Annotated in this window: 108 protein-coding genes and 1 pseudogene (2 of these 109 running past the window's edge); 37 read left to right on the top strand and 72 right to left on the bottom strand. The window is 60.0% G+C overall.

Annotation, left to right across the window (positions count from 1 at the left end):
* The 11 genes from gspD to gspN form a co-directional block, all read left to right on the top strand.
* A protein-coding gene (gene gspD, locus BQ4888_RS12055) for a type II secretion system secretin GspD (RefSeq protein ID WP_092057505.1) crosses the window boundary here: on the top strand, positions 1-525 show its 3' portion. It extends 1,482 nt beyond the left edge of the window; only the last 525 of its 2,007 coding nucleotides appear in the window; its start codon lies off the left edge, out of view; the stop codon is at positions 523-525.
* Entirely contained in the window at positions 522-2,213 is a 1,692-nt protein-coding gene (gene gspE / locus BQ4888_RS12050; RefSeq protein ID WP_092057504.1) for a type II secretion system ATPase GspE, read from the top strand. Before gspD ends, gspE begins: the two co-directional genes overlap by 4 nt.
* A 3-nt stretch (positions 2,214-2,216) precedes the next feature.
* Positions 2,217-3,443, top strand: a complete 1,227-nt coding sequence (gspF, locus tag BQ4888_RS12045; RefSeq protein ID WP_092057503.1) for a type II secretion system inner membrane protein GspF — start codon at positions 2,217-2,219, stop codon at positions 3,441-3,443.
* A 103-nt stretch (positions 3,444-3,546) separates the two neighbouring features.
* A complete protein-coding gene (gspG, locus tag BQ4888_RS12040) occupies positions 3,547-3,987 on the top strand; it encodes a type II secretion system major pseudopilin GspG (RefSeq protein ID WP_092057502.1) in 441 nt (146 codons plus the stop codon).
* Positions 3,962-4,477, top strand: coding sequence for a pilus assembly FimT family protein (locus BQ4888_RS12035; RefSeq protein ID WP_092057501.1), 516 nt, complete (start codon positions 3,962-3,964; stop codon positions 4,475-4,477). The genes gspG and BQ4888_RS12035 overlap by 26 nt, the downstream gene beginning before the upstream one ends.
* Positions 4,467-4,847, top strand: coding sequence for a type II secretion system minor pseudopilin GspI (gspI, locus tag BQ4888_RS12030; RefSeq protein ID WP_170232847.1), 381 nt, complete (start codon positions 4,467-4,469; stop codon positions 4,845-4,847). The genes BQ4888_RS12035 and gspI overlap by 11 nt, the downstream gene beginning before the upstream one ends.
* Entirely contained in the window at positions 4,828-5,475 is a 648-nt protein-coding gene (locus BQ4888_RS12025) for a type II secretion system protein GspJ (protein WP_092057499.1), read from the top strand. Before gspI ends, BQ4888_RS12025 begins: the two co-directional genes overlap by 20 nt.
* Positions 5,472-6,419, top strand: coding sequence for a type II secretion system minor pseudopilin GspK (gene gspK, locus BQ4888_RS12020; RefSeq protein WP_092057498.1), 948 nt, complete (start codon positions 5,472-5,474; stop codon positions 6,417-6,419). Before BQ4888_RS12025 ends, gspK begins: the two co-directional genes overlap by 4 nt.
* A 7-nt stretch (positions 6,420-6,426) precedes the next feature.
* Positions 6,427-7,815 carry a type II secretion system protein GspL gene (gspL, locus tag BQ4888_RS12015; RefSeq protein WP_092057497.1) on the top strand — a complete coding sequence of 463 codons (1,389 nt, stop codon included), beginning with the start codon at positions 6,427-6,429 and terminating at the stop codon, positions 7,813-7,815.
* Positions 7,816-7,818: 3 nt separating this feature from the next.
* On the top strand, positions 7,819-8,346 hold the full coding sequence (locus BQ4888_RS12010; protein WP_092057496.1) for a type II secretion system protein M: 528 nt from the start codon (positions 7,819-7,821) through the stop codon (positions 8,344-8,346).
* The gene (gene gspN, locus BQ4888_RS12005; RefSeq protein WP_092057495.1) at positions 8,343-9,242 is read left to right on the top strand and encodes a type II secretion system protein GspN; all 900 of its coding nucleotides are present in this window, start codon (positions 8,343-8,345) and stop codon (positions 9,240-9,242) included. Before BQ4888_RS12010 ends, gspN begins: the two co-directional genes overlap by 4 nt.
* Before the next feature lie 131 nt (positions 9,243-9,373).
* On the opposite strand, the gene proC is transcribed toward gspN, so the two are convergent.
* Positions 9,374-10,183 carry a pyrroline-5-carboxylate reductase gene (gene proC, locus BQ4888_RS12000; RefSeq protein WP_092057494.1) on the bottom strand — a complete coding sequence of 270 codons (810 nt, stop codon included), beginning with the start codon at positions 10,181-10,183 and terminating at the stop codon, positions 9,374-9,376.
* 250 nt (positions 10,184-10,433) lie between these two features.
* Here proC and speE point away from each other — a divergent pair, with 250 nt between their 5' ends.
* The 3 genes from speE (at position 10,434) to BQ4888_RS11985 (ending at position 13,994) form a co-directional block, all read left to right on the top strand.
* On the top strand, positions 10,434-11,282 hold the full coding sequence (speE, locus tag BQ4888_RS11995) for a polyamine aminopropyltransferase (RefSeq protein ID WP_092057493.1): 849 nt from the start codon (positions 10,434-10,436) through the stop codon (positions 11,280-11,282).
* 67 nt (positions 11,283-11,349) lie between these two features.
* A complete protein-coding gene (gene speA, locus BQ4888_RS11990; protein ID WP_092057492.1) occupies positions 11,350-13,263 on the top strand; it encodes a biosynthetic arginine decarboxylase in 1,914 nt (637 codons plus the stop codon).
* A 155-nt stretch (positions 13,264-13,418) separates the two neighbouring features.
* The gene (locus BQ4888_RS11985; protein ID WP_092057491.1) at positions 13,419-13,994 is read left to right on the top strand and encodes a flavodoxin family protein; all 576 of its coding nucleotides are present in this window, start codon (positions 13,419-13,421) and stop codon (positions 13,992-13,994) included.
* A 53-nt stretch (positions 13,995-14,047) separates the two neighbouring features.
* On the opposite strand, the gene BQ4888_RS11980 is transcribed toward BQ4888_RS11985, so the two are convergent.
* Together BQ4888_RS11980 and BQ4888_RS11975 are read right to left on the bottom strand one after the other, a co-directional pair.
* Positions 14,048-14,560: a ferritin-like domain-containing protein gene (locus BQ4888_RS11980; protein ID WP_092057490.1), complete on the bottom strand. Its 513-nt coding sequence runs from the start codon at positions 14,558-14,560 to the stop codon at positions 14,048-14,050.
* A gap of 149 nt (positions 14,561-14,709) precedes the next feature.
* Positions 14,710-14,925 carry a hypothetical protein gene (locus BQ4888_RS11975; RefSeq protein WP_092057489.1) on the bottom strand — a complete coding sequence of 72 codons (216 nt, stop codon included), beginning with the start codon at positions 14,923-14,925 and terminating at the stop codon, positions 14,710-14,712.
* A gap of 186 nt (positions 14,926-15,111) precedes the next feature.
* Here BQ4888_RS11975 and BQ4888_RS11970 point away from each other — a divergent pair, with 186 nt between their 5' ends.
* Both BQ4888_RS11970 and BQ4888_RS11965 read left to right on the top strand, forming a co-directional pair.
* Positions 15,112-16,821 (top strand): 2-oxoacid:acceptor oxidoreductase subunit alpha, encoded by a 1,710-nt coding sequence (locus BQ4888_RS11970; protein ID WP_092057488.1) that lies wholly within the window; start codon positions 15,112-15,114, stop codon positions 16,819-16,821.
* A complete protein-coding gene (locus BQ4888_RS11965) occupies positions 16,818-17,675 on the top strand; it encodes a thiamine pyrophosphate-dependent enzyme (protein WP_092057487.1) in 858 nt (285 codons plus the stop codon). The genes BQ4888_RS11970 and BQ4888_RS11965 overlap by 4 nt, the downstream gene beginning before the upstream one ends.
* A gap of 37 nt (positions 17,676-17,712) precedes the next feature.
* On the opposite strand, the gene BQ4888_RS11960 is transcribed toward BQ4888_RS11965, so the two are convergent.
* Positions 17,713-19,029, bottom strand: a complete 1,317-nt coding sequence (locus BQ4888_RS11960; RefSeq protein ID WP_092057486.1) for an NAD(P)/FAD-dependent oxidoreductase — start codon at positions 19,027-19,029, stop codon at positions 17,713-17,715.
* 139 nt (positions 19,030-19,168) lie between these two features.
* Between BQ4888_RS11960 and BQ4888_RS11955 the strand changes: the two genes are divergently transcribed.
* On the top strand, positions 19,169-19,828 hold the full coding sequence (locus BQ4888_RS11955; protein ID WP_092057485.1) for a hypothetical protein: 660 nt from the start codon (positions 19,169-19,171) through the stop codon (positions 19,826-19,828).
* Here BQ4888_RS11955 and BQ4888_RS11950 read toward each other — a convergent pair.
* The 12 genes from BQ4888_RS11950 to murI all read right to left on the bottom strand — a co-directional run bounded on the left by BQ4888_RS11950 (position 19,825) and on the right by murI (position 37,631).
* Positions 19,825-20,082: a type II toxin-antitoxin system RelE family toxin gene (locus BQ4888_RS11950; RefSeq protein WP_092057484.1), complete on the bottom strand. Its 258-nt coding sequence runs from the start codon at positions 20,080-20,082 to the stop codon at positions 19,825-19,827. The two genes, BQ4888_RS11955 and BQ4888_RS11950, sit on opposite strands and share 4 nt — an antisense overlap.
* Complete coding sequence (locus BQ4888_RS11945) at positions 20,069-20,302, bottom strand: ribbon-helix-helix domain-containing protein (protein ID WP_092057483.1); 234 nt, start codon at positions 20,300-20,302, stop codon at positions 20,069-20,071. Before BQ4888_RS11945 ends, BQ4888_RS11950 begins: the two co-directional genes overlap by 14 nt.
* A 275-nt stretch (positions 20,303-20,577) precedes the next feature.
* Entirely contained in the window at positions 20,578-25,047 is a 4,470-nt protein-coding gene (locus tag BQ4888_RS11940) for a CxxxxCH/CxxCH domain c-type cytochrome (protein WP_170232846.1), read from the bottom strand.
* Between the two features lie 485 nt (positions 25,048-25,532).
* The gene (locus BQ4888_RS17385; RefSeq protein ID WP_140396653.1) at positions 25,533-26,357 is read right to left on the bottom strand and encodes a cytochrome c3 family protein; all 825 of its coding nucleotides are present in this window, start codon (positions 26,355-26,357) and stop codon (positions 25,533-25,535) included.
* 27 nt (positions 26,358-26,384) lie between these two features.
* The gene (locus tag BQ4888_RS11935) at positions 26,385-29,315 is read right to left on the bottom strand and encodes an FG-GAP-like repeat-containing protein (protein ID WP_092057481.1); all 2,931 of its coding nucleotides are present in this window, start codon (positions 29,313-29,315) and stop codon (positions 26,385-26,387) included.
* A 393-nt stretch (positions 29,316-29,708) separates the two neighbouring features.
* On the bottom strand, positions 29,709-31,079 hold the full coding sequence (locus BQ4888_RS11930; protein ID WP_092057480.1) for a sigma-54-dependent transcriptional regulator: 1,371 nt from the start codon (positions 31,077-31,079) through the stop codon (positions 29,709-29,711).
* 2 nt (positions 31,080-31,081) lie between these two features.
* Positions 31,082-32,569 (bottom strand): sensor histidine kinase, encoded by a 1,488-nt coding sequence (locus BQ4888_RS11925; protein ID WP_092057479.1) that lies wholly within the window; start codon positions 32,567-32,569, stop codon positions 31,082-31,084.
* A gap of 19 nt (positions 32,570-32,588) precedes the next feature.
* Positions 32,589-33,137, bottom strand: a complete 549-nt coding sequence (locus tag BQ4888_RS11920) for a hypothetical protein (RefSeq protein WP_092057478.1) — start codon at positions 33,135-33,137, stop codon at positions 32,589-32,591.
* Between the two features lie 3 nt (positions 33,138-33,140).
* Positions 33,141-33,692 (bottom strand): RomY N-terminal domain-containing regulatory protein, encoded by a 552-nt coding sequence (locus BQ4888_RS11915; RefSeq protein WP_092057477.1) that lies wholly within the window; start codon positions 33,690-33,692, stop codon positions 33,141-33,143.
* A gap of 88 nt (positions 33,693-33,780) precedes the next feature.
* The gene (locus BQ4888_RS11910; protein WP_092057476.1) at positions 33,781-36,180 is read right to left on the bottom strand and encodes a homocysteine S-methyltransferase family protein; all 2,400 of its coding nucleotides are present in this window, start codon (positions 36,178-36,180) and stop codon (positions 33,781-33,783) included.
* A gap of 1 nt (position 36,181) precedes the next feature.
* Positions 36,182-36,781 (bottom strand): GerMN domain-containing protein, encoded by a 600-nt coding sequence (locus BQ4888_RS11905; RefSeq protein ID WP_092057475.1) that lies wholly within the window; start codon positions 36,779-36,781, stop codon positions 36,182-36,184.
* 52 nt (positions 36,782-36,833) lie between these two features.
* On the bottom strand, positions 36,834-37,631 hold the full coding sequence (gene murI, locus BQ4888_RS11900) for a glutamate racemase (RefSeq protein WP_092057474.1): 798 nt from the start codon (positions 37,629-37,631) through the stop codon (positions 36,834-36,836).
* 242 nt (positions 37,632-37,873) lie between these two features.
* Here murI and BQ4888_RS11895 point away from each other — a divergent pair, with 242 nt between their 5' ends.
* The 3 genes from BQ4888_RS11895 (at position 37,874) to BQ4888_RS11885 (ending at position 39,182) form a co-directional block, all read left to right on the top strand.
* Positions 37,874-38,206 carry a hypothetical protein gene (locus BQ4888_RS11895; RefSeq protein ID WP_092057473.1) on the top strand — a complete coding sequence of 111 codons (333 nt, stop codon included), beginning with the start codon at positions 37,874-37,876 and terminating at the stop codon, positions 38,204-38,206.
* 113 nt (positions 38,207-38,319) lie between these two features.
* Entirely contained in the window at positions 38,320-38,595 is a 276-nt protein-coding gene (locus tag BQ4888_RS11890) for a hypothetical protein (RefSeq protein ID WP_092057472.1), read from the top strand.
* Complete coding sequence (locus BQ4888_RS11885; RefSeq protein ID WP_092057471.1) at positions 38,580-39,182, top strand: putative metallopeptidase; 603 nt, start codon at positions 38,580-38,582, stop codon at positions 39,180-39,182. Before BQ4888_RS11890 ends, BQ4888_RS11885 begins: the two co-directional genes overlap by 16 nt.
* A gap of 118 nt (positions 39,183-39,300) precedes the next feature.
* Here BQ4888_RS11885 and BQ4888_RS11880 read toward each other — a convergent pair whose 3' ends face one another.
* From BQ4888_RS11880 to BQ4888_RS11870, 3 genes and pseudogenes are all read right to left on the bottom strand, one after another.
* Positions 39,301-40,320: an energy-coupling factor ABC transporter permease gene (locus tag BQ4888_RS11880; RefSeq protein WP_092057470.1), complete on the bottom strand. Its 1,020-nt coding sequence runs from the start codon at positions 40,318-40,320 to the stop codon at positions 39,301-39,303.
* A 218-nt stretch (positions 40,321-40,538) separates the two neighbouring features.
* Complete coding sequence (locus BQ4888_RS11875; protein WP_092057469.1) at positions 40,539-41,234, bottom strand: anaerobic ribonucleoside-triphosphate reductase activating protein; 696 nt, start codon at positions 41,232-41,234, stop codon at positions 40,539-40,541.
* 80 nt (positions 41,235-41,314) lie between these two features.
* Positions 41,315-43,477: pseudogene (locus BQ4888_RS11870) on the bottom strand (ribonucleoside triphosphate reductase).
* A gap of 248 nt (positions 43,478-43,725) precedes the next feature.
* Between BQ4888_RS11870 and BQ4888_RS11865 the strand changes: the two are divergent.
* Positions 43,726-44,427, top strand: a complete 702-nt coding sequence (locus BQ4888_RS11865) for an MgtC/SapB family protein (RefSeq protein WP_205748006.1) — start codon at positions 43,726-43,728, stop codon at positions 44,425-44,427.
* 119 nt (positions 44,428-44,546) lie between these two features.
* Here BQ4888_RS11865 and BQ4888_RS11860 read toward each other — a convergent pair whose 3' ends face one another.
* From BQ4888_RS11860 to BQ4888_RS11845, 4 genes are all read right to left on the bottom strand, one after another.
* The gene (locus BQ4888_RS11860) at positions 44,547-45,221 is read right to left on the bottom strand and encodes a 4Fe-4S binding protein (protein WP_092057466.1); all 675 of its coding nucleotides are present in this window, start codon (positions 45,219-45,221) and stop codon (positions 44,547-44,549) included.
* Positions 45,222-45,350: 129 nt separating this feature from the next.
* Entirely contained in the window at positions 45,351-46,010 is a 660-nt protein-coding gene (locus tag BQ4888_RS11855) for a YceH family protein (RefSeq protein WP_092057465.1), read from the bottom strand.
* Between the two features lie 160 nt (positions 46,011-46,170).
* On the bottom strand, positions 46,171-46,740 hold the full coding sequence (locus BQ4888_RS11850; protein ID WP_092057464.1) for a hypothetical protein: 570 nt from the start codon (positions 46,738-46,740) through the stop codon (positions 46,171-46,173).
* Positions 46,741-46,846: 106 nt separating this feature from the next.
* Entirely contained in the window at positions 46,847-48,037 is a 1,191-nt protein-coding gene (locus tag BQ4888_RS11845; RefSeq protein ID WP_092057463.1) for a phospholipase D-like domain-containing protein, read from the bottom strand.
* A gap of 134 nt (positions 48,038-48,171) precedes the next feature.
* Here BQ4888_RS11845 and BQ4888_RS11840 point away from each other — a divergent pair, with 134 nt between their 5' ends.
* From BQ4888_RS11840 to BQ4888_RS11825, 4 genes are all read left to right on the top strand, one after another.
* The gene (locus BQ4888_RS11840) at positions 48,172-48,618 is read left to right on the top strand and encodes a pyridoxamine 5'-phosphate oxidase family protein (protein WP_092057462.1); all 447 of its coding nucleotides are present in this window, start codon (positions 48,172-48,174) and stop codon (positions 48,616-48,618) included.
* Between the two features lie 247 nt (positions 48,619-48,865).
* Complete coding sequence (locus BQ4888_RS11835; protein WP_170232845.1) at positions 48,866-49,621, top strand: LamG-like jellyroll fold domain-containing protein; 756 nt, start codon at positions 48,866-48,868, stop codon at positions 49,619-49,621.
* A 271-nt stretch (positions 49,622-49,892) separates the two neighbouring features.
* The gene (locus BQ4888_RS11830; protein WP_092057461.1) at positions 49,893-50,726 is read left to right on the top strand and encodes a PhnD/SsuA/transferrin family substrate-binding protein; all 834 of its coding nucleotides are present in this window, start codon (positions 49,893-49,895) and stop codon (positions 50,724-50,726) included.
* Positions 50,726-53,479 carry a bifunctional diguanylate cyclase/phosphodiesterase gene (locus tag BQ4888_RS11825; protein WP_092057460.1) on the top strand — a complete coding sequence of 918 codons (2,754 nt, stop codon included), beginning with the start codon at positions 50,726-50,728 and terminating at the stop codon, positions 53,477-53,479. The genes BQ4888_RS11830 and BQ4888_RS11825 overlap by 1 nt, the downstream gene beginning before the upstream one ends.
* A gap of 72 nt (positions 53,480-53,551) precedes the next feature.
* Here the strand turns inward: BQ4888_RS11825 and BQ4888_RS11820 are convergent, their stop codons facing one another.
* The 11 genes from BQ4888_RS11820 to BQ4888_RS11770 form a co-directional block, all read right to left on the bottom strand.
* A complete protein-coding gene (locus tag BQ4888_RS11820) occupies positions 53,552-55,363 on the bottom strand; it encodes a methyl-accepting chemotaxis protein (protein ID WP_170232844.1) in 1,812 nt (603 codons plus the stop codon).
* Positions 55,364-55,577: 214 nt separating this feature from the next.
* Positions 55,578-56,030, bottom strand: coding sequence for a hydrogenase maturation protease (locus BQ4888_RS11815; protein ID WP_092057458.1), 453 nt, complete (start codon positions 56,028-56,030; stop codon positions 55,578-55,580).
* The gene (locus BQ4888_RS11810; RefSeq protein ID WP_092057457.1) at positions 56,023-57,300 is read right to left on the bottom strand and encodes a Ni/Fe hydrogenase subunit alpha; all 1,278 of its coding nucleotides are present in this window, start codon (positions 57,298-57,300) and stop codon (positions 56,023-56,025) included. The genes BQ4888_RS11815 and BQ4888_RS11810 overlap by 8 nt, the downstream gene beginning before the upstream one ends.
* A complete protein-coding gene (locus BQ4888_RS11805) occupies positions 57,297-58,040 on the bottom strand; it encodes an NADH-quinone oxidoreductase subunit B family protein (protein WP_092057545.1) in 744 nt (247 codons plus the stop codon). Before BQ4888_RS11805 ends, BQ4888_RS11810 begins: the two co-directional genes overlap by 4 nt.
* 11 nt (positions 58,041-58,051) lie before the next feature.
* Positions 58,052-59,935, bottom strand: coding sequence for a 4Fe-4S dicluster domain-containing protein (locus BQ4888_RS11800; RefSeq protein ID WP_170232843.1), 1,884 nt, complete (start codon positions 59,933-59,935; stop codon positions 58,052-58,054).
* A gap of 170 nt (positions 59,936-60,105) precedes the next feature.
* On the bottom strand, positions 60,106-61,296 hold the full coding sequence (gene nrfD, locus BQ4888_RS11795; RefSeq protein WP_092057455.1) for an NrfD/PsrC family molybdoenzyme membrane anchor subunit: 1,191 nt from the start codon (positions 61,294-61,296) through the stop codon (positions 60,106-60,108).
* Positions 61,286-62,215: a hydrogenase 2 operon protein HybA gene (hybA, locus tag BQ4888_RS11790; protein WP_092057454.1), complete on the bottom strand. Its 930-nt coding sequence runs from the start codon at positions 62,213-62,215 to the stop codon at positions 61,286-61,288. Before hybA ends, nrfD begins: the two co-directional genes overlap by 11 nt.
* A 3-nt stretch (positions 62,216-62,218) precedes the next feature.
* Complete coding sequence (locus BQ4888_RS11785) at positions 62,219-63,319, bottom strand: hydrogenase small subunit (RefSeq protein WP_092057453.1); 1,101 nt, start codon at positions 63,317-63,319, stop codon at positions 62,219-62,221.
* Positions 63,320-63,337: 18 nt separating this feature from the next.
* On the bottom strand, positions 63,338-63,856 hold the full coding sequence (locus BQ4888_RS11780) for a HyaD/HybD family hydrogenase maturation endopeptidase (protein WP_092057452.1): 519 nt from the start codon (positions 63,854-63,856) through the stop codon (positions 63,338-63,340).
* Entirely contained in the window at positions 63,853-65,421 is a 1,569-nt protein-coding gene (locus BQ4888_RS11775) for a nickel-dependent hydrogenase large subunit (RefSeq protein WP_092057451.1), read from the bottom strand. Before BQ4888_RS11775 ends, BQ4888_RS11780 begins: the two co-directional genes overlap by 4 nt.
* A 344-nt stretch (positions 65,422-65,765) precedes the next feature.
* Complete coding sequence (locus BQ4888_RS11770; protein WP_092057450.1) at positions 65,766-67,139, bottom strand: sigma-54-dependent transcriptional regulator; 1,374 nt, start codon at positions 67,137-67,139, stop codon at positions 65,766-65,768.
* A 165-nt stretch (positions 67,140-67,304) separates the two neighbouring features.
* On the opposite strand from BQ4888_RS11770, the gene hypA reads away from it, so the two are divergent.
* From hypA to hypE, 5 genes are all read left to right on the top strand, one after another.
* Complete coding sequence (gene hypA / locus BQ4888_RS11765; RefSeq protein WP_092057449.1) at positions 67,305-67,646, top strand: hydrogenase maturation nickel metallochaperone HypA; 342 nt, start codon at positions 67,305-67,307, stop codon at positions 67,644-67,646.
* Between the two features lie 2 nt (positions 67,647-67,648).
* The gene (gene hypB / locus BQ4888_RS11760) at positions 67,649-68,395 is read left to right on the top strand and encodes a hydrogenase nickel incorporation protein HypB (protein ID WP_092057448.1); all 747 of its coding nucleotides are present in this window, start codon (positions 67,649-67,651) and stop codon (positions 68,393-68,395) included.
* 58 nt (positions 68,396-68,453) lie between these two features.
* A complete protein-coding gene (locus tag BQ4888_RS11755) occupies positions 68,454-68,684 on the top strand; it encodes a HypC/HybG/HupF family hydrogenase formation chaperone (RefSeq protein WP_092057447.1) in 231 nt (76 codons plus the stop codon).
* Positions 68,681-69,772 carry a hydrogenase formation protein HypD gene (hypD, locus tag BQ4888_RS11750; protein WP_092057446.1) on the top strand — a complete coding sequence of 364 codons (1,092 nt, stop codon included), beginning with the start codon at positions 68,681-68,683 and terminating at the stop codon, positions 69,770-69,772. Before BQ4888_RS11755 ends, hypD begins: the two co-directional genes overlap by 4 nt.
* Before the next feature lie 61 nt (positions 69,773-69,833).
* A complete protein-coding gene (gene hypE, locus BQ4888_RS11745; protein ID WP_092057445.1) occupies positions 69,834-70,847 on the top strand; it encodes a hydrogenase expression/formation protein HypE in 1,014 nt (337 codons plus the stop codon).
* 107 nt (positions 70,848-70,954) lie between these two features.
* On the opposite strand, the gene BQ4888_RS11740 is transcribed toward hypE, so the two are convergent.
* Entirely contained in the window at positions 70,955-71,611 is a 657-nt protein-coding gene (locus BQ4888_RS11740) for a DUF4126 domain-containing protein (protein WP_092057444.1), read from the bottom strand.
* Between the two features lie 263 nt (positions 71,612-71,874).
* Here BQ4888_RS11740 and BQ4888_RS11735 point away from each other — a divergent pair, with 263 nt between their 5' ends.
* Genes BQ4888_RS11735 through cydB form a run of 4 tightly spaced genes read left to right on the top strand, consistent with a single transcriptional unit; the run spans position 71,875 to position 75,207 of the window.
* Positions 71,875-72,276: an RrF2 family transcriptional regulator gene (locus tag BQ4888_RS11735; RefSeq protein ID WP_092057443.1), complete on the top strand. Its 402-nt coding sequence runs from the start codon at positions 71,875-71,877 to the stop codon at positions 72,274-72,276.
* Between the two features lie 18 nt (positions 72,277-72,294).
* Positions 72,295-72,513 (top strand): DUF4492 domain-containing protein, encoded by a 219-nt coding sequence (locus BQ4888_RS11730; RefSeq protein WP_092057442.1) that lies wholly within the window; start codon positions 72,295-72,297, stop codon positions 72,511-72,513.
* Between the two features lie 20 nt (positions 72,514-72,533).
* Positions 72,534-74,069, top strand: a complete 1,536-nt coding sequence (locus BQ4888_RS11725; RefSeq protein ID WP_205748005.1) for a cytochrome ubiquinol oxidase subunit I — start codon at positions 72,534-72,536, stop codon at positions 74,067-74,069.
* 1 nt (position 74,070) lies between these two features.
* Positions 74,071-75,207, top strand: coding sequence for a cytochrome d ubiquinol oxidase subunit II (gene cydB / locus BQ4888_RS11720; protein ID WP_170232842.1), 1,137 nt, complete (start codon positions 74,071-74,073; stop codon positions 75,205-75,207).
* Between the two features lie 221 nt (positions 75,208-75,428).
* On the opposite strand, the gene BQ4888_RS11715 is transcribed toward cydB, so the two are convergent.
* From BQ4888_RS11715 to BQ4888_RS11705, 3 genes are all read right to left on the bottom strand, one after another.
* Positions 75,429-75,629 carry a cold-shock protein gene (locus tag BQ4888_RS11715; protein WP_092057441.1) on the bottom strand — a complete coding sequence of 67 codons (201 nt, stop codon included), beginning with the start codon at positions 75,627-75,629 and terminating at the stop codon, positions 75,429-75,431.
* A gap of 235 nt (positions 75,630-75,864) precedes the next feature.
* Positions 75,865-78,090 carry a Cache 3/Cache 2 fusion domain-containing protein gene (locus BQ4888_RS11710; protein WP_140396650.1) on the bottom strand — a complete coding sequence of 742 codons (2,226 nt, stop codon included), beginning with the start codon at positions 78,088-78,090 and terminating at the stop codon, positions 75,865-75,867.
* 104 nt (positions 78,091-78,194) lie between these two features.
* On the bottom strand, positions 78,195-78,485 hold the full coding sequence (locus BQ4888_RS11705) for an EscU/YscU/HrcU family type III secretion system export apparatus switch protein (protein ID WP_092057439.1): 291 nt from the start codon (positions 78,483-78,485) through the stop codon (positions 78,195-78,197).
* Between the two features lie 152 nt (positions 78,486-78,637).
* Here BQ4888_RS11705 and BQ4888_RS11700 point away from each other — a divergent pair, with 152 nt between their 5' ends.
* Positions 78,638-79,633: a GGDEF domain-containing protein gene (locus BQ4888_RS11700; protein WP_092057438.1), complete on the top strand. Its 996-nt coding sequence runs from the start codon at positions 78,638-78,640 to the stop codon at positions 79,631-79,633.
* 231 nt (positions 79,634-79,864) lie between these two features.
* On the opposite strand, the gene BQ4888_RS11695 is transcribed toward BQ4888_RS11700, so the two are convergent.
* The 9 genes from BQ4888_RS11695 to BQ4888_RS11655 all read right to left on the bottom strand — a co-directional run bounded on the left by BQ4888_RS11695 (position 79,865) and on the right by BQ4888_RS11655 (position 86,542).
* Positions 79,865-80,554, bottom strand: coding sequence for a PilZ domain-containing protein (locus tag BQ4888_RS11695; protein WP_092057437.1), 690 nt, complete (start codon positions 80,552-80,554; stop codon positions 79,865-79,867).
* Positions 80,555-80,584: 30 nt separating this feature from the next.
* Positions 80,585-81,241 (bottom strand): PilZ domain-containing protein, encoded by a 657-nt coding sequence (locus BQ4888_RS11690; protein WP_170232841.1) that lies wholly within the window; start codon positions 81,239-81,241, stop codon positions 80,585-80,587.
* 162 nt (positions 81,242-81,403) lie between these two features.
* A complete protein-coding gene (locus tag BQ4888_RS11685; protein ID WP_092057435.1) occupies positions 81,404-81,871 on the bottom strand; it encodes a flagellar brake protein in 468 nt (155 codons plus the stop codon).
* Positions 81,872-81,986: 115 nt separating this feature from the next.
* Complete coding sequence (locus BQ4888_RS11680) at positions 81,987-82,394, bottom strand: hypothetical protein (protein WP_092057434.1); 408 nt, start codon at positions 82,392-82,394, stop codon at positions 81,987-81,989.
* A gap of 15 nt (positions 82,395-82,409) precedes the next feature.
* The gene (fliS, locus tag BQ4888_RS11675; protein WP_092057433.1) at positions 82,410-82,871 is read right to left on the bottom strand and encodes a flagellar export chaperone FliS; all 462 of its coding nucleotides are present in this window, start codon (positions 82,869-82,871) and stop codon (positions 82,410-82,412) included.
* Between the two features lie 20 nt (positions 82,872-82,891).
* Entirely contained in the window at positions 82,892-84,268 is a 1,377-nt protein-coding gene (gene fliD, locus BQ4888_RS11670; RefSeq protein ID WP_092057432.1) for a flagellar filament capping protein FliD, read from the bottom strand.
* Between the two features lie 29 nt (positions 84,269-84,297).
* Entirely contained in the window at positions 84,298-84,639 is a 342-nt protein-coding gene (locus BQ4888_RS11665) for a flagellar protein FlaG (RefSeq protein ID WP_092057431.1), read from the bottom strand.
* Positions 84,640-84,739: 100 nt separating this feature from the next.
* Complete coding sequence (locus BQ4888_RS11660; RefSeq protein ID WP_092057430.1) at positions 84,740-85,504, bottom strand: flagellin N-terminal helical domain-containing protein; 765 nt, start codon at positions 85,502-85,504, stop codon at positions 84,740-84,742.
* 270 nt (positions 85,505-85,774) lie between these two features.
* The gene (locus tag BQ4888_RS11655; protein WP_092057429.1) at positions 85,775-86,542 is read right to left on the bottom strand and encodes a flagellin N-terminal helical domain-containing protein; all 768 of its coding nucleotides are present in this window, start codon (positions 86,540-86,542) and stop codon (positions 85,775-85,777) included.
* A gap of 314 nt (positions 86,543-86,856) precedes the next feature.
* Here BQ4888_RS11655 and BQ4888_RS11650 point away from each other — a divergent pair, with 314 nt between their 5' ends.
* Entirely contained in the window at positions 86,857-87,174 is a 318-nt protein-coding gene (locus BQ4888_RS11650; RefSeq protein WP_092057428.1) for a nucleotidyltransferase domain-containing protein, read from the top strand.
* The gene (locus tag BQ4888_RS11645; RefSeq protein WP_092057427.1) at positions 87,161-87,595 is read left to right on the top strand and encodes a HEPN domain-containing protein; all 435 of its coding nucleotides are present in this window, start codon (positions 87,161-87,163) and stop codon (positions 87,593-87,595) included. The genes BQ4888_RS11650 and BQ4888_RS11645 overlap by 14 nt, the downstream gene beginning before the upstream one ends.
* Positions 87,596-87,607: 12 nt before the next feature.
* Here BQ4888_RS11645 and BQ4888_RS11640 read toward each other — a convergent pair whose 3' ends face one another.
* From BQ4888_RS11640 to BQ4888_RS11515, 25 genes are all read right to left on the bottom strand, one after another.
* On the bottom strand, positions 87,608-89,644 hold the full coding sequence (locus BQ4888_RS11640; RefSeq protein ID WP_240746338.1) for a glycoside hydrolase family 57: 2,037 nt from the start codon (positions 89,642-89,644) through the stop codon (positions 87,608-87,610).
* On the bottom strand, positions 89,565-90,521 hold the full coding sequence (locus BQ4888_RS11635; RefSeq protein ID WP_092057426.1) for a methionyl-tRNA formyltransferase: 957 nt from the start codon (positions 90,519-90,521) through the stop codon (positions 89,565-89,567). The genes BQ4888_RS11640 and BQ4888_RS11635 overlap by 80 nt, the downstream gene beginning before the upstream one ends.
* The gene (locus tag BQ4888_RS11630) at positions 90,518-91,192 is read right to left on the bottom strand and encodes a PIG-L deacetylase family protein (RefSeq protein WP_092057425.1); all 675 of its coding nucleotides are present in this window, start codon (positions 91,190-91,192) and stop codon (positions 90,518-90,520) included. The genes BQ4888_RS11635 and BQ4888_RS11630 overlap by 4 nt, the downstream gene beginning before the upstream one ends.
* Positions 91,189-92,424, bottom strand: a complete 1,236-nt coding sequence (locus BQ4888_RS11625; protein ID WP_092057424.1) for an ATP-grasp domain-containing protein — start codon at positions 92,422-92,424, stop codon at positions 91,189-91,191. The genes BQ4888_RS11630 and BQ4888_RS11625 overlap by 4 nt, the downstream gene beginning before the upstream one ends.
* A 177-nt stretch (positions 92,425-92,601) precedes the next feature.
* Positions 92,602-93,672, bottom strand: a complete 1,071-nt coding sequence (locus tag BQ4888_RS11615) for an N-acetylneuraminate synthase family protein (RefSeq protein WP_092057422.1) — start codon at positions 93,670-93,672, stop codon at positions 92,602-92,604.
* Positions 93,669-94,148 (bottom strand): thiamine pyrophosphate-dependent enzyme, encoded by a 480-nt coding sequence (locus tag BQ4888_RS11610; protein WP_092057421.1) that lies wholly within the window; start codon positions 94,146-94,148, stop codon positions 93,669-93,671. Before BQ4888_RS11610 ends, BQ4888_RS11615 begins: the two co-directional genes overlap by 4 nt.
* Positions 94,141-94,653: a hypothetical protein gene (locus tag BQ4888_RS11605; RefSeq protein ID WP_092057420.1), complete on the bottom strand. Its 513-nt coding sequence runs from the start codon at positions 94,651-94,653 to the stop codon at positions 94,141-94,143. The genes BQ4888_RS11610 and BQ4888_RS11605 overlap by 8 nt, the downstream gene beginning before the upstream one ends.
* Positions 94,640-95,767, bottom strand: coding sequence for an iron-containing alcohol dehydrogenase family protein (locus tag BQ4888_RS11600; protein ID WP_092057419.1), 1,128 nt, complete (start codon positions 95,765-95,767; stop codon positions 94,640-94,642). The genes BQ4888_RS11605 and BQ4888_RS11600 overlap by 14 nt, the downstream gene beginning before the upstream one ends.
* A gap of 43 nt (positions 95,768-95,810) precedes the next feature.
* On the bottom strand, positions 95,811-96,536 hold the full coding sequence (locus BQ4888_RS17375; RefSeq protein ID WP_140396649.1) for a hypothetical protein: 726 nt from the start codon (positions 96,534-96,536) through the stop codon (positions 95,811-95,813).
* Positions 96,537-96,574: 38 nt separating this feature from the next.
* Positions 96,575-97,708 carry an FkbM family methyltransferase gene (locus BQ4888_RS11590; RefSeq protein ID WP_092057417.1) on the bottom strand — a complete coding sequence of 378 codons (1,134 nt, stop codon included), beginning with the start codon at positions 97,706-97,708 and terminating at the stop codon, positions 96,575-96,577.
* Positions 97,709-97,729: 21 nt separating this feature from the next.
* The gene (locus BQ4888_RS17370; RefSeq protein ID WP_140396648.1) at positions 97,730-99,073 is read right to left on the bottom strand and encodes a radical SAM protein; all 1,344 of its coding nucleotides are present in this window, start codon (positions 99,071-99,073) and stop codon (positions 97,730-97,732) included.
* 25 nt (positions 99,074-99,098) lie between these two features.
* Positions 99,099-100,253 (bottom strand): glycosyltransferase, encoded by a 1,155-nt coding sequence (locus BQ4888_RS11580; protein WP_092057415.1) that lies wholly within the window; start codon positions 100,251-100,253, stop codon positions 99,099-99,101.
* Positions 100,254-102,038 (bottom strand): cytidylyltransferase domain-containing protein, encoded by a 1,785-nt coding sequence (locus BQ4888_RS11575; RefSeq protein WP_170232840.1) that lies wholly within the window; start codon positions 102,036-102,038, stop codon positions 100,254-100,256.
* On the bottom strand, positions 102,031-102,945 hold the full coding sequence (locus tag BQ4888_RS11570; protein ID WP_092057413.1) for an N-acetylneuraminate synthase family protein: 915 nt from the start codon (positions 102,943-102,945) through the stop codon (positions 102,031-102,033). The genes BQ4888_RS11575 and BQ4888_RS11570 overlap by 8 nt, the downstream gene beginning before the upstream one ends.
* A gap of 10 nt (positions 102,946-102,955) precedes the next feature.
* On the bottom strand, positions 102,956-103,867 hold the full coding sequence (locus tag BQ4888_RS11565; protein WP_092057412.1) for a methyltransferase domain-containing protein: 912 nt from the start codon (positions 103,865-103,867) through the stop codon (positions 102,956-102,958).
* Positions 103,868-103,906: 39 nt separating this feature from the next.
* A complete protein-coding gene (gene pseC, locus BQ4888_RS11560; RefSeq protein WP_092057411.1) occupies positions 103,907-105,079 on the bottom strand; it encodes a UDP-4-amino-4,6-dideoxy-N-acetyl-beta-L-altrosamine transaminase in 1,173 nt (390 codons plus the stop codon).
* Positions 105,076-106,104 (bottom strand): UDP-N-acetylglucosamine 4,6-dehydratase (inverting), encoded by a 1,029-nt coding sequence (pseB, locus tag BQ4888_RS11555; protein WP_092057410.1) that lies wholly within the window; start codon positions 106,102-106,104, stop codon positions 105,076-105,078. The genes pseC and pseB overlap by 4 nt, the downstream gene beginning before the upstream one ends.
* Before the next feature lie 54 nt (positions 106,105-106,158).
* Positions 106,159-108,645, bottom strand: a complete 2,487-nt coding sequence (locus BQ4888_RS11550) for a 6-hydroxymethylpterin diphosphokinase MptE-like protein (RefSeq protein ID WP_092057409.1) — start codon at positions 108,643-108,645, stop codon at positions 106,159-106,161.
* Positions 108,646-108,863: 218 nt separating this feature from the next.
* A complete protein-coding gene (locus BQ4888_RS11545) occupies positions 108,864-109,286 on the bottom strand; it encodes a flagellar assembly protein FliW (RefSeq protein ID WP_092057408.1) in 423 nt (140 codons plus the stop codon).
* Positions 109,283-109,525: a carbon storage regulator CsrA gene (gene csrA, locus BQ4888_RS17875; protein ID WP_092057407.1), complete on the bottom strand. Its 243-nt coding sequence runs from the start codon at positions 109,523-109,525 to the stop codon at positions 109,283-109,285. Before csrA ends, BQ4888_RS11545 begins: the two co-directional genes overlap by 4 nt.
* A 28-nt stretch (positions 109,526-109,553) precedes the next feature.
* Positions 109,554-110,495, bottom strand: coding sequence for a flagellar hook-associated protein FlgL (flgL, locus tag BQ4888_RS11535; protein ID WP_092057406.1), 942 nt, complete (start codon positions 110,493-110,495; stop codon positions 109,554-109,556).
* 3 nt (positions 110,496-110,498) lie between these two features.
* The gene (flgK, locus tag BQ4888_RS11530) at positions 110,499-111,878 is read right to left on the bottom strand and encodes a flagellar hook-associated protein FlgK (protein WP_092057405.1); all 1,380 of its coding nucleotides are present in this window, start codon (positions 111,876-111,878) and stop codon (positions 110,499-110,501) included.
* A gap of 1 nt (position 111,879) precedes the next feature.
* A complete protein-coding gene (locus BQ4888_RS11525) occupies positions 111,880-112,236 on the bottom strand; it encodes a hypothetical protein (RefSeq protein ID WP_092057404.1) in 357 nt (118 codons plus the stop codon).
* Positions 112,237-112,238: 2 nt separating this feature from the next.
* A complete protein-coding gene (gene flgM / locus BQ4888_RS11520; RefSeq protein ID WP_092057403.1) occupies positions 112,239-112,529 on the bottom strand; it encodes a flagellar biosynthesis anti-sigma factor FlgM in 291 nt (96 codons plus the stop codon).
* A gap of 191 nt (positions 112,530-112,720) precedes the next feature.
* Positions 112,721-112,976, bottom strand: the 3' portion of a protein-coding gene (locus BQ4888_RS11515) for a thermonuclease family protein (protein WP_092057402.1). The gene runs 260 nt beyond the window's last position; 256 of the gene's 516 nt are visible here — the last part of the coding sequence; the start codon falls outside the window, past its right edge; its stop codon occupies positions 112,721-112,723.

The raw sequence follows: 112,976 nt of genomic DNA, 5'->3' as shown, positions 1-112,976 counted from the left end.
ACCGGCGGCACCGGCCTCGCCCAGAGCGTTTCGGTGGAACGTAAGGACGTCGCCCTGACCCTGCGCTTTACCCCCCAGATCACCGAAGGGGAACAGGTGCGCCTGCAGGTCAACCAGGAGATCACCGACCTCGCCGCGAGCAACGTCGGCAATGTCGACCAGGTCGGACCGACGTTGACCAAGCGTTCGGTGCGCAACACCGTCCTGGCGCAAAACGGCCGTACCGTCGTCCTCGGCGGCCTCATTGGCACCAACCTGCAGAAAACCATCGCCAAGACCCCCTTCCTCGGCGACATCCCCGGGCTCGGCTGGCTCTTCAAGCGGGAGCGGATCGAAGAGAAGAAAACCAACCTGCTGGTCTTCATCACCCCACGGATCATCCGCAGCGCCGACGATCTGCAGAAGGCGACCGAAACCGCCGCCAAGGCCATGGATCTCTCCCGCATCAATGAGGTCTCGTCGCCGGAGGTCATCGAAAACCTGCAACCCGCCGGCGTCGTGGCACCGGAGAGCGCGCCGCAATGATGACCTGGAAACGCCTGGGCGAGATTTTCGTCGCCGGTCACGGCATCGCCCCGCAAATCATCGAGGAAGCCCTTTCCGCCGCCGCCAAAAGCGGCAAACGACTGGGGGAAACGTTGCTCGCAGCCAAGGCGATCACCGAGACGCAGCTGGCCGAGGCCCTCGCCGCCCAGCAGGGACTGCCCTGCCTGACCGGCATCCCGAGCGACACCCCGGCCGAGCTGCTGGCCCTGATCCCCATCGGCTACGCCAAGGAATACCGCATTTATCCCCTGGGGCGGGATGAGAAGGGGCTGCGCCTGGCCATGGCCGACCCCCTCGACAGTCGTCCCCTCAACGATCTGGCGGTCCTGACCGGCGAACGCATCCGCGTGACCGTCGCCCCGGCCGCGGAAATCGTCGCTGCCATCAATCGCGGCTACGAAGGGCGCGCCGAACAGGCCCGGGAAGTGGTAGAGGAGATCGGCGGCGACACCCAGCTCGTCCGCGGCCTGGAACCGGCCGACCTGCTCGACACCTCGGACGAAGCGCCGATCATCCGCTTCGTCAACAGCCTGATCACCCAGGGGTACAAGGAGCGGGCCAGCGACATCCACATCGAACCCTTCGAGACGGAAGTGGTGGTGCGCTACCGCATCGACGGCATCCTCTACGAAGTCCTGCGCCCGCCGCGCCAGGCCCAGGCGAGCATCGTCTCGCGCATCAAGATCATGTCGGGGCTGAATATCGCCGAGAAACGCCTCCCTCAGGACGGCCGTTTCCGGGTGCGCATCGCCGGCAAGGATCTCGACGTGCGCGTCTCGACCCTGCCCACGGCCTTCGGCGAACGGGTGGTCATGCGTCTGCTCGAACAGAGCTCCAGCGTGCCGAGCCTGGAAGATATCGGCATGGACGCGGGGATTCTGGAACAGACGATGCGCATGATCGGCAAGAGCCACGGCATCTTCCTCGTTACCGGCCCCACCGGCAGCGGCAAGACCACCACCCTCTACGCCGCCCTGAGCCGGCTGAACAATCAGGAAAAGAACATCATCACCGTCGAGGACCCGATCGAATACCAGCTCACCGGCGTCGGCCAGATTCAGGTCAATCCCAAGATCAACCTGACCTTTGCCGCCGGGCTGCGCTCCATCCTGCGCCAAGACCCGGATGTCATCATGGTCGGCGAGATCCGCGACGGGGAGACGGCGGAGATCGCCGTGCAGTCGGCCCTCACCGGACACATGGTCTTCTCGACCCTGCACACCAACGACGCCGCCGGCGCCCTGACCCGGCTGGTGGAAATGGGCATCGAACCCTTCCTCGCCGCCTCCTCCATCGTCGGCATTCTCGCCCAGCGCCTGGTGCGTCGCATCTGTCCCGACTGCCGGGAAAGCTACAAGCCGAGCCCCGAGATGCTGCGGGAGATGGGGCTGACCCAGGCGGTGCCGGCTGACGCCCTCTTCTACCGGGGCAAGGGCTGCCCGCGCTGCATGGACATCGGCTACCGGGGGCGCACCGGCATCTACGAACTGCTGACCATGGATGAGGAAATCCGCGATCTGCTCCTGCGCAACAAGGACGCCGCCGGGATCAAGGCTGCCGCCGTCGCCCGGGGCATGCTGACCCTGCGGGATGCGGGATTGGCCAAAGCGCTGCGCGGCGAAACAACGATCGAAGAGGTCCTGCGCGTCACTCAGGAGGAGGTGTAGAGCGTGCCTCTTTTCGAGTATGCCGGGTTCGACGCCCAGGGCAAAAAAGTGGCGGGAACCATCGAGGCACCGGGGAAAAAGGCGGCCACCCAGCAGTTGCGCACCCAGGGGATCTTTCCCACCCGGCTGGCCGAAGGGTCGGCGGCAACATCCGGCTTTTCCCTCTTCACCAACCGCTTCCGCCCCTTCGCCCGCAAGGTTTCGCCCCAGGACCTGGCCGCCACGACCCGACAACTCGCCACCCTGCTCGGCGCCGGGCTCCCCCTCGACGAAGCCCTCGGCACCCTGGCCGACCAACTCGCCGGCGCGCCCCTGGGCCGCGCCCTTGGTACGGTGCGCGGCGAGGTTCTGCAGGGGAGCGAGCTGAACCGGGCGCTGGCCCAGCATCCCGGTATTTTTTCGCCCCTTTTCATCAATATGACCGAGGTCGGGGAACACAGCGGCACCCTCGATCAGGTCCTGGGGCAGCTCGCCGATTTTCTCGAGGATCAGGCCCGGCTCCGTTCCCGTATGCAGTCGGCCCTGGCCTATCCCATTCTGATGGGGGTCATCGGCAGCGCGGTGCTGGTCTTTCTCATCACCTTCGTCGTCCCCAAAGTCACCCGCATGCTGGAGGATCTCGGGCAAACCCTGCCCGTGCCGACGCGTCTGCTCATCGCCGGCAGTGATTTTCTCGCCGGCTGGTGGTGGCTCCTCCTGCTCCTGGCCGGTGTCGCCATAACCGCGGCGCGACGGTATGCGCAAAGCGAGGCGGGACGGCTGAAGCTCGACCGGCTGAGCCTGCGTCTGCCCCTTTTCGGTTCCCTCAACCTGCTCCTCGCCACCGCCCGCCTGAGCCGCACCCTCGGCACCCTGCTCCATGCCGGGGTACCGCTGCTCAAGGCCCTGGCCATCGCCGTCAATCTTCTCTCCAACCGGGTGCTACGCCAGGCGGTCAACGACGCCATCGACGCCGTGCGCGAGGGGGAGAGCCTGGCGGAACCGCTCAAACACTCGGGGGTCTTCCCCCCCATGCTGGCACAGATGGCGGCGGTCGGCGAACGCAGCGGCGAGCTGGAAAAAATGTTGTTGCGGGTGGCGGAAACCTACGAGCACCAGGTGGAGCTGCGTATCGCCGGACTCCTCTCCCTGCTTGAACCGGTGATGATCCTGGTCATGGGTACCGCCGTTGGCTTCATCGTCCTCGCCATCCTCCTCCCCATCTTCCAGGCCAGCCAGGGGATGGGATAAAGGCAGGTAAAAGGAAAAGGGAACGAGGAAAAAGGAAAAGGCATTAAATCCTTTATCCTTTTTCCTTTAGCCTCGGTCCTGAAAAAACAAAGGAGTTATGCACATGGAAAAATCGCTTTTACGCGGCAATCGCGGCTTCACCCTCATCGAAATCATGGTGGTCGTCGTCATTCTCGGCATTCTCGCCGCCATCGTCGTTCCGCGTCTGCTGGAGCGGCCCGAGGAGGCGCGCCGGACCAAGGCGGCGGTGGACATCAAGGGGCTGGAGGAAGCGATCGGCCTGTTCAAGCTCGACAACGGTTTCTATCCCAGCACCGAACAGGGGTTGCAGGCGCTGGTCACGAAGCCGGAGACCGGCCGCATCCCGCCCCGTTACCACGAAGGGGGCTATCTGAAAAAAGTTCCCACCGATCCCTGGGGGAGTCCTTATATCTACCTGTCGCCGGGCATTCACGGCGACTTCGACATCATCTCCTATGGCGGCGACGGCGAAGCGGGGGGGGAAGGCAACAACGCGGATGTCAACAGCTGGGAACTGGAATAACGCGCGGGGCTTCACCCTGGTCGAAACGGCGCTGGCGGTGCTGCTCATCGCCCTCTTCAGCGCCCTGAGCATCCCCCTGATGGGACGATTGGGCGACGGCGCCCTCGACGGCGCAGCACGGCGCCTGGCCGGCACGGTGAAATATCTCTACAACGAGTCCGCCCTCTCCGGCCGCCCCTACCGGCTGACCTTCGATCTGGAGGAAGACGTCTATCGGGCGGCGCGCCTGGAAGTCGACGGCACGCTGACCGACGAAGGGACGGGGCCGGCCCGGCAACAACGCCTCAAGAGCGGGGTGAGCTTCAGAAACCTGAGCATCGCCGGGCGCGGCACCTTCAACAGCGGCGAAATCACCGTCGACATTCTGCCGGTGGGCTATATGGAGGAGACGACCATCCGCCTCGGCGACGACCGGAACCGCATCCTGACCCTGCGCATCAACCCCTTTACCGGCACCACGGAAATCCATGAGGGGGACCGTGAGTTCTGAGCGACACCCCCGCGCGGCAGGCTTCACCCTGCTCGAAGTCATGATCGCCCTGGCCATCGCCGGCATCGCCCTGATCGCCCTGTTGTCCCTGAGCAACCGCGCCATCGCGGTCAACGAGCGCTTGCAGAAGATCACCCAGGCGACGTTGCTCGCCCAGGACAAGATGGGAGAGACGGAAGCGGCCTTCGAGTCCGGCACTCTGAGCGAGGATGAGGTCGAAGGGGTGTTTGATCCCCCCTTCGAGGCTTTCCGCTGGCGCATTGCCTATGAGCCGACCCCGATCCCCACGATCCGCATGGTGACGGTGCGAGTTTTGTGGGGGGATGAAAAAAAGAACGAAGAGGTGACGATTGATTCCTTCCTCTTCTGAGCAATGCCGAGCCGGACGGAACCGTTCCTCGGGCTTCACTCTGATCGAGGTACTGATCGCGGTGACCATCACCAGTCTGGTGCTGATGGCGATCTACGGCGTCTTCACCTCAGTCGACGGCGCCCGGCGGCGGCTGGCCAACGACAGCGAAGCCTACCATCGGGCGCGGGTCATTTTCGACCGCATCGGCCGGGAGGTGCGCGGCGCCTACCTCCGACCGGACACCCTCGAAACCTACCTCGAAGGGCGCGGCGGTGACCGGCGGGAACCCTATCTGACCCTGACGACGACGGCGACGACACCGCAGGGGGATGGCGGCGGACTCTCCCAGGTTCGCTACGAATGGCTGGAAGATGCCGAAAACGCCAAAGAAACCCTGGTCCTGACGCGCCATGAAAGCGGCACGCGACAACCGGAGGAGAGCGGGCGGGAGGGTTATCGACTGGCCACCGGCATCGAAGAAGTCTGGCTGCGCTTCCATGACGGCACGGACTGGAAAGACGACTGGGACTCCCGCAGCCAGGGCCCGCCAAAACGGGTGGAAATCGCCATGCGCATCCGCTCCGGCGACCTCGAAGTCCCCTTCCGTTCGAGCTTCGAACTTCCCGTCATTCAGGGGCGCCGATGAAAGTGTTGCGTCAGGAATCGGGGATGGTCCTGCTGCTGGTGCTGGTGGTGGTGACCCTGCTCACCGCGCTGGTGGTCGAGCTGGCCTTTTCAACCCTGGTCGATCTGCGCCTGACCGAAACCTTCCGCGACTCGACCCGCGCCTATTACCTGGCCAAGGGCGGGGTACGGGCCGGGCGGGGGATCCTGCGCATGGACATGAACAGCTATGACGCCCCCGACGATCCTTCGGAACTCTGGAGTCTGGGGGTCGCCCAGTATCCGGTGGCCGAAGGCTACCTCTCGGTCACCATCGAGGATCTGGGCGGGCGGATCAACCTCAATGCCCTGGTCGGCGCCGGCAACGTCAATCCCGTGGTCAAAAGCCAGCTCCGGCGGCTTTTCGAGGAACTCGCCATCCAGCAAGGGGAAGAACTGATCGCTGCCCTCGTCGACTGGCTCGACCCGGACGACCGGGTCTACGTCGACCCCGACGGGCGCCGGGCCGTGGGTGCCGAAGCCGGTCATTACCTGAGCGAAGAACGTCCCGTCCGCTGCAAGAACGGTCCTCTCGACAATCTCGAGGAACTGCTGCTGGTGCGCGGCTTCACGCCGGAAATTTTCCAAGAGATCGCCCCCTTCGTGCGACTCCACGGCGATACCAAGATCAACATCAACAGCGCCGCTGTCGAGGTGCTCATGGCCCTGTCGGAAGACCCGGAAATCAGCCACGACGCGGCCGAGGCGATCCTCGAACGGCGCGCGAGCACGCCCTTCAAAAGTCCGGCGGAGCTGACCTGGCTCAACGAACTCTCGGGCCTCGCCAACCTGCTGCGCGAGCCCTTTACCGTGACCAGCGACATCTACCGCATCGAAACCACGGCCTCGGTCAACGACGGCGTTCGCCGGGCCGAGGCCATCGTCACCAAAACCGGCGATCAACTGCTTTATCTGAAAGTGGATTAGGAGAACCATGGCCAGACGACTGATCGGCATCGATATCGACGCCCGGCATATCCGCGCGGTCCTGATCGAGGAAAACCAGGGCAAGACGAACCTGATCGACGCCCGTCGCGAACCCCGTAGCGAGGGGGAAGACCTGGCGGAGAGCCTGCGTCGCATGCTCGGGGAGACCCGACTCGGCGACCGGCTGGCCGCAGCCCTCCCGGCGGGCTGCGCCTATTTCCGGCGGCTGCATTTTCCCTTTGCCGACGAAAAGAAGATCGCCGCCGCGCTCCCCATGGAATTTTCCCTGCAACTCCCCGCCGCCGGCGAAGGCCTCGCTTTTGCCATGGAGAAACCGATCGCCGAAGAGCTCGGCTTCACCCTGACGACGGCGGCCGTCGCTCGTTCGACGGTCGCGGCGATGCTGGAACCCTTCGACCGCCGGGAGATCCCTCTCAACATTCTCGCCCTGACTCCCCATAGCCACGCCCGGGGCTTGAGCGAGCTCATCCCCAACGGCCTGCTGGCGATTCTCGGGGAGGCGGAGACCGTCCTCGCCCTGGTCGACGGCGGCGAGGTCGTCGACCATCGGCTGCTGCCGCAATCCGCCCCGATCGACCACGCCCGTCTGGCCGAGGAACTCGGGCACGCCGGGAACGCCCTGCGCGCCGCCCACGGCCTGGAACATCCCGCCTGGCTGCTGATCGGCGACGGTGCCGTGGCGGAACTCGCCCAGGCCCTGCGTGAGCTGGGCGAGGCTGCGGAAGTCCCCCGGATCGAACTGGGTGGCCAACCCCTGGCGGTCGAATTTTTGCCGGCCCTGGCCCTGGCCTGGCGCGCCGGCCTCAACGACCGGGAGCGGGCCTTCAATCTACGCACCGGTGAGTTCGCCTTAAAGAGTGAATGGGGACGGTTGAAAAAACGCCTGACGGCCATGGCCGCCCTCCTCGGCTGCTCCCTGCTGCTGCTCGGCGCCTCGGCCTATCTCAATTACGCGCAAAAAGCCCGCGTAGCCGAAAACCTGCGCCAGGAGATGCAGCAGCTCTACCGTGCTACCTTCCCCGGCACCCAGGCGATTGTCGACGCCCCGTTGCAGATGCGCGCGCAACTGGAGGAGCTGCGCAAGATCGCCCGACTGCTCGGCACCGGCGAGGGCGCTTCGGCGCTGACGGCTCTCGATGAAGTCTCGCGCCGCACCCCCGCCGACATCACCGTCGACATCCGCGACTTCAACTACACGGCGGAAGCGGTCCGCCTCGAAGGAGTAACCGGCTCCTTCGACGCCATCAACCGCCTGAGCGCAACCCTGGGCGAATCGCCCCTCTTCGCCGAAGTCCGGATCGACGACGCGCGCATGAGCCTGGATGGTAAACAGGTCGATTTCCGACTCACCCTTCCCCTGCGCAAGGAGCCTTAAGCCATGTTCCATCAACTGAGCCAACGGGAACGTCTGATCCTGCTCGCCGGCGGACTCTTTCTGCTGGTGGTGCTTGGCTGGTTCGCCGTCATCTCCCCCTACCGCCAGGCAATGGCCGCGCTGGACGGGAAAATCGCCGCCCGCCAAAACCAGCTGGAGGATCTGCGTGGCCTGCAACAGCAATACCTGCAACTGAAGCAGAGCCTCGAACAGGCCGAGCGGCGCATGGATCAGGCGACGACCTTTTCCATCTTCGCCTTCATGGAAAATCTGGCGGGGCGCCACGTCGACCGCGCCAACCTCGTCTCCATGCGCCCGCAACCGGCGGCGGAAAGGGAGGGATTCCGTGAGGAATCGGTGGAGATCAAGCTCGACCGGGTCGGCCTGGGGCAATTGGTCGGCCTGCTGCAAGACATGGAAACCGCCGAATCCCCTTTGCAGGTCAAGAGCCTGCGCATCAAAACCCGCTTTGACGATAAGCGCCGTCTCGATTCGGTGCTGACCGTCGCCGCTTACGGAAGAAGTCGATGAAATCGTTGATCCCTTTTTGGCGCCCCCCCGCCGGTGGACAGCCCGGCGCCAGCGGCCGCGACCTCTGGCCCCTGCTCCTTTGGGCCTTGCCGGTGCTGCTTGGCGGCTGGCTCGTGGGCCTGCTTATCTGGTTCCCCGCCGCCGCCCTGGAAACGCGCCTGGAACAGGAGGCGAACCGCCAGCTGCACGGCCAGGGGCGACTGGAGCTCGAAGGACTGACCCCGCGCCTCCCCTTCGCCGTTGGCGTCCGCGCAGGCACCTTGAACCTGGTTCAACCGGCCATGGCGATCGCCGCCGAAGATATCGCCGCCGCTCCCCTCTGGCGCTCCCTCTTTGGCGGCAATCCCGGCCTGAGTTTTTCTGCTCGCCTGCTGGGGGGGGAGGCCCAGGGGTTCGCCCGTCGCGACGGTGAGCTCGACCTGAAGCTGCGCGACCTGCGCCTGGCCTTGCCGCTGCTGGAGAATTCGCAACTGGCGGTCGCAGGAACCCTGACCCAAGGCGCCTTCACCGGCCTCTGGCCCCCTCAAGACGGAAGCGAGAGCCGGTTGCTCCTGACCCTGACCGGGGTCCACCTCACCGGCCTGAGCACATTCGGCGCCAAGGAGGACGTTTTGGAACTGGGCACGCTGGAACTGGTCGGCACCGGTCAGGGCAAAGCCTTCAAGATCGAACGCCTGGAAGCCCTCGACGGCCACCTGATCGGCACCGGCAGCGGCTCGTTGCTCCTCGCCGACAATCTCCCCGCCAGTCGGATGAATCTGACCCTGAACCTGAAAACCACGGCGGAGATGGACGGACAGTTGCGGGAACTCCTCAGCATCCTCGTCCCCCCCGCCCCCGACGGCAGCCTCACCTTGCGCCTCTCCGGCACCCTCGCTCGCCCCCGCCTGAATTAAAAAGGGCCGGTCACCGACCGGCCCTTTTTATTGATTTTCAGCACGAATGGAGCGAGCCACCCCACTCCCGATTCATCATTCATCATTCATCATTCATCATTCATCATTCATCATTCATCATTCCTTCCCCCCTACCCGCCCAACTCCCGCGACCGCTCCGTGGCGCGGGCCACGGCCTCCATCAGGGTCGCCCGCAGGCCGCCTTCTTCGAGGGCCTGGACAGCGGCGATGGTGGTGCCGCCGGGGGAACAGACCTTGTCGCGCAGCACCGCCGGATGTTCGCCACTCTCCTTGACCATGCGCGCAGCGCCGAGCAAAGTCTGGGTCGCCAGCATCAGCGCCGTGTGGCGGGGCAGGCCCTGTAGCACGCCGCCGTCGGCCAAGGCCTCGATGATAGTGAAGACATAGGCCGGACCCGACCCGGAAAGGCCGGTGACGGCGTCCATCTGCCCTTCCTCGACGAGTTGAACGATGCCGGTCGTCTCGAAGAGGTGCTGGGCGGTGCGCAGATCGGCCGGGCGGGCATGGCGGCCGGGGCAGAGAGCGGTGGCGCCGGCCCCGACCAGGGCCGGGGTGTTGGGCATGGCGCGGATGATGCGACGCGGTCCGCTGAGCAGCCGCTCCAGCTCAGAAGTGCCAACCCCGGCAAGAATGGAAATCAGCAGCTTGTCGTCGGTGAAGAGCTCGGCCAGCCCGGCCAGCGCCGCCTCTCGCACCTGGGGTTTGACCGCGAGCACCAGCAGGTCGCAATCCCTGACCAGCTCCCGGTTGTCGCTGATCACGTGGACGCCGTAGCGGTCTTCCAACAAGCGCCGGCGTTCGTCGCTCGGTTCGGCGACCAGCAGTCGGGCCACGGGAAAGGCGCCGCCGATCAAACCTTTGATGATGGCCTCGGCCATATTGCCGCCGCCGATGAATCCGATTTTGTCGATTTTCTCCATGATTTACGCCTTCCTTTCGTCGTCAACGAGGCTTCACCAGTAAAGCGAAAAGCCCCGATCCTGTCAAGGTTTGCGCCACATTCGTCCAAGGATGAAAAAACCATTGACCCATCGGATGTTGGCGTTATAATCCCCCGTCCGAGACGCGAAAAACCGCCCTGCCACCGTTGGGATTGATGTCACGGCCGGTTCTTGTTACTCTATGGAAGTTTTATACGCCCTTGTCGATTTCATCAGGCTAAGGATGCCCATGGATCTCTGGTTGACTGAAAAACACTCGGAACATGCCGGCCTGTCGCTGAAAGTGACGAAAACCCTCTTTGCCGGTGAGAGTGAATACCAGCGTCTGGATATCGTCGAAACCCCCGAATACGGGCGGGTTCTGCTCCTCGACGGGCTGGTCATGATCACCGAACGGGACGGCTTCATCTATCATGAGATGCTCGTCCATCCCGCCCTTTTCACCCATCCGCGCCCCCGCCAGGTGCTGATCATCGGCGGCGGCGACGGCGGCGCCATCCGCGAGATCCTCAAGCATGAATCAGTGGAACGGGCGGTGCTCTGCGAAATCGACGAACTGCTCATCGCCAAAGCCGTCGAGTTTCTGCCCGGCATGGCGAGCGAAATCGACGGCCGCAACCCCCGAGTCGAGATAAAACCGCTCGACGGCGTCGCCTACCTGCGCGAGCAGCAAGACGCCTTCGACGTGATTCTGGTCGATTCCACCGATCCGGCAGGCCCGGCCGCAGCCCTCTTCGAGGAAGATTTCTACCGCCTGGCCCAGGATGCGCTCAAAGAGGACGGCATTCTCGTCGCCCAGAGCGAATCCCCTTTTTACCAGGGGGAGTTGCAAAGGACGCTGTACGCCAACCTGCGGGCGGTCTTTCCCATCGTGGAAATGTATCAGGCCTTCATCCCCACCTACCCGAGCGGGATGTGGAGTTTCGCTTTCGCCGGCAAAACCCGCCACCCGCTGCGCGATATCGACCGGATGCGGATCAAGAACCGGTCGTTCGCCACCCGTTATTACAATGAAGATCTGCATGTCGGCGCCTTCATGCTGCCGACCTTCGCCCGGGAAAACATCGCCGCACGCTGAAGGCGACCTCTCCCCACCCTTGCCGCCCGTTTCTTTTTACCCCCTTGACCCAAGAAAGTTCATCGCCATGAATCCTCGCACAACCTCCCGCTGGACGGTAGAAAAGTCCGCGGAACTTTATGGCATCCGACGCTGGGGCGCCGGTTTTTTCGACATGGACGCCAACGGCGACGTCACGGTCAAGGTGAAATTCCCCAGTGGCGAAGTCGCGGTCTCCCTTATGGAAATCGCCCAGGGCATCGCCCAGCGCGATCACGCTATGCCGGTCTTGCTGCGTATCGAGAACCTGCTCGACGCCCGCATCATCTTCCTCAACGAAACATTCCGCGAGGCGATCGCCGAAAAGGGCTATGAGGGGGAATACCGGGGGGTCTTTCCGGTCAAGGTCAATCAGCAGAGCCACGTCATCGAAGAGATCACCCGTTTCGGCGCCCGCTACGGCCACGGCCTCGAAGCCGGAAGCAAGGCCGAACTGGTGCTGGCCATGGCCTCCCTGCAACCGGGCGCCCTGCTCATCTGCAACGGCTACAAAGATGAGGAGTTCATCGACCTCGGTCTGCGCGCCACCCGCCTCGGCTATCGCTGCTTCTTCGTCATCGAATCGCCGGCGGAACTGGACATCGTCATCGCCCGCAGCCGTGCCCTCGGCGTGCGCCCGCTGATCGGTGCGCGGGCCAAGGTCTACGCCAAGGTCGGCGGCCAGTGGACGGAATCGAGCGGCGACCGCAGCAGCTTCGGCCTCAGCTCCACCCAGCTCATCGAAGTTTTTGAAAAACTCAACGACCTGGGGATGATCGACTGCCTGCAACTGCTCCACTGCCATCTCGGTTCGCAGATCCCCAACCTCGCCGACATTCGCGCCGGGGTGCTGGAGGCCTGCCGCTATTACGCGGCGTTGGTCAAGGAAGGCGCGCCCATGGGCTACCTCGATTTCGGCGGCGGCCTGGCCGTCGACTATCTTGGCAGCCAGAGTATTCATCCCCACTCGCGCAACTACGACCTGGCCGACTACTGCCGCGCCATTATCGACGTCATTCGCGCCACCCTCGACGTCCAGGGGATCAAACATCCGCACATCGTCACCGAATCGGGGCGGGCGACCGTCGCCTTCTCCTCGGTGCTGATGTTCAACATCCTCGACGTCATGCACTTCGAGGCCGTCTCCCTCCCCGAAACCCTGCCCGAAGGGAGCCACAAACGCCTGCGCCATCTGTTCGATCTGTGCGAGGACATCGAAGACCACAACCTCGCCGACCGCTACACCGAGGCCCAGGCCATCCGCGGGCAGATCCGCGATCTCTTCCGCCAGGGGCACATCAGCCTGCGCGAGCGCTCGCTGTCGGAGAATATTTTTTTGGCCCTGGCCCAGGCCATCGCCGGACGTATCGACGGCCTCGACGAAATCCCCGCCGGTCTCGAAGGATTGCGCCAGAGCCTGTCGGACATCTACTACGGCAATTTCAGCGTCTTCCAGTCGCTGCCGGACACCTGGGCGATCAACCAGATCTTCCCCATCGTTCCGTTGCATCGCAATGGCGAGGCGCCGACCCGCGAGGCGATCATCGCCGATCTCACCTGCGACAGCGACGGCAAGGTCGACACCTTCATCACCGGGCGCGGGGTACGGCCGACCCTGCCGCTGCATGCCGTCAACCCGGACGAAGAGTATCTGCTCGGCGTCTTTCTCGTCGGCGCCTACCAGGAAACCCTTGGCGACCTGCACAATCTGCTCGGCGACACCAACATCGTCAGCGTGCGCATCAACGAGGACGGCAGCTACGACGTCATGAAAGAGATCGAAGGGGACAGCATCGCCGACGTCCTCAGCTACGTCGAATACAACCCCCAGGCCCTCTTCGAGAACTTTCGCGCCATCGCCGAGGTGGCGGTGCGCGAGAAGCGCATCCGGGTCGAAGAGCGGAAGCAGATCCTCAACGAGTTTTCCGCCAGCCTGCAAGGCTACACCTATTTCGAAAAATAAAGACCGCCCTCTGTGGCTGTCCGGCATGTGCGAAAGGCGCTTTTTCCCCAGGGAGAAAGCGCCTTTTTCGTAGGATTAAAAAATTTGGGATGAAGGGCGCGGCAGGGTGTATACTTGGCGCGAAGACTCACCTTATGCCGAAGGGAGGAACACCCATGAAAGTTGTGGCATTCAACGGCAGCGCCCGCCGCGACGGCAACAGCGCCATTTTAGTGCGGCAGGTTTTCGAGGAACTGGGAAAAGCGGGGATCGAGACGGAACTGGTGCAACTGGCCGGAGAACATCCGCGCGGCTGCATCGCCTGCTATCAGTGCTTCAAGACCAAGGACGGCAGCTGCGCGGTGAAGGATGACTGCATCAACGACTGCATCGCCAAGATGCGCGCCGCCGACGGCATCCTGCTCGCTTCCCCCACCTACTTTGCCGACGTCACCAGCGAGATCAAGGCGCTGATCGACCGCGCCGGCATGACCGCCCGCGCCAACGGCGACATGCTGCGGCGCAAGGTCGGCGCGGGCGTGGTCGCCGTGCGGCGCGGCGGTGCGATCCACGCCTTCGACTCCCTCAACCACTTCTTTCTCATCAGCCAGATGATCGTCCCCGGCTCCAGCTACTGGAACATCGCCATCGGCCGGGAAGTCGGCGACGTCAAACAGGACGCCGAGGGCCTGCAGACGATGAAAACCCTCGGCGAGAACATGGCCTGGCTGCTCGAAAAGATCAAGGAGTGAACTGATGAGCCACTCATCCGCCCCGTGACACAAAGGACGCCGCGCCGGTCGGATTACATATCGACATCCCGCCCGAAATTTCTGAATTCATCCAGATTGCTGAACTCGGCCCAGGCCAGGAACTGGTTCGGCGCGTTGACGAAATCAAAGACATTTTGCAGGATGTTGAAGTGCTTCCGCTCCTCTCCGGCAATCCGCGACAGCAGCTGCTTAATCCCGGGGACCGGGGTGTGGATGGCGATCTCTTCATAGAACCGGAAACTTTCCGCTTCGAGCTTCATCGCGTGCTGATAACCTTCGAGATCGTCCCGCACCGAACCGCTCACTGCTTTTTCGGCGATCAGCCGTTCAAAGACGTTCCGGGCATTTTCCAGCGCCGTCGACTCGCCCATGGCTGGGTTCTGCTGATTTTTCAGCGCCTGAAAAATTTCGTAATGTTTTTGTTCATCCTCGGCGAGACCCAGGAAAATATTACGAAGCCCGGTGACCTTGGTCGCCGCCGCCAGCTTTTCGTAATAGGCCTTGCCGTCCTGTTCCATCTTCATAGCGAAATCGTAGACATTCATGAGATCCTCCCGCGTTGTTCATTTCGGTGACGTTACCAAGATTAAACCTTAGCGTCTCCCCCCGCGCTGTCAAACCGCAACGGACCTTAAAACGGCAAAAGGCGCATCGCGCGCCTTTTGCCTCCGTTCTGTTCATCGAGTCGTGGTCTTTAGACCATCGGCCCGGATTTGGGATGATTCAAGTCCTCGCACTCGCGATAATCCCAGCAACGTTTGTTGTTGTCCGGGGTTTTGATCAGCATATGACCGCTCGTCAGACTGCAACTGATAACCATCCCTTCTTCACGGCTGAAGGGATGCGCGACAAAGGCATCTCGTCCGGCTTCGGCTTCGAGACAGTGATGTTCGAATCGATTTTTTTTCATCTTCAGCTCCTTTCTTCCCCCTCACATCTCCTGCCACAATTTCATTTTAGCACATTCGAATAATCGCATACCACCCCCTAAATCATCATGAAATTCCCGAAAACACCCCCTAAGAGCGGGCGGGCCGGAAGACACTGGTTATAATGGGTATCAGCCACCCGCAAAGCCACAAAGAGGAGAATCGTCATGACCTACTGCCACGAAAACGAAGTCGTCATCGTCCTCGGCGGCGAAGCCGGACAGGGGATTCAAACCCTGGAGACGATTATCACCAGGATGCTGAAAACCGCCGGGCTGCATGTCTTCGCCACCAAGGAGTATATGTCCCGCGTTCGCGGCGGCAGCAATTCGGCAACCATCCGGGCGGCGTCCGGCCCGGTGCGGGCCGCTGTCGACCGCGTGGATATTTGCGTCCTGCTCGATCGCGACGCCCACCCCTGGCTGGCCAAGCGGATAACGCCAACAACCCTGTTGATCGGCGATCCCGCGACCCTGGGAGAGATCGAGGGTTTGCTGGCCTTGCCCTTGGCGGAACTGGCCCTTCAGGCGGGGGACAAAATCCTCGCCAATGGCATCGCCGGCGGCTTTGTCAGTGGCTTGCTCAGCCTGCCGCCGGCGCCGTTGGAAACGACCCTGCGCGAACTCTTCGCCGACAAAGGACAGGAGGTGCTGGATCAGAATCTCCACGCCGCCCGTCTCGGCTGGGAACGGGGCCGAACCGCCGCCAAAGACCGCGAACCGGTCTGGCACGGTGCAACGAACCCGGATCTTTCCAGACGCCTCTTCCTGACCGGAACCCAGGCTATCGGGCTGGGCGCCATCGCCGGCGGCTGCAACTTCATCGCCTCCTATCCCATGTCGCCGGGCACCGGGGTGCTCCAGTTCCTGGCCCAACACGCCGAACGCTTCGGCATCGTCGTGGAACAGGCCGAGGACGAAATCGCCGCCATCAACATGGGCCTCGGCAGTTGGTACGCCGGCGGCCGGGCCATGGTCAGCACCTCGGGCGGCGGCTTCGCTTTGATGGAGGAAGGCTTGAGTCTGGCCGGGGTCATCGAGTCGCCGATGGTCATCCATCTGGCCCAGCGCCCCGGCCCGGGCACAGGCTTGCCGACCCGTACCGAGCAGGGCGATCTCGACCTGGCCCTATACGCCGGCCACGGTGAGTTTCCCCGGGCCATTCTCGCCCCCGGCACCATGGAGGAGGCCTTCCGCTGCGCCGAACAGGCCTTTATCCTGGCCGACGCGAGCCAATGCCCGGTCTTCATCCTCACCGACCAACACCTGCTCGACAGCGGCCACGATCTCGCCGCCCTACCCCTGCCGGCCACACCGCCCGAACCGCACATCGTCGCCACCGAGGCCGATTACCAGCGCTACGCCGCCGCCGAGAACGGCCTCTCGCCACGGGGCATTCCCGGCCACGGGCACGGCCTGGTCCGGGTCGACAGCGACGAACACGACGAATCCGGGTTCATCACCGAACGGGCGGAGGTGCGCATCGCCATGATGAATAAACGGCTGAAAAAGCTCGCCCTGCTGCGGGATCTCCCGGAGTTTACGCCCTGCTGGTCCGGCCCGAAGCAGCCCCGGCGGCTGATTGTCGGCTGGGGATCAACCCGCGCCACCGTCGAGGAGGCGCTGGCCCGCGTCGCCGATCCGGCCACGGCCTGCCTGTACTGCGCCCAGGTCTATCCCTTGCCAGAAGCATTCAAACGCCACCTGCTTGAGGCGCCACGCCTGATCGTCATTGAAAACAACGCCACCGGCCAGTTCGCCCGCCTGATCCAGCGAGAAACCGGACGGCGGGCGGACGTCAGCTGGCTGCGCTACGACGGCCGGCCCTTCAGCGTCGAGGATGTGGCAAACCGCTTGCGCCAGGAGGTGAAACCATGAACGGCAATCCCTTTGTCCGCGAAGGCTGCGACATCGCCTGGTGTCCCGGTTGCGGCAATTACGCCATTCTCAAGTTGATGAGCACGGCAATGGCCGAACTGAAACTGGATCGCCAACAGACCGTGCTGGTTTCGGGGATTGGCCAGGCGGCGAAAATCCCGCAATACCTGGAGGTCCATTTTTTCAACGGCCTGCACGGCCGCGCCCTGCCGGCAGCGACCGCCATCAAGGCCAGCAACCCGAAACTGACGGTGATCGCTGAAAGCGGCGACGGTGATATGTACGGCGAGGGAGGCAACCATTTTCTCCACTGCATCCGGCGCAACCCCGATCTGACCAACATCGTCCACAACAATATGGTCTACGGCCTGACCAAAGGTCAGGCCTCGCCCACCAGTCAACGGGGGTTCGAAACGCCGCTGCAACCGGCGGGGGTCAACCTCGAACCCTTCAACCCCCTGGCCGTCGCCATCGCCCTCGACGCCTCCTTCGTCGCCCGCGCCTATGTCGGGCACCTGGAACAGACCCTCGCCATCCTGCGAGAAGCCATCCGTCATCGCGGCTACGCCCTGGTCGATCTGCTGCAACCCTGCGTGACCTTCAACAAACTCAATACCTACCAGTGGTTCGAAGAACACACCGCCGAACTCGGCGCAGACCACGACCCGCACGACCGGGTCCAGGCATTCGCCCGCGCCATCGAAACGGAGCCGTTGCAGCTGGGGATTTTTTATCGACGAGAGAAGCCGGTCTTCGAGGAACAACTGGCGGCGTACCACGAGAAGGGGGAACCGCTTTGCCGCCGGCGGGTGGATCTAGCGGATTTGGGCAGGCTGATCGGGGAATTCGCCTGACGCCGGCGGTGACGAACCGCCGGCGCATCCAGAAGAATTATTCCTCAGAATTTCTGGGACTCTTGATCTTCATCCGCGGCTCTCCGGTGATTAGGCGCGCCCCCTTGTGGAAAGAGGCGTAATGCCAGATCCAGGAGAACATGACGAAGACCCGGCGACGGAAACCGACGAGAAAGAAGATGTGGATCAGCGACCAGAGGAGCCAGGCGAAGGTTCCGGTGAACTTGCGCTTGCCGACGGCGGCCACTGCCTTGAAACGGCCAATGGTCGCCATTGTCCCCTTGTCGTGATAGGCGAAAGCCGGGCGGGTCGGCGGGGTGATTTCGCCGACGATCTCCCGACGGATCACGTCGGCGACAAATTCCCCCATCTGCTTGGCCGCCGGCGCCACCCCCGGCACCGGCGCACCGGTGACCGAATCGACGGCATGGGCGAGGTCGCCGACGACGAAGATTTCCGGGTGCCCCGAGACGGAGAGATCGGGACGAACCATGACCCGCCCGGCCCGGTCGAGATCGCTCTTCAACAGACGCGCCGCCGGCGACCCCTGCACCCCGGCCGCCCAGATGACATTGGCGGTAGCCAAACGTTCTTCGCCGATGTAGACCGCACCGTCCTCCATCCCCGTCACCAGGCTGTTCAGCCGCACCTCCACCCCCATTTCCGTCAATTCCTGCTCGGCGCGGCGGCTCATCTCCTCGGGCATGGCCTGCAGCAGGCGATCCGCCGCCTCGACCAGAATCACCCGGGCGGTGGTGGTGTCGATGTAGCGAAAGTCATGGGGGATGGTGCGGGCGGCAATCTCCATCAGCGCCCCCGCCAACTCAACCCCCGTCGGCCCGCCGCCGACGACCACGAAGGTCAGATCGCCGCGCCGCGTCTCCTCGTCCGCCTCGAACTCCGCCTCCTCGAAGGCAAGGAGAATCCGCCGCCGAATCTCCAGGGCGTCGTCAATGGTTTTCAGGCCCGGCGCGATACTTTCCCAATCGTCCTTGCCGAAGTAGGAATGGGTGGCGCCGGTAGCGAGAATCAGGTAATCATAGTGAGCCGAACCGTTGTTGAACCGCACCTCATGCCGCGCCAGGTCGATATCGGTCAACTCGGCCAGGCGCACCTCGGCGTTGGCCTGATCCTTGAGGATGCTGCGGATCGGCGAGGCGATGTCGGCCGGCGACAGCACCGCCGTCGCCACCTGGTAAAGCAGGGGCTGAAAGAGATGATAGTTGCGCCGGTCGGCGACCAGCACCGACACCGGCACGTCGCGCAGAGCCTTGGCCGCGTTGATGCCGGCGAAACCGCCGCCGATGATGACCACCCGGGGCCGGTGAGGATGAACGATATCCGCCTTATCCATAGAAAATCCTCCGCGAAAAGTAAGGATTAAAGAATAGCACAACCGCCGCTTTTTTCCGTTCCCCAACTACCAACTACCAACTACCAACTACCAACTACCAACTACCAACTACCAACTACCAACCATCCCGGGAGTCTTCATGCGCATCCTCCGTCTCGTCCTGATGATTCTGTTGCTGTGTGCCTGCCGCGCCGAAGAAAATACAGGCACGGCCGAGACGACTCGGCAGGAGGTTCGGCAACCGCCGGCGCCGCCGATTGTCGAGAATTTCGAGGGGGAACCGCGACTCTCCCTCTTCCCCCGGGTCGGCGCCTATCGTCCGGAAGAGGACGACGCCACCGCCCTCGCCTACTGGCGCACCTACCTGGAACATCTGGAGCATACCGCCGGCGTCGTCACCTTGGCCGAAGGCGGCCGCGCCTTCGGTCTGCGCGGCGTCGCCAAGCTCGACGCCTTCGGCTTCTTCTCCCCCCTCGCCGTCGAACCGGCCACCCGCTACCGCCTCCGAGCCCGGGGCAAACACACCCTCGGCGAAGGGGCACGGGCCGGCATCGGCATCCTCGAATTCGACCAATTCCTGTGGATCGCCGAACAGTATCCCCAATCCCTTGCGGAAAAACACCAGAAAGGGCTGCAACCGGGGATCGAAGTGACCGGTGAAGGAGACTGGCAGGAACATGAAGCCGTCTTCGTCACCGGCCCGCAAACCCGCATGATCCACCTGGTTTTCTACCTGGAAGGGGCGGGAAACCGGGCGCCGGCGTTGTGGGACGACATCGCCGTGGAGCAGGCTCCCTAGCGATAGACCTCCCTCCGGTGGCCGACCTTGACCACGACAACGATCAGTTCGCCATCACGGATTTCGTAAAGGATTCGGTAATTTCCCTGACGAACGCGGTACCGTTCCTGGCCGGAGAGCTTCTCGCTGCCGACCGGATGGGGATTTTCCGCGAGAGCCTCCACACACTGGAGGATGCGGGCGACATCGGCGGCGGGGATCGCCCGCAGATCCTTGGCGACGGACTTTTTGAAGACCAGCCTATAGCTTGCCATGGGCCTTGAGATCGTCGAGAAGTTCTTCGTAACTGATTGTTTCCTCGGCGACCCGCGCCTCGAAGGCGGCCAGATCCTCCTGATCCTCGCGCAAGGCCCGACGCACCGCTTCGTTGACGATTTCCGAGATGGAGCGGCCGCCCGTCGCGGATTTCATGCGTAGGGCACGATGCAAATCCGCGTCGAAATAGATCGTTGAGCGTTTGGCGTGATTTTCCATGACAGCCTCCTTTGCCTTCTATTTTAGCACCGGGACGTCATGGCGTCAAAACGTCTTTTCGCCTTGAGTCGCTGTAATAAATCCCTCCATCACGTCAAAGGGCCGGGGAAAATCCCGGCCCTTTGGCTTTTTGCGCTCAGCAGGGATGGACGCTGCCGCTCCCCACCACTTTCGGTTTGCTGTACCTCTTCATCTTCACCTCCATTATCCGTTGTTAGCTGCTTTCCCCCACCCACCCCTCCCCCGCTGGGGGAGGGCAAGGAGTTCCTCCCTCCTTAGGGCAACTGGGTATGACAGCCGTCGCAGCTCAGGTTGTCGCTCCACTTCACCTGGTTGCCGTTGTGGCAGGAGATATTCGTACAGGTCTTGGTCGTGCCGTCGTACATGGTCGCGGTATTGAAGATGGTCCGCGCCTGGTCGTGGTTGTCCGCCCCCTTGTAGAAAAGACCGAGGATGCCGCCGGGGGCATCAAAGCGCTGCCAGGTCACATCGAGTTCGGGCACAGTTTTAATGTCGTTGCGGATCTGCGCCCGGGTCTTCATTTTGATGGGCAGCAGCTTGACATCGGCGACACCGTTGACGTGCTTGCTCTTGTCCTTGATCACCGCATTGCCGTCCTCTGGGGTATCGGTACTGTGGCAGCCGACGCAGGCGGTGTTTTGGCGGTTGCGCCAGCGGGTCACGGTGTCGTTGTGACAGACGTTGCAGTTGATGGTGGTGGATGTATCGACCTTGCCGTGGGCGCTGGCATCACTGTTGGCCGCCCCCTGCAGGCCGGTGGTACCGGTGTAGACACCGCTGCGGTTCTTGGAAACATCCGAATCCCAGTGAATGGCCACGACATGGGCGGCATGGGCATTGGTATTCGGCGAGTTGCCGTGACAGCCGGCGCAGGGGTCCTCATCAGGCGCGAAGCTGGTGCCCCAGGCCGGGCTGGCCTTGTAGTCCGGCGGCGCCGCGCCGTTGCTGTGGCAGTAACTGGTGTCGCAGGTCTTGCCTGCGCTCTGCCAACCGACGGCGCCGAAGCTGGCCGAACCGTCGATGTGGTTGGCCAGGGTGTTGCCGTGACATTCGCCACACTTGAAGTCGTAGGTCGTCGTGGTGGAGGTGTTACCGGTCGCGCCGTAGGCAGTCGCGCCGGTAACGACATGCTGGTTATGGGAACCGGTTGTCGGCTTGGCGGCATGACAGAGAGTGCAGTCGTCGGCCGACGACGGTGTGCGGTTCCACATCGGGGTTTCCACCGCCACCCCTTTGCCGTCCTGATGACAGGTGGTGGTCGTGCAGGTGCCGAAGCCGGCATCGCCGACGACGACTTCGCCGTTGTAGTTCATGGTAGACAAGAAATTTACAGAACCATTGAAATGCTGATTGCTGCTTACATGGTTCGTGTGGCATTTGGTGCAAACCACACTCCACTCAACAAATGTTCCTGTTGAATTAAAATGAGCCATATGTCCTTCGGCGGAATTGGTATGGCAGGATTCACATCCTCGCCCAATTGAAGTCCCCCATACATAATTGACGTTGGGAGTTTGATTCTTACCATTGTTGTGGCAGGAGTTGGTACCACAGCTTCCCTTGGTAGTCGGATAGCTCCCTGTATAAATCAACCCGCGACTTCCGTCGACATTGACACTCCCGTTTATATGATTGGTGGAAGGTGGTGTCTGATCAATCCAACTGTTGGCCTCCGTGTCACTGTGACAATCTGCACATGTGATATAGCCGCTGGCAAATGTGACCATATTCTGCAAATGCGGAACATGTGAACCGGAAGTCGGTACCGTCTCGCCATTGTGGCACATTGTACAAGCCGTCGAGCCCCCTGCGTACCACTTATACGCTACATCTGTTGTCTTACCGTTGTGGCAGGCCACGGCGCTGCACGACCCGTCGCTGTAAGTGGCGCCGGAATCGGCTAAACCGTACCAGATTTTCTTTGCGAAACGAGTCTCCACCGCCGGATCCCCGATCTGGGCGACGAAGACTTCCGCAGTACTTACGCTCGCGTGATCGTTATCGTTATTGACCGCCGCGTGGCAGTATTCGCAAATCTGCTTCTGCTGGGCATTAGTGGCGCCATTGAGCAGGGTTTGAACACTGGTCCAGCTGGGGTTGATGCGCTCGGCGATCTTGAGGACGTGCACCTCATGCTCGCCTGCCTGGTTGGCGGTATGCTCTCTCACGCCGTCGGGCCAGAAGTTCTTGTTGCCGCTGGTCGAACCGATGTTGGCACCACCATGACAGCTGTAACAGGTCACTTCGAAGGCGGCCTCGGCCGAGTGGCTGTGGCAATCGAGACAGGGGCGAGTTCCGCCATGGCCGGAGTTATAGGCGGTCAGGCTGAAATGGTTGACTGCACCACCGGCATGACAAACCTGGCAGACGCCGTTGAAAGAAGCATTAGCATAGGCGGCACGACTGGTCCGATCGGCAAAGGTCGCCACGGCACGTCCGTCGATGCTGTCTTTGATCATAGCGTCGTAACCGGCGTAGCCATGAGGATCGTGACAGGCGTTGCAACGGGTGCCGTCGGTGCTGGTGTGCCCTGCGCCCGTAGCATAGTGGCCCTTTTCGTTGCCGCTGCCGCCGTCATGGCAGGCGCCGCAGAAGGCGTTGGGTGCTTCGGCGGTGTAGGTCTTGCCGTTGACCATCGCCAATCGGCTGGTGTCACCCACGATCCCGTTCATGTGGGCAGTGTCGGTGTCGGTGCTGTGACAGCCGGTGCAGAGTTGAACGACCCCGGTCTTGCCGTGGCCGGCGCTGACGTAGGCGGGCCAGGTCGGCGCCTCGCGCGGGCTGTTGGAGGCATCGGTGTAACTGGTGGCTTTGACGCCGCCATGGCAGGCATCACAGGTCGCGGTCGCCTGATTTCCCCAGACCAGGGCGACGTCGCCGTCCTCGATGGTATGACAGGCTTTACAGGAAGCGGCGAAATCCAGATAGTCGATGGCGCCGTTGACGTGCCCGGCATGGGCGCCGGTGTTGGCCCCGACGCCGTGGCAGTCGGCGCAGCCGATATTGGCTCCCGTGGTGCTGATATGGGCGGTGTGCGAGCCGCTGGTCGGGGTGGCGCTGTGGCATTTACTACAGTTATCGGAAGCGGCTCCCCCCCAGGGGTCATCCCAGTCGGGAATGGTGTATTTGTCGTATCCGTGGCAGTAGACGTTACAGGTATTGTCGGCGGCGCTGAACTCGCCGACGGAGAGGGCATTGTAAAGGACGCCGCCACTGCTGACGAAATCGACATCCCCCTGGCCGTTGACATGGGCCCCGCCGACCGCCCTGGAAGCGGCCACCAGAGTGGTGGCGCTTTCGGCGGTGGCGACGTGACAGACGTTACAAGCGTAACTCTTGCCCATCCCGCCCCCGGCGCCGAGGTGTTTCTGGTGGCTGGCGGTGTTACCCGTGGTAACCATAGTCGCCGCGTCGTTGCCGTGACAGGCCGTGCAACCGGTGATCGTTCCGGCGGTTTCCTGCCAGGTCACGGAAGCATAGGCCAGCGAAGCGGCATTACCGTTGCTGTGGCAATAGACCGTGGCACAGGCTCCGCCACCGGCGGTATCGTAGGTACCTGCGGAAGCCAGGGCGCCGAAATTGACATCCTGGAAATAGCCGTTGAGGTGGGTGGGGGTTGCCCCGCTGAAGGCCTGGGCGTGGCAGTTGTCGCAACCGAAACCGTAGTCGCTGCCGCCTGCGGCGTGGCGCTTGTGCGGAGTTTGCGACTCTAGCTTATAGATGTCGCGTAGGATGTTTTGATCTCTAGTGTCGAGGAATTTGTAACTACGATAATTGTCCTCATCAATAGCATACCCCCCCAAGGTAATGTTACCCGGCTCATCATAGATGGGCGGAAAGCCGTGACAGGCGCTGCAGTCGGCGACGAAGGAGCCGGTTTCGTTGTTGTGGAAATGGCAGTTGACGCAGGAGGCCTTGCCGTGGGTTCCCGAGGCAACGCCGTTGTGGGGGAAATTCAGGGTGTGACAGCCCTGGCAGTAGCCGGTATTGGTCCCATTGGCCCAGGCCGCTTCGAGGGTTGTGAACTCCAGCCCGCTCGCGCTGCCCACCGCCCCCTGTTTGGGGATGAAAACGTCCTCGACGCTTTTGCGCAGCACGAAGTAGTTGGGGCTGGTGGCATGGTAGACGTGGCCGCTGTGACAGTCGAGACACCCGGCGAACATGCCGTTGTCGTTGCCGTTGACGTCACCGTGCTTCTTGTAGACATGGCAGGCCTGGCAAAGGTTGGAACGCAACTTTCCCTGTTCTATCGGATCGCCGTGGGTACGCCGGGGTCCATCGCTCAACAACAGTTTGCCGTCGCCGGAGTTGAGAGCTTTCCCCTTGCCGTCGACGGTACTTGAGTCCGAATCGGTGAAGTGTACGCCATGACAGGAAGTACAGGAGACATTCATCGGCCCGGAACCGGTCCCGGTAGCATCAACGCTGTTGTAGACCATACGTACCTGGCCGGAGCCTTCGTTGGACGGCAGGACCAGAGTAGCACTGTTGTACCCATCAACCGATTTGTATTTGAACTTATTAGCCTCGGCCGCGACAAACGCCGGGTAATCCTTGACCAGGGGATGGGTAAGTAAACCACGATTTCCCGCCATATTCCAATCACGATGGCAATCAAGACACATGGCGTCAGGGCTGTTCATGCGCAAAAGCTTATTGGTCGAGGCCTCGAGATTGAAACCATCTTTCAGCTTGTGCGGATCATGGCAGCGAGTGCAAGTCACTCTTCCGGTGGAGGTACCATACCGGGAACGATAAAGAGCTACTGAAGGTGCACGTGCTCCGGCAGCGGGGACCACGTCTTTGGGCGAAGCCCAGTAATGTGAGGTCTGTTGGGAAGGGCTAATAGGGTTTTCAGAATCTTCTGGAGTTAGCGCTTTTGTTGCCTCCCCCATAGCATCGCTGGCATCTTCAACAGAAAACTCCCCTTTGGGAGGATAACTATTACCGTCCATAAAAGGGATGTCTTCATGTTCGTCTTGATGACACTGAAGACAAACATTTTTCCCCCAAATAGTGGCTGTAGACATGCCTGCTTTATGGCAAGCATTACAGTCGAAAGCGTGAATAGGGCGGGATGCTTCTGCCCACCCCGCTGTTCCCAGAAGAAACAGAGAAACCAGCAGAATCAATGTTGTATTCAGCCTCATAATATCTCCTGCTGACTATATGGCGAATGGCATCGTCAAACAGTAAAATTGAGTAACACTTATTTATCGTGGCATGCAAGACACAAGGCACTGCCTTCATTCGGAGTAATCAAAAAAGGTGTGTAATCAGGATCAGCACCTACAACAAGATCGCCATTTGACAAAGTATAATTTTGGTCATACATCACATGTGGGTCATGACAAGAGGAGCATTCCACACGATTTTCAGTACCGAAAAACCGAACACCATTTATTTCTGCGGCAGAAACTGTTTTAAATTCTTCAGCTTTTGCACTATAAACTGAGCTATAAGAAAAAGAAATAGGATGGTCATCCGAAAGATCCCCGTGTGCATCAGGGTTTTCACGGGAGGCCCCTATTTGTGGCCCTGGATTTGGAGGCAAATCTGGATCAGTGGTAAACATGATCGGTATTTCTACAGATCGTCCTCCATTATGAGTCGGCAGAACCGGTTCATTATTTTCATTAACCAATGAGTTACTATAATTAACTAATGAGTTAATGGCTATACTTCCATCATGACAACTTAAGCAAAGAAGTGACTCTTTTGATACAGAGCGATTGATGGAAAGTGCTCTCAAATATGACGACAAACTCGCACTATTATAATGTGTGTAAATAGTACCTGGACTCTCACGGTTCCAAAGCGGACCATCCAAAGTACCCCCATGCGGAGTGTGGCAAAAAACACAAACTTGCGTCTCGTTATCAGATACATATGTAGGCCAATCAGGGTCTGCGCTCATAGAAAGGTTATGGGCTGAGTAGGTAACCCCCTGAGGCCCACGCGTCGCCTCGGCTGCTCCGCCTGCCACAAGCATCAGAGCCAGAACGCCAATCAATCCACTCGTTATTTTCTTCATTTCTCCGTCTCCGTTACCTTGAAACCGTTATTCCCCGGCGGCTTCGGCCTGTAGCAGCAGGTCGCGAGCTTCCGCGACCTGGGCGGCTATGTCCCGGTTGCTTTCGATGTTTCTGTACAAGGCTTCCATCTTTTCACTGGCGGCGCGAATGTTGTTCTTCGCCAGTTGAGCTTTGATCCCGTCCACATCCGCCCGATTTCTTCGATCCTCAGCCAGCTCTTCGGCTAAATCGTCCAGTTTCTTCAGCATGAACTGCATGAAGGCGGGGGCCAATAGTTTGGCGTTGCCTTGCAGCAGCCGCACCTCGCCGTCTTCGCCGCCGACAAAAATATCCTTGCCTTTTTTCCCGTCGGTATCGGCGACAAAGATCCGCTGCGGCGTACCGCCGGCGAGTCTACCGGCAACCTCAACATCTTCGGCGGGGGCAAAGCTGCCATTTTCCAGCCAGGAGAAAACGAGGAAGCGGCCGTCCTGGGCCAGCAGCAGATCGCGCCGGCCGTCAGCGTTCCAGTCGACCATGAAGGGAGCAACCGGGGTCTCTCCCACGCCTTCGAGCGCGAACTCGACGCGCGCCAGGCGCGGGCCGGCATCGGGGCCCTCGTTGTGATAACGCACGAGTCGGCCGTCGGCGCTGCCGACGAGCAGATCTTTCTTGCCGTCGCCATCGAAATCGACGACCACCGGCGCGGCGCTGTCCCCCACATCGATGACGCCGTTCCCGTCGGTCAGCAACATCCCCTCGGCGAAGACCGGGGCGCTTTCGCTCCCCTGGTTGAGAAAGAGCGTCAGGGTGCCGTCGGCGGCGCCGACGAGGAGATCCTTGCGCAGATCGTTGTCCCAATCGACCAGCACCGGCATTGCACCGGGCACGGTCATCCCCAGAGGCAGAACTTCCCCTTCGCCGTAGCGGGACCCGTCCTCGGACTGGCCGCGATAGAGAAGCAGTTGCCCGGAGGCGGTGCCGACCAGCAAGTCGCTGATGCCGTCATGATCGAAATCGGCCCAATAGGGAGCGGCTTCGCCTTCCGTGCGCAGTCGCCCGGTCCCGGCGCGCAGCGGCTCCCGTTCGGTGAACTTGTCCGGCACCAGGGCGGGGAGAAGTTGCACCTCCACCTCGGCACCAATCCGCTCCTCGACCGTAATCGCGGCGACGGCCGGTTCGAAGCCGGGATGTTCCACCACTAGGGCACAGGGTCCGACGGGAAAGTCGCGCAGTTCGAGGGGCGTCTCGCCCAGAAATTGACCGGGATACCCGAGATTGCCGCCGAGATGGACGTGGGCGCCTTCGACGTTGGCGCTCACCGCGAGAATGGTGGAATCGTAGGTGAAAGGCCGGGCTTCGCCGGGAGCGGATTCGAGGTCGGTGGAATCGACGGCAGTGACCCGCCAGAAATAGGCTTGACCGTCCTCCAACTCGAAATAGTCGGCGCAATCCCCCAGGGCCAGGCTGGTGGCGTCGAGACGTTCTTCCAGCACCGGCACGGCAAAACTCTCGTCGGCCGCCACCTGCAGGACGTAGGTCAACGTCTCGAAGGGATCGGGGTCGGTGGCCGCTTGCCAGGAAAAGACCGTCAGGCCGTCGGCCGTGTTGCCCGAATCCGGCGCCGTCAACTCCGGCGCCGTGGGCGCTTCTTCTTCGGCGTTGACAAAAAAGGCTTGAGTATCGGACCAGGCGGAGGCGGCTTCACCGTCAAAAGCCTGAACGGACCAGACATAGGCCGCGTTTTCGCGGAGTTCCCGGGGAAGGACGAAGCTCGTCCCGGCGATCTCTTCGAAGGTTTCCGCCGCAGCTCCCTCTTCGCCGATTTTGACTCGATAGGTCAGCTCGTCGCCGTCGGCATCGATCGCCTCTTGCCAGCTCAGAGTCGGCGTCAACGAGGGGACTTCCCCCCGGCCGACAGGGCTGACCGCCACCGGGGCTTCCGGGGCCTCGTTGGCGTTCACCGGGTTGACGGCGCCGTCGATGCCGAAAATTTCCACCCGGCCGTCGCCGCAAAGGACGAAGAGGCGGCCGGTCAGGGGATCGAAAACCTGATCCCGGGGATCGCTGAGTTGCCCCATCCTGAAGCCCGCCACGGCATAGCTCGAAAGATACATGCGCAGCGGATCGGTGCCCGTCACGTTCAAGACATTGACGCGGCCGTTATAGCTGTCGGAGAAATAGCCCCGCCCCTGACCGTCGAAGGTCATGCCGCCGAAGTAGATCATCTCCTTGCTGCCGAAGGACTTGCTCCCGAGCAGGATGAAATTGGTTATGCCGTTGATTTTTTTCAGGTTTCCCGCGAGATCGAAGACCTGCACCTTGGGGTAGGAGAGGATGGTTCTCGCCCCCGTGGGCTTGTGAAAATTGGGGTCGGCAACGTAGACTTCCCCCGCCGCGCGGTTGATTTCCATGGCGGCGATGCCCATGAACTGACCGGGAGCGGTCCCCTTGGCGCCGAACTGATAGTCGAACACGTAGGGGACGAGGGGGTCCTGGCCACCGGGACGGTAGGCCTCGATGGTGAGGCGCTCGGCGTCAGCGACGAAGATGTGGCCGTCGGCGTCGAGCGCGATGTCGTAGACGTGGGCGAAGCGGTTCTGACCGCCGAGGTAGCCGAGGCGCGCGCCGGTGGTGCCGTCGAGAACCGCCACCGATTGGCGTTCGGCGACAAAGAGGCGCTTGCCGTCGCCGCTCACGGCGAGGCCGCCGCCGGACGCTTCCGCTTCGGTGAAGGCCTGAATCCCTTTGCTCTTGGCGCCGAACTTGTCGAATTTGAAAACCGTTTTTTTGCGGGCATCGACGACGTAGAGATTGCCTTGATCGTCCACATCGAGGCGGGTCGGGGCGATAAAGGCATCGCGAATCTGGCCGAGGGACTGGAAACGCGGAGCCGTTACCGCCCAGGCCGGGGCGCTCCCCGCGAAAAACCAGGCTGCCAGCAGAATCAGTCCAATCCCTTTTGAAAATCCGGTCATAGCTGTGCCTCCCCAAATCCCTGGACGTTTATTCACGTCGCAGGCGGCGGTGACAGGTCCGCTAACATCATTCATGCAACGGTGATACCAAGTAGATTGCTCGGAAACGGACGGGGGCTGGGAGCCGAGGAGGGAAAAGGACGACGATGAGAGAAAAGAGAGAGCGATACCCGAGAAAATGCGGGATACGCTAGGGGGAAAAGCTCAGATTTTCATTGAAGAAATCAAATAAATCAATGGGTGGGATAGGCGAAAAGTGTCCGGAGAGAAAAAATTTCGGGCGCGCTGGCGATTTACCGCGCACCGCGCCCTGTCAAAAAAACGGGAAAAGACCATGCTGCCGTCAAATGGCCGACAGACCCGAAAGATGGATGGTTTTCTCGCTTTTCCCGATCAGAGGAAACCAAACTTTTTCATCCGGTAACGGAAGGCGTCGATACCGAGATTGAGCTTCTTGGCCGCCTTCGACTGGTTGCCTTCGGAGGTTTCCAAGGCCTGGCGAATCAGCTCCCGCTCGACATCCTCAATATCGATCCCTTCCTCGGGCAGATGAACGCTGAAAGGCCCGACGGAGGAACCGCCGGTCTTGGCGACCAGTTCCTGAGGCAGGTGTTCGAGCAGCAGGGTTTCTTCGTTTTCGAGGATGATCGCCCGTTCGATGATATTGCGCAGCTCGCGGATGTTGCCGGGCCAGGCGTACTCGGTGAGGAACTTTTCCGCCATTTTCGAAACGCCCTTGACCGATTTGCCGAACTCCCGGTTGAAGTGGGCGATGAAATGCTCGACCAGGGGCATGATGTCGTCCCGCCGTTCACGCAGAGCCGGCAGGTGGATGGGAATGACCTGGATGCGGTAGTAGAGATCGGCGCGAAAGACTTTTTCTTCGATCGCCTGGAGCAGATCCTTGTTGGTCGCCGAGATAATGCGCACGTCGACCTGAATATCCTTGGTGCCGCCGACCCGGCGGAAGGAACGATCCTCCAGCACCCGTAGCAGCTTGGCCTGCATGCCGGGGGCCATGTCGCCGATCTCGTCGAGAAAGAGGGTGCCGCCGTCGGCCATCTCCAACAGGCCTTTCTTCTGCACCTTGGCGTCGGTGAAGGCGCCCCGCTCATGGCCCATCAGCTCGCTTTCGAGCAGGGTTTCCGGCACCGCCGCGCAGTTGATGGCCATAAAGGGGCGCTCAGCGCGGCCACTCTGGTAATGGATGGCCTTGGCGATCAGTTCCTTGCCGGTGCCGCTCTCCCCCTGGATGAGAATGGTGCCGGCGTCGCTCTTGGCGACCTTATCGACCATGGTGAGGACATTCTGCATGTGCCGGCTGCGACCGATGATGCTGCCGGAGCCGTACTTGCGGGACTGCTCGGAGCGCAGATGCGCCACCTCACGTCTGAGCTCGCCCGTTTCGAGCGCCTTTTTGATGACGATCGCCAGCTCGTCGAGATTGAAGGGCTTGTTGATGTAATCGTAGGCGCCCATGCGCATGGCCTTGACCGCGGTTTCGAGTACGCCCAGAGCGGTGACCATGATGACGATGATCTCCTCCTCCATCTCCTTGACCCGCTCCAGCACGGCCAGGCCGTCGATGCCGGGGAGTTGGATATCGAGAAGCATCAGGTCGGGAACATCGTCCTTGAGCAGTTTGAGGGCGTCCTCGCCAGTGGCGGCGGTAACGACTTCGTACCCTTGCTTCTTGAGATTCTGTTCCAAAGACCAGCGAATCAGATGTTCATCGTCGACGACCAGTATCTTCTGTTGGCGCACGGTTATCCTCTTTGGCAGTTGGCGGTTTCCCCGCTGGGGATGGGGATTTCAATGGTAAAGACGGAACCTTCGCCGAGACGGCTTTCAACCCGAATGCCTCCCCCTTGCTGCTCCATCAGGCGGCGGCAGATGGCCAGGCCCAACCCGGTCCCCTGGGTCTTGGTGGTATAGAAGGGGGAGAAAATCTTCTCCAGTTCCTTTTCGGCGATACCCGGACCGGTGTCGCTAACGATGATTCGGGCCATTATCTGGCCGTCGTGGTCGACGCGGGCGGTCTCCACGGTCAGGGAGCCCCCCGCCGTCATGGCTTGCAGGGCATTGATCATCACATTGAAGAGCACTTGCTGCAACTGCTTTTCGTCGGCCCAGACGGGCGTCAGCTCACGATCGAGAATCTTGATGCGATGAACGTTGCGCGATTCCGGATGCTGGGCGATAAAAAAGAGGGTCTTGTTGACCAGTTCGTTGAGATCGACAAAGGCGGGATCAGGGTCGCCGGGCTTGCCGAAGTAGAGGAGATCGCTGGCGGTCTTGTTGAGACGGTTGAGCTGTTCGAGCACCTCGGCGACAATCCGCCGCCGGGGGTCGTCCTCGGGAAAATCATCGGCGAGCACGGCGATGGCGCTGCCGATCCCGGCCAGGGGGTTCTTGATTTCATGCGCCACGCCGGAGGCCATTTCACCCACGGAAGCCAGACGATCGGCTCGTACCATTTGCTGATAGTGGTACTGCTCCAGGGTTTTGCGCGCCTTCTCGAGGTTGTCGACCATCGAGTTGAAACTGCCGGCCAAGCTGCCCATTTCGTCGGAAGCGAGAGGGGTGACCCGGCCGCTCAGATCCCCCTGTTCGACCTTGGCCATCTGTTCGGCCAGGGAATGAATCGGCCGGCGCACGAAACGCAGCAGCAGAAAAGCGGCCCCGGCCGAGAGCACGGCCAGGATGACGAGGGTGGAAACGAGGAAAAACTGGGTCGACTCCCGCAACTTCTGGCGGGTGTCGGCGAGGGAGTAGTTCAGGTTGAGTAGCCCGAGCACCTGGTGCCCGCTGCCGTGGCAGCTGTAGCAGCGGCGATCGGCCATGATCGGCCTGAGTACCCCGAGCAGCTCTTTGTCGCCGTAGCGAAAAATCGCGTGGTCGCGACGGTTCTGAAAGAGCGCCAGTTCGTTGAAACCGACCTGCCGACCGATCTCCTCGGGGTGCGCCGACTTGAGAATGGTGCCGTCGGGCGAGAAGATGCGCAGGGCGGCAAGCTGGGGGTTTTCACCGATGGACTGGAGAATGACCTGCACCTCGTCGTTCTGCCCGGTGCACATGGCGTTGAAGATCGCCTTTTCGATGGTGGCCAAAAGCAGAGTGGCATTCTGCCGGGTCGAGCCGACCAGGTGCCCCTGCTCCCGCCGCAGATGGAACAGGGTCAGGACACTGATGCCGATGACCAGCAGCAGGATATGCAGAATGATGACGCGCGTGACGAGGCTCTTGAAAAACAATGCGCACCCAGGCTTTCAATCAGTTGGCCGGGAGATTCCCGGCGGCGGTCGGAACACCCGCGCCCGCGGTGCTTCCGGCGCGAGTTTTTTCGGGCGTGTAGGAAAACTCCCATTCGCTGTATTTGCCCCGATCGACGAAGGTATCGTATTCCTCGGGGAAATTATCCTTTTTGAAGGGCTCGTCGTTGCTCGAACTGCGCACCCCCTTGACTCCCCCGGCGGGATCCTTCACCAGCACCCAGTCGCCACCGGTCATGGGGTCGGAATAGAGCCGCCGCAGATGGCGTTTGACCTGCAGGGAACGCGGGTCGCGCAGCAGGTCTTCGAGACGCTCGGGGTAGCGTTGCAGGCCGCCGTGATTGACCTGCTGATAGCTTTCAATGGCGCGCCGGTACTGATCGCCGCGCCAGAAGAGTTCTTCCTCCCGTTCCCGCTGCATGAGCGCACGCCAATTCGTTCCGGCCATGCCGAGGGTGAGGCCGATGACCACCACCATGACCAGCACCGTCAGCAGGGTGACCCCCCGCTGGTTTCCGATGAAACCCCATCGCGGAGCGAACCTGATCATCCTTCAAGAATCCTCGCCCATGAGATAGGAGAGAATGATGTCGTCGAGGCTGGGTTCGGCGACCGGTTTCGGCGCCGGCGGCTTGACCGCCGGGGATGCGGTCACAACCGGGGCGGTTGCCGGAACCGGTACGGGCTGGGCAGGCGCCGGTGGTGAAACGGCCGGCGACGGGGGGGAGGAAGCGGCCGGCGGAACGGAAACCGGAGCGGCCGGGGAAGGCGCGGCAGGAGACGGATCGGCGGCAACACCGGAGACGGGAGCGACGGGGAGTTCAGTGGCGGCAGCGAACTTGAGGTTCTCGATGCGGCCGTCGAATTCCCCCTCCTTGAGCCGCCGCAGCATATCCCGGTGCTGCTGCTTCATCAGCTCTTCGACCTGTTTTTCCAACTGATCGACACCGAGCTGATCGGCGTAAGAGGTCTTGGTCGACGCGAGAATGGTGCCGCCGTGGTAAAGGAGAGTGACGACCTGGGGATTTTTCTCCCCGCTGTCCTCGGTCTGGACGTGGTAAACGCCCCCCTTGTAACGAAAATTATGATTGAAACCGAAAACCATGCGCGCCTCGCGACCCAGTGAAATAACGGTTCATTGTTAACACATTACGCGAAATGGCGCAAGGCCCGCCCGGCCCGGCCTCCGGGCATCAACGGGCGAGCAACGCCTTGACTTTGGCCACCGCTTCGAGGGCGTCGGCAGCATAGAGATCGGCGCCGATAGCGTCGGCGTAATCCTGGGTGACGACGGCGCCGCCGACCATGGTGAAGACCTTGATTCCGGCCGCGCGCAGCTGCCCCAGAACGACCTCCATCTGTTGCAAGGTCGTGGTCATCAGCGCCGAAAGGCCGACGGCATCGACCTGATGCTTTTGCGCGGCGTCGAGAATGCGCGCGGCGGGAACGTTCTTGCCCAGGTCGATGACCTCGAAGCCGTGATTTTCAAGCAGGGTGCAGACGATATTCTTGCCGATGTCGTGGATATCCCCCTCGACCGTCGCCATCAGAATCTTACCGAGGCTTTGCGCGGCGTCCCCACGCAGCTCCTGCTTGAGGCGGGCGAAGGCGGCCTGCATGGTCTCGGCGGAGAGCATCACCTGGGGGAGGAAGATCTGGTTGCGGCCGAAGCGCCGCCCGACCTCCTCCAACCCCGACAAGAGTCCTTCGTTGCTGATCTGCAGAGGAGAAAGCCCCTCGCCCAGAGCCCGTTCCACCAGCGCGACGATGCCGTCCTTGTCCCCTTCAATGACAGCGAAACCGAGCAGCTCGCGGATCGCCGGTTCCGGCCCTTCCCCCTTGGGCACCGTCGGCACCGCCTGGGCGCCGCCGTAGACGGCGATAAACTCCTCGGCCCGCTCATCCTTGCCGAGCAGGACCATGGCCGCGCGGAAGGCGTCCATCATCCGTTCTTCTTTGGGATTGACGATGGCGGCGGCGAGCCCGGCCTCCAGCGCCATGGCGAAGAAGGTTGCCGAGAGGACCGGCCGGTTGGGCAGACCGAAGGAGATGTTGCTCACGCCGAGGACCGTGGCCAGCCCCAGTTCGTCGCGCACGGCGCGCAGGGCGCGGATCGTCTCCATCGCCCGCTTCTGCTCGGCGGAGACGGTCAGGGTCAGGCAGTCGATGACCACATCCTCCTTCGGCAGTCCCGCCGCCAGCGCCGCTTCCAGGATCTTGCCGGCGACGCGCGTCCGCCCTTCGGCGGTTTCCGGGATGCCGGACTCGTCCAGCGCCAGACCGATTACCGCCGCGCCGTACTTGCGGGCCAGGGGCAAAATGACGCGCCGGCTCTTTTCTTCGCCGGAAACGGAGTTGATCAGCACTTTGCCGTCCACCGCCTTGAGCGCCCGCTCCAAGGCCGCCGGATCGGAGGAATCGAGGACCAGCGGTGCGCTGCTGACGCCGCTGACAGCGTAGACCGCCCGTTCCAGGGCGGCCGGTTCGTCGACCCCGGGGGTGCCGCAGTTGACATCGAGCAATGCTGCCCCAACCCGCGTCTGTTCCTGGGCCTCGCGACGGATGTAGGCGGTCTTCCCTTCCCGCAACTCGGCGCTGTAGGCCTTCTTGCCGGTGGGATTGATGCGTTCGCCAATGATGGCGCAGGGGGCGGCGCCACCGATCTCCACCACCGCCGAGCGGCTGGAGAGGAAGCCGCGGCGCTTGGGCGGCGTCCAGCGCTGGTTCCGCCCGTCGAGGGCGTCGCGGATGGCGCGGATATGGGCCGGGGTGGTGCCGCAGCAGCCGCCAATGACGCGGGCACCGAGGGCGATCAGGCGGTCGTGATAGGCGGTCATCTCCTCGGGGGTGCCGGGGAAGACGGTCTGGCCGTCGACCAGTTGCGGCAGCCCGGCGTTGGCCTGGGCGATGAGCGGGCGACTGGTCACGGTGCGCATCTTTTCGAGAATGGCGTAGATACCGTCGATGCCGAGGCCGCAGTTGGAACCGATGACGTCGGCGCCGAGGGCGTCGAGGGTGACGGCGGCAGCTTCCGGCGGGGTGCCGAGGACGGTGCGCCCAGCATCGTCGAAAGTCATCTGGGCGATGATGGGCAGTTTCGAGAATTCGCGGCAGGCGATCACCGCCGCCCGCAGTTCGCGGACATCAAGAAAGGTTTCCATGGAGATGAGATCGGCGCCGCCCGCGACGAAGGCCTGTACCTGCTCGCCGAAGATCTCGACCATCTCGTCGAAACCGGCATCCCCCACCGGCTGCAGAAAACGTCCGGTCGGGCCGATGGAGGCGGCCACAAACTGCCCGGAACCGGCGGCCCGGCGAACGATCTCGACCCCGGCCCGGTTGATCTCGGCGACCCGCCCTTCCAGCCCGTAATGGGCCAGCTTGCTGCGGCTGCCGCCAAAGGTGTTGCTCACCAGGATGTCCGCCCCGGCCTCGGCATAGGCGCGATGCACCCCCTCAACGACCGCGGGCGCCTCCAGATTCATCGCTTCGGGGGAGGCTCCGGCCTGAAGGCCGCGCTCTTGCAGCATGGTGCCCATGGCGCCGTCGAGCACCAGCACCTGTTCCTTGATGGCTTGAAGAAAATCGGCCATGTCATTCCTCGTTGGGTTGAGCGGCGCCGGCATCAAGCCGGGGCCGGGCCGGAGAAAAGTCGGCGGTGATCGGGCCGCGCAGATCGACGTGCCCTTTGAGGGTCTGCACCGGCTCCCCTTCGATGAGGATCCGGATCTGGCGGATGTGGGAAAAGTTGGCAGCCAAGGTATTGGCCAGGGCCTGCACGGTGAGCAGTTCGCTCATGCTCCCCCCGGGATGGCCGGAGACCAGCTCGCGGCTGAAGCTGACCCAGGCCGTCGCGCCGTCGATGGTCACCGTCTGCACCCGCGTGCCCGGCGGCAACACCGGCACCAGCGGCCCTGCAGGTCCCGCGACCAAGGCTTCCAGCGTGCGCCGCAGACAATCCTCGAGCACCTGGCAATCCTCGATCCGGCCTGTTTCTACCACCAGGCCATCACCGGCGACGGTGGCGAAATAGAGCTGCACCTCGCGCATCACGGGCGGCGGCGGGGGCGGCGGGACGGGTGGCTTCGACGGCGCGAAAAGAAAACGCCCGAGCAGCACCCCGGCCACGCCGAGCAAGACGATCACCAGCGCCGGCAGCAGCTTGTTCAGCGGTTTTTTTTGTGGTGTGACCATGGAAACCTCCTCAGGCGGCGCAAGCGAATGATCCCAAAAAAACCGGCCGCGTTCAATCGAGGCTGACCTGGGTAACCCCGTTCAGATCGCGGCCGAGAAAGGCGCCGCCCACCCGAACGAAGCGGGTCGGAATATCCGTGACGAAAAAGCGCGGCCCCCCCGGATCGCTCTGGCGGGGAAGTCGATGGCCGTTGAGCATGGCCTCGACCGTGCGGGAGGTCTCCTCGGCCGAATCGACTAGGGCGACCTCATCGCCCAGCACCTGCCGCAAAGTGCTTTTGAGCAGGGGGTAGTGGGTGCAGCCGAGAACCAGGGTATCGATCCCCTTGGCCATCAGCGGCGCCAGGTATTCCCGGGCGGTGAGCAGCGCCACCGAATGCTCGGCCCAGCCTTCCTCGGCCAGGGGGACGAAGAGGGGGCAGGGGGCGGAAAAGACCGCGATGGTCGGATCGAGGGCATGGATGGCGCGGGTATAGGCGCCGCTGGCGATCGTTCCCTCGGTGCCGATGACCCCGACTCGGCGGCTGCGAGTCACCGCCACAGCCTTGCGCGCGCCGGGCTCGATCACCCCGACCACCGGCAGGCGGAAACGTTCCTCCAGTTCGTCGAGGGCCACCGAGGAGGCCGTATTACAGGCGACCACCAGCATCTTCACCCGCTGTTCGACGAGAAAGGCCGCCGCCTCCAGGGCGTAGCGCAGAACCGTCGCCGGGCTCTTGCTGCCGTAGGGAACGCGAGCGGTATCCCCAAGATAGACCAGTTCCTCACCAGGGAGCAGGCGCAGCATCTCCTTGAGGACGGTCAGGCCGCCCACCCCGGAATCGAATACCCCGATAGCACGTTCGGACAAAGCGCGAATCTTCTTTCCTGAAAAAATCGACGAGCCGCTGAAAATCCCGCTCAAAAGGCCGAGGGAAAATGCGGAGGAGCGCTTTTCGTCAGCCGATTAAAACAGGGGTCGATAGTAGTGAAGAGCCCCGGGAAAGTCAAGGATGCGGGGGGTTTTTGGACTTTACCTTTGCACATGAAACCTGTTATCGTGCAGCAAATATATAGGAGAAGTCGGATTTCTTCCGAATCGGCGGAGTTGTTATGGATTTTTCCAATGTTATCGAATTTCTGCAGCGTTTTGAAACCGGCCGGGTGATTGCCGCCCTGCGCGAAATCGACCTGAACAACCTCCTGCACAATCCCTGGCTGCTCGGCAGTATCGCCCTGCTCACCATCACCGCCCTGATCATGCGCTGGCGGGTGTTGCTCGTCACCCTCTTTACCGTCGCCGGCATGGCCGGACTGGTCGTCTACACCCTCGGCAAGGGGACGGCGGCCGGCGAGGTGGGGACCGAACCGCTGGTGGTTTTCATCCTGGTTGGCGCCGTGATCGTCTTCGCCGCCATCTACTTTCTTTTCATCAAGGGGGAATAGGCGCGCCACGGCGACGCCGTCCCGGTTCCCTACCTTCCTCATCATTCTGACCGCCCGCGTCGCTGAACATCCACCGGCCGCTGTGCGGCCGCCCTGCCCCAAACGAGGTACGCATGTCCCTGAAAAAACGCGATCTGCTCTTTGTTGCTATCGTCGCCGCGGTCTTCGCCGTCTTTTACGCCATCTCCGGCGACATCAAGACGGCCCGTGTCCCCTACGACGACAACCACAAGCAATACCTGGCCGTGGTCCAGAGCGACGGCAAGATGGCCGCCGAAAAATTCTGCGGCGAATGCCACTACACCGGCGGCCTCGCCCCGCTGCCCGACAACCAGAATCACAAAACGCCTTCCCGCTGCCTGATCTGTCACAAATGGGAAGAACGCTGACCCTCGACCTCTCGGTGCAACTGGCGGCCCTCTGCCGACACCTGACGGAGTCGCTGCCGGAACTGTCCCACATCGATCCGAAACAGGTGCTCTTCGCCATCGCCCGCTCCCGCGCCGAGGGGCGGCACGGCCTGCTCGCCCGCATCGCCCCCTTGCGCTTTGCCGGCGGCGCCCGGGAACTGACCCGGCGCCGGGGCCCCTGGCGGGAAACCTACCGCATGCCGACCCTCAGCCACGACGGCCGGGAGATCCGCTATCTTGTCACCGTCTTCGTCCCCCGCTTTCTGCGCCTCCCCTTCGCCGAAAAGCTGGCCACCGTCATCCACGAGCTCTACCATATCTCCGCCACCTGCGACGGCGACATCCGCCGTTTTCCCGGCCGCAACTTCGCCCACGGCTCTTCGCGGGCCGGTTTCGACCGGATCGTCGCCCGCCTCGCCGACACCTACCTGCAAAGTTCGCCGCCACCGGACCTCCTGGCCTTTCTCCACCTGGCGGAAAACGTCTGGCAAGAGGGCGCGCTGCGCCTCACTGGTCTGCGGGTGCCGATTCCCCGCGCCAAACTTATCGCCCGCACACGGGCTTGAAATCGGCAGATGGGCGTTTTTGATCTGCCTTTAGCGGTGACAACTTTTCAGCAAACGCAACAGGGCCACCGGATCGCGGTGGCCCTGTTGCCTTTTATGCTTCGGGAGATGCGGCGTTTCAGACGCGGGAGCGGCCTCGCAGCAGCCAGGCGGCCAGTCCCGCCACCAGCAAGGTGAGCAAGCCGCCGACCAGACCGGAAAGACTGGTGCCAACATCGACAACGGGCCAGTCCTCATCCGCCTCGACGTCGACCTCTGAACCTGCCTTGAAGCCGTAATCGGGGAGAAGCGCGGTTGTTTCCTGCAAGGCGGCCAGGGATCGATGCACCCCCGCTTCCGGCGCCGCCAGTTCCTCCCGGCCGGAGGTGTGAAACATCGCCCATTCCAGCCCGTCGGGATGACTGGAGGCGAACCAGGAGAGGATGCCGCCGACCAGCAAGGTGGCGGCAGCCAGGGAGATCAGTACCGGCTTCCAACCCGGAGCCGAGACCTTCCCGCCCGGCATCGTGAGCATATCGGGGCGGGCCTTCCAGACGTAGCCGACCACCGCCGCCGTCACCAGACCCTCGACCACGCCGATGGCCAGATGAATCGGCTGCATGAGCATGAGAAAGGGACCGAAGGGCAATTCGGAAATCCCCGACAACAGGGTTTGCAGGACGACGAAAAAGGCTCCCAGCTGCAAGGCCGCCACCGCCGCGACCAGACTGGCGGCGAGCAACCGCCCTCGGGTCGGCGCCCTGCCCAGCAATGGGCGGAAGATCAGGGGATAGGCGACGAAACAGGGGAAAAAGCCGAGGTTGAAGATGTTGCAGCCGAGGGCCAGCAGACCGCCGTCGGCGAAAAAGAGGGCCTGCACCGTCAGGACCGAAGCCATGGCGAGAAAGCCGGCGCAGGGGCCGAGGAGGATGGCGAGGATCATGCCACCACCGAGATGGCCGCTGGAACCGGTGCCGGGGATGGTGAAGTTGATCATCTGCGCGGCGAAAATGAAGGCCGCCAGCACCCCCATCAGCGGAATCTTGCCGTCATCGAATTCATTACGCAGCTTACGCGAACAACCGGCCAGGAGCGCAGCGCCGGCCGCCAAGAAGGCGCCACCGACGGCGGGAGAGAGCAGGGCATCGGCCATGTGCATAAAGAGACCTCCGGAAAAAATCTTGTTCGTTTGCGGGTTCGGGAAAACCTTAGCCGTCCGCTATCCCGACGTCAACGGCAAACTTGTCACGGCTTTCAGATTCGTAACACCGAACATTAAGCAAAAATCCCGCCAGGATGCCTTCTTTCAACAAAAAAACCACGACCGAAGCGGGCGTGGTTTTTTGGCGTTTGCCTTTTCCGTTTCGTTCTGCCGGATCAGAGGCCGCGCAGGGAAACCCGTTCCGCGTAGCCCTCGGCGATGCGGGCGAATTCCGCGAGACGTTCCGGCGGGTGCGGCAGCAGGGCGCGCCAGCTTTCCGCCAGGGCGTAACGGGGAATGTACTGCTGCAAAACCCAGTGGCGGGCACCGGCACAGGCCTCCCCCATGGCTGCAAAATCGGGGGCTTCCACCAGCCCCGGCACACAGGTGGTGCGAATTTCGTAGGAGACGGCGGAATCGAGCACGACGCGAATGCCGCGCCGGAGCAGATCGGGGTCGACCGGCACGCGGTGGAGTTCGCCGTATCGCTCGGGGGCGGTCTTCAGGTCGAAAGCGAGGTAATCAACCAGCTCGTCGGCGAAGAGCTTTTCCAGTACGGCGGGAGCGAGGCCATTGGTGTCGAGTTTGACCGCCAGCCCCAGTTCCTTGATCTCGCGCAGCAACAGCGGCAGATCCCGGTCGAGGGTCGGTTCGCCGCCGGAAACGACGACACCGTCGATGAAGGTCCGTCGCTCTGCCAACTCGGCAAGAAGATCTTCCAGGGGGAAATCGGGGTACTGCTCGGGATCGAGCACCAGGGTCGGATTATGACAGAAGGGACAACAGAGGTTGCAGCCGCCGAAAAAAATCAACGAGGCGATCCGTCCGGGGAAATCGAGCAGGCTGGTGCCCTGGAAACCTTTAATTCTCATGAAAAATCCGGCAGAAACAGAGCGGGGACGATCCCTTTGCGGCGACCGCCCCCGTCTTTGAAAAAGAGGGAATAAACGCTCTAGCCTTCGACCCGCGCCGAGGTCGGAGCCATGACGAACTCAGTGCGATCCTTGAATTCCTCCTTCTTCCCCCGGTTCCATTGCTGCACCGGCCGGAAGAAACCACAAACGCGGGAATAAACTTCGGTCTTTTCAGCACATTTGCTGTTCATTCGCTGCCTCCTGGATGATAGGGCGGACGGTCAGGCCGCCTGATGATGCGGACATTCGAAATGTTCGCCGGCGATGTAGCCATGCACCGGACAGATGGTGAAGGTTGGGCTGACGGTGAAATAGGGCAAATGGAAGTTTTCGGCGATGCGTTTCACCAGCAATCGCGCGCTGCGCCAGTCGTCGATGCGCTCGCCGAGGAAGCCGTGAAAGACCGTGCCGCCCGTATAGAGGGTCTGCAGGCCATCCTGATGGGAGAGAGCCTGAAAGATGTCGTCGGTACAGCCGACCGGCAGCTGGGTCGAGTTGGTGTAGTAGGGCTCGTCCTCACCGGCGGTGATGATCTCCGGATACATGGCCCGATCCCGCTGGGCGAGACGGAAACTCGTCCCCTCGGCGGGAGTCGCCTCCAGGTTGTAGAGATGCCCGGTCTCTTCCTGGTAGATTTCCAGCTGGCTGCGCATGAAGCGTAGGGTGCGAATCGCCAGATGCTTCCCTTCGGCGGTATCGATGCCGCTGCCGACGAGATTGAGACAAGCCTCGTTCATGCCGATCAGGCCGATGGTGGAGAAGTGGTTGTCCCAGAAGTTGCCGCTGCGCTCGCGGATCCCCTCGAGATAAAAACGGCTGTAGGGATAGAGCCCGTCCGCGGTGAAGCGCTCCAGCTGCTTGCGCTTGATCTCCAGGGACTCCTGGGCCAGACGCATAAACTCGGCGATGCGGTCGAAAAAGGCCTGCTCGCTCTCAGCCAGGTAGGCGGCGCGGGGCAAATTGAGGGTGACGACGCCGATGGAGCCGGTCAGCGGGTTCGAGCCGAAGAGCCCGCCCCCACGTCGACGCAGCTCGCGGTTGTCGAGGCGCAGGCGGCAGCACATGGAACGGGCGTCTTCCGGGTCCATATCCGAATTGATGAAGTTGCTGAAGTAGGGGATGCCGTATTTGGCGGTCATCTCCCAGATCGGCCGGAAACGGGGGCTCTCCCAGTCGAAACCAGCGGTGATGTTGTAGGTGGGGATGGGAAAGGAGAAGATCCGCCCCGAGCTGTCCCCGGCCATCATCACTTCGCAGAAGGCGCGGTTGAAAAGATCCATCTCCTCCTGGAACTCACCGTAGGTGGCATCCATCAGCTTGCCGCCGATGATCACCGCTTCTCTGGCCATATTCTTCGGCGGGGTCATGTCCAACGTGATGTTGGTGAAGGGGGTCTGGAAGCCGACTCGGGTCGGCACGTTCATGTTGAAGATGAACTCCTGCATCGCCTGTTTGACTTCGGCGTAGCCGAGCTTGTCGTAGCGGATAAAGGGGGCGAGCAGGGTATCGAAGCTGGCGAAGGCCTGGGCGCCGGCAGCCTCCCCTTGCAGGGTGTAGAAGAAGTTCACGGCCTGGCCGAGAGCGGTGCGGAAGTGGGCGGCCGGGGCGCTCTGCACCTTGCCGTAGGCACCGGTAAAGCCCTTCAGCAGCAGATCCTTGAGATCCCAGCCGCAGCAGTAGACCGAGAGCATCCCCAGATCGTGCAGATGGAAATCCCCCTGGCGATGGGCGTCGGCGATGGGCGCGGGATAGATTTTATTGAGCCAGTAGTTGCTGGTGATGTTGGCGGCGATGTGGTTGTTGAGCCCTTGCAGCGAATAACCCATATTGGCGTTTTCGTTGACCCGCCAGTCTTCCTGGGTGAGGTAGGAATCGATCGAGGCGATCGACTCGCGCATGAACTCCCTGGTTTTGCGCAGGGCCTCGCGCTGCTTGCGGTAAAGAATGTAGTTCTTGGCCACCTTGGCGTGACCGTTTTCGATGAGGATCTTTTCTACCAGATCCTGAACATTCTCCACCGTCGGCACCTGGGCGTCCTTGTAGAGCACCTCGAGAATGCCGACGACCTGACGGGCGATACGCCCGGCCTTGTCCATGTCGCTACCGCCGACAGCGCGTACCGCTTTCTGAATCGCGCCGGCGATCTTCTCTTCCTCGAAAGGAACGAGGCGACCGTCCCGCTTGCGAATGAATTCCAGCATTTTTCCACCCTCCCGACAGTATTCAAACAACGGGAGAACCTTAGCACAGGCCGTGATCCAGTCAAGGACAAAACCCCATATATTGGCAAAATTTTTCTTTCCAGCCACAACATCTTGTGAATATCCCGTGGACAAAGCTGTGGATGAAAATGCCGACGGCGAGCGCCGCCCGGCGTCGGACCGGGCTTCTCTTTTTCCGGCGAATCAGCCATAATGAAAGAAATTTTCATCCTCTTAAAGGAGATTTCATGTTTTTTGCCACCACCCTCGCCGGCAGCACCGAGCTGGCGATCCTGGTCAAACTGCTTCTCGCCGCCCTGGCCGGGGCCATTCTCGGCATCGAGCGGGAAAAGCACGGACGCCCCGCCGGTCTGCGTACCCATCTGCTGGTGGCCCTCGGTTCCTGCCTGATGATGGTCGTCTCCGAAGCCTTTTTTCTCAAGTACGGCGACCTCCCCGGCACCGGCGTAGTGCGCCTCGACCCGGGGCGGGCGGCGGCGCAGATCATCACCGGCATCGGCTTTCTCGGCGCCGGGGTCATTATCAAGGAAGGCTTCACGGTGCGCGGCCTGACCACCGCCGCCTGCCTGTGGGTGGCAGCCGGTGTCGGCATGGCTTTCGGCATGGGGCTCTTCATCGCCGGCACCATCGCCACCATTCTTTCGCTCTTGGCCCTGATCTTTCTGAAACAGCTCGAACCCCTCATCCAGAAGGACCGCTATCTGCACCTGAGCATCACCGCAAATTCCGAGCCGGATATCTACCCGACCCTGGAAAGGCTCTTCGCCGAGCGCAAGCTGCGCATTTCCGACATCGAAGCGGATCTTGATCTCACTACGCAGTGCATCCGCTACCGCTTCATCATCACCCAGCACAAGGAACGCATCGGCCGCGAACTGAGCCAGATCATCGCTGAAATCGACGGGGTAAAGAAGATCCATTACCAGTAAATCCGCCCTCACCCGCCCTGCGGGCACCCTCTCCCCAAAGAAAAGGGAATGAAAAACGAACGCCCCGCCGGGAGATTCCGGGCGGGGCGTTCGCTTTTTTGCGGGTGGTTCTTTCTATTTCAAGCCGCCTCGGGCCATTTGAGGGCGGCGGCGGGGCAGGCGGCGACGCATTCGGAGCAGCGCAGACAGTCGCGCTCGGCGACCACGCCGGTCGGCTTGTGCCGCACGATTTCCAGGTTCATGGCGCAGACCTTCTCGCACTTGCCGCACTCACGGCAGCTCGAGGCAATCTCCAGGGGCTGCTTGTGTCCGCCCAGGGCGTTGGCCGAAGTTCCCACCGGGCAGAAGGCGCACCAGCTGCGGGGATGGTAGAGAAGGCCGAGGATCACGGCGATGCCGGTGGTCAGGGCGCACATGGACCAGAAGACTGTCCCCCAGTGCTGCCAGGAGGTCGGGTCGAGGCTGAGGCGCCAGGCCATGAAGCCCATCAGCAGGGCGAAGACCCCCCAGCGGAAACGCAGGTTGCGAAAGAGCGCGGGAATCGGCCGCTCGCCGCCGACGCGGGCGAGAATACGGTCGATGAAGCTGCCGCGCGGGCAGAGATTGCCGCAGACATAGCGCCCGCGAAAAAAGCCGCCGATCATCCCCACGGCCATGGCCACCGGAACGATAAAGCCGAGCAGGGGATATTTCCAGCCGAGGGCGACGGTCAGGATCATGACCGGGGCCAGCAGCCATTGCAGGCGCCGGCGGCTGTTGATGTCGGGGAGGGCGTGACGGATCGCGTCTTCCATGAAAATCCTCTCTTTGTCATTGGGTTGTCATATATTTAAATATCTATATATATGACAACCCAACTTCGGGTCAAGGAAATTCGTCCCGTCGTCCTTCGCCCTCACCCCTGTTTAACTTCGTCTTTCGGGTCACTCGAACTGAGCCCTGAATTCCTCGATTTGCCCCTTGATGCTTTCCAGTTCGGCCCGCAACGCCGCGACTTCCGCTTCCAGCGCAGCCAGCCGCTCGTTTTCCGCCCGCACCCGCAAAGTCGCCGTTTCCGGCGCGGGCGCCGCCGGCTCGTCGCTGATCTCCGGCACCCCGGAAAACAGCTGGGCATAACGGCACTCCTTGCGCCCCGGCTGGCGGGGCATCTGCATGACCAGCGGCTCCTTGCGTTCGGCGAGGTGCTTGAGGATGATCTCCACCTCTTCCAGGCTCTTGAGCGAATGCATGCGGTCGGCGCGAGCACGCAGTTCGCCGAGGGTCTGGGGACCGCGCAGCATCAGCTCGGCGAGCACCGCCAGTTCTTCCGGTTCGAGATAGAGCTTGACGCTGAGGGCGTGCTTGTAGCGGGGCACCCGGCCGCCATCGCCGGCTTGCATCGCCAGCCCCAGGTGACGCAGCCGGTCGAGGGCGCGGACCACGGTCGTTTCGTCGAAAGCGACCACCGGATCGCGGTTCGACTTCTGGTTGCAGGCGGTGGTCAGGGCATTGAGGGTCAGGGGATAATACTCGGGGGTGGTCATCTCTTTTTCGATGAAACAGCCGAGTACCCGCACTTCGTCTTGGTTGAGCTGGTTGGTCATCGCTGGGCCTCCCTGGGCTGGTCGAGAATGGAGGCGCACCATAGCATGAGAGGGGATTAAGACGAAAGATTTTTGTGGCGGGAGTTGTCAGGGGGGAAATTCAGGGCGTAAACGTCACGGGCCGGAATGGCTTCCGGCCCGGGCGCTTCATAACCGTTCTTTAGCCCGCTTCGGAAAAACTCGCCAGCCAGTTGTCGAGCTTTTCCGTCAAGGCATCCTTGGTCTTATAAGAGATCTCCGGCAGCTCCCCGCCCCAAGCCTCCTCGGCCTGGCGATAGCCATCCTCGATCCCTTTACGGATGGCGTCGATGCGGTTCGGGTCGTTGCCGGCGATGCCGATGGCGAACTGGAAGATCCGCTCCGAGGTCTGCTCGACGCCGAAATAGCCGTCCTCGCCGATGAGCGACTGGGCCTCTTCCGGGCTGAGGCTTTCCAGATCGAGGTCCCCCTCCCCCGTCGCCACCCGGGTTGCCACCCCCTGTTCTTGAAGATTGCGGGCAACGAGATCGCGCAGCAACCGGAAGGCCGCGCCGATGTCCGCCTCCTTCACGGCGGGTTCATAACCGACCCCTTCAGCCGCTTTGTTCCCCAGGGAAACCCGATCCCCACCCCGCGCAGGTTTCGCCTCGCCGCTTTCGGGCGCCGCTTTTTCCCTGCGGGATTCTTCCAGCAACTTTTGCGCTTCAGCCTGGAAACGCTCCAGGGCTCCGCTGCCGACACTCTTAAGCATGTTCCGCCTCCTTTCTTGCGTTCCGGCAACGGGAAAGTTCCCCCTCCGCCGCCTTTTCTTTCACCATAGCAGAAGTCGCGAAAAAATGATGCTTGCGCAAAAAGCATCAGGGGCGGTCCCGAGGTCCGCGCCGTCCCCGGGATCGGTCGCCGAGCCAAAGGAAGAAACGGGCCAACTCCCCCCAGAACCATTCCCGAAGCCGCCGCCCCCAGGAACGGCGGCGCCAATCGGCGGCACGAATCTCGACACTCTCGCTGAAATTCTCCTGAAAGAGGGCCGCGACGGTTTCGCCCAAGGCCGGGGAACGAATTTCCTGGTTGGCTTCCAGGTTCCAGCGGTAATTCCAGCGATCGGCGTTGCTCGAACCGATGCTCAGCCAGTTGTCGCAGAGCATCGCCTTGGCATGGATGAAACGGGGCTGGTATTCGAAGATGCGCACCCCGTCCCGCAACAGGCGCTCATAGTAGCGGCTTCCGATATGCCGAACCTCGGGGTGGTCCGAATGGGGCCCGGGCAAAAGCAGGCGCACGTCGATGCCGCGCAAGGCGGCGCGACGCAGGGCGCGGCGCAGCTTCCAGGGGGGGATGAAATAGGCGGTGGCCAGCCACACCCGGCGCCGGGACTTGGCGATGTGGCGCAGATAGGAGCGCATGATCTCCGACGAGGCGAGATTGTGGCCGTGCACCGCCACCCGCCCCGGGAACCCTTCGGCAAGGGGAACCGTCGCCGGGGGGGAGATTTCCGCCATGGGGATTTTCGCCCAGCGCCGCCAGGTTTCGACGAACAGGGCATGCCAGTCGGCGACGCAGGGGCCGTGGATGGCGAGCATCCCTTCGTGCCAGTAGCGGTCCGGGTCGAGTTCCGAGTCGAAGGCATCGGTGATGCCGGTGCCGCCGGTGTAGGCAATCTCGCCGTCAACCAGCAGCAGCTTGCGATGGTTACGAAAAAGGTTGCGCCGCCCTCCGGTCAGGCGCAGGGCGTTATAAAGAGCCAGATGCACCCCCGCCGCCGTAAGCCTTGCGCGGTCCCGGCGATGGAGATAGTACGAGCCGAAGGCATCGAGCAGCAGATAGACCTCCACCCCGCGCCCGCGAGCCATGATCAGGGCTGTGATGAAACGGTCGGCGACCTGCCCTGATTCGACCAGGTACATCTCCAAAAAAATGTAGCGGCGGGCGGTATCGATACTCTCCAGCATGGCGCCGAAGAAGGCCTGACCGTCGACCAGCATCGCACAGCGATTCCCCGAGCGCAGGGGGAAACGATATTTGCGAGATTTGGAAAGGGGAGCTTGCATGCCTTTTCATCCTGGGAATTTTAGGGTTCAAATAGCCATAAACCCGGAGAAAAGGCAACCTTCATGCGGATGAGGCTTTATGCGAAGCGGGAAATCCTGCTATAAAACCAGCTCAAATCACCCAAGGAGGCGCCATGAACGCGGCACAAGCGATGGAATTTATCAACCGGCCGGGGTCTTACGGAATCCTGGCCACCGTCGGCCCCGGCGGCGAAAGCAACGCCGCCCTCTTCGCCTCGGCGCGCATGCCCGATGAACAAACGTTGGTTCTCGGTCTCAGTGAAAATCGCAGTCTGAACTATTTGCGCGACAATCCCCACGCCTGTTTCCTGGCCTTCGAGCCGGGAGACAATCCCCTGCTCTGGCGGGGCGTGCGCCTTTATCTGCGCCTGGAGGAAATCAGCGATTCCGGCCCTCTCTTCGAAACCCTTGGCGCCGGGGTCAAAGAGCAGGCCGGCGAAACAGCCGCCGGCGCCATCCGCGCCGCCGTCCGCTTCGCGGTCACCACCGTTCGCCCCCTCATCGACCTTCCCCAACGCCGCCGGCGGCGCGGGGTGAAAGAGACTTCGACAGAACCGTAAGGCCGGTCGACACTCCCGCCAACCCTTGAAATCGTCGACAACCCTTCAAAAAAACAGGAAAAAATTCTCCGGAATAGATACATCCCACAAAAAAATCCAAATCAACCGTCGGATTATTTTACAATTCCCCGTTGAGCCAAGAAAAAACATCAATCATTTCAATATTTTACATATGGTTTATTTTTTGCATATCCAATTCAATCGTTCGTATGCCGAAACCATCAGCGTCTTTTTATCCGGAGGGACCATGAAAAATTCATTTGCCGCAGCATTGGGCCTGATCCTGTTTCTGACGTGCTTTATCACGTCGGGACACGCCACCCTCATTGCCCATTACTCTTTTGACGATCAGACCCTGGCGGACAGCAGTGCATCGGCCGAGACCTTCAATCTGAACGCCGTCGGATCGTCGCCGGAGCTATCCAGCGGAGCCTACTTTTCCGACGGACTGGCCGCCAACTACCTGCAGCAGATAAATGGCCCCGGCGGCATGGACGACTGGACCCTTTCCCTGTGGGTGAATACCTCGGTAACCGACCAGGGTCAGTTTAAAGGATTATTCAGCAACAACACCAGCTCGACTGCGGACTACTCCTTCCAAATCGACAGCTACGACGGTCAGTATCGACTAGTTTCGATTAATTTGCCGACAGCCAAGATCATCGGAACACCAACCCTTGATCTTTGGGAGAACATCGTCGTTCAGAAATTTGACGGCAACGACGCCCGGCTGTACTTTAACGGCAAGTTTATCGGCACGGCCGGTGTCAACCCCGGTGGCTTGCAGATGCTCCGCCTCGGGATCAACCGCAATACCAACAATTCCTTCTTGGGCTATCTCGATACCATCCAGATCTGGGACGACAGCCTTCAGGATGCCGCCGAGATCTATGCCGCCGGCGTGGGCAACAATGCCTTTACCGCCGTACCCGAACCGTCGACCTGGATTCTTCTCGGCGGCGGGCTGATCGGCCTCGCAGCGGTTCGCCGCCGCATGCGCTGACCTCAGCGCAAAGACACACATCAGTAACTTATTGACAGCGCCCGGTTTTCCGGGCGCTTTTTTTTGCCAACGCCGATAACGGGCTGCCCGCACGGAGATCAATTTGTCTGCTCCGGGGCATCTGAGGCAAATCCCGCCTGCCTGTTGCGACCCCTCCCTTGACATTGCAGAGTGAATCGATAAGAATTCAAAGGGCATATGGTTATCACACGGCGTGATAACTCTCCCTTCGTCCATCCGCCACGTCGATTCGAAACGCACAGGAGGCGTCATGCCAAAGATCATCCCCCTCTTTGCCGCCCTCCTGCTGACCCTTGCTTCCATCGCCTCCGCCGAAACGTTGAAATTCGCCCCCCTGCCCATGGAAAAACCGGAAACCGTGGCCGGCCAGTGGAAACCATTGCTGGAATATCTGCAAACGGCCCTCGGCATCGAGTTGGACATCGACTATTCGGACAGCAACGAGCAGGTTCTGGACAAATTCGAAGCAGGCAAGCTCGACCTCGCCTATCTTGGCCCCCTTCCCTACCTGCGCCTCAAGGATCGTTTTCCTGCGGCGCGACCCCTGGTCATTTTTCATGAATCTGACGGCCAACCCAGCTATACCTGCGCCCTGGTCGTCGCCGCCGAGAGCGACCTGCGTCTCGAGCAGCTGACGGGCCGCAAGATCGCCTTGACCCAGCCCCTTTCCACCTGCGGCTTCTTTTCCATCTCCGGCCTGCTGCAGCAGGCCGGAATCCGTCTCGAAGAAACCCGTTACCGCTATCTTGGCCCCCACGATGCCGTCGCCCTGGCGGTGGCGGCGGGGGAGTTCGACGCCGGCGGGCTGAAGTCGGCCATCGCCCGCAAATACGCTTCGTTGGGCCTGCGCATCATCGCCGAAACCGCCCCCATGCCTGGCCTGGCTCTGGTCGCCAACGGCACCCGGGTTTCGCCGGAGCGGATCGAGGCGATTCGCCGGGCGCTGCTGGCCGCCGATGAACCCACCCGAAAAACCTGGGGCGACAACATCCGTCACGGCCTCAGCGCCGCCACCGATGAGGACTACGCCGAGGCGCGCAAGCTCCCCTACCGCGCTCCCATTCCCGACCAGGGCAATTTCTGATGCGCCTCTTTGTCGGAGCCCTCCTCTTCCTCCTCGCCTGGGGACTGTCCGCCCTCTTCCTCCACGACAACCGGCAGGACAAGGAGCGGCAGCATCTGGCCGAGAACAACGTGGTCGCGGCCACCACCTACCAGGCGAGCGTGGCGACCTATCAGCTGGCCACGGATCTGCTCTTCGCCGAAATTATGGAGCACGACAATGTCCTTGACACCTTCGCCGCCGGGGTGAAGGCGGTCGGCCCCGAACGCGACCGCCAGCGCGGCAAACTCTACCGGCTGCTCGCCCCAACCTACGCCCAACTCAGGCAGCGGGGGATTCGTCAGCTGCATTTTCACACCGCCGACGGCCACAGTTTTTTGCGCTTTCACGCCCCCCATCTCTGCGACGACCCTCTATTCGACGCACGCCCCACCATCCGCCTGGCCAACACCGAACTCCGCCCGGTGACCGGCTTTGAGGCGGGCAAAAATGTTTCCGGCTTCCGCTACGTCCATCCGGTCTTTCGTGGCGAAGAGCATCTGGGGACCGTGGAAACCAGCGTCACCTTCCGTTCGATCCGCGCAGCCATGACCGGCATCGACCCAACCCGGGAATATACCCTGGTGCTGCGCCGGGAACAGGTCGAAGCGGTTCTTTTCGACGAACAACGACCGCTCTACGAAACGGCCCCCCTGAATGACGATTTTCTGATTGAAGACCCCCATCTGCGACTCCCCGACTCGGCGCCGCCGCCCAGCGACAGTGTGCGCCGCCTCGACCGCCTGCTCCGCGAACAACCCCGGGTTCAGGCCGGCATGAAAAAAGGAGAGGCATTCACCGTCCCTCTCTTCACCGAAGCCGAGGACTGGGCGGTCAGCTTCGTTCCGGTTCAGGACATCCTCGGGCGACAGGCCGCCTATATCGTCGCCTACGCCAGAAATCCCTTTTCCGCCACCCTGCGTCGTGACTTTTATCTCAGCCTCGGGCTTACGACCCTCTTTCTCGGCGCTTTCGCCTGGTTCACCTGGGGCCTGCTCCGCTCCCGCGGCCGACTCCGCCGGGAAAAGCGGCAATTGCAGACTATCACCGACACCATCGGCGACGGCCTCTACGTCATGAACGGCCAAGGGGTGATCGAGCGGGTCAATCCTACCTTCGGCAAACTGCTGGGCTATCGTCCCGATGAGGTCGTCGGGCGCATCGGTCACGGACTCTTCCATGTGCGAGAAGACGGCGCGCCCTTTGCAAACCCGGCGGAATGTCCGATCTGCTCCGCCATGGGTCGTGGGGAAGGCTATGTCGGCGAAGAACTCTTTCGCCGCAAGGACGGCACCCTGATGAACGTGGAGGTCTCCTGCCAACCGATCCGCTCCGGCGACGAGGGGACCGGGGTGGTGGCGGCCTTCCGCGACATCAGCAAACGCAAGGAGAGCGACGAACGCATCCGCTACCTGGCCGAATACGACACCCTGACCAACCTGCCGAACCGGACCCTCTTCCTCGACCGCCTACGGCAGGCGATCGTCGCCGCCCAGCGCGAGGGGGAAATTTTCGCCGTCCTCTTTCTCGATATCGATCTCTTCAAATCGATCAACGATTCTCTCGGCCATCCCGTCGGCGACCGGCTGTTGCAGGAGATGGCGCGCCGCCTGGTCGAGTGCATGCGCGCCAGCGACACCGTCAGCCGCCAGGGCGGGGACGAATTCATCATCATTCTGCGGCAGATCCGCGAAGCCGCCGACCCGGCCCAGATCGCCCGAAAAATTCTCGCGGCCATCAGCGAGTCCTTTTTCATCGACAACCAGGAACTGCGCGTTTCCGGCAGCATCGGCATCGCCCTCTATCCCGCCGACGGCGAGGACGAGGCCGCCCTCATCAAAAATGCCGACGCGGCCATGTATCATGCGAAAAAACTCGGACGCAACAACTACCAGTTCTTCACCGCCGATCTCAATGTCCGCGCCCGGCAGCGACTGGAGATGGAAAACAGCCTGCGGCTCGCCCTCGACCACCGGGAGTTCCTGCTTCACTATCAACCCCTGGTCGAACTCGAAAGCGGCCGCATTGTCGGCGCCGAGGCCCTGCTGCGCTGGCAGCACCCCGAACAGGGGCTGGTTCCGCCGGGGGAATTCATCCCCCTGGCCGAGGAATGCGGACTGATCGTCCCCATCGGCGAATGGGTGCTGGGCGAGGTCTGCCGCCAGAACAAGGCCTGGCAGGATGAGGGTCTGACGAAATTGCCGGTGGCGGTGAATCTTTCCCCCCTCCAGTTCCGTCAGCGCAATCTCGAAGAGGTCATCCGCCGGGCGCTGTCGGAAAGCGGTCTGGCCCCCGAATATCTCGAAATCGAAATCACCGAAAGCCTGCTGATGAGTGCCGAAGAGCAGACCATCGCCCTGCTTTATCAGCTCAAGAACCTGGGGCTGAACATCGCCATCGACGATTTCGGCACCGGCTACTCCTCCCTCAGCTACCTCAAGCTCTTTCCCATCGACAAGCTGAAAATCGACCGCTCCTTCGTGCGCGACGTTTCCAGTGACCCGGACGACGCGGCGATTATCAGCGCCATTATCGCCATGGCCCACCGCCTGCGCCTGCGGGTGCTTGCCGAAGGGGTGGAGACCATCGACCAGCGCAATTTCCTCATGCTTGAAGGCTGCAATGACGCCCAGGGCTACCACTACAGCCGTCCCCTACCCGCCGAGGGGATGAAGACCCTGCTGCGCAAAGGGCAGCCCCTGCCACCCCTGCCGGAAAATCTCGACCCCGTCTAGCCGCCCGCTTCGCTGGGCAAACAAAAAACGGGAGTCCCACCTGGGGACTCCCGAAAAAAATGACGGCGACGACTAGTATTTGCCGAACTCGCCATCGTCGAGGGCAATGCGGGGAACCGCCGACTCCCCGGCCGCTCCCCAGACCCCCGTCGGCGATGCGGCGGCAACCGCGGAACGGGGATTACGGGCCGGTGGTTCTTGGGCCTTGCAGCGACGCTGATCGACCCGGAAACGTTGCAGCAGAGCTTGCAGCTGCCGGGCGTGATCCGCCAGCACCGAGGCGGACGCGGCACTCTCCTCGGTGTTGGCCGTCGCCTGCTGGTTGACCTGATCGATCTGGGCGAGCCCTTGGTTGATCTGCTGGATGGCCTGGGCCTGTTCGTTGGAGGCCGCGGCGATTTCCTGGATCAGGTCGCTGACCTTGGCCGATACCGTCACGATTTCCTTGAGGGAGGCGGCGGTGCGGTCGGCGATCACCAGCCCGCGTTCGGTCTTGGCCACCGAGCTGGCGATCAGCTCCTCCGTCTCCTTCGCCGCCTTGGCGCTGCGCCCCGCCAGATTCCGCACTTCTTCGGCGACCACGGCGAAGCCCTTGCCGTGCTGCCCGGCGCGGGCCGCTTCCACCGCCGCGTTGAGGGCCAAGAGGTTGGTCTGGAAAGCGATTTCGTCGATGACCTTGATGATGCGGGAAATGTTCTCGGCGGCGGAGCTGATTTCCCCCATGGCCGCCATCATCCCCTCCATTTCCTCGTTACCCTTGCCCGCAAAATCCAGACCCTGTGCGGCCAGGGCATTGGCCTGCTTGGCATTTTCGGCGTTCTGCCCGGTCTGGGAGGCGACATCCTGCATCGAACTGGAAATCTCCTCCAGCGCCGCCGCCTGACGAGTCGCGCCGTCGGCCAGGGCCGAGCTGCCGGCGGAAATCTGGCCGGCGTCGGCGGCGATCTGCATGGATGTCGCCTGCACCTGACAGAGGATGTCGCTGAGATTGCCGTGCATCCGCGCCATGGATTGGCCAAGCAGATCCCGTTCGGAGAGGAGTTCCACCCGATGGGTGAGATCGCCGTCGGCGATGCCGAGTGCGACTTCAGAGCGGGCATTCATGATTTCGGCGAGGCGTTTCATCGCCAGCCCAAGACTGTCGATCTCCCGGCAGACGCTCCCGTGCACGGCAATCTGGGTATCTCCCTGGGCCAGTTTGCCTAAGGCCGTCATGAAGGAATGCAGGGCACCGGTGAGACTGCGCGACATGCCGATGACCAGTAATGCCGTCACCAACACCACCGCTCCGAGGAGGCCAAGCGTCGTTTTCAGCACATGGGCGAGACTCGCCTCGACATCGTCGATGTACAGACCGTTGCCGATGATCCAGTTCCACTGGGGAAAGAGCTTGACGTAGCTGATCTTCGCCACCGGCTCGTCGAATCCGGGCTTGGGCCAGAAATAGTCGACAAAACCGCCCTCCTCTTTCCGGCAGACCTCGACGAATTCCACAAACAGCTTTTTACCGTTGGGATCGGCGGACTGGGAAAGATCCTTGCCGTCGAGTTCCGGCTTGAAGGGGTGCATGATCATCGCCGGCTGGGTGTCGTTGATCCAGAAGTAATCCTCGGAACCATAGCGCAACCCCTTGATCGCCACCTTGGCCCGCTCCTGAGCTTCGGCCTGGGTCAATTCGCCGCGACCGGCGGCAGCGGCGAAATACTCCAGCACCCCGTAGGCGGTCTCTACCTGGTTCTGCACCTTGAGGCGCCGATCCCCGTACTGGCGCTTGCTGCTCTGGGCATAGAGCCAGGCAAAAGCGAGACAAAAGGTCAGAATGATGGCCAGACACATGCCGGCGATCTGAACGGACAATTTCAACTTGGAATGGGCGAAGAGCATGAGCCAAAGTCCTTTCTGCTGGAGGAAAACGAAATCACACCCTGTAGGGGGAAAATCAGGAATCGAGACAAAGCGATGACACTCGTCAAAAACTTGACCGGAGGATTCGACACTTTTCTGAAAAAGCGACATGAAACGGGCAGCATTGCCCGAAGAAAAGAAACGTCGTTTTCTTTTCGCAAATATCGGTCCCAAGAAATGGGATAACAAGATTCTATTGGGCGGACTTCGAAAAGGCGAGAAGGGTGGCGAGCAGTTCGGGAAGGGCGGCGGCGACGGCCGGGGAGAGCCCGATGCCGGGTGCGATCCGGGAGGGCTGCATACCGAACAACCACAGGGGCGGCAGCAGGCTGAGTTCGTGACCAAGCCGCAGCGCGGGGAGGACGCCGGCAGCGTGCCAGGACAGGGGCAATGCCGGATCGACGGAAAGAAGGTCGGGAAGAGCGAGGCGCACAACGGTACCGGGCGCTTTGCCCATGTCGACGGCGTCGACGAGGATGACCCGTTGCGCCCCTTCGAACAGTTCCAGCAGGGTCAGGCCACCGGTACCACCATCAATCGCCTCGACTCCGGGGGGCGGCTCCATCTGCCGCAAGCACTCGACGGCGACGATGCCGAGGCCGTCATCCCCCATCAGCGGGTTGCCGATGCCAATGACCCTAAACAATGTCCACCCGCAGCAGATGGGTCGAGCAACTGATGCAGGGATCGTAGGCCCGCACCAGCATTTCCAGGCGACGAGTCAGCTCCTCGCGGGAAAGATCGAGCAGGGTCGGCACCAGCGCCCGCAGGTCGGCTTCGATGTTGGCCAGGTTCTGGGCGGTGGGAATGACGCAATCGGCGCTTTCGATGCAGCCGCCGGCATCGTAACGGTAGGCATGGAACAGGGTACCTCGGGGGGCTTCGATCGCCGCCACCCCCTGCCCTCCTCCGTCGGGAACGGCGATTGCCGGCTGTTTCAGACCGGCGACGAGGACATCGTCGATGCGATGAATGGCCTCCTCGAAGCAGTGCACCACCTCGACCAGCCGGGCCAGCAGGTTGAGATAGGAATTGACCGTATCAGCAGCGAGGCCGAGCGCCGCGGCCACCTTGCGAGCCATGGGCGAAAGCTTGTCGAAGCCGGTTTTCAGCCGCGCCAGCGGTCCGACGGCATAGGTCTCCCGGGTCATCCGGGCGAACTTGGCACTGGAGTGGGGAACCAGGTATTCCTCGATCACGCCCTTATAGTCGGCCGCCATCGCCCGGACCCCGTCGCTGGAGACCAGAGTCTGAGAAAGCAGCGGGTAGCCGTCATCGGCACCGAGGCTGACGTACTCGGTTTCCCGCTCGAAAACGGGGAACTCGAAGGTCGCGAACAAGGCCACCGTCGCCTCCAGGTCAGGAACGGCCGTGACCAGCCGACGACGCAGTTCAAGCAGATCCTGGGCGGCCGGCAGGGCCGAGAAGCCCCCCACGCAGGTGGTGACCGGGTGTACCGGCCGGCCGCCGACCAGGTGGCAGATGTCGTTGGCCAGCTTCTTCAGCCGCAACGCCCGCAGCACCAGCTCGCGACGGGACTTGGCCAGCGGGAAGATGCTGTTGACCCCGAGGAAATCGGGAACCGCCATGAAATAGAGCTGCAGCAGGTGGCTTTGCAGGATCTCGCCGTAGGCCAGCAGCCGGCGCAGGTTGCGGGTCTGCTCGCTAATCTCGACACCGAGCGCTCGCTCGGTGGCCGCCAGCGACACCAGGGTGTGGGAATTGGAACAGACCCCGCAGATACGAGCGATGATCGGTGCCACGTCCCGGTAGTGCCGCCCCTTGAGCAGCCCCTCGAAAAAGCGCGGCGACTCGAAGACCTCGAGCCGACACTCCTTGAGCTCGCCATTGCTGGCATCGACCACCAGCCGGGCATGCCCCTCGATGCGGGCCAGTGAGGGGATCTCGATCTTCATCGGCGGCCTCCCCGTCCCGGGACGTTAAAGGTACGAAACTCTTCCAGAATATCTTCCTCGGTCAGACCATGCTCCGCAAGAATACGGTAGTAGGGACCACTGCGTGGATTGTCGATCAACCCCCGGCAACCTCGGCAACGGTCGCCGGCCGCCAGGCACAGGGCATCGCAGCCGGCGCGGGTCACCGGCCCGAGGCAGACCTGATCGCGCTCGAAGGCGCAGGGCAGCTCGGCCAGCTTGCACTCGACGCAGACCGAAAAAGTTGGCAACTGCGGCGGCTGGCCGAGCAAAAGCGCCTGCAAGACGGCCAGAAACTCCCGGCCATCAATGGGACAGCCGGGCAGCCGATGATCGACCGGGACGATGGCGTTGAGCGGACGGGGGATGTCGGTCAGCGCCGGCGGATGCTCGCCGCCATAGATCTCCCGGCGCAGCTCCCGCAAATCGCGGAAATGACCGAGGGCGTTGACTCCGGCGGTGTCGGCGCAGGCCCCGAGGGCGACCAGGGTGGTCGCCTTGGCCCGAATCGCCCGTAGCCGCTCCGCTTCCCCCGGCGTGCAGATGCTCCCCTCGACGAAAGCGATGTCCAGCCGTTCGCACGCGCCGCTCATCACCTCGCGGAATTCGACAATCTTCACCAGTTCGAGCAGTTCCAGGAACTCGTCCTCAAGGTTGAGGACCGTCAGCTGGCAGCCTTCGCAGCCGGTGAAGTCGAAAAAACCGATCCGGAGCTTATTCATGACGGGCGCCATCACCGTTCAATCGCCTCCCGCAGATGCCGCACCCGGCTGTAGGGAAAGATCGGCCCGCACTCGCAGACACAGACATCGTTGATCCGGCACTTGCCGCACTTGCCCAGGCCGCACTTCATATGCCGCTCCAGGTTGAGAAACAGGCGTTCCTCGTCAAGCCCCAGGCGCAGCAGCAGCGGATTGACGAAGCGGTACATGCCGGGCGGTCCGGAAACCGCCGCCACCGTCTGCTGCGGCGCCAGATCAAGATCGCGGAAAAGGTAGGTGATGTCGCCACGGACTCCAGTCCATTCCTCCGTTTCAGAGAGGACGGCAAAACGGCAATCCAGTTCCCCCCCGCGATGCCAAGCCAGCAGATCCTCGCGAAAGAGCAGGGCCTCGCGGTCGCGGGCGCCGTAGAGCAACGACACCCGGCCGAACTCCCGCCGGCGGGAGAGGATGGTCAACAGCAGCGAACGCAGGGTGATCAGGCCAAGCCCGCCGGCCACCAGCAGCACATCGCGCCCGAAAAACTCCTCCAGCGGAAAACCCTTGCCGAAGGGGCCGCGCACCCCCACCCGATCCCCGGCTTTGAGCCGGTGCAGGGCCTGGGTCAGCGCGCCGGCGGCACGCACTACAATCTCGGCCTCGCAATCAGGGGAAGGAGGCGAAGCGATGGTAAAGGGGGCCTCGCCGAGACCGAACACCGACACCTCCAGAAAAGCTCCGGGCTCAAAGACCAGTGGCGTGTCGAAGCGGAGGCGGAACGATTTTTCCCTCGCGGTCAGCTCCTGCACCTTCATAATCTCAGACAATTGCGGTCGATATTCGGCACCGGGTACGGCCGAAGTTTCAGGTAGTGCCCGTTCCGCGAAGAGCCCGTTGAGTACCTGCCGGGGATCGATGCGGCCAAGACATTCGCGGCTGCAGCGGCCGCAGCCGACACAGGCGGTGCGTCGATGTTTTTCCCAAAGATATTTGTATTTACGGAAGAACCGGTGCCGCTGTCGGTCGGCCTGATTACCCCGGAACTCCTCGCCGCCGGCAACCCGGGTGAACTGATCAAACTGGCAGGAATCCCAGGTCCGCACCCGCGCCCCCCCTTCGAGGTCGAGGTCGAGGCGATCCTGGACGTTGAAGCAATAGCAGGAGGGACAAAGCAGGGTGCAAGCGCCGCAACCGAGACAGCGGTCCCCGATTTCCTGCCAGAGGGGATGCTCGTAGGCATCGCCGAGCAGCGGCGCCAGGGACTCCACGGAAAAACGCAAACCCACCTCGCACTGTTTGGTTTGCAACGGCAGGGGCGGTTCACCCGGCCGGACGGCCACCAGCGGGGCGTGCCGGGCCAGCATTTGCTCGCCCTGGGCGCTGCCGCAGCGCACCAGATAGCCATTGTCGAGGCGGTGCAGAAAGAGATCGAAGCCGCCGGCGATCCGGTCGGTTCCCATGCTGGTGCAGAAGCAGTGCTCGTCGGGAAGGCAATCGACCCCCACCAGCAGGGTAACGGCGCGCTTGGCCCGGTAGGCGCTGTCGGCCTCCCCCTCGAACAGGCAGTCGTCGAGAACCCGCACCGCGTGCAGGTCGCAGGGATGCATGCCGAAAATCACCCGCGGCGGCGCCGCCGTTTCCGCCTCCAGCAGCACCGAGCCGCCAAGACGGAAGCGAAACAGCTGCTCCCAGTTGGGGAAAAGGAATTTCTTCGGGGAATGGACCCGGGGGGGGAATTCCAACCGCAGCAGGGCCGGATCGTCGATCCGACCCATTGTCAAGCGCCCGTGCGACTCCTGGACGCCAACGACTTCGTAGGCGCTCGCGAGGGACCGTACCAGCTGTTCGATCTCGGCACGGCTGATCGGCCGCCAAGAACTGGCTTCGACGGAATCCTTCGGCTGGAAAGGGGTCATGGCGTGCTTCGTCGGGAAAGATCGACCTGCAAAAGGAGGCCGAAACGTGCGCGGCATACGAACCAGACTAGTCTAGGCGAGAGGGGTTCCCGGCGTCAAGAGAGGGATTAACCCGGCGAAAAGCCAAAGCCCGCCTCGCGGCGGGCTCGGGCGGACAAGCCTGAAAAACCTCAATGATGCTCCTCGGCCTCGAGAATCGGCAGATAATTCACCGCGATCTTGTACAGCAGCACGCCGAAGGCGATAAAGGCGAAGGTGACGGCGAACTCGCCCACCGAGGGAAAGTAGTTGAAACCGGGCGCCATGTCGACGCCGATGAGAAAGACGTTGAAGCGGTTGAGCACCACGCCGCAGATCACCGACAGGGCGCAGAGGAAGAGCTTGCTGCCGTGCATCCGCACGCTCTGCCGCTTGAGCAGGAAGTAAGGCACCACGAACAGCGCCAGCTCGATCAGGAAGGCATTGCCGGCCACGCTGCCGTCGAAGGCCTGGGCCAGCACCCCGCGGTAGGCCAGATCGCCCAGGCGCAGCAGCAGGTAGACGCCGAGAAAGAGCGGGATGTACTTGGCGAAACTTCCGAGCAGCTCGGTCTCGGGCTTGCGGCCGAAGAACTTGGAGGCCAGGGTTCCTTCGAAGATGACCATGCAGGGGCCGACGCTGACCGCCGAGGTCAGAAAGAGCAACGGCGACAGCGGCGTGTACCAGAGATCGTGCAGCTTGTAGGGGGCGATCAGCATCATCGTCCCCAGCGAACTCTGGTGGCCGAAGGAAAGGACCACTCCGGCGATGACGAAAAAGGCCAGGGTCTTGCGGCAGAACCAGTCGACCTTGCCGAGCATCCAGTCGGCGGGACGATTGAACAGGGCCAGGGAGCCAGGCAGGTTGACGTTCCCCTTGAACTGCTCGACCACGTTCGGCAGGTTTTCGATGCCGAGCACGGTCAGGTAGAGCATGACGCACCAGGCCACCTCGAACAGCACCGAGGTGCCGTTCCAGTAGATCAGCGCGTGCCAGATATTGTAGTACTTGCCCAGGTCGAAGAAGACCGCCAGGCCGACCAGGAAATAACCGATGAAGGCGGTCAGGATCGCCGGCCGCACCAGGGCGTGGTATTTCTCGCGACCGAAGATCTCGACGATCGCCGCGGTGGTGAAGCCGCCCGCGGCCAGGGCCACGCCACAGGCCACGTCGAAGGCGATCCACAGCCCGAAGGGATAGGCCGGGTTGAGGTTGGTCACCGAGCCGAAGCCGTGGAAGAAACGGAAATAGGCGAACAGCGCCCCGCTGCCCATGAAAAAGAGCAGGATCGCCACGTTGGGGGTAAAAAATTTCTGCCGCAGGGGCAGGGCCTTAATACTCATCTTCGCCTCCTTCGATGCCGGCGTTCTTCTTGCGGCGCTGGTTGTACGCCATGATGCCGCCGAGAATGCTGTAAACCGCGATCGGGGGGATGAAATACTGGAAAATCCGGTGCTGGATGCTCTCGGTCAGCCCGGAAACCGCCTTGTACTCGAAATCGGGCAGCCCCAGGGCGGCGAACTGGACGTTCTTGCGGGTCAGGTAGAGGACGTTGGTACCGCCGATCTCCTTCTCGCCATAGATGTGATCGAGGTAGCGCTCGGGCTCGGCCTTGATCCGCTGCCGGGCGATGCGCAGCAGCTCCTCGCGCTTGCCGAAGGTGATCGCCCCGACCGGGCAGGCGGTGGAACAGGCGGTCGGCTCCCCTTTGGTCAGCTTGGTTTCGTTGCACAGGGTGCACTTCTTGATCGACGGGATCGCCTTGTGCCACTCGAACTGGGGGACGCTGTAGGGGCAGGCGACCATGCAGTAGCGGCAGCCCATGCACATCCCGGCGTCGTACTGAACCGCCCCGGTCGGTTGCTTCTTCAGCGCGCCGACGATGCAGGCCGACTGGCAGGCCGGGTCGACGCAGTGCATGCACTGCTGCTTGACGAAGGTGGCCTCTTCGGCCTTCTCCCCCTGGTGCAGCTTGATCAGTGTGTAGGTATGCTCGGACAGGCCCCGGGGCGAGTCGTAGATAGCGTTGCCGAATTTCTCCTTGTCGTCGAGGGTCGATTCGAGTTCGAGCTTGTTCTCCTTCTTGCAGGCGACCTGACAGGCCTTGCAGCCGATGCAGCGGGTGCTGTCGTTGAGCATCCCGTACCAGTTGGGATCGGGCTCCCGCCGCTCCCGGGCCTGGGCCGGGGTCGCCGTCGCGCAGACGGCGGTGCCGCCGGCGACGGCGCCGATCTTGAGAAATTTTCTGCGATCGAGTTTCATCCCTTACTCCTTCCCTTCGCTGTCCTCATGCCGAGCAGGCTTCTTCTTCAGCACCTGCGCCCCGACCACGCCGGCGGCCACGCCGGCCAGCGCCGCGTAGGCCGGGGTGACGTCCACCGACTTTTTCAGATCGGTGACGATGGGAGGATAGAGGGACGGCGGGGTGGCGTCCTTGATCGGCACCGTCCCCCACATCGTCTGGTCGAAGGGATATTCCGGCTCGACGCAGCCCTGGCAGGGATGGCCGTTGTCGATGCACCAGTTGGTCCCCGAGTTGAAACGTTTTTCCGGGCAGTTGGCGTGGGCCACCGGCCCCTTGCAGCCGAGCTTGTAGAGGCAGTAGGGGTCGCCGAACTTCTCGGCGAAGCGGCCGGCGTCGAAATGGCCGCGCAGCGGGCAGTTGTCGTGGATCAACTTCTGATAAAACATTTCCGGCCGGCCTTGCGCGTCGACCTTCACCGACTCGGGGCCGCCGAGCAGCACCGCGGCAACGGTGCCGATGAACCAGTCAGGGTGAACGGCGCAACCGGGGAGATTGATGGTCGGGGTGACGATTCCCTGCTCCTTGAAAACCGCCATTACTCCCTTGGAGCCGGTCGGGTTCATGTTGGCCGCCGGGATGCCGCCGAAAGCGGCGCAGGAGCCAATGGCAATGACCGCCTTGGCCTTGCGCCCTAAACGGGTGACGTGTTCCAGGGAGGTGATCCCGTGGCCATCCTTCTCGCCGATTTCACAGTGGCGACCGCCGTCGGCGGTGGTGATCGAGCCTTCCACCACCAAAATGAAAGGTTTTTCCTCGGTGTCGTACATAGCCTGCATGGCCAGGTCCCCGGAGGCCGCCATCACCGTCGGATGAAAGGCCAGCTCTAGGTGGTGTCCAGGGAGAATCTGATCCAGCAGGACATCCTGGATGCGCGGCGACAGGGAATTGAGCAGCGACACGCTGCATCCGCTGCACGCCCCGGCCGCCAGCCAAATAATGGGGGTTTCCTGAATGGCACTGGCGAAAGCCTTGCGCAACAACGGATTGCCAAAGAGACTGACCCCCAGCACGGCGGCGCCGCTGGCGGTAAACTGCAAAAATCTACGTCGGGAAATGGGCATGGATCTCTCTCCTTGTGATCAATCGTTAGAATCCGTATCGGATTCGAATCTGTCGATTTCCTTCAAAACCAACTCGGCGGCCCTGCCGACAACCTTTTGCACCTCCGGCGACAGCCCGATACCAACGCCGGTGTCGGCCGGTTGCACACCGATCACCACCGTCTGCAGGGGTTTGCAGTCGATCAACTCCCCCAGCTTGAGAGTTTCCAACAAACCGACCTGATGCAGCGAATTCATCGGCAGGGCCCCGCTTTCCACCTCGTCGGGACTGAAGCGATAAAGGGTACCGGGGGCCTGGCCGCCACGCACGGCATCGATTACGATCAGCTTGCGCCGACCGTTGAAAACATCCATCAGGTCGATGGCGCTGGTTCCGGCATCAAAGAGTTCAACCTGCAAAGGCAGATCCCGTCTCGCGAGATTTTCCAGGACAGCGCCAGCAAAACCGTCGTCCTTGCGCAGAAGATTTCCCACCCCCAGAACCAGGATCGGCAGCCGCTCGGGGACACCCCATAACGCGGACCCTTCCGGCCTCATGCTTCTCCTCCGACCACGAAGTGCCCAAGATCCTCGCCCCTGGGGGTAACCACGTGCACCGCGCAGGAGAGACAGGGGTCGTAGGAGCGGACGATGCGCACCAGCTCGAAGGGGTTGTTCTTGTCCTTGACCTTGGTGCCGATCAGCGATTGCTCGATCGGGCCGGGCTGCCCTTGGCTGTCCACTGGCCCGGCGTTCCAGGTAGTCGGCACCACCGCCTGGTAGTTCTTGGTCTTGCCGCCTTCGATCACGATCCAGTGCCCCAGGGCGCCGCGGGGCGCTTCGTGCAGGCCCATGCCGCGACTGGTGACTTCCAGGGGAAAGTCGGTGAAGGTCGGCTGCCCCGGCTGCAGCTGCAGCACCCATTGCTTGAGCTTTTCCGCAACCAGCTTGCACTCGATGGCGCGGGCCGCGTGCCGGCCGAGGACCGAGAACAGCGCCTCGGGGGAGGCATTGAACTGCTGGAGCACGCCGTTGACCAGTCCCTGCACTTCCTTGTCGCCGCCGGCGTAGGCGGCCAGCATGCGGGCCAGCGGGCCGACTTCGAGCACCTCGCCGTCGTAGCGGGGCGATTTGACCCAGCTGTAGGCGCCGGCCTTGTCGCGGTCGGGGACGGTGCTCCCCTCGTAGGGATGGACCGCGCCGTGGTTGACGAACCAGCTGCTGTCCACCTCTTCGGTGATCTTGTCCGGATCGAGACGGCGCAGCTTGAGGTCGGCGCCCTTGACGATCCCCTGGGGGAAGTAGCGATGACGCTTGGTCAGGTCGGGATCGCTGTCCATGTCGAAGACGCCGAAGGACAGGAACTGCTTGCAGCCGGCACCGATACCGAAATAGTCGCTGTAGCGGCCGGCCACCAGCAGCACGTCGGGGAGGTAGCAGGTGTCGATGAAGTCGAGCAACTGGTCGATCTTCCAGAGGAAGGCGGTAATCTTATCCACCGAGGGGGCGGCGGTGACCCCGCCGGCGACGATCGACATGTTGTGCGGCATCTTGCCGCCGAAGATCGCCACCGCTTCATGAGCCAAACGGCGCATGTTGAGGGCCTCGACGTAATGTGCCACCGCCGCGCGGTTCTCCTCCTTGGACAGGCGATAGTCCCCCTCATAGCGGGGAACGAAGGGACCGAGGTGGCCGCGACCGATGAAATCCTTGACCTTTTTCAGGGTCGGATCGCTGCCGCTGTAATCGGCGCAGGCGGCCACGTCGACGTAGTCGAGGGCACCGAGCTGGTAAAAGTGAAGGATATGGGATTGAACGTAGTTGGCGCCCTGGATCAGGTTGCGCAGGATGCGGCCGTTGTCGGTGATGCTGCCGGCCACCCCGTAGGCCTCGTCGAGGGCGAAGGCCGCCGCCAGGCCATGGGAGGTGGGACAGACGCCGCAGATGCGCTGCATGATGCGGGCGGCGTCGCGGGGGTCGCGCCCCAGCAGAATGTTTTCGAGCCCACGGTACATCATGCCCGAGCTCTTGGCTTCCTTGACCACACCATCGTCCACCAGAACCTCAATCTTCAGGTGTCCTTCGATGCGGGATACCGGATCGATCACAATCTTCGTTGCCATCTACTCTCTCCTGAAAGGGGTATGTTGATCCCGGGCAAGCCGGGAATTCGGTCCTACGATCATGAGAAAATGGCAAGGAGCGTGCCTCGTCCCGAACAAGCCAGGGAAAAGCAATCATAACGTATACTTAATTGAGAATTTGCCAAAGCAGGACAAACCGGTCCAGAGGGACAAAAGGACACAAAAACCCAAAATGTGGCATTTTGTCCAAAATGCCCCGTCAGCTGGGGGAATGCTCAAGGGGCACAGAGGACTGAAAAATTTTTCGGAACGAAGAAAAAATTGGGATGGCCCCTCCTTGGCCAAGGAGGGAATTCAAGGGAGGGGGGGCGGAAAAGAAGGGGTCAGGAGCCGGATTCGGCGGGGGCTTTGTCGATGTGATACTGCCGCAACTTGCGATCAAGGGTTTTACGTGAGATATCGAGAATTTGGGCGGTACGTACCTTATGAAAACGGGTCTGGCGATAGACCTGCTCGATATACATGCGCTCAACGATGGCCAAGGACAACTGCTCCCGGGGCAGCGAGAATGCCGCCGGCCGTTCCTCGGCCACCTTGCCCGGCAATTGATCGGGTCCGATCACCCCGCCGTCGGCGAAAATCACCGCCATTTCCATAACGTTTTCCAACTCTCGCACGTTGCCGGGCCAGTCGTAAGCCTGCAACCGCGCCAGTGCCTCGGGGGACACGCGCAAGCCGCCGCGAGGCGCGAACCTGCCGAGGAAATGTTCGACCAGAGGCGGGATGTCCTCGCGCCGTTCGCGCAACGGCGGCAGGCGCAAGGTGACGACGTTGAGACGATAGTAGAGGTCCTCGCGGAAGCGGCCGGCGGCAACCTCGGCTTCGAGGTCGCGGTTGGTGGCGGCGACGAAACGGACATCGGCATGCTTGACCCGGGTCGCCCCGACCGGCATGAATTCCTTCTCCTGCAGCACCCTCAGCAGCTTGGCCTGCAGGGCCGGGCTGATGTCGCCGATCTCGTCGAGGAACAGGGTGCCCCTGTCGGCTTCCTCGACCAGGCCACGCTGGGTCGCCACGGCGCCGGTGAAGGCTCCCTTGACGTGGCCAAACAACTGGCTTTCGAGCAGGGTCTCGGTGAGGGCGGCGCAGTTGACGGTGAGATAACGCTGTTCCCTGCGACGGCTGGCGTAATGCAAGGTCGAGGCGATCAATTCCTTGCCGGTGCCGCTTTCGCCGAGAATCAACACACCGGCGTCACTCGGCGCCACCTTATGGGCCAACGCGAAGACGTTCTTGAAAACGGCGCTTTTGAAGACCACCTGGCCGGGATCGAAGTTTTTGCGAATCTGAGCCTTGAGGGAGCGGTTCTCCTCCACCAGACGCCTTTGCCCTACTTCCTTGGCGACCAGCGCGGTCAGTTCGTCCACCAGAACCGGTTTGGGCAGATATTCACAGGCCCCCAACTTCAGCGCAGCGGTGGCGCATCGCACAGTGGCGAAGGCGCTCGTGACGATGACCGCCGCCGCCGGACGCAAGGCTTTGATCCGCCGCAACGGCTCGAGGCCATCGGGGCCGGGCGAACAAGCATCGAACAACACCAGATCGGGCCCCTCCTCGGCACTCTCGGACAAGGCTTTCAACAGGGCCTCACTGCCGGGAAAAGCACGGATGTCATGGCCGTGACCACTCAGCAACCGTTCGTAATAGTTTCGAGAATCCGAATCCTCATCACAGAGGTAGATCCGACCCTGTTCCATTCCCATAAATCCTTATAGCTCGGCACTGTCAGCCACGATAACAGAGGGGCTCATTGTCGGGCAATTTTTTTCCTTGCGCCCATCACTCGGAACTGGCCTTGATTTTGCTAAAGTACTGCACCTATAGTGAAGCCTACATCCTTACCCCGAACAGGGCCATTATTCATGCACGAAGTCGCCATCACCCAAAATATCATCGACATCTGCGAGACAACCGCCCGCCGCCAGGGGGCAACCACCGTTCGCAGCGTGACCGTGGCGATCGGCGAACTTTCCGGGGTGGTGCCCGAAGCGGTGGAATTCTGTTTCGAGGCGTGCAGCAAAGGCACACTCCTTGAGAACGCTTCCTTGCTTATCGAAAGAATTCCCGGCCGGGGCCGGTGCCTCGCCTGCCAAACCGAATTCCCCCTGGACAATTACAGCTTCGCCTGCCCGGCCTGCGGCGAATTCGCCCCGCGCCGGATCACGGGGGAGGAACTCAGCGTCATACAAATGGAGATCGACTGACTATGTGCCTTGATTGCGGCTGCTCGCCGAACGACCCGCACCACCATCAACACGATCATGACCACCACCATCCCCCTGATTACGGCCGGGGCAAGACCGTCACCATCAAAGAGGATCTGCTCGGCAAAAACAACCGCCTGGCCGCCGCCAACCGCGCCCGTTTCGCCGCCCACCGGCTGCTGGTCCTCAACCTGGTCAGTTCCCCCGGCAGCGGCAAGACCTCGATCCTCGAACGGACCCTGAGCGACCTCCAGACCGAAGTGCGTTTCGCCGTCCTCGAAGGCGATCAGCAGACCGCCAACGACGCCGAGCGCATCGCCGCCACCGGCGTTCCCGTTCACCAGATCAACACCGGCGCCGGCTGTCACCTCGACGCCCACATGGTTGGCCACGGCGTCGATCATCTCGATCTCGCCGCCTGCGACATCCTGATGATCGAGAATGTCGGCAATCTCGTCTGCCCGGCCGGTTTCGACCTGGGCGAGGACCACAAGGTCGCCGTGCTGTCGGTCACCGAAGGGGAGGACAAACCCCTCAAATATCCTCAGATGTTCCAGGCCGCCGATCTGCTGCTGATCAACAAGCTCGACCTGTTGCCCCATCTGCGCTTCGATCTGGAACAGTGCCGACAATTCGCCCTCCGGATCAACCCGCGCCTGGAAATCATCGAACTTTCCTGCCAGAGCGGCGAAGGGATGGAGCACTGGTACGATTGGCTGCGAGAGCGGGTAAAAAAGCAAAACCAGTGATTGGTTATTAGTAATTAGTTCAAAGCCTTAAACCAATCGCTAATCACTCGGGGGTTTTATGTGTCTCGGCATACCAATGCAGGTCAAAAGCATCACCGGTGAAACAGCGGTCTGCGAGATCGATGGCGTCAAGCGCGAAGCCAGCCTGATGCTGGTGGAGCATGTACGGGTGGGAGATTTCGTGCTGATTCACGCCGGTTTCGCCATGGAAAAACTCGATCCGGCCGAGGCGGAAACGACCCTGGAGCTCTTCCGGCAACTCATCGCCGCCGCGCCGGACGCGCCATGATCGACCTCGCCCTTTTTCGCGATCCTCGGGCGGCTCGGGCGCTGGTTTCGGCCCTCGGAGAGGCGGCCGATGCGGCATCTCGTCCCCTGACCTTCATGGAGGTCTGCGGCACCCACACCATGGCCATCCATCAGCACGGCATCCGCTCCCTTCTGCCCGAATCGATCCGGCTCATCTCTGGCCCCGGCTGCCCGGTCTGCGTCACCCCCATCGCCTACGTCGATCACGCCCTGGCCCTGGCCCGGCGGCCGGACACCTTGATCGCGACCTTCGGCGACATGATCCGGGTTCCGGGATCGAGCAAAAGTCTGCAAGCCGAAAAGGCCCGAGGCGCGGACATCCGCATTGTCTATTCCCCCCTCGACGCCGTCGCCCTGGCCCGGAAAAATCCGGAGCGCGAGGTGGTCTTTCTCGGCGTCGGCTTTGAAACGACGACGCCGACCATCGCCGGGGCGATTCTCGAAGCCCGCCGCCTGGGATTGACCAACTTTTCGGTGCTGAGCGCCAATAAAACTATGCCGGCACCGATGGCGGCGCTCACCGCCGACCCGGATCTGGCCATCGACGGCTATCTCTGCCCAGCCCATGTCGCCACGGTGATCGGCGCCGAGGGCTTCCGCTCCCTCGCCGAAAACTACGGCATCCCCTGCGTCATCACCGGCTTCGAGCCTCTCGACATCCTGCAAGGGCTACTGATGCTCACCCGCCAGGCCCGGGCCGTGGAGGCGCGGGTGGAGATCCAGTACAGCCGCTTCGTCCGCCCCGAAGGCAACACCAAAGCCCGGGAAATCATGGCCCGGATCTTTGCACCCGGCGACGCCGACTGGCGGGGGATCGGCCCGATTCCCGGGAGCGGCCTGCGCATCCGCGACGAATTCGCCGACTACGACGCTGCCCTCAAACTGCCGGTGATCGTCGAACCGGCGCGGGAACCGGCCGGTTGCCGCTGCGGCGAGATCCTCAAAGGTAAGCTCGCCCCCCGCGCCTGCCCCCTCTTCGACGCCGCCTGCACCCCGGAAAACCCCATCGGCGCCTGCATGGTCTCCAGTGAAGGAGCCTGCGCGGCGGCCTATAAATACGGCTGTTAATGCAGTGATTGGTCCATTTTTTTCCCATCACCAATTACCAATCACAAATCATGGAGTTTCAATGAACAACGACATCATCCTCCTCGGATACGGTAGCGGCGGCACTTTGAGTCACCGACTACTCGACGAGTTGATCATCCCGACCCTTTCCGGCGTCGCCGAGCGGGAGCAGAACGATTCGGCTATTCTCGCCCATGGCGGCGGACGTCTCGCCTTCACCACCGACGGCTATGTGGTCGATCCGATCTTCTTTTCCGGGGGGAATATCGGCGATCTGGCGATCAACGGCACGGTCAACGATCTGGCCATGGTCGGCGCGAAACCGCTGGCCGTCGCGGTCGCCTTTATCCTCGAAGAGGGGTTGGCCCTGGCGGAGTTCAGGAAGATTCTGGAAGCGATGCGCGCCGCCGCCGATCTTGCCGGGGTGCGCATCGTCACCGGCGACACCAAGGTGGTACCACGCGGCAAGGGGGACAAAATCTTCATCACCACCTCCGGCATCGGCGTCTTTGCACATGCCCTGGAGATCAGCGGAGGAGGCGCCCAGGTCGGCGACAAGATCCTCATCAACGGACCTGTCGGCGATCATGGATTGGCGGTGCTGGCGGGACGGGAGGGGCTGGAATTGGAGACGGATATCCGCAGCGACAGTGCCCCCCTCAACCATCTGGTCGGCGCGCTGCTCGACGAGTTCGGCGATGCCGTGCATGTCCTGCGCGACCCGACCCGAGGGGGCGTCGCCACCACCCTCAAGGAAATCGCCCGCCAATCCCAGGTCGGCATCCGTCTCGATGAAACCGCCCTACCGATCAATCCGGCGGTGGCCGGAGCCTGCGCCCTCCTCGGTCTCGATCCTCTCTATGTCGCCAACGAAGGCAAGCTGCTGGCCCTGGTCGCGCCGGAGGCAGCCGACGCCCTTCTCGAACAAATGCGCCGTCATCCCCAGGGGCAAGGGGCGGCCCTCATCGGCGAAGTGACGGCAGGGCCGCCCGGCCAAGTGCAGCTGCATACCTCTATCGGCGGCCGCCGCGCCATCGAAATGCTCGCCGGCGAACAGCTGCCCCGCATCTGCTGATTTAAGTCATTTCACCACGGAGGCACAGGGAACACAGAGCAAAGAGCTCCCCTATTCAACCAACGCAACACACATGAAAAAAGCCGGTCGAAACCGGCTTTTTATCATCACCCTCCCATATCTCCGCCGCCGTTCTCCGGTGGCGGCAATTGCAATGGCTGCTTCCGAAAGAGACGCGCCACGGCATTGAGCACCGCCTTTACCCCCCGCCAGATTTTCGGCAACAGCCAGACCATCAGCAGGATGAAAAGGATCAGCGCCCCGACGAAGATCCAGGGAGAATGGAGGGCCGTCCACAGCCCGGCGATGACCAGCACATCTTCGCCGAGGGAAGCGAACCAGTTGCTGAACGGTTCCGGCGAGGTGTTGATCATGATCCGCGAACCGGACTTGGTCAGATGCGTTCCGGCGGCCAGCCCGCCCCCGACCAGGCCGACGGCGATGGAGAGCGCCGGGCTGACCTCGCCGATGGCCCCGGCCGCCAGGACCGCGCCGGCGGGGATACGGATGAAGGTGTGAATGGTATCCCAGCCGGTATCGACCCCAGGGGTCTTATCGGCGAAGAATTCGATAAAGTACATCGCCCCGGCGGCAAAGATCACCATCGGATCGGTCAGAACTTCAAGCCCCGGCGGCAAGGTCATGTTGCCGGTGGCCCCGAGCACGCCGAGGGTGAGGATAGCAGCATAGAGGTTGATACCGCTGGCCCAGGCGGCCCCCATGCTCAGGGCGATGGTATGGATCAACTGATCGAGATGTTCCATGCAGGGCTCCCTTCTTCAATAGTTGCGTGACCCCGGGAATAGGATAATCTTTGATACAGATTACGGATTTATTGGACCCATCATACATCTTTTCCCCCGAAGAGTCAGCCCGGGACGAATTTTACCGGAAGGGAACGGGACGCGGCGCTTTCGCGCTTCTTCGCAAAAAATTCCCTTCCGTCCGAAAAAAGACCAAAAAGATCCTTGACAGGTGCTGCCGCAGAAGGTAGAAGAGACAAAAACGATCTTTTGGGTTTTAATTTATGATGGGACTGACCCGCAAGGGTGAATACGCTATTCGCGGCATGGTCTACCTGGCTCGCCAAGAGCCGGGGAAGCTTATTCTTGTCAACGAGATCGCCGAAACCGTCGACGTTCCCCAGAGCTTTCTGGCGAAGATCTTCCAGGGGCTCACTCGTCTCGGCTTGGTGCGTTCCAGTCGGGGGGCGGGAGGCGGCTTCGCCCTGGCCAAACCGGCGGCGGAAATCAGCCTGCGCGAGGTGATCGAGGCGGTCGAAGGGCCAATCTGCGCCAACCGCTGCGTCATCGACGCCTCGTTCTGCGACCGCAGCGGCGACTGCACCGTGCATCCGGTCTGGCACCGGGTGCAGAATCAGGTGCGCAGCATCCTCGACGGCGTCAGCCTTGCCGAACTGAGTAAATAGCCCTTCAGGAGTTTTTCCATGCTGAAAAAGATCTGGAACTTTTATCGGGACGGCTTCCGCTCCATGGTCCTGGGACGCACCCTGTGGAAGATCGTCCTGATCAAGGTGGCAGTCCTGCTCGTCCTCGCCAATTTCATCCTGCCCAACCATCTCAACCGCAACTTTGATAATGCCCAAGAGCGGGCCGCGCACGTTCTCGATAATCTCACCGAACCCGGCATCGCCGCCGGGGAATAAATTCCCACCAGGAGGCTCCCGTGATCGAATCGCTCGACCTGTCGATGGTCAACTGGGCACGGGCCCAGTTTGCCCTCACTGCCATGTTCCACTGGATTTTCGTCCCCCTGACCCTGGGGCTCTCGTTTCTGCTGGCCTTCTTCGAGACCCTCTATGTCCGCACCGGCAACGAAGCCTGGAAACGCATCACCAAGTTCTGGATGTCCCTCTTCGCGGTCAACTTCGCCATCGGCGTCGCCACCGGTATCATCCTCGAATTCGAGTTCGGCACCAACTGGTCGAACTATTCGTGGATGGTCGGCGACATCTTCGGTGCGCCCCTGGCCGCCGAGGGAATCTTCGCTTTCTTCATCGAGGCGACCTTCTTTGCCGTGATGTTCTTCGGCTGGAACCGGGTCTCCAAAGGCTTTCACCTCTTTTCGACCTGGATGGTCGCGGTCGGCTCCAATCTCTCGGCCCTGTGGATCCTGGTCGCCAACGGCTGGATGCAATATCCGGTCGGCATGAAGTTCAACCCGGAAAGCGCCCGCTTCGAGATGGAAAACTTCTTTGAAGTGCTGCTGTCGCCGGTGGCCATCGGCAAATTCACCCACGTCACCAGCTCCAGCTTCCAGCTCGCCTGCCTCTTCATCGTCGGCGTCTCCTCCTGGTTCCTGCTCCGCCGCCGCCATCAGGAAATGGCCAAGCGCAGCATCATCGTCGCCTCGATCTTCGGCCTCTTCGCCTCCGGTTTCGTCGCCTTCACCGGGGACGAGTCGGCCCACAAAGTCGGTCAATTCCAGCCAATGAAGCTGGCGGCCATGGAAGGCCTCTACGACGGCGAGGTCGGCGCGCCCCTGTTGATCTTCGGTGTCCCCAATCTTGAAAAACGCCCGGGGGATGATCTGCCCGCCTTCCACGAGGCGGTGGGGATCCCTTACGCCCTCTCCTTTCTGACCAACCGCTCTTTCAACAGCTTCGTCCCCGGCATCAACGACCTGCTCTACGGCAACGCCGAGCATGGCGTGATGGGGGTCACCGAGAAGATGACCCTCGGCAAGCAGGCGGTGGAACAGCTCGCTCTCTACAAGGGTGCGAAAAAGGTCGGTAACGACGCGGCGGCGCAACAGGCGCTGGTCGGTTTCGAGCAGACCAGTCCCTACCTCGGCTACGGCTACCTGAACAGCGCCGAGGAAGCGGTCCCCCCCATCGCCCTCAACTTCTTCAGTTTCCGCGTCATGGTCGGGCTGGGGATGTTCTTCCCCCTGCTCTTCCTCGCCTTTCTCATCGCCACCCTCTACGACAAGATCGCCGAGCAGAAATGGCTGCTGGTCACCGGCGTCGCCTCCCTCTTCCTCGGCTACATCGCTTCGGAAGCGGGCTGGGTCGTCGCCGAGGTCGGCCGCCAGCCCTGGGCCATCCAGGGGCTGCTGCCGGTGGGCGTAGCCCGTTCCAACCTGACTGCGGCGACGGTGGCGGGAACCTTCTTCATGTTCCTGTTCCTCTTCACCGTCCTGCTGGTCGCGGAAGTTCGCATCATGCTCAAACAAATCGCCATCGGTCCGGAGGAGAACTGATATGATCGGCAGCCTGGAACTCACTCAACTACAGCAACTCTGGTGGATCATCTGCTCCCTGGTGGGCGCGCTCTTCATCTTCATGAACTTCGTCCAGGGCGGGCAGACCCTGATGTTCTCCCTCGCCAAAAGCCCCGAGGAAAAGACCCTGATCATCAACTCCCTGGGGCGCAAGTGGGAACTGACCTTCACCACCTTGGTCCTCTTCGGCGGGGCGCTCTTCGCCGCCTTTCCCCTCTTTTACGCCACCAGCTTCGGTGGCGCTTACTGGGTGTGGATCGCCATCCTCTTCACCTTCATCATCCAGGCGGTGAGCTATGAATTCCGCCGCAAGCCCAACAACTTTCTCGGCGCCGGCACCTATGAAGTCTTTCTCTTCATCAACGGCAGTCTCGGCCTGTTGCTCATCGGCACCGCCGTCGGCACCTTCTTCACCGGCTCGAACTTTTTGCTCAACGATTACAATTTTGTTAAATGGCAACACCCCCTGCGCGGCCTGGAAGCGGCCTTCAACCTCTTCAATGTCTCGCTCGGCGTCTTTCTGATCTTCAACGCCCGCACCCTGGGAGCCCTCTACCTGGCCAACCATCTCAAGCATGACGAACTGGTGGAACGCTGCCGCCGGGCGGCCTTCGTCAACCTGCTCTGCTCGCTCCCCTTCCTGCTTATCGTCCTCGGCGGCCTGCTGACCATGGACGGCTACACTGTCGACGCCGCGACCGGCGCGGTTTCGCTCGAAGCCGGCAAGTATCTGAACAACCTGCTCGACATGCCGGTTGTGCTGCTTCTGCTCCTCGCCGGGTTGCTGCTGGTGGTCGGCGGCGTCTACCTCGCCCATTACCGGAAAAGCACCCAAGGCATCTGGTTCTCGGGGCCGGGAACGGTGCTGGTGGTGCTGGCCCTGCTCTTCATTGCCGGCTTCAACGGCACGGCCTTCTACCCATCCAAGGTCGACCTGCAGAGCAGCCTGACCATCTACAACGCCTCCAGCAGCCATTACACCCTGACCGCGATGAGCTACATCGCCCTGGCCGTCCCCTTCGTTCTCGCCTATATCGCCTATGTCTGGCGATCAATGGATGCCGGCAAACTCTCCCTCGAAGACGTAGCCAAGGACGGCGAAAACGAAGCTTACTGAGTCCTTGGAGAATCGGAACCTTTACCCAGGAGATTTATCCCATGATTTACATTATGATCGTTGGCTGGTTCGCACTGATCATTACCTCCTATGTCGCTGCTGAAGGAGTATTGCGCCTTTCCGGAAAAATTTGATCCGCGTCCCGAAACGAAAGACAAAACGCAAAACGGCTCCCCGAATTACCGGGGAGCCGTTTTGCGTAGGTCTATGTCCAGAAAGGATTAGATTCTGGTGACGTTGGCGGCCTGGGGGCCTTTCTGCCCTTGAGTCACCTCGAAGCGAACCCGGTCCCCTTCGGCCAGGGATTTGAAGCCGTCGCCCTGGATCGAGGAAAAGTGTACGAATACATCGGGTCCGTTGTCCTGCTCGATGAAACCAAACCCTTTTGCGTCATTGAACCACTTTACAGTACCTTCAGCCATTGTCTTCTGACTCCTTTTGTTCCGATACGGATACGTTGTACGTTGCACCAAAGAGGCTTGCCCAAAAAAAAACCGCCAGCCAAAGGTCTGCGCGGTTGTTCAAAAACTGACTGACGATCAATCGGTCCGGGTTCCGCTTCAGTACAACTTTTATGCTTTCGGACTATCGCACGCCCTCCGAAAAAAAATCAAGCATTTTTTTAAAACAGTGGTTTTAGCCCTGCGGCAGACGATTTCAAGCCGTTTTAGGCAGCCCCACCAGCACCCGGGTTCCCCGCCCCATCCGGCTTTCGATCTCGACGTGCCCGCCATGGGCATCGACGATATGGCGCACGATGCTCATGCCGAGGCCGGTCCCCTCGACGGCGGTATTGGAGGTATCGGCGCGATAGAACTTGTCGAAAACCTTCCCCACCTGCTCCGGGGTCATGCCGATCCCCTCGTCTTCGACACAAATCCGGTATTCGTCGGCCTCCTCGTGCCCCGTGACCCGAATCACTCCACCCCGAGGGGAGAATTTGACGGCATTGCCGAGAATGTTTTCCAGCACCTGTTCGATCTTGCCCACATCCACCGCGAGCAGGGCGGACTCTTTGGGCACCTGCAACTCGATACGATGCCTGTCGGTCAACTTCCCCGCAGCGTCGACCGCCTGCCGCAACAGGGCGTTGAGATCGCAGGGCGTTTTTTCCAGGGGCAGGGCATGCCCCGATTCGATGCGGCTGACATCGAGGAGTTCATCGACGATCTTCGACAAGGACCAGGCCTTGCGATTGATGTAATCGAGGGATTTGCGCTCCTCCTCGCCGAAATGTCCCGACTGGGAGAGCAGCAACTCCGAGTAGCCGACGATGGAAGAGAGGGGGGTGCGCAACTCGTGGGCGGCGGTGGAGATGAACTCGCTCTTCATGCGATCAATACGCCGTTCGCTGGTCACGTCGTGCATGATGATGATGGTGCCGACGGCCGCCCCACCCTGCCGGCGCACCAGGGAGGTGCGCCCTTCGAGAATCCGGCCGGCGGCGCCGCCGGTCCCGGGCAGCTCCACATCGAAACGCGCCCCGCCCTCTTTCTGCTCCAGCGCGGCCAGAAGCCGCCGACGCAGGGCGGGGTCGACGACGACCTTTTGCACAGGGCGGAAACGGGCCTTTTTCAGCGAAATACCCAAAAATTCTTCGGCCGCCTGGCTGAGCAGCAGCACCCGGTCGCGGGCGTCGACGGCGATCAGGACATCGGTCACCGAGTTCAGAATGCTGTCCACCCGCAGGCTGATACTCCGTGCCACCAGGTACCCAGCGGGGATCGACAGCAGCATCATGATCAGGGCGCTCCCCCCCAACCAACGCCCCATGTCGCGCAGCGCCTCGACCATCCGCTCCTGGCTTTCGCGCAGGTCGCTCTCGTAATAACCGGCGCCGATCACCCAATCCCAGGGGGCGAAATAAGCGATGGCTACCGCTTTGTAGCGGGGTTCGATATCTCCGGGATTTTTCCAGGGATAGCGCTCGAAAGTGACCGGCACGTTATCTTCGCGCTGATAGAGGGGCAGGGACAGGGCCTTGCCGATGATCGACTGGATGAAAGGGCGCCCGTCGCTGTCCTGGGAAGCCCAGAGGTTCTCCCCGTCCCGTTCGCCGTTCTGGGAGATGATGTAGCGCCCCTGCTGTTCCCCCTTGCCGCCGAGCACGTAGACGTAGCCGGTCTTGCCGACCACCATGTCCATGATCCCCTGGCGCAGACTTTCGATATTCTCCTGCTTGACCCCGACGTAAAGGGCGCCGATCACCCGGCTTCCCCCGTCATCGAAAATCGGCCGGTAAGCGGTGAGGTACCAGTCGTTGACTACATAGGCCCGCCCGCTGAAGGGTTCACCCCGCAACAGGGCCTCAACGACCGGATTGGCCGTGCCGTCGGGATTGACACTGGGGACGTAGGTGCCGATGGCCCGCCGCCCGTCCGAATCCTCCACGTTGGTCGCCACCCGCAACATATCGCCGGCATCGTTCATCCGTTGAAAGACCGTCGCCGTTCCCCCGACCAGGTCGCGAATGGCATCGACTACCGGCGACGGCAGGGCGGCATCGTCGTTTTTCCCCAACCACTGTCCCCCCACCAGCATCGGCGGCAAGAAGACATCTGTCACCTCGCCGGTGAACTGGTTGCGCGCCTCCCAGCGCAGACTGTCCCGGCCGAGGCTCACCTTGCCGGCACGGGCGAGGATATCCCCAGCGACCCGCAGGTTGGTGTCGACCGTTTTCTGCACCGACTCTTGGGCCGAGCGGCACATGAGATAGACGGCCTGGGCGATCTTGCGCGCCTCGTTCTGCGCCTGGGCCTCGATTTCGTGACCGAAAAAGGTTTCGAGAATCCCCTTCTGATAGAGGCCGACGCCGAAAGCGATAAGCGCCGTCAACAGAATGGGCAAAATCGCCAGAATGGTGATTTTCAAACCGACTTTCACGGGCAACTCCAGGGGGGAGGGATGTTTGGCTGAAAGAAAATTAATTCTGCTTTATGTGGCGGGAAAAAGCAAATACTTTGGGCACAAGTAAAGGGAGGGAAGGGTCAGCCACGGTTGTCGTCAGGACGGTAGCGGCCATTGACCTGATAGACGAAAGCGAGAATTTCCGCAACGGCCTGATAGAGCTCGGGGGGGATATCGTCTCCCACCGGCAACTTCGCCAGCAGCTCCACCAGATCGGGATCTTCCATGATGTAGACACCGGCTTCACGAGCCGTCTCGACGATCTTTTCGGCCAGCACGCCGCGACCACTGGCGACGATTCGCGGCGCGTCCCCCTGCTCCTTGTCATAAAGAAGGGCAACCGCCTTGTCGACCGGTTTATCCTGGGCCATAAAAGACTCCGCTGCGAAAAAAGCTCTTCCGGTGGCATCGCCGCCGTCGGGGAAATTCAATGCGGTGGTGGGTCGCTTCAGTATTTTCCCCTAAAGACCACCTCGGAAACGGTCGATAAGAAGGCAACCAAAGACTTTCTGAGGAGTACGCCATGCCCCACACCGCCTTGATTATCGACCCTTCTCCGGTAGCCCGCAAGACTTTTGCACGGCTGACGGCAACCCTGGGCCTCTTCGACGATCTGCTCTTCAGCGGCAATCGCGCGGAAACCGAAGACCAGCTACGCCAACAGCCGGTAGAGATGATCTTCTGCGGCTGGCGTTCCGAAACGGTGGAAGCGCAATGTGACCTCCTCGACAGCCTCGGGCAGAGTGAGGCATGGGCCGACATTCCCGTCTTCGCCTTCGCCGACGAAGAGAACCTGGCGGAAAAGATTCTGGCCCTGGAACACGGCGCCGCCGACTATCAATCCTTCCGCGCCGACCAGCGCGAACTCGAAGCCCGCATCCACCGCCAACTGCGCCAGCAGGAGCGGACCCGGAAACTGCGCGAGGAAAAAGACCTGCTTGCCCGGCTCGCCCGCACCGACGCCTTGACCGGACTGCACAACCGGGCCCAGCTCGACGCCTCCCTGGAAATCGAACTTTCCCGCAGCCGCCGCAGCCGCAACCCCCTGTCGTTGCTGATGATCGACCTCGACCACTTCAAACGCATCAACGACACCTTCGGACACGCCGTCGGCGACCGGGTTCTGCGCGCCGTCGCCGAAAGTCTGGGGCAAATCACCCGCTGTTCCGATCTGGTCTGCCGCTACGGCGGCGAGGAATTCGCCGTGATCCTGCCGGACACCACCCCCGCCAACGCCTACGCCGTCGCCGAAAAAATCCGCCTGTCGCTCATGGCGTTGAATCTGCGCGAAGGACAGGCGACCCTCCCGGTCACCGCCAGCATCGGCATTAGCGGCACCCGGCCGGAAGGCTTGACCCAGGCCGCCGAACTGCTCCGCGAAGCCGACCAGGCCATGTATCTGAGCAAGCAGCGCGGGCGCAACCGCACGGAAATGTTCCGTCCGCTCCGGCCGGCCAAACCAGGCAAACCCCTGCGCCCGTATCTCGCCTATCCCCGCTCCGCCGTGGCCTTTGCCTGAACCACACCGCCCAATACGAGAAAAGCGCCGGCGAACAACCGGCGCTTTTTTATATCGTATCCCAAAAACAATTTCACCACCGAGGGCACAGAGAACACAGAGTAAAATCAGAGGGTTAAAACCTTAAACGGAGAAGAGTGATTTAACCTGCCGAGCAAGGTTTCTCTTAGGATCTTTTGGCTTCTCTGCGATCTCTGTGACTCAGTGGTCGTCAAGATCCACTCTTAAAAATCATTCTTCCGGCGGACGCGGCTTGAGCAACGACCCGAGAAACTCCACCCGCTCGCACATCTTGCGGAACTTGAGGCCCAGGCAGAACTCGGAGAGGCGATTGAGCTGCTCCGACGCCAGTTCGGTGAACTTCACCACCACCTCATGCCCCTGCCCATCCTTCCGCCAAACCCCGACCACCCTTCCGCTCGCCGAGACGGGAGCCTCCTCCGCCCCCGGCAGACCGATTTCCACGGCCAGCAACTGCCCCAACTCGAGAGGCGCCGCCGTGGTGAAGCGCATGCCGCCGTTACTGAGATTCACTTCCAACGATTCCCCCGCCGTCGGCGGATTGCCGCCCACCGGCCAGAAACGCAGGTTGACTCGGGTGTCGACCCGGAAATGATGGCGGGTATCACCGTGACTGCTCCCCCCCTCGATGCGCAAGCGCAGCAGATGTTCATCGAGCACCTTCTCGACCCGCGCCTGGATGGAAAAGGTCGATAGCCCCGCCTCGCAGAAAACCCGTAGAAGGGATTCCGCAGCGAGGGGGATATCGGCCAGTTCGCCAGCGAGGAAGCGGGCTTCGAGCCCGTCGGGGGGCAAAAAACGGATCGCGCACTCCAGCGTGCGCTCCCCCTCCGCGGTCGGCAAGGCGACCCGGGCGACGCGAAAATCCTCCAGCAATGCCAGCACATCCGGCGAAAACATGGCTTACCTCATCCGACCCTTGGAACCCATTCAACGCACCTTGACCCGCATACGCAGCTGCTTGCGCTGCTCGGCCAGGCAGAAACGGATAATTTTGTCCTGTTCGGTCTCTTCGATCTCCACCAGTTCAAGGGAAACCTGCTGGGCGCCCTCTCCCTGATCGACCAGACGCACCACCCGCCCCACCCCCTGGGCCACCTCGCCGTCGACCTCGGGCAGTCGCAGCTCCAGGCCGAGCAACTGGCCGATGTGCAAGGGCTGCTCGACCTCGAAACGCAGGCCGTTGCCGCTCAGATTGATCTGTTGCCGCCGCACTTCCTGCTGACCGGGGGTTTTGCGATCAACCAGCCAGATTTTGAGAAAGACCTCGGCATCGATCCGGAAGAACTCCCGCTGCTGGGGACGTTCCTCGACCTTGACTGGCTGCAGGCGCAGATATTTTTCCCCCAGGGCCTCGACCACCAGGGCGTGCAAGAGAAAGACCTGCCCCGACCGGTCGCAAGAAAGGACGGCCTCGACGCCGGGGGCGAGTTCCGCCAGGGTCAACTGATGGGGAAAAAGCTCCAAAGCGAATTCGGCCTCGTCGACCTTGCCAACCTTCCCTTCGAGAAAGACCGAACCCGTAGGGGTCGGCAGCACCACCTTGACCATCGGCAAGGCCCCCATGTGGGCCAGAAGTTCATCCACGCGCATCGTTCTCCCCTTTCCCGGCTGCACAGTTTCTCCTTTTGTATACGGATTTAGCGACGTCGCGCAACCCATTAGTTCAGAATGCCCCGGTCGCCGAAGAAAACATCCCCCCGGTGAGGACCGGAGGGATGGATGAGCTGTTCAAGAAGTCGGAAGCGATTAAGCCATGCGAACCCGCACCCTCTCCCGCAGGGCCTTGCGCTGTTCGGCCAGGCAGAAGGCGATAATGCGGTCCTGATCGCGAGGGGCGAGGGTATCGAAAGAGAAGGCCGCATGCTGTGCGCCGTTTTCGGCGGTGAAGAGGCGCACCACCTCGGCGAGGCAACGCACCGGCGCCGAGCGGTCGGAAAGTTCCAGCTCCAGCCAGGCTTTTTCCCCGACCTGCAACGGCGGGGTGATTTCAAAACTGATGCCGCCGCCGCTGAGATTCACTGCCAGCCACTGCCGCTCAGGGCTTTGCCGGTCGGCGCGCAGCGGGCGGTAGCGCACCGCGATTTCCGTATCGATGCGAAAGAAGGCGCGCTCGTCGCTGGGCTCGTAACCCAAGGTCGGCGTGGTCGCCTCTTGGCTGAAAGCAAAAGAAACTTGCGGGGATTTTTTCGGCAGGATTCTCGGCAGTGCGAACATAACAATTCTCCTTGGTCAAAGCAGAAGCCAAAGATCTCTTCTTGCTTGTCTTATCGACCAAGGAGACGATTTTCTTAAGGGAAAAAGCCGGAGCCTGTCGCCGCTCCGGCTTTTTTCAGTAACTTCCGCTCAAGCCCCGCCCGCGACTTTCCTCGGGCAGGCGATAACCGGCCAAGGCGGTCTGGTTGCCCTTGAGTTCGGCCAACTCGGCGGCCACCAGCGCCTGATGCACCCGCGCCCGCTCCAGCAAAGCCTGGTTGCATTCGGCCGCCTGCTCCAGCAGTTCCCGATATTCCCTCCCCAAAGGTAGCAGGTGGGTCGGCAGTCCCTGACGGGTCACCTGCGCCATCAGCGCCGCATCGAGCTCCCGCACCTCGGCCTGACAGGCTTCCATCGCCGCAACCCGTTCTTCGATCAACTCCCGCTCCCCCCGCGCCAAAGGCCCTTCGAGAGAGGTGAAAATCTCCAGCAATTCGCGGTATTGTTCCACGGTCCGCCGCAACAGTTCATCCACGCTGGTCATGGCGCCCCCGTCCGGTTAGAGGGCGACGGCCAGGGGGCGATATCCCGCGGGCGCCGCCTCAAACTTTTTTGCGACGCTCTCGGACGCCTCGGCGGCCTGCTCGGAACGTACCTTGTCGATGGCATCGAGCCAGGTGTCGCGCATCCCGCTCAGCATTTCCCGTACCTCGACCAGCTTGCTCGCGTCGTCCTGAACGTTCGCCGCCAGCAGGGTGCGGATCATATAATCATAAAGCGATTCCAGGTTGGCCGCGATCTCGCCGCCGATCTCATGATCGAGGGTTGCCGAAAGCTCCGAGAGGATGGCGATGGCCTTGCTGATACGCTCGCCGCGATAGGCGATTTTCTTGTTCGCCATCGCCTCTTCGGCTTCGCCGACAAAACGGATTGCCCCGTTGTAAAGCATGATCAACAGCTGCTCGGGGGAAGCCGTATTGACCTGATTCTCGAAATATTGATTCATATAGGCAGCGGACATCTTTCGACCTCCTTGTGATTTTACATGTTTGCCCAGATCGCGGCTTGCTGGCTGAAATAATTCCCTTGGGAATTCATCGAACTGACCAGTTGTTCCATGGCGGAGAACTGGGCGGTCAACTGTTCCTCGTAAGCCGTCAGGCGTTCTTCTCCCCGGGCAATCTCTTTATCGAGACTGCGGATGGAGCTTTCAATGATCGACTGCCGGTTGGCCAACACGCCGGTGGTCGGGCTGGTGAAACTGACGAGGGATTCCTTGAGCAGGTCGCCGATCCCCTTGACCGTGAGGTCGTCTCCGGCCAGAAGACTTTTGACTCCCGCCAGGTTATCGCTGATCGCCTTTCCCAGCTTCGTGGTATCGACAGTCAGGGAGCCGTCCTTCTCGGTCTTGACTCCCAGTTGGTATAATCCCGTGGCATCCGTGGTGTTGTATAGCTTGCCCCTCAAGGTTCGCATGACCACCTGGATTCCGCCGTCGTTGGCCAAGGCTTCATCCTGGGACGCTTTGAGCAGATCGTTAAAGGCGGAAACGAAATCCTCGACCTTTTTCTGGATTCCGGCATTGTCCGTGGTCACGGTAATGTTCGTCGCGGTCACGGCATTCCAATCCGGTGCGCCGGAATCGAACCCAGCGGCGGACTGCTTGAGGTCCAGGGTCACGCCGGGAATTGCTTCGGTGAGGGTGTTGCTGTCACTGCGAATGGTCACCCCGTCCACCTGCACAATCGCCTGTCGAGCGGCACTCGATACGGCGGTATCCTTCACTGGTAAGGCGGCGCCACCAGTCAGATTCGAGGCATCCAACGTAATGTTGGCATCCTTCACCGTCTTGCCGGTCAGCACCAGCCGGTAAGGCGTGCCGCTGCCGTCGTTGATGATCGAGGCGGTCACGCCGCTATCAGCACTTTTCGCATTGATAGCGTCGCGCATGCCTTCAAGGGTGTTGTTGCTTTCGTCGATGGCGATATCGACATAACCATCGGGATAAGCAACCGCGTCGAGCCCGTCGTGACCCAGGCGAAGGGTTCCCGTGCCGAAGGTCGTGGTACTCTTGTCCGCCACTCCCTGATAGACCGCCTTTTCCACCTGGGCCAACTGACCGACTTTGACCTGGTAACTGCCCGGCGTCGCCGAGCTATAGGCCGTGGCCGAAAGATTGGTTTCGGAGCTGGCGGTCGCTTTGTTGGCGAGCAGATCGCGTCCGGTTTCAAGGCCATCGACCTTGGCCAGCAGGGAGTCCAGCTTGGTATCGAACGTCTTCAGAGCGGTAAGACGGGCATTAGCTTGCGTCTTACGCTCTTCCATGCGCGTGATGGGAGTCCGTTTGACCCCAACCAGCGCTTCGATGATGGCGCCGGTATCCATTCCCGATGCAAGTCCACCCAAGGTTAAACCCATGATTTCCTCCCCGGATTCCGCATCCGCACCTAGCCTTTGTCATCGACCAGCAGGCCGCGATAATTGCGTAGATCCTTGGCCGTCTCCAGCACCTCTTCCGCCGGGATCTGGCGCACGAGTTCGTCTGTCTGGCGATCATAGATTTTGACCACCAGCGCCTGGATATCCTTGTCCATCTCAAAGCGCACACTGTGCGTTCCGTTGTCGGTCAAGGCGGTGATCTTGTCAAGAATCTCTTCCGGAGCGACTTTTTTTTCGTTTTTGGCTTCAACGGCCGCCGCACCAGAACTCCGTTCCCGTTGAATTTTCTCGGGAGCGGTCGCCTGCTGCTGCACCGTGTTGCCCGCGGGTGAAAATGATCCGATTTTCATGGCGAAACTCCCTGGCCCGGCTTCCTGGTTTCAGTAGAGGCCGGGCTGAAAAAGCCGGGAGACGGGAGATCCGTCCCCCGGCATACTCCGGGTTACTGAATTACTGGAGCAGAGAAAGAACGACTTGCGGCGATTGGTTGGCCTGGGCCAGAATCGAGACCCCCGCCTGTTGCAGAACGTTCGCCTTGGTCATTTCCGCCGTCTCGGCCGCGATGTCCGCATCCAGAATCTGGGAACGGGCGGCGGAGAGGTTCTCGGCCAAAGCGGCCGAGTTCTTGGCGCGGGATTCAAGGACGGTGATCGCCTTGCCGAAATCCCCCCGGGCCTTGCTGACGCTGTCGATGGCCGCTTCCACGGTGCTGGCGGTGGAGCCGGCGGCCACCGAAGCGGTGGCGACGTTCAGATTATAGGTGTCGGTCTCGCCGACGGTAAAGCTAACATTGAGGCCACTCAGAAGTGAAACGCCGTTGAACTTGGTGTTGGTCTTGATGTTGTTGATCTCGGTCTGCAGCGACGTCATTTCGGCGGTGATCGCCGATTTGTCGTTCGCGTTCAGAGCGCCGTCGCCCTTCTGGTTGACCAGTTCGCGCATCCGCTCGAGCATGTTGGCCACTTCCGCCAGGGCGCCGTCGCCGGCTTTCGCCATGGAAACGCCGTCGTTCGCATTACGTACCGATTGGTTCAGGGCGCGGATCTTGCCCCCGAGCCGGCTGGAGATACCCAGACCGGCGGCATCGTCCTGTCCGCTGTTGATCCGCTTGCCGGTGGCCAGACGCTCCATTGATTTCGCCAGCTTGCTCTGGCTGCCGGAAAGGTGACGTTGCGCGTTGAGGGATGCCATATTGGTGTTGATTACCATTGCCATGATGTTCCTCCTTGAGGTTTGGTGACGGGCTTCCTTGCCCTTCGGGTTGTGTGTTCAAGAAGATTTCGCACGTTACGCCTGATCGAGTCACCCCCTTTCCCGGCAGTCTGGCGATCCCTTCCCTCGATTGTCTTATCGACCGACCCGGTCGAAAACTTTAGAATTTTTTTCACATCCCGCTAAATATTTTTAACTTCAATATTTTCAGAGTCTTAGAAGAGAAAGGAGCAAGACCTTCCTCACTCCTAACCCCTCACTCCTCACCTGTTTTTACCCTTGCAGCAACGACAGCACCACCTGCGGCGACTGGTTGGCCTGGGCCAGAATCGAAACCCCGGCCTGCTGCAGTACGTTCGCCTTGGTCATTTCCGCCGTCTCGGCCGCGATGTCCGCATCGAGAATCTGGGAACGGGCGGCGGAGAGGTTCTCGGCCAAAGCGGCCGAGTTCTTGGCGCGGGATTCAAGGACGGTGATCGCCTTGCCGAAGTCTCCCCGGGCCTTGCTGACGCTGTCGATGGCCGCTTCCACACTGGTGGCGGTGGAACCGGCGGCCACTGATGGAGCTGGGACATTCAGGTTGTAGGTATCGGTTTCACCAACAGTGAAGGCGATGTTGAGGCCACTCAGCAGCGATACACCGTTAAACTTGGTGTTGGTCTTGATGTTGTTGATTTCGGTTTGCAGCGAGGTCATTTCGGCGGTGATCGCCGATTTGTCGTTCGCGTTCAGAGCGCCGTCGCCCTTCTGGTTGACCAGTTCGCGCATGCGCTCGAGCATGTTGGCGACTTCGGCCAAGGCGCCGTCGCCGGCTTTCGCCATGGAGACGCCGTCGTTCGCATTACGTACCGATTGATTGAGAGCGCGGATCTTGCCCCCGAGACGGCTGGAAATACCCAGACCGGCGGCATCGTCTTGTCCGCTGTTGATCCGCTTGCCGGTGGCCAAACGCTCCATCGATTTCGCCAGCTTGCTCTGGCTGCCGGAAAGGTGACGCTGGGCATTGAGCGATGCCATGTTGGTGTTGATGACCATTGCCATGATGGGCCTCCTGTGATGTGCGGTCGATGAAGAAAAATCGGCTGAAAACAACCGTTGTCGTCTCGTTGACCGTCTTTTCGACCGGCAGGAGGGGAAACTTTAGATTTTTTTGGGAAGGAAGGGGGGAAGGGGCAAGTGAGGGGTGAGGGGTGAGGGGTGAGGGGTGAGGAGGCCGTAAGGGCGCAGCATGCTGCGCCCCTGCATGTGACCGAGCGCGCATCATTCATCATTCATCATTCATCATTCATCATTCCTTTCGTCGGTCAATTCGGCTATAGTTTTCGGGTATTAACCAAGACAGGAGGTTCGCTCTTATGGTCAACACCGAAGCTATTCGCAACGCCGTGGGCAAACTTGCCGTCGAATTCGATCCGGAGCGGATTATTCTTTTCGGGTCGCAGGCAAGGGGCGATGCCGACCTTCACAGCGATGTCGATTTGTTGGTCATAACCCCCCTTCGCGGCAACCGCCGGGCGATGATGGTCGCCATGGATCGCACGCTGCGCGGAAGCGGTTTCGCACGCGACATTATCATACTGACCCCCGATGAATTCGAGCGCGACAAAGAAATCCCCGGCACCATCGCGCGTCCGGCCTGGAAAGAAGGGGTAACCCTCTATGTCCGTCACTGAGCGGGATATCTCCCGTAAAGTTCAGCAATGGCTGGATTATGCCGATGAAGATCTTGTTTTGGCCAAACACGCCCTGACCTTGAAATCTACCGTACCTTACCGGCTGATTGCGTACCATGCGCAGCAATGCGCCGAGAAACACCTCAAGGCCTATCTTGTTTTCCGACAAGTAGACTTCCCCTTCACCCACAACCTTGCTCGTCTGGTCGAAATAGCCGAAGGACTTCGATCATGGCCCGACACCTTTCGCGATGCGGAAGAGTTGACCCCCTTTGCGGTGACCACAAGATACCCGGGGGAAGATGAGCCGGTAAGCGGAGAAGAGGCGCGAAGATCTATTGCGATCGCAGAGCAAACCAGGCAGATAATCATGGGTGTTTTGACGGAAGAAGGATTTTCCCGAAACGTGTTACCTCAATAATCCGGAAGCAATCTAATCGCCGGCAAGTCCGGTCAACTTCATCCGTACTTTCAGATCGGAAAAAACCGCGCGGCTGGCAACATGGCAGGAAGTATCATCCATCTCCATTGCCGAAAGAACCAGGCGGAAAAAATACCGTTCGTCCACCGGCGCGTAGAGGATGTGGCCGGTCACGGCGGCGGCGGACTTGTCCACCTCGATCCGCACCCGGCGGCGGGCATCGCCGAGTTCCACCACCCCCGAAGTGACTCCCAGGCCGTGGCTGGCCGAAACCAGGGCGGAAACCGGCGCCAAATGATTGACCGGCTCATTATGAAGAGGAAAGGTCTCGGCGACGTCGCCGCCGTTGTGGGTGCGATAGAAGAGACTGGCTTGCTCGAACAGTTCGGGATTGAGGGTGACGTGGCCCAGACGCAAGGTGCCGTTGGGACAGGTCGGCCAATGGAAATGGTGGATGATTTCGAAGCCCGGTCGATCGCGGGCAACCAAGATTTCCTTGCGCACCGGTCCAAGGCTGGTTGAAATTTCGGCGGAAACCTTCAATCGGCCATCGACAACCGCCCAACGTGGGTCGACGCCGGCCAGGTCGGTGATTTTGTGCCGGCAGGGAATCTCCAGCACGAAATGGCCGGTGTAATAGTCGGCGCCATAATGAATATCGTCGTAATAACCGTGAGGCAACGTCCCGACCAACGATTGCTCCGAGAGTGCCCTATCCCACCAGCCGTCCACCGCCAGACCCCGGCGACAGTTGAGGCGCAGCCGCTGAGAATCGGTTTCGATGTCGAGAAAGGCTCCGTTTCGTTCCACCCGGAATGTCTCGGCTGGAACCTCGCAAGCCTCGGAAACAACCCTGCTCGGAACCGGCTTGAGGCGCTGCCGCAGGGCGGACAGCCGTTCCTGAACACCTTGCCAGCGCCGGGCCGTGATATGTGTCCGGAAATCGCTGCCCCACAGATAACAGAGCTCTTTCCAGTCGGTTTCGAGCGAATCGGCATCGGCGGCCAAGGCTTCATATATCCTCCAACAGAGAGTATTCAGCCCGAGATCGTCGCGCCCGGTCAGCGCCCAGCGCATGACGTTGTATTTGGCCTGCTTCTTCACCGGCACCGGCTGCGCCGCCGATTCCAGGTGCAGATGGTTACCGGCGCCGGGCCGGTCGAGAAAGGCGAGGACCTCGCTCGGCCGGATCAGGTTGAAACGGCCATCCTCCCGAACCGCGGCATAGAGACGGGCGATTCTCCCCCACTCGCTTTCGCCGCCCATCGCCGCCTCGGTGTGAAACCGACCGGGGCGAAAATCGAAAATTTCGGCGTCGTTGCCGTATAAGGAAAAGGTGCGCTCCTCACTCCCCACCCGACTGCCGAGAAATTCCAGGTATTCGGACAGTTCCATTTCGCCGTGCACGTAGCGCTGAAATTTCTGGAAGGGGATCGATTTATTCCAGATCACCGGCAGGGCCGAGCCGTCGGCGCCCAGCGCGTACTGGGGCAGATAGCGCCAATGGGGCTGCCACCCCGGGCGGGCGCTGCCGGGGTTGTCCCACTCCATGATGAGCGCCCGGTAGCCGGCCTCGCGATAGATCGGCACCAATCCCGCCGAGTAGGCCTGCTCACTGACCAAAACCAGTTCGGGGCGGAACCCGAGTAACTCCTCATAGACCCGTAGGCCGATGCGCTGGTTGGCGCGATTGACCGCCGCCGGCACCAGCGGCCCGATCAGCTGGGCATAGCCGCTGCCGATGAATTCCGCCAAGCCCCGGGTACAGAGTTCCCGCAGTTCCGCCACCCACTCGGGATCCAGCCGGGAAATTTCCTCCAAGGTGTAGCCCGACGCCTCGATCCCCAGCGGCAGGCGCTGCTCGCGGATCAGGCGCAGCAGTGGCCAGTAGCAGCAGCGAATCACCTCGGGACGCGCCTCCTCCTCGATGGAGGAGAAGGCAAGGTTGAGGTGGAAGAAGGAGAAGAGCTTAAGTAGCCCCATGCCGCCCCCACAATTGATCGCCAGGGCGCAGTCCCGCCGCGCCGGCCGGGATTTCCGGCCCATCATCCCATTGCACCTGGGTCAACAAAACCGTGCCGGCGCCGCTGCCGACCAGAACCCCATGGGGGAACACGTCGACAACGCTGCCCGGTTGCGCCATGCGCCGATCCTCCGACTCGCGGCAGGCCCAGACGAAAAGCTTCCGTCCGGCGAAAAAAGTAAAGGCTCCGGGGTAGGGCCGGGTCAACGCCCGCACCCAGTTGTAGATTGCACGCTTTTCAAGAGACCAGTCGATAAGCCCATCTTCGGGGCGGCGGCGCGGCCAAAGGGTCGCGCGACTGTCGTCCTGGGCGATCCGGGGCGGTTGGCCGCCCGCCAGCAACGGCACACATTCGACCAACAGGCGCGCCGCGACCCTGTCGGTTCGAGCCCCGAGGATGGCGGCAGTATCCTCATAATAGACAGGAACTTCCGCCTGACATAAAAGCTCGCCGGTATCGGCCTCGGTCTCGCACCAGAACAGGCTCACACCGGTTCGTTCCAGGCCCTTAATCAGTGCCCAGGGGATAGGCGCCCGACCGCGTCCCTCGGGCAGCAGGGTCGGATGCATGCCGATAAAACCCTGCCCGGGCACTGCCAAGAGATCTTTTCCCACCAACTGAGAAACCCCGATCACCATTCCCACCTCGGGCCGGCAGTCCTCCGCCCAAGCGAGAAGGTCCGGATCGTTCAAGGAAATGAAAGAGCGGGCGTGGAGACCGTAGCCCTCGATCAGATCGTCAAAGACGCAATGCGCCACGGTAATTTCCGCCTTCAGATCATCCAGATAGAGCAGACCGACGACATTCGCCCCCGCCTCCAGCAGCGCTTGCAGGCATCCGCGACCCACGATGCGTGCGCCGACATACAGGATACGCAACGGCTCGGCGCTCGGCTTTATCATAAAATCTCCCGCAACAGCACAAAGGGTTCCGCCGCCGGGACGCCGACCTGACACCCCCAGGCATGGGCGCGCGCTTCCAGGGACAGGAACGAACGCGCATGGGGAAAGGGCCGCGACTCCCCCCGATAGGCAGACATCGCCTCGATTTTGCAGGCCAGGACGTCACCGATATTCACATAGACATTCGGCACGAAGGGCTGCGCCGGGTCTCCCCAGCCGGTAGCGGAAGGAATCTCCATCGCCAGGATCCTCCGCACCGAACTCCCCGGCAGGGGTCGACAGGCGGTAAGAGTTGCCATGGCGGTGCGTTGATGATCGATATTGAGATCCCCCGGATGATGGGTGTAAACGACCTCCGGCCGGACCTCGTCAACGATTGGTTCGATGATTTTGACGATATCGAGAAGATCCATCCGGTCGAATCGGTTGTCGGGCAAATCCCTCAAACGCAGATCGCGAACCCCGAGAATCGCCGCCGCCTGGCGGCAATCTCCCTGCAATGCCTCCTGGTCCTCCCGCATCAGTTGCTCGGGACAATCGAGTCGCGACGAAAGACCGCTGCCCAGAATAACCACCGCGACATGGTCACCGTCCCGAAGGTGCCGGGCAATCGTGCCTCCGGCGCCCAGGACTTCATCATCGGGATGGGCTACGACGACGAGAATATTCATACCGGCTCCGTTCGCACCCGGATGGTTCGAATGGCGGCCTCGGCGCGCCGCGCCGCTTCATCGCGCTCCTCGGCCACGGCGATCACCATGCCCGCCGAAGCGTTGGAATCCGTCGGTTGAACCACAATATCCCCTGGGCGCACCGCGACCCGGACCATCGCCACCCCCGGCATGGCGCGGGCCGACTGCTCCCCCTCGATGGCGATTACCCGGCCGGGTTGGGGGAACAGCAATCGCAGGGCAACTCCGCGCTCATAGCGGGGCTGCAAGCTGGAGGCCGTCACGGGAAGCCCGAGAGAAAGGCGAATGACCGCGAGCACGAGATCGACGCCGACATTAAGGGGAATCTCGTGGGTACAGAACCACCCTCCCGAAAGCCGGGCCGCCAACTCGATCACATAGGGCTTGCCGGCGCTGACAACCAGATCCCCCTTGACCACTCCACGGGTCACGCCGAGGCTGGCGGCCGCCTGTCGCACCAGATCGAGAACCGCCTCCCGCGTCGACCCCGGCAGACAACTAGGCATGGTGCCCCCATTTTCGATGAAATTGGGAGCATAACGGTCGATGAATTCGTAATTGCGATCCGCGAACCCAGGGGTGTGACACTCTCCATCCAGAATGATGCTTTCGGTACTGATCTGCGGACCGGGCAGATAGCGTTCTACCATCACCCGACTGGTGGGCGAGTGTCCCAAGGCACGCGCATATGCCGCTGTCAGATCGACATCCGGAGTCAAGCGTTGCACGCCGCGCCCACCACGGCTGTCAACCGGCTTGAGAACCAGCGGCAGCCCCTGCTCCGCCACCAACTCGTGCAAATGACGGGCGGAATCGGCCGGGGAGAACCACGGAATGGCGACTCCATCCATGGCGAACTGCCGTTTCATCGCCAGTTTGTCCATGGCCCGCGCCGCCACCGCGACGGGAATGCCGGGCAGTCCCAACTCGGCGGCGACCGCCGCCACGGTCAGGGGAACATCGGTCGCCAGACACATAACCCCATCGATCCGTCGGACCTCACGGTGATAGCGCTTCGCCACGGAGAGGGTGGTCGCAACGTCGTAGGTACTCGCCACCAACTGGTCATGGGCCGCCAACATCCCCGGTGCATCGGGGTTCAGGTCGCTCACCACCACATGCAACCCCAGATCCCGAGCCTTTTCGATACCCGGCAAGGCTTCCGCGCCCCCGCCGACAAAAAACAGCGTTTTTTCGGCATACTCAGACAAAAAACATTCCTCCGTTCACGTCGTGTGTGCTTGCCATGACCAAACTATCCGCGACGAGAGTTCTCGAAGCCTTCGGGCTCCCATCACTCACCACCACATGGAGTCCCATATCTTTTGCCCGGCGGATTCCCGGGACCGCCTCAGTTCCGCCGCTGACGATCCAGATGGTCTGTCCTCTCATGGCTTTTTCTCTACAGCATCACGGGGGATCGCAGAATCAGCTGCCAAATCGATTTTTGCCACCTGCCCGACAACGACATCGAGTTCAAGTCCGGTGAAGAAGCACTTTGGATCGGCCAGTGGTTGCTTGCACACAAGCATTTCTGGCTTAATTACTGTCCCAGCAGGGATTAGCTCGGATGAGCAAACGGCAACGTGGTATGCGTACTTAGCAGCTTTTTCGGCTTCATGCAGCCCTTGGGCAATTCCCCGAGCTGCCTTCAACCGTCGCACTTTGAGTGCCATTTCCGCGAATTCAGGAGGTTCGAGACTGATAGGTTGATCCAATCCAATCATGGCTCGGTTTAGAGTGAAATGCCGTTCAATCATACAAGCACCGAGCAACGATGAAGCTACTGAAAGGTCAATACCAACTTCGTGGCTGGAAAATCCGACTGGCACGCCATAACGCTCTCGCATGTGCGCGATAGTATCCAGTGTTGCCATTGTATCTGGAGTTGGATAAGAACTTACGCAGTGTAGCAGTACAAGAGGATTATCATGCAGAATATCCAAGGATTTCTCTCGCTCTTCAATTGTTGTACCTCCAATGCTTGCGATGACTGGAAGATTTAACTCAGCGATTCGTTGCAAGAGAGGGCCGTGTGTAAAACAATGACTTGCAATCTTGATTATCTGAACTCCCGCATGGAGCAGAAAATCTAAACTGGGCAAGTCAAAGGCAGAAGCAAAGAAAACTAATCCCAAACTCTCTGCATACTCTCGTAGGCGCTTATATGTCGACAGAGGGAGCTCCAATCGCTCACGGACTTCCCTCTGGGTTCGTCCCATTGCAGGACATTTTTCGAACGGAGCATCGAGAAAATCAGCTGTAGCGAGATCTGCGGGAGAACGTTTCTGGAACTTAACGAAAGTTGCGCCGGCAATTGCGGCCTGACGAATCATGTCTCGCGCAAGCTCTTCGCTTCCATTGTGATTGAGACCAATTTCGGCGATCAGGTGCGTTGGCAGTCCATCGCCAATTTCAATGGATCCGGTTGCAGTAGGAAAAACGGTACGAATAGTCATTTTGCAGGCTCCTCCAGATATCTATGATTTCTCAGCCACTGCTGGCAGGCGTTCCAAATTTCGTCAGGGAGGGGGGGGTTAGGGGTCGCCGCTGCCTTACCTGGTAGCACAGGCATAAGCTTGCACCAGCTGGGAATGACAGGCAGGGATGGCAACTTCTGGCCGCCAGTAGTTTCATAGCTGCCGTTGTCAAGGACGTAGTAATACAGGTTGGGCACAGGCATTAGGCTCCAAGCAGCCAATCCCATGAGAGCATTGCCGTCACCCTCAATAACTACTATCTCAAGACTAGAACATGCCTGAGAAAGACCTACGCCAACTGCCAGAGCTTCCCCCATGGCATGCAACAAATAGATGCACCGATTTTCTCTATGAAAATATGCAGCCTCCCGTGAGGTAAGGCCGTTACTGAAAACAACAAAAGCATCGGGGTGCGCATCGAGTATGGCACGTATTGTATCTGGCCGGTTATTCATCTAGATTCCCCCTTTGCAGTATAAGAGAAACAATGATTCTTTCCTCTTCAGCCTGACTAGCAGCCCGCTTAAGCCCTTCAATCCCTTCTTGGTTAAAATCGATTTGTGGTATGCAAGCAGCTTTGAGAAGGTTTTCGGTAATTAAGCCCCAATCTCTATGCTGAACCTCTTCCCATGGTAGTACCCCCCTGTTTGAGACTACGAGCAACATGCCCTGCCCGAACAGCCTAAAAGTGCCGAGGAGCGCGTCGAGACAAAGGCCAAGCCCGCTGTTTTGAATAAGGACCGCTGGCCTCTTTCCTCCGAGACGAGCACCAAAAGCCATCGCAACAGCGTGATTTTCTCTGGGGGAAAAATACCATTGTGGGAGTGCAGGCAATACCCGTCGAAATACGCTATCAGGAACGCCACTAATCCAATCACAGTGACCGGTAAGTGTCGCAGCAAAAATGGTCGCCGTACATTTTTGATCAAATAGTTCACGTCCAAACTCATCCCTGCGCATCCGCAATCCTCCAGACCAATCTTGTTAAAGATTCTTCGTCGATCGGGCCATGGCTAACTCCCGGAAGGCCACGATCTTGCAGTAATCTTTCTAGAACCGCAGCCTCATGGGAATGGATGGTTGCAGCCAGCTCACAGGATGAAAATCCAATAAGACCGACCACCCAATCTTCCAGGCACTGACATGCGTCAATATCGTCCTTGATGGGAAGCCCGCTACAGCGACTAACGATTTCTGCCAGCTTTCCGTTATAACCAGTAAGGTTATGCTTGAGAGCAAATGGAAGAAGCTTTGCATTAAGAAGGCCGTGCGGTGTATGACAGAATGGCGCTAGAGCCACCGAGAGAGTATGGATAAGGCCTGTCCTGCTGTGAGCAATGCTCAAACCACCAAAAAGAGAAAGACGCGCCAAATCTTCAAGTAGTTCGTTCGTAGGGTGATCGGTGGCGGCGTGCTTGAGAACGCGCCAACCTATTTCCATCCCTGACTCGGCAAATGGTTCGACCAGTCGCGCATCAGCGCGCGTCAGGATAGCCTCCAGACAGTGAATGAATGCATCGAGGGCAGTGACGAGTCGTGCTTGACCAGGCAATGTCTTTAACAAGAATGGATCAATTGCCGCTTGAGTTGGCTGAAGTTTAGGATGCCCTATCGTGAATTTTCGACCGGTATTGCTATTGTTTATTACCGCGTAAGGAGTTACTTCGCTTCCGCTACCACAAGTGGTTGGTGCTAGATATAAGGGAAGTGCTTGTTCAATTTGGCGGTGGCCGAATTCGTAGTCTAGAATTGAACCACCAGAACCACTCAATAACGCCAATGCCTTAGCGAAATCAAGAACACTTCCGCCCCCAATCCCGATAACTGCTGAAACATTCTTCGGTAACGTCGAATAACATTGATTAATATCCGCAGAAATTGGTTCACCTACGGGTTTTTTAAATAACAGAACTTCATTCCCAGCACACTTTAACCGTGCCTCAAGCGCTAATTTTAACCTTTCCGGTAACGACGGACTGACAACTAACAGTATAAGTCCGTTGTAAGGATCGAGTTCATCAATAGCTCCAATGCCGAAATGGATAGAGGTTGGTATGTGCAATCGTATTGACATAGTTCCTCTGGATCAGTAGATAGCGTAGTTGTCGTGTATTGTATTATGTGTTAGCATTCATACGTAAGCACACATCGTGAACCCAATCAAAAGTTGATTTAGCACCTTCAAACAAGAATTCACCCACCTTGTCCCCAATGTTTTCAGCAATTTTTTCACCTGCTGCCCCGGCGACCTTCTTGCCGAGTTGACTCAGCACACCAGAAATGAGACTGCTGAGGTCATCGCCCTTAATTCCTTGTTTCTTCAGTTTCTGCGAGATGATCTGCTGTTCTTCTTTCGGGATGAGGTTTTCTATTAAAGCACTTAGAGCAGCTGTCGAAAGTTTGGCAACAGATGAAGAAAAGCTACCATCGCTCAAAAACCCGAGTTGGCGCACTCGCTGGCGAAGATTGTCCATCATAAAAGGATCCGGAACCTCGATATAAATCTTGTCGTCTTCTTTGAGAACGCGAGGGTTACTTAACAGTTTGCGCAAATTAGCATTGATTGACCCTGCATCTACTGGTTGACGGAGAGCGGATTGATACAATAAATTTCGGGCCTTTTGTTTGGTGATGCGCAGGGACATTACAAGTTCAAATTCGTCCGGGGTTTGACTCAGAATCTGAAGCTCTTGTAATGCTCTTATCGCGGCAACTTCGTGCTCTATGGATTTTGCAGAGCCAAATACTGGTGTGGTGTGGGGACTTAGAAGTAAAAGAAGTGCTTTTGTTAATGATGATTGGTCTGCTTTATTTATTGCTTTTGATAATTGGTCAATTTTCATGATCGTTGCCCTTTGGTTGCGTAGCGCGAATCAGGTTCTCAAATGTTTGCATGTGCACTCAAAGAAGAGCTGACATATAAAACGCTTTCATGTAAGTGTTGTCCATGGTGACCAAAATAAAAATTACCTTTAGGGTAATATTGTTGAAGAAAGAGGGGGATTTCCCACAAATCTTCTGACTTATGATAAACACAAATCTGTAAACGTGGATGTTTGGTGGAAAGTATATTGCTGGCACCTTTCAATGCCTCGATTTCAGCACCTTCTACATCCATTTTTATGAGACTGAAATCAATATTGTTTGTGATTGAAAAAGTATTCAAGCTAGTAAGCTGTATTGCTTCTTCACCATGCTCATCAAGATAAAACCCTTGGTCGAAACCTGCCTGTGTATTAAGTCGAAACTCCTTTTCAATATCCCAAACTCCCATGTGGACAGGTATTACAGCATCTTTTACACTCGCTTTTATTATCTCAAGTTTCATATCGTTGATATTGCCGACAGAAGGCTCAAATGCATAAATCTTGCATTTGTTTTTTAAATACCTAGCAAAGTCAATAGAAACATCACCTTTCCATGCTCCTGCGTCAACTATGACATCATTTATCTCGGGCCTAACTTCCGGATGATAATATTGTGGATATGCAGAAATCTCCAGGAAGGAGGGATCCATTGTTAGCCTATATTTGAGAACTCCAGAGAACACGTGTTTTGACTCGTCATCCGCCAATGATTCATAAACTTTGTCGATCTGTTCCGAACTTTCTCTAATTAACGAGGCGTTGAAGTGGTCGCCCCATATATCAGATTCAATCCCGCCAGGTTGGTATAGGTACACTATATCAGTAAAGTCGTAATAACGTTTCACACCCAAGGTCTTCAATTGGAGAGCAATATCTCTAGACCACCCTGAAGCTATAACAACGACCAAGTCCGTATTGTTGCGAAGTGCTTCTGGAGGCATGATTTTAATGCTGTCAAGCTTCGCCCCTTCTTTGTTTTTACTGTTGTCGCAGAAAAAAAGCACTTCTTTGTTGTTATCCTGTAAATACCGGCATGCATGCTGCCCGGCACCACCTGCCCCAAAAATAACAGCGCGGTCGAAAGAATCTAGGGCCTCGCGATAAGAAAGTACCCTGTTGCCCAGCATTTGAAAAATATCGTTTGTCATGCGGGTTGTACTCCCTTGTACTTAGAAACCATATGATGAAGAATTGGTGACATCTTTACTGAGGCCAAACACCTGAACAGAAGGGGTAATCCATTGTGGAACCATTTCAAGAATCTCTTCCTCGAACGCAGGTGCGCAGATTAATACAATATCTGGATCTATTTCGGCTATTTGATGTGGCGCATAAATCTTCTTTCCGTTAATATTCTTACCCCATTTTTCATTGTTTGTATCGACAAAGCCGACGATATTGTCCCCGCTGTAAGTATCCAAATATGCCTGCAAGAAAAAACTGCCGGCCATGCCGCTGCCCCACAATAATGTTTTTCTCCCCGCAATTAGTTCGTGGGCTCGTTCGGTGGTTATTTTACGTGTCTTGTTAAGTCGCATTATGGATTCATCGGCAAAAGCGTGACACCTTGTGAGCATTTCCGCTTCGCTTAAAGGTTCGTTGAAAAAATTATAAGCGTAGTTATCTGCGAGGTTATCGGCGTAACAGTAGTCAATGCAGCTTGATGATGGGCATATGGTGGGACCGATTAACGGACTGAATTGTCCAGTATAAATGTTGCCAATTTTTTGGTGGACACCCTCGCACCGATTGATTGCCCCTGTTTCCGCATGGATTGAGAAAAAATTGGCACCAGCAGTGCACATGAATCCTGATGTAACCAAGCCCTCTTTATGCGTAAGAAGTCTCACAATATGACCTGGATACAGAACTAAGGAAGGACGCTCAAGCAGGAAATCCCTAACATCCTGGTCGTAATCGCGAGGATATATCTTACCTAAATACGGGCCAGCCAAGGGGAAAAGCGAAAAAGGAATTTCTAATGCTGTGCACTTTGCAGCAATTCGATCTATCTCGGGTATTCTTTCAGGAGTTGCCACCAAAACCATAGCCGGATTAAAGTCTGCTTCTTTAAGAAGTCTAAGTTTGTTGAAGAAATCCGATTCTTTTTCAAGGTTGTGGAGCGTACAACGCACTGTTAAAATTCTTTCGGAAGATATCGATCTGAAAAGACGGTCAATATCAAGAGACAGATTGGTATAGACACTTATGTAATGATTATGTGACAATTTATTCGATAAGTCGTAAAACCGCGGATGAATAGATGCTTCACCACCACCGATAACAATATGCCAAGTTTTATTACTGTTAAAAAAACTTACGATTTTGTCTATATCTTCGCAGGTGTGCCCACGTCTTAATACATCTTCTTCTTCTCTACCCCTCCCATTAGAGCAATAAGCGCAATGGTAATTGCATGATGTCGTAAGTTCCAATACACCTTGATAATCTATATGTTCTAAATTTCGTAAAAACCAGTTTCCCCATTTTGGTTGCGCCATTAAAGACACCATCTAAAACCTCCATTTTGACATACGGTCAAATTGTTTTATAAACGCTTCTAAGGGGGAATTTTGTGAAGTGCCGCACTGGCATTGACTCCGAAGCATTTAAAGCAAACAAATTGTTTTTGGGATCAATATACTCTGGCAGGATAGAAAGGGCAGATTCAAAGTAATCTCTGGCCTTTGTTAGATCGCCGAAAATTGCCCAACAAACGCCTTGGTTATTCAGAGTTTCTGCTCGAAATGATTTACCTTCAATTTTTTGCAAAATTTCTAAACATGGCTCAAATAACTGATTCAGATAAAGGCAAGTCGCATATATAAAATAAACGTTGTCTTTTTCTTCTTCGTCAAATTCGCTTATACGTTCATGCGCCGATATTATGTAGTTAAGTGCAGATTCAATGTTTTCGCGCCATAAATTCGCCTTAGCCAATGCGTAGTCAATTACCACCTTAGAATATCCTGCTTGTGTGTAAAGCTTGGCTATGTCTACATCATTATGTTTTTTGTATATTTCGCAAGTTGAAGTAGATTTTTTTGATAACGATTTAGATACTTGGCGGAATCTATTCTGGGGATTTGATAAATAATATAATTGAGGCCTTCGATACAACAATCTCAGAAAAAAATCAGCATCCTGGTTTCCTATCTTTATGTTATCGTCGAATTCTAATTTGTTGATTATATCCCTTCGCATGAACATAGCCCATGTTGGGATGTAGCTTCTCTCAAAAGCTCTGACAAAAAATGGATTATTTGTTATATAATCAGGCAAAGCCGTTTTCGTTCCCAAAGGGGAGCCGTCTTCAGAAATGTATTCAGCAATGGTTATGACGCCATCTAATTCAGTATTGTTTTCTAGAATTTCGACACAAGAAGATATTTTGCTAGGAAGCATAACATCGTCGTGGTCATGAAAAGTTATATATTCACCTTTACACTGAGATAAGCCTACGTTGGTCGAGTGTGATACGCCTTGATTTGTTGTGTTGTAAAAATATCTAAATCTAAAATCTGATTTGACGAACTTTTCGATTATTTCTACAGAGTTGTCTGAAGAAGAATCGTTTATTACCAAAACTTCAAGATTATTATATGTTTGGCTTTTGATGCTGTTAAGGGTTTCATTTAGAAACCGTTCAGCATTATAGACAGGCACAATAATCGATACTAAAGGACATCCCATTTAATATCTCCTTACACGCATAAGTTCAGCCGTTTCTGATATTGCTCTGGCAATGTTTTGTGCGCCCGGAATATGAAACAGTTTGCGAGCTTTATTGTGAACTTTAGAACCTCTCGCAGGATTTTGTAAAACTTTTGAAACAGTTTCTGCCAGCATTGCAGGTGCTACATGGAAGGCTTCTCCCAAATTTATCGCTAATCCAGCACTATCTAAACATTGCGCTGATTCGGCATGATCTTCGGTTAAGCCGATCAAGATCGTCAGTACCCCTAGTGCTGCCAATTCATATGCCGTTCCCCCGAATGCTACTATTCCAAAGTCAACGGTGGCTGCCACTTCTGCAAGCCCGGGCAAATTCCGGTAAATTTCATAGGTTTGTTTCGACTTACTGAGTGATGCGGAGATCTCCGCATCATGCGCGAAAGCCGGACCAAGCACTAACGCGACGACAACCTTGTCTGGGACCAGTTCTAATGCCTCGATGGCCAGAAGGGTGAGATTGGCAGGGTCGCTTCCGCCCATCGTCACCAGAATCCGGGGAGTTGAATTTCTCGGCGATGGGTGCGGTTTGTAGTAATCCTCCTTAATCAGAATCCATTCCCATCCGATCAGTGCTCGGCCCGCGTAGTGAGGCCATTGGAGGCGGAAAGCTTGCGGGACAGGTGGGTAGAATGCCAAATCCGACACTAATCTCCGGTCGCTGTTATCATCCAGAACAATAATTATAGGGCCTTTTCCCTTTAGACGCTCAAGGGCATTTCTTCCTAAATCAGTACGAATATCGAACAACAAAGCGTCAGGGTGCCGGTCAATTACCAATGATTCCAGCCAGGCGTCTTCTGATATGCCATCGGGTTTGATGGTGACGGGGAAGAGTTCCTCTCGTACTCTGGATACTCCAATAGTGCCCGATGACACAGCGAACAGAACCCCCCATGAATGGTGATTCCGCAGCTCATGGGCTAGTACGAGGCAACGCGTTACATGCCCTAACCCAATCTGACTATCGCCGTCGCATCTGATAATGATAAAACGGGATTGGTCAGTGGCATTTTTTTGGCGAACGTGGCAATTGATCTCTTTCAGCTTCGGTTCTTGTTGGAGAAGTTTGACGGCTTGGCGGAGTTCTAGCTCTCCAGGGGCGAACCGAAGTCTCTGATAGAGAATTTCAAGAAATTCCAAATCAGCAGGTGTATCGACTGAAGTGCGAACGCCCTCTATTTCAAATCCTTTTGGGAGCGGTACTCGTGCGATTTTGATAAAATCAGGATGAGACTTGAAATACGCCGTAACATGTTCACGAGCCACAGGATCGTCAGATACATCCCGCAATAGCTTGTCGAGTGCTCGTCGCGAGAACGGATCAAACCCCTCATGGATAGTCGGCCGTTGCGACTCTCCAAGGCAGTAATCGGCATTTTGGCTGATCATTTCCCGGACCAGTAAATCAATTGTTTCAGGGTCAATTAAAGGTGCATCACCGGTGACGCGAACTATGTAATCCGGATCGAGTTTTTCTGCTGCCAAGGCGTAGCGCTGCAGTACATTATCCTCGGGGCCTCGAATCAGTTCGACTCCTTCGTCGCGGGCAAATTCAACGAGGGGATCGTCGCAAAGCTTGTCGGACGTAGCTATGGCAACCACATCCACCATGCGACACTTGCGCAAACGGTGAACGATGTGCCAGAGCACCGGTTTACCCGCCAGGGGCATGAGCACCTTGCCCGGTAGGCGGGTGGAGCCCATGCGAGCCTGGATGATGGCGGCTACCCTTGGCTTAGCCATGCCAACTCTCCCGTATATGCTTGAGCGGCCGTAACCCGTCCGATGGGTCCGCTCGCCATTCCCGATCGGGAAGTTCGGCGGCGGCGGGCGTCTTATCGCCGCTGCCATCGGCGGCGAACCCGGCCTCGGTCATTTTGATGACGTGTTCAATCTGCTCCGGCAACCAGCAATGACCGGTCTTGAATTCGTCCCCTTCCCCCTCCAGATCCAAATGAAATTCAACCATTCCTGCATCCCAGCGATGCACGACCCGATAGATGACTGCGGGCGAGACACTATGATCTGACCAACCCACGGAGCAGGAAAAACGCTGGGCCAGGGTCCGGATGGCGGCCAGGTTGCATTGCTCGACCGGCGCGGGATAACCGGAGACGCAGTGCAGCAGAGTCAGATCGGCACAGCCGGCAGCTCGCACCGTTTCCACGGCCCCCTGAATTTCCTCTAGAGTGGCCATGCCCGTGGACAGGACCAGCGGCTTGCCGGTACGGGCGCAGGCGTTCAAGAGGTCGGTCCAGAGGAGTTCGTAGGAAGCGATCTTGTAGAAATCGACATGAGGGAGAAGTTCTTCGACTGCATCCAGATAGAAAGGGGTGCAGGAGAATTGGATTTTCCGCTCCCGGCACCGAGCCGCCAGTCGCGGGAGGAATTCCACGGGAAGCTCCCAGTCTTTTCGTGCCCGGTGCATTGGGCTTTTGGCCAGAACCTCCGGCGCGAATAGCTCCTCGATCCTGAATAACTGGAACTTGACGGCACCGCAACCCACAGCCGCCGCCGCGTCGATGAAGCGAAAGCAGCGCTCCAGGTCGCGGTGGTGATTGCTGGAGACTTCGGCGACGAAAAGAGGGGGGGGATTCCTTCGAGGTGCGTACTTGCCACTCCCTCGGACGGAGATAGTCGTGGTGTTCATTGCCTTCCCCTTACAAACCTTGAAAAAAATCCGGATAGAGACTGGCGAGAATAGCTGACTCAGGCCGTAGGCAGGGGATTCCACACAGCACCGGATAGACAGCCAACGCCTCCGGGCTGAACAGCATCCCCCCCAACTCTTGGAGAGGGGTCTTGAACCGGGGACAGGCCAATACATGAGTTGGACGCTCTCGAGGTTCATCCTTGCGGATCACAGTTATGGCCGTAGGGTTGAGGGGGTTGGCGGTCAGGGGAAACAACTCATGTCTGACCACATCATACCCGAGAACCCGACAAGACTCAGCAAGCCCACGACAGTAGCCGAAGCGTTCCATGCGCCGCCGAGCTTCATCGCCAGCCAGTTCATAGCCAGGCTCCAAAAGCACCAGCCATTGACGGGTCACCCGGTAGAGTTCGCGCAGAATCTGCTGTTCCTGGCCGGCATTCGGCTCAATAGCGTGTGAGGTATAAACCACATCAATACTGTTGTCGGCGAAAGGAATCTGCAGCAAACTACCGGTACAGAGCCTAACTTGAGGAAATTTCTCATCGGTAAGCCATTGGCGAGCAACCGCAAGGCGCGACCAAGAGATATCGAAGCCGTAGGCCTGAGAAGAGTCCATGGCTAAGACACCAAGCACTCCGGAAAGCGTGGTAGCCTCTCCCACTCCGGCCTCAAGCAGCGAGGTCGGGGTGGTGAGCCGGAGGATCTCGCGGGCAATCGCAGCGGTGTACTCGCCCTTGTGGCGTGCCATTTCAGGATTCTCCATGGCGGCGATGTAACCGCCGGCCTGGAGATCGTAAGCCACCTCGATGATTTCTTCACTATTCTGTGTGCGGCCTTGTGCCTCGCGCAACAGTTCCGTGATATTACAACCCTGACGATAGGCTTTGAGCAAATCCTTGGGTGTGGGTACTGGCATGGGAACCTCGGTTTTTATTAATCTCAGTATCAGCTCTAGTCACTTCCCGACTACCGAGCGCAAGGTTTCAATTACGCGCGTCTGGTCGGCTTCCGACAGACCGGCGTAGAGGGGCAGGGTGATCGCGTCCCGATAGTAGCGTTCTGCCTCGGGAAAATCGCCGCCAGTGAAGCCCAAGGCCCGATAATAGGGCTGGATATGTACCGGGATGTAATGCAGGTTCACCAGAATCCCCTGGGAACGGAGTCCCTCGAAAACTTCGCGATGACTCTTGCCAATTCGACCAAGATCAAGGCGAATGACGTAAAGATGAAATGCAGAGTAAGTATCCGGATGCTGCCAGGGGCAGGTGAGGGGTAAATCAATCAGCGCAGCGTCGTAGCGTTTCGCCAAATGGTCTCGCCGCTCGACAAATTCGGACAACCGCGCCATCTGGCTTACCCCGAGAGCCGCCTGGATATCAGTCATCCGATAGTTGAATCCCAGTTCGATCTGTTCATAGTACCAGGGACCGTGGGATTCTCCCGTCATGAGCGCCGGATCACGGGTGATGCCGTGGCTGCGCAGACGCACCAAATTCTCGTGCAGTTCCGAGCTGTTGGTCAGCACCATCCCCCCTTCGCCGGTGGTGATGATCTTGACGGGATGAAAGCTGAACACCGTCATGGCGGAATGCCGGCAGTTGCCGACCGGTTCATTCTTGTACCGTCCACCAATGGCGTGGGAAGCATCCTCGATGACGGTGAACCCATACCGTTCGGCGAGACGGGCGATAGCTTTCATGTCGCACGATTGCCCCGCGAAATGGACCGGAATCACGACCTTCGGCAGCAACCCTTGCCGCGAGGCACACGCCAGTTTCTCTTCCAGGCGCTCGACGCTCATGTTGTAGGTACGGGGATCGATGTCGACGAAGTCCACCGAGGCACCGCAATAGAGGCCGCAATTGGCGGAGGCGACGAAGGTGTTAGGGGAGGTCCAGAGGATGTCGCCGGGGCCGAGCCCGGCGGCGAGGCAGGCGATATGCAGGGCGGAGGTGGCGCTGTTCACGGCAACCGCGTGGGCGGCGCCACAATAGTCGGCGACGGTCCGTTCGAAGCGCTCTCCCGTCGGACCTTGGGTGAGCCAATCGGATTTGAGCACATCCACGACGGCCTGGATGTCGGCGACACCGATGCTCTGGCGACCATAGGGAATCGGGAGACTACTCATGCGAAGTCGTCCTTGCGGCGGTTGATGTCCGGGTTGAGGTGGGCATAGATCAGCTCCCGCAACTGCTCAACACTCAGCCATTCAGTGTTCGTGCCGCTGTTGTAGGCAAAGCCTTCGGGGCAGGGACGGCCTTCGCACTGAGTCTTCCATCGTTCGGTGTTCCACAACTGCATGGACGGTAGAATAACGTAGTAATCCTTGAACTCGATGGTGTTCAGGGCGTCGGTGGCAGTGATCATCTCCTCGTGCAGTTTCTCGCCGGGACGAATACCGACGATTTCGATACGGCAGCCCGAGTCTACGGCCTTGGCCACATCCATAATCCGATAGCTGGGAATTTTGGGGACGAAGATCTCCCCTCCCCACATAACTTCAAGCGCCTTGAGTACCAAGCGAACCCCATCTTCCAGGGTAATGTTAAACCGAGTCATCCGCTCGTCCGTGATCGGCAGCACCCCTTCCCTTTTCTTTTTCAAGAAAAAAGGAATGACGCTGCCGCGACTGCCCATGACGTTGCCGTAGCGCACCACGGAAAATTTTATGTCGCGCTTACCCTTGAAATTGTTGGCCGCCACAAACAACTTGTCCGAACAAAGCTTGGTAGCCCCGTACAGGTTGATGGGAGCCGCAGCCTTATCGGTACTGAGAGCCACCACCTGCTTAACATCGGCGTCGAGACAGGCATCAATGACGTTCTGCGCCCCCAACACATTGGTTTTAATGCATTCGAAGGGGTTGTATTCCGCCGCCGGAACCTGCTTGAGGGCGGCGGCGTGAATGACGATATCGATGCCTTCGATTGCGCGATGAATACGCTGCGTGTCACGCACATCGCCGATGAAATAACGAATCTGCGGATACTTGTTCCGAGGAAAGTCCTGCTCCATCTCGAACTGCTTCATTTCGTCGCGGGAAAAAATCACCAGACGATTCACCCGTGGAAACTCACGCAGAACGGTCTCCGTAAACTTCCGACCAAATGACCCGGTTCCACCCGTTATCAGAATTGACTTTCCGTTGAGCATGGTCGTTTTCCTCGCTGTCGTTATTGTGAACGCTAAAGATCAGCCTCAAGCGTTTCAGCCCATCTCCTCCAACAACATTCGCGCAACCCGATGTTCTGGTACCGCGTCCAGAACATGTTCAAACATCAAGCGGGCCCCCTCGGCAATCCCCATCTCCCGATAATAGCACCCGAGGTTGAGCATGGCGGCATAATCTTCAGGAACCTGTTCCAGATACTCCGCATAGACCTCAAGGGCCTCTTCCACCCGCCCTAGGACCTTAAGGGTATCGCCATACATCAGCAGATAAACGGGAGAGCGCCCGGATAGATGTTCCAACGCCAACAACGCGTCTTCCGTCGCACCGGTCTTTAGGCAGAGAGAGGCAATTGACCGCAAGGCCTCTTCCTGAAGATGTTCATCTTCCGCGTCGAGAGCCTCCTGATAATGATCGAGAGATTCCTCGCTCCGGTCATCCAATTCCGCGAGATAGCCCCGGGCCAGAGAAAGCAGGGGCTTGGCCTTGGCTGAAGAATTCGCGGCAAGGGCCTCGGTCATTTGTTCCAGTTCGGCCCGGTCTTTTTTTTGATAGACGGCCATCAACCGGTGCAAGGCGCCGGAAAGAAAATAGTCATGATATTTCGCCTCGACTTCCCCGTACCCCGTAAATCCGATGTAACCCCTCTTCAGCAACCAATCGAACTGGACCTCGATATCTTTCAACAAGTTCTCGCCCTCATCGCCAACAGCATCGAGCTTGTCCCCATGCCGTTCACGCCAGACCAAGGCGCGCCCGGGCTGGGCATCCTGTCGCCATTGCCGCGCAAGCCGATGGATATCGGGAACGGGCTGCTCTTCCTCAAGACGCGCCTCGATTCGGCACCGCGCTTCCCCAAGCAAAAGCAACAAGCGCTCACTACTATCCCGATAGGCCTGGTAATAAATTTGACCCAGGTTTTCCAGTTCGACCTTTTTCATCCGCTTCTCGGAATCGGGGTGGGACACCTTGATAAAACTGGGGATCCCGAAAAGTTTCACCAACGATGAAAAATGACCATGCTCACCGGCCAGGGAATTTTCAATTTTCTCAAGCCGGTGCCGGTATTTAAAATTCATCTTTCCGCCGGCATTAAAAAGTCGCGCGTTGGCCTCAAGGGCCGACACCGACAGCTCCCGGATCCGGGTCAGGGCGGTTTCGGCGCGCTCTAGTTCGGCGAGAACCCGTTTGTAATGCTCACGGCGGGAAACCGTCGTATCCGGAGGCAAAACCCGGGAAATCCTATCGCGAGCGGCTTCTCCAATGGGTTCAAGCAGCAGATGGTCCAGGTCGACGTGCAGGACATGGCTCATCCGGGCCGCTCCGGGCGCCGGGTTGAAAATCCTGCATCCTCTCTGAAGAGCCCGTTGCGCCTGCCCGTCAAGCTCGCCAACCGCCATGGCATAAGCGGGATGGGTATAGGCCCGCCAGCCGCCATAGGTTTCCACCTGCACATCGGTGTTCATGAAACAGGCTCCGATGGCATGTTCCCGGGAGGCCTGTGCATGGGTATACCCCTCCCGGCTGTAGCAGAGGTCCACGCCGGCCAGAACGATCTGGGAAAATCCCATTTCCACGGCGGTGTCGAGAGCCATGTTGGTCACCGTCGGCCCCATGGTAATTGAAGTATTGGCGTTCAGGGGAGAATTCCAGGGAAAGGCATTGCCCCAAAAAACACTCTTCCCGCCCCATTGTCCCAACACGTAGGGACAGACATGATAACTGTTAACCAGCAGCGAGGTTTTCGAAAACTGAAGCATCTCGTTGCTGACATCGAAATTGGAGGGGTTGGGATCGACGGAAACAAGGAGATCCGGAGTGATCCCGACTTCAAGCAACCACCGCGACACCCTGGACACCGCGATAACGACAACCTGGTCGCGGTGGGCCAGGAGCCAGGGGAAGATGTCATCCAAGGAGGGGCCACCGGCCAGCAGCACCGCCGTCTTCCCCTCGAACAAACCCGTCAGGATGTTGGCCGAAACCCGGTTTTCACCGAGATTTTCCAACTGTCGCCGAATGAAGACCTCGAAGCCAAGGGAGGATTTAACCTCCCAGAGATAGCGGTTGACGGTTTGCCTTAGAGTTTTTGCCGCATCCCGATAGGCCTCCCAAAAGATGTCCTCGGCGGCGCAACAGTAAATAATTTCTACCTTGTCGATAAAAATATATTCGTTCAGGTTGAGCGACTTGGCCGACTCCAGGCATTGTTCCGGGGTTGCGTAATCGATCCGCTCGATCGACTCACGATCAATCCGCTCGAGAATTTCGGGGAGTTCGACAAAGAGGTAGCGACTCCCCTCGGGAGGCCCCTTGTGTGCAACATATTGGGGCAGCAAACCGGAATCCGTTCCGACAATGATATAGAAGGTGTCCCGATTAAACAGGCTTTTTCCGAACCGCTGATCGAAAACCACCTCGGCGCCGAGTTTGTCGAAGCGCTCGCGGTTGACGTTGATCAGGTAGCGGTCGCCGAAGCGGTTGATGCGAAAAGGCCCTAAATCATTCTGAACCGAACTTTCCACCCGCGACCTCCCAGAATCCGGATTCCCTCGCCTAGCTTATGTCAAACTATTGACACGGGGAAGATGAATAACGAATTTTCTTTTCCTGAAAGCTATACCTGCAAAGCCCCGGCCAAAATTCCGACACCGGCGATTTTGCCTGCCGATCCATAAAAAAAAGGCCACTCCGCGTCCTTCGCGAGATGGCCTTTCGATCCGTTCCGTTGGCGCCACGCCCTTTACACCTTGGGCAGGGGCATTTTGGTCGAGTAGTTGCTCTGTTCCAGCACCACCTGGATGGCGCGGTTGGGACCCGGGGCGTAGAGGATCGGCGCGAGCAGGTTGAAGGTGAAGTCGCTGCCCGAGTTGACGGTGACGACGACCAGGGCGTGACAGTCGTCGCCGTCCTGCATTCCCAGCTTCTCTTTCTCGTTGTCGTCGGGGGCGACCCGGTAGTCGACGAAGAAGTTGGTGGGATCGGTGAGAACGAAGGCGATCTCCGGGTCTTCGACGCTCTGGATCCAGAAGAGGGGCCCGCGCTTGATGTTGGGCATGACGATGAACTCGCGCAGGTTCTCGAAGCCGATCAGGCCGCTGGGGAAGTGCAGGGTTTTGGCCGGATCGTATTCCACCTGCCCGAAACGGGTATTGATGACCTTCATTTGACCTCCTTGAGAGTGGGCAGGCCGGCGCTCAGGCTGTCCAGATCGGCGATGACCCACTGGGTGGCTTCCTTGTTCTCTTCGAGGATGCGATCGTAGACTTCCTGACGGTGAATTTTCACCGTCGACGGCGCCATGATCCCGAGACGGATGCCGCCCCCCTTCATCTCGACGACGGTGATGGTAATGTCGTCGCCGATGCGAATACCCTCGCCGACCTTCCGTGTCAATACCAGCATCTGGCCCTCCCTGGCGTGTAATTTATTTTTAGCGCAGATAATCGAGGATCGACAATTTGCTGAGTCGTCCCGTCACATCCATCGCTGCTTGCAAGGCTTGTTCCTGTTGCATCATTTCGGTGATCGATTCGATGAGATCGGCGTCCTGATAGCGGGACAGCACCTCTTCGAGGTCGAGTTCCATGTCCTGGATATTTTCGTTGGCGCGATCGATGCGGTTGGCGACCACCCCCATCTGGCTGCGGTTGATACTGATCTGCTCGAGGGCGACGTTGAGATCGCCGAGCTGCGCCGTGGCGGCTGAGGAATCGTTGTTGCGCAGGGCTTCCTCGATGCCGGTCATGACTGCGAAAATATCGACCCGGCCGGGATCGGTGACGCCGTCGCCGTCTTCATCGCCGAGAAAGACGGCGCTGCCGGTGAAGTTGATCGTTTCGGTCTCGCTCGGGGAAATTTCCAGCTGTTTGCGCCCCTGATCCCCCTGATAAAGCATGGGCGGCTGGGTCGGATCGAGAGCATGGGCCGGATTTTCGACAAAGGGGGGTGTCAAATCGTTGAACCCGGCAAAGAAATATTTGCCGTCCATCTGCCCGTTGGCGAGGCTCACCATGGAGTCGCGCAGGTCGCCGATCTCGCTTGCCAGAACTTCGAGCTCGTAGCTGCTGTAAGTACCGTTGCCGGCGGAAACGGTCAGTTCGATGGCGCGGTTGATGAGGTTTTCGCCCTGCGCCATCTGGGTGTCCTGGGCCCTGAGGCGGTCGATGGCGGCGAGGTTGTTTTCGTAATGATTCTCGGCGGACATCATCCGCGAGCGGGTGAGCAGCACCGGCGACACCCCGGCGGGGTTGTCGGAGGCGGCATTCATCTTGCGCCCGGTGGCGGTGGCGACCTGGAGATCCTGCAGTTTGGAGGTGGTGCTGTTGAGAAACAGCATCATCGAGCGATAGGTGGTCGAGTTGCTCGCTTTCATACGCTACCCCCGGATGGCCAGAAGCTGACTCATCACCTCGTCGACGGTGCTGAGGTATTTGGCCGAAGCTTCGAAACTCTTCTGGAATTTGATCAGGGAAATCATCTCTTCTTCAAGGGAAACCCCGACGGTGTTGTCCCGCAGATTGGCGACCTGGGTCAGGGCGTCGCGATTGCCGGCCAGTGCCAGCTTGTTGCGACTCGCTTCGACACCGACGTCGCCGGCGATGCGGGCGTAGTAACCGACGAAGGTTTCGCTGCCGTCCATCACCCGGGCGGTGCCGAGGGCGCTGAGGCGCAGGGCGTTGGTGTTGTCGCCGGGGGCGTTGGAGTCGCCGGCGGCGACTTCCCGGTAGTTGCCCAGGTTCATGCGGATCATGGCGGCGGCGCCCGCTTCTTCGCCCAGGGGGGCGAAGAAATCGCGACCGGTGATGCCGTCGAGGCCGGTTCCGGCGCGATGCAGGGCGTTGACCTCGGTGATGATGCCGTTGGCGAGTTTGTCGAGATCGGCGACTTTCTCGGGGATGAATTCATCCCGCAGATACATCAGGCCGCGCATTTCGCCGCCGACCCGCTCGGTGTTGAGCTCGTATTTGTGGCTGCCGAGGTCGAGGCTGATCTGCAAGGTGTCGCCGACCCGCTCGGTGAGCACCGGCATGACCGTGGCGTCGGAAACCAGAGGCAGGCCGTTGGGCAGAAAGATCGAGGCCATGCCGGCGGCGTTCTCGGTATTGGTGCCGCCGACCAGCGAGGTAATCTTCTGCAGCAGCAGGTCGCGCTTGTCCCGGTCGGCGAGGGCCGGTTGGCCGGTCGATTCGATGGTGGAGATGCGCAGGTTGAGGCTGGCGACCTCGTTGATGCTGAGGTTGAGATCGTCGACCCGGGATTGCAGCATGGTGTTCATGCTTTCCGAGAGCTTGGCCAGTTCGGAGACCGTCGCCTGGAAATCCTGCGCCAGACGCTCGCCCGATTGCAGCACCAGGTCACGATTGACGCGGCTGCCGGGATCGCCGGTGAGATCCTGCCAGGAACCGAAAAAGTTGTCGATGGAGCCGGAGAGGCCGTTTTCGGAGATGCTGATGATGCGCTCCATTTCATCCAGCGGGGTGGACTTGGCATCCTCTTCCCCCAGGGCGGAGCTTTTTTCCTGCATCATCTTGGCAAGAAAATTGTTGTACTCGCGATCGAGGACGTCGATCTTCGACCCCCGCCCGACCATGAAGCCGTTCATATTCAGGGTGGGGAAGTCGGTAAAGACCGGAACCTGACGCGAATACCCTTCGGTATTGACGTTGGAGATGTTGTTGCCGACGACCTCGATCGCGCGCTGACCGTCGAGCAGACTGCTTTTGCCGATATTCAGAGCGTTGATGAGGCCACTCATACTACACCTTCCCCGTCAGAAACATGCCGCTGCCGGTCTGTTGCACCAGCCCGCCGGCGGAACCGTAAGAGGCGGGCTGCGCCACCTGCCGGTTAAAGAAACCCACACTTTCACGGATAAACTTGAGGGTTGCCCAGAAGAGATAGGCGTTGCGCCGGTTCTCTTTCTGGATGACTTCGGCCAGGGCGCGAACCTCGGGGCTCGCATTGTTGACCGGGCGCAACCGTTGCAGCAGGGCCTCCTTCTCCTCGGTGACGGCCATCAGCTCGTCGACAGCGAGGGTCTTGGCGCATTCCCGCTCCCGCAGCAGCAGCTCGTGCAGCCGTTCCAGGTCGGCCCGAACACCGTCGGCGGCCATGATCAGCCCTCCTTGCCGATGAACTTGAGCAGGCTTTCGGCGACCTTCTCCAGGTCGGGCCGATAGGAACCGTTGGCGATCTGGCTTTTGAGCGCCGCGATTTTCTGGGCACGTTCCGGGCTCTGCATGGCGCCGGCCTCCTTGGCTTTACCGACTTCCTGCAACACGGACGAAAAAGCGACCCGATCCGTCGCGCCCTTGCCGGCCTCGGACTTGGCCGTTTCGGCCTTGCGCGGCACGCTCGGCGCGCCAATCGGTCCGATTCCTTTGCCGAAGTTGATTTTCTCTGTCATGACGGTCACCTTTTTCATTCATGGAGGTCTGTTTGGGGCTTGACCGGGCACAGACGAAGACCCGAAAGGTTCTCTTCTTGCCTGTCTTATCGGCGGCGCCGAGGGAAAACTTTAGTTTTTTTTCGCGACGTTTGCGGCAGGAAAAAGCGGAAACGAACGGGCGGGAAAGGGGGATTTTCGGGGCTGGGCGGCTATTTTTTCCACATCCCCCGGCCTGCGTCCCGTGCCTCTTTTTCGGCGGCCAGAAACTCTTTCTTTAGCTGAAAATCGAAGCGCCGGTAGACGGCGGCCAGCCCCTCTTCGAGGAGCAATCGGTTGAGGTTGCGGCCGTCGGGGAGGATGACGTAGGCGAGGGTGCGGCCGTGGCGGTCCTGGCGGTCGCCGTCGAAGCGCAGGCGTACGGTCTTCCCCTTGGCTTCGTCGATGACGAAATGCAGGGCCTTTTTC

The organism is Desulfuromonas acetexigens (assembly GCF_900111775.1).
GTDB lineage: Bacteria > Desulfobacterota > Desulfuromonadia > Desulfuromonadales > Trichloromonadaceae > Trichloromonas > Trichloromonas acetexigens.
The sequence above is the reverse complement of the archived record's forward strand: the minus strand, read 5'-3'. Positions and strand labels throughout refer to the sequence as shown.

What these genes read in the sequence shown, in the direction of transcription:
- gspE (WP_092057504.1), top strand. Translation starts at nt 522, where the DNA reads ATGATGACCTGGAAACGCCTGGGCGAGATTTTCGTCGCCGGTCACGGC.
- gspG (WP_092057502.1), top strand. Translation starts at nt 3,547, where the DNA reads ATGGAAAAATCGCTTTTACGCGGCAATCGCGGCTTCACCCTCATCGAA.
- BQ4888_RS12035 (WP_092057501.1), top strand. Translation starts at nt 3,962, where the DNA reads ATGTCAACAGCTGGGAACTGGAATAACGCGCGGGGCTTCACCCTGGTC.
- gspK (WP_092057498.1), top strand. Translation starts at nt 5,472, where the DNA reads ATGAAAGTGTTGCGTCAGGAATCGGGGATGGTCCTGCTGCTGGTGCTG.
- gspL (WP_092057497.1), top strand. Translation starts at nt 6,427, where the DNA reads ATGGCCAGACGACTGATCGGCATCGATATCGACGCCCGGCATATCCGC.
- BQ4888_RS12010 (WP_092057496.1), top strand. Translation starts at nt 7,819, where the DNA reads ATGTTCCATCAACTGAGCCAACGGGAACGTCTGATCCTGCTCGCCGGC.
- gspN (WP_092057495.1), top strand. Translation starts at nt 8,343, where the DNA reads ATGAAATCGTTGATCCCTTTTTGGCGCCCCCCCGCCGGTGGACAGCCC.
- proC (WP_092057494.1), bottom strand. Translation starts at nt 10,183, where the DNA reads ATGGAGAAAATCGACAAAATCGGATTCATCGGCGGCGGCAATATGGCC.
- speE (WP_092057493.1), top strand. Translation starts at nt 10,434, where the DNA reads ATGGATCTCTGGTTGACTGAAAAACACTCGGAACATGCCGGCCTGTCG.
- speA (WP_092057492.1), top strand. Translation starts at nt 11,350, where the DNA reads ATGAATCCTCGCACAACCTCCCGCTGGACGGTAGAAAAGTCCGCGGAA.
- BQ4888_RS11985 (WP_092057491.1), top strand. Translation starts at nt 13,419, where the DNA reads ATGAAAGTTGTGGCATTCAACGGCAGCGCCCGCCGCGACGGCAACAGC.
- BQ4888_RS11980 (WP_092057490.1), bottom strand. Translation starts at nt 14,560, where the DNA reads ATGAATGTCTACGATTTCGCTATGAAGATGGAACAGGACGGCAAGGCC.
- BQ4888_RS11975 (WP_092057489.1), bottom strand. Translation starts at nt 14,925, where the DNA reads ATGAAAAAAAATCGATTCGAACATCACTGTCTCGAAGCCGAAGCCGGA.
- BQ4888_RS11970 (WP_092057488.1), top strand. Translation starts at nt 15,112, where the DNA reads ATGACCTACTGCCACGAAAACGAAGTCGTCATCGTCCTCGGCGGCGAA.
- BQ4888_RS11965 (WP_092057487.1), top strand. Translation starts at nt 16,818, where the DNA reads ATGAACGGCAATCCCTTTGTCCGCGAAGGCTGCGACATCGCCTGGTGT.
- BQ4888_RS11960 (WP_092057486.1), bottom strand. Translation starts at nt 19,029, where the DNA reads ATGGATAAGGCGGATATCGTTCATCCTCACCGGCCCCGGGTGGTCATC.
- BQ4888_RS11955 (WP_092057485.1), top strand. Translation starts at nt 19,169, where the DNA reads ATGCGCATCCTCCGTCTCGTCCTGATGATTCTGTTGCTGTGTGCCTGC.
- BQ4888_RS11950 (WP_092057484.1), bottom strand. Translation starts at nt 20,082, where the DNA reads ATGGCAAGCTATAGGCTGGTCTTCAAAAAGTCCGTCGCCAAGGATCTG.
- BQ4888_RS11945 (WP_092057483.1), bottom strand. Translation starts at nt 20,302, where the DNA reads ATGGAAAATCACGCCAAACGCTCAACGATCTATTTCGACGCGGATTTG.
- BQ4888_RS17385 (WP_140396653.1), bottom strand. Translation starts at nt 26,357, where the DNA reads ATGAAGAAAATAACGAGTGGATTGATTGGCGTTCTGGCTCTGATGCTT.
- BQ4888_RS11935 (WP_092057481.1), bottom strand. Translation starts at nt 29,315, where the DNA reads ATGACCGGATTTTCAAAAGGGATTGGACTGATTCTGCTGGCAGCCTGG.
- BQ4888_RS11920 (WP_092057478.1), bottom strand. Translation starts at nt 33,137, where the DNA reads ATGATCAGGTTCGCTCCGCGATGGGGTTTCATCGGAAACCAGCGGGGG.
- BQ4888_RS11915 (WP_092057477.1), bottom strand. Translation starts at nt 33,692, where the DNA reads ATGGTTTTCGGTTTCAATCATAATTTTCGTTACAAGGGGGGCGTTTAC.
- BQ4888_RS11910 (WP_092057476.1), bottom strand. Translation starts at nt 36,180, where the DNA reads ATGGCCGATTTTCTTCAAGCCATCAAGGAACAGGTGCTGGTGCTCGAC.
- BQ4888_RS11905 (WP_092057475.1), bottom strand. Translation starts at nt 36,781, where the DNA reads ATGGTCACACCACAAAAAAAACCGCTGAACAAGCTGCTGCCGGCGCTG.
- BQ4888_RS11895 (WP_092057473.1), top strand. Translation starts at nt 37,874, where the DNA reads ATGGATTTTTCCAATGTTATCGAATTTCTGCAGCGTTTTGAAACCGGC.
- BQ4888_RS11890 (WP_092057472.1), top strand. Translation starts at nt 38,320, where the DNA reads ATGTCCCTGAAAAAACGCGATCTGCTCTTTGTTGCTATCGTCGCCGCG.
- BQ4888_RS11885 (WP_092057471.1), top strand. Translation starts at nt 38,580, where the DNA reads ATGGGAAGAACGCTGACCCTCGACCTCTCGGTGCAACTGGCGGCCCTC.
- BQ4888_RS11880 (WP_092057470.1), bottom strand. Translation starts at nt 40,320, where the DNA reads ATGCACATGGCCGATGCCCTGCTCTCTCCCGCCGTCGGTGGCGCCTTC.
- BQ4888_RS11875 (WP_092057469.1), bottom strand. Translation starts at nt 41,234, where the DNA reads ATGAGAATTAAAGGTTTCCAGGGCACCAGCCTGCTCGATTTCCCCGGA.
- BQ4888_RS11865 (WP_205748006.1), top strand. Translation starts at nt 43,726, where the DNA reads ATGTTTTTTGCCACCACCCTCGCCGGCAGCACCGAGCTGGCGATCCTG.
- BQ4888_RS11860 (WP_092057466.1), bottom strand. Translation starts at nt 45,221, where the DNA reads ATGGAAGACGCGATCCGTCACGCCCTCCCCGACATCAACAGCCGCCGG.
- BQ4888_RS11855 (WP_092057465.1), bottom strand. Translation starts at nt 46,010, where the DNA reads ATGACCAACCAGCTCAACCAAGACGAAGTGCGGGTACTCGGCTGTTTC.
- BQ4888_RS11850 (WP_092057464.1), bottom strand. Translation starts at nt 46,740, where the DNA reads ATGCTTAAGAGTGTCGGCAGCGGAGCCCTGGAGCGTTTCCAGGCTGAA.
- BQ4888_RS11845 (WP_092057463.1), bottom strand. Translation starts at nt 48,037, where the DNA reads ATGCAAGCTCCCCTTTCCAAATCTCGCAAATATCGTTTCCCCCTGCGC.
- BQ4888_RS11840 (WP_092057462.1), top strand. Translation starts at nt 48,172, where the DNA reads ATGAACGCGGCACAAGCGATGGAATTTATCAACCGGCCGGGGTCTTAC.
- BQ4888_RS11835 (WP_170232845.1), top strand. Translation starts at nt 48,866, where the DNA reads ATGAAAAATTCATTTGCCGCAGCATTGGGCCTGATCCTGTTTCTGACG.
- BQ4888_RS11830 (WP_092057461.1), top strand. Translation starts at nt 49,893, where the DNA reads ATGCCAAAGATCATCCCCCTCTTTGCCGCCCTCCTGCTGACCCTTGCT.
- BQ4888_RS11825 (WP_092057460.1), top strand. Translation starts at nt 50,726, where the DNA reads ATGCGCCTCTTTGTCGGAGCCCTCCTCTTCCTCCTCGCCTGGGGACTG.
- BQ4888_RS11820 (WP_170232844.1), bottom strand. Translation starts at nt 55,363, where the DNA reads ATGCTCTTCGCCCATTCCAAGTTGAAATTGTCCGTTCAGATCGCCGGC.
- BQ4888_RS11810 (WP_092057457.1), bottom strand. Translation starts at nt 57,300, where the DNA reads ATGAAGATCGAGATCCCCTCACTGGCCCGCATCGAGGGGCATGCCCGG.
- BQ4888_RS11805 (WP_092057545.1), bottom strand. Translation starts at nt 58,040, where the DNA reads ATGAATAAGCTCCGGATCGGTTTTTTCGACTTCACCGGCTGCGAAGGC.
- BQ4888_RS11800 (WP_170232843.1), bottom strand. Translation starts at nt 59,935, where the DNA reads ATGACCCCTTTCCAGCCGAAGGATTCCGTCGAAGCCAGTTCTTGGCGG.
- nrfD (WP_092057455.1), bottom strand. Translation starts at nt 61,296, where the DNA reads ATGAGTATTAAGGCCCTGCCCCTGCGGCAGAAATTTTTTACCCCCAAC.
- hybA (WP_092057454.1), bottom strand. Translation starts at nt 62,215, where the DNA reads ATGAAACTCGATCGCAGAAAATTTCTCAAGATCGGCGCCGTCGCCGGC.
- BQ4888_RS11785 (WP_092057453.1), bottom strand. Translation starts at nt 63,319, where the DNA reads ATGCCCATTTCCCGACGTAGATTTTTGCAGTTTACCGCCAGCGGCGCC.
- BQ4888_RS11780 (WP_092057452.1), bottom strand. Translation starts at nt 63,856, where the DNA reads ATGAGGCCGGAAGGGTCCGCGTTATGGGGTGTCCCCGAGCGGCTGCCG.
- BQ4888_RS11775 (WP_092057451.1), bottom strand. Translation starts at nt 65,421, where the DNA reads ATGGCAACGAAGATTGTGATCGATCCGGTATCCCGCATCGAAGGACAC.
- BQ4888_RS11770 (WP_092057450.1), bottom strand. Translation starts at nt 67,139, where the DNA reads ATGGAACAGGGTCGGATCTACCTCTGTGATGAGGATTCGGATTCTCGA.
- hypA (WP_092057449.1), top strand. Translation starts at nt 67,305, where the DNA reads ATGCACGAAGTCGCCATCACCCAAAATATCATCGACATCTGCGAGACA.
- hypB (WP_092057448.1), top strand. Translation starts at nt 67,649, where the DNA reads ATGTGCCTTGATTGCGGCTGCTCGCCGAACGACCCGCACCACCATCAA.
- BQ4888_RS11755 (WP_092057447.1), top strand. Translation starts at nt 68,454, where the DNA reads ATGTGTCTCGGCATACCAATGCAGGTCAAAAGCATCACCGGTGAAACA.
- hypD (WP_092057446.1), top strand. Translation starts at nt 68,681, where the DNA reads ATGATCGACCTCGCCCTTTTTCGCGATCCTCGGGCGGCTCGGGCGCTG.
- hypE (WP_092057445.1), top strand. Translation starts at nt 69,834, where the DNA reads ATGAACAACGACATCATCCTCCTCGGATACGGTAGCGGCGGCACTTTG.
- BQ4888_RS11740 (WP_092057444.1), bottom strand. Translation starts at nt 71,611, where the DNA reads ATGGAACATCTCGATCAGTTGATCCATACCATCGCCCTGAGCATGGGG.
- BQ4888_RS11735 (WP_092057443.1), top strand. Translation starts at nt 71,875, where the DNA reads ATGATGGGACTGACCCGCAAGGGTGAATACGCTATTCGCGGCATGGTC.
- BQ4888_RS11730 (WP_092057442.1), top strand. Translation starts at nt 72,295, where the DNA reads ATGCTGAAAAAGATCTGGAACTTTTATCGGGACGGCTTCCGCTCCATG.
- cydB (WP_170232842.1), top strand. Translation starts at nt 74,071, where the DNA reads ATGATCGGCAGCCTGGAACTCACTCAACTACAGCAACTCTGGTGGATC.
- BQ4888_RS11715 (WP_092057441.1), bottom strand. Translation starts at nt 75,629, where the DNA reads ATGGCTGAAGGTACTGTAAAGTGGTTCAATGACGCAAAAGGGTTTGGT.
- BQ4888_RS11705 (WP_092057439.1), bottom strand. Translation starts at nt 78,485, where the DNA reads ATGGCCCAGGATAAACCGGTCGACAAGGCGGTTGCCCTTCTTTATGAC.
- BQ4888_RS11700 (WP_092057438.1), top strand. Translation starts at nt 78,638, where the DNA reads ATGCCCCACACCGCCTTGATTATCGACCCTTCTCCGGTAGCCCGCAAG.
- BQ4888_RS11695 (WP_092057437.1), bottom strand. Translation starts at nt 80,554, where the DNA reads ATGTTTTCGCCGGATGTGCTGGCATTGCTGGAGGATTTTCGCGTCGCC.
- BQ4888_RS11685 (WP_092057435.1), bottom strand. Translation starts at nt 81,871, where the DNA reads ATGTTCGCACTGCCGAGAATCCTGCCGAAAAAATCCCCGCAAGTTTCT.
- BQ4888_RS11680 (WP_092057434.1), bottom strand. Translation starts at nt 82,394, where the DNA reads ATGACCAGCGTGGATGAACTGTTGCGGCGGACCGTGGAACAATACCGC.
- fliS (WP_092057433.1), bottom strand. Translation starts at nt 82,871, where the DNA reads ATGTCCGCTGCCTATATGAATCAATATTTCGAGAATCAGGTCAATACG.
- fliD (WP_092057432.1), bottom strand. Translation starts at nt 84,268, where the DNA reads ATGGGTTTAACCTTGGGTGGACTTGCATCGGGAATGGATACCGGCGCC.
- BQ4888_RS11665 (WP_092057431.1), bottom strand. Translation starts at nt 84,639, where the DNA reads ATGAAAATCGGATCATTTTCACCCGCGGGCAACACGGTGCAGCAGCAG.
- BQ4888_RS11660 (WP_092057430.1), bottom strand. Translation starts at nt 85,504, where the DNA reads ATGGCAATGGTAATCAACACCAATATGGCATCCCTCAACGCGCAACGT.
- BQ4888_RS11655 (WP_092057429.1), bottom strand. Translation starts at nt 86,542, where the DNA reads ATGGCAATGGTCATCAACACCAACATGGCATCGCTCAATGCCCAGCGT.
- BQ4888_RS11650 (WP_092057428.1), top strand. Translation starts at nt 86,857, where the DNA reads ATGGTCAACACCGAAGCTATTCGCAACGCCGTGGGCAAACTTGCCGTC.
- BQ4888_RS11645 (WP_092057427.1), top strand. Translation starts at nt 87,161, where the DNA reads ATGTCCGTCACTGAGCGGGATATCTCCCGTAAAGTTCAGCAATGGCTG.
- BQ4888_RS11640 (WP_240746338.1), bottom strand. Translation starts at nt 89,644, where the DNA reads ATGATGGGCCGGAAATCCCGGCCGGCGCGGCGGGACTGCGCCCTGGCG.
- BQ4888_RS11635 (WP_092057426.1), bottom strand. Translation starts at nt 90,521, where the DNA reads ATGATAAAGCCGAGCGCCGAGCCGTTGCGTATCCTGTATGTCGGCGCA.
- BQ4888_RS11630 (WP_092057425.1), bottom strand. Translation starts at nt 91,192, where the DNA reads ATGAATATTCTCGTCGTCGTAGCCCATCCCGATGATGAAGTCCTGGGC.
- BQ4888_RS11615 (WP_092057422.1), bottom strand. Translation starts at nt 93,672, where the DNA reads ATGACTATTCGTACCGTTTTTCCTACTGCAACCGGATCCATTGAAATT.
- BQ4888_RS11610 (WP_092057421.1), bottom strand. Translation starts at nt 94,148, where the DNA reads ATGAATAACCGGCCAGATACAATACGTGCCATACTCGATGCGCACCCC.
- BQ4888_RS11605 (WP_092057420.1), bottom strand. Translation starts at nt 94,653, where the DNA reads ATGCGCAGGGATGAGTTTGGACGTGAACTATTTGATCAAAAATGTACG.
- BQ4888_RS11600 (WP_092057419.1), bottom strand. Translation starts at nt 95,767, where the DNA reads ATGTCAATACGATTGCACATACCAACCTCTATCCATTTCGGCATTGGA.
- BQ4888_RS17375 (WP_140396649.1), bottom strand. Translation starts at nt 96,536, where the DNA reads ATGAAAATTGACCAATTATCAAAAGCAATAAATAAAGCAGACCAATCA.
- BQ4888_RS11590 (WP_092057417.1), bottom strand. Translation starts at nt 97,708, where the DNA reads ATGACAAACGATATTTTTCAAATGCTGGGCAACAGGGTACTTTCTTAT.
- BQ4888_RS17370 (WP_140396648.1), bottom strand. Translation starts at nt 99,073, where the DNA reads ATGGTGTCTTTAATGGCGCAACCAAAATGGGGAAACTGGTTTTTACGA.
- BQ4888_RS11580 (WP_092057415.1), bottom strand. Translation starts at nt 100,253, where the DNA reads ATGGGATGTCCTTTAGTATCGATTATTGTGCCTGTCTATAATGCTGAA.
- BQ4888_RS11575 (WP_170232840.1), bottom strand. Translation starts at nt 102,038, where the DNA reads ATGGCTAAGCCAAGGGTAGCCGCCATCATCCAGGCTCGCATGGGCTCC.
- BQ4888_RS11570 (WP_092057413.1), bottom strand. Translation starts at nt 102,945, where the DNA reads ATGAACACCACGACTATCTCCGTCCGAGGGAGTGGCAAGTACGCACCT.
- BQ4888_RS11565 (WP_092057412.1), bottom strand. Translation starts at nt 103,867, where the DNA reads ATGCCAGTACCCACACCCAAGGATTTGCTCAAAGCCTATCGTCAGGGT.
- pseC (WP_092057411.1), bottom strand. Translation starts at nt 105,079, where the DNA reads ATGAGTAGTCTCCCGATTCCCTATGGTCGCCAGAGCATCGGTGTCGCC.
- pseB (WP_092057410.1), bottom strand. Translation starts at nt 106,104, where the DNA reads ATGCTCAACGGAAAGTCAATTCTGATAACGGGTGGAACCGGGTCATTT.
- BQ4888_RS11545 (WP_092057408.1), bottom strand. Translation starts at nt 109,286, where the DNA reads ATGAAGGTCATCAATACCCGTTTCGGGCAGGTGGAATACGATCCGGCC.
- csrA (WP_092057407.1), bottom strand. Translation starts at nt 109,525, where the DNA reads ATGCTGGTATTGACACGGAAGGTCGGCGAGGGTATTCGCATCGGCGAC.
- flgL (WP_092057406.1), bottom strand. Translation starts at nt 110,495, where the DNA reads ATGAAAGCGAGCAACTCGACCACCTATCGCTCGATGATGCTGTTTCTC.
- flgK (WP_092057405.1), bottom strand. Translation starts at nt 111,878, where the DNA reads ATGAGTGGCCTCATCAACGCTCTGAATATCGGCAAAAGCAGTCTGCTC.
- BQ4888_RS11525 (WP_092057404.1), bottom strand. Translation starts at nt 112,236, where the DNA reads ATGGCCGCCGACGGTGTTCGGGCCGACCTGGAACGGCTGCACGAGCTG.
- flgM (WP_092057403.1), bottom strand. Translation starts at nt 112,529, where the DNA reads ATGACAGAGAAAATCAACTTCGGCAAAGGAATCGGACCGATTGGCGCG.